The sequence below is a fragment of the Streptomyces sp. 8N616 genome, from assembly GCF_052246385.1.
Classification (GTDB): Bacteria; Actinomycetota; Actinomycetes; order Streptomycetales; family Streptomycetaceae; genus Streptomyces.
Genome location: NZ_JBQQBY010000006.1, coordinates 171810 through 268740, shown reverse-complemented (window position 1 = coordinate 268740; position 96931 = coordinate 171810). Strand labels below are relative to the sequence as shown.

Below are 96931 nucleotides of genomic sequence, written 5' to 3'. Positions count from 1 at the left end.
CTCGTACGCCATGGAGACGGTGACCGGGGAGTGCCATCCGGGCACGCGGTGCGACTGGGACAGGTCGATGCCCTCGCCGTTCTCGAGGCTGTCCCAGCAGTAGTCGCCGTAGACGTCGTCGCCGAAGGCGGCGGCGAGCGAGGTGCGCAGGCCGAGCCGGGCCAGGGCGGTGGCCATGTTGGCGACCCCGCCGGGGCTCGAGCCCATGCCCTGCGCCCAGGACTCGGTGCCGCGGACGGGGGCGCTGTCGAGTCCGGTGAAGATGATGTCCAGGAAGACGGTGCCGGTGAGATAGACGTCGACGGGCGGGTCGGCGGGCGTGCGGAGGGGGGCGAGCGGGTCCACGAGGTGGCTGCTCGCAGCGGGGACGCTCTCCGCTCCGGCCGCCGGGCGGGGCGGCCTGATTCTGTCGCTTCCCTTCACGCTCCGCTCCTCGGCTCGACGGTGATGGGTGGGGGTGGGGCTACGGCTGGACGACGGCTGGACGACGGCTGGGTGATGGCCGCGCGATCGCTGGGTCACGGCCGGGTGATGGCCGGCTGTTGGCCGAGCGATCGGTGCAGGTCGATCCCCTGTGACCCATCGTATGGACCGGGTCGGACATGGGCCGGGTCAGCGGATGCCGTGCTCGCGCCAGAAGGGGCCGAGGTCTTTGTGCGCGACGGCCTCGGCGGCGCGCTGGAAGGTGGCGGTGGTGGACACGCCGTACCAGCGGTCGCGGGCGTAGTCCCGCAGCAGCCGGGCCATCGCGGGGCCGCCGATCTCCCGCTCCAGGTCGTGCAGCGCGCATGAACCGCCCTCGTAGACGGCGGCCTTCCACGCACCGCCGCTCCGCGCCGCCCAGTGGCCCATGGAGCGGGCCGCGTCCGCGGCCGGCCGGCAGCCGGGGCGGTGGTCGCCGCGGAAGACGTCCTCGGCGTAGACGGCGAAGGCCTCGTCCAGCCAGGGCGAGCCGAACTGGTCGTTGCCGATGATGCCGTACCACCACTGGTGTGCCACCTCATGCACCGTCGCGCTGCGCACCGCGCCCGGGTTGAGCGAGCCCGCGTTGAGCGAACCCACGTTGAGCGAACCCACGTTGAGCGACCCCGCGTTGAGCAGGACGAGCCCGGGGTACTCCATGTCGCCCCCGGTGGCGTCGAATCCGTCGTGCAGCACGAGGTCCACCTCGCCGTACGGATAGCGGCCGAAGCGCGCACCGAAGTCGTCGACGGCCTCGGCGGCGACGCGCCGTGCCGCGTCGGCGGCGGGTGCCGGGGTGGCGGCGGTGCGGTAGGCGGTGATGCGGATTCCGGAGGGTGAGAGGGCGGTTGCCGTGCGGAAGGGGCCCGCGGCGAAGGCGAAGTCGCGGGCCTGGCGCGCGGTGGCGGTGGTGACGGTCCGGCCGCCGGGCTCTCCGCGGCGTGTGGTGGCGGTGCCGGTCGTGGGCACTTTCAGGGCCGAGGGGTGGTCGAGCCGTACCCGGAAGTCGGCGGCGAGGGTGTAGTAGCTCTCGCCGAAACCGACGTCGGGGTCGAGGTGCCAGCCGTGCGTGGCGTCCCGTACGGCCAGCACGGGCAGGGCGTTGCCGAGGAAGCGATACGGGCCGTGCCGGCCGAAGCGCTCGGCCCGGTCGGGCACGGTGACCGCCAGATCGAATCCGACGGTGCCACGGGCGCCGTGCGGGAGCGGCTCCGGCAGGTCGACGCGGAGGGCGGTGCAGCCGGCGGACAGCCCGCGGGCGGTGCCGCCCTCGACGCCCGTGACCTGCACGGGGGTTGTCCTGCCTGCCGGTCCGCAGCCGTCCCAGGCGTTGCCCCAGAGCCGCAGATACACCTCGCGCAGGGGAGTGCCGCCGGTGTTGGTGAACGACACGGTCTGCCGTCCGGTCCATCGGGTGGCTGTGGCGTCGGCGCGCAGGCGGATGTCGTACGCGAGGTGGGTGGGCCCGGCGTCGGTGCGGGCGGTGGCCGCGGCGGGCACCGGCCGGGCAGCCCGCTCGGCGAGCCCGGCACCGGGTACGGCCAGCAGCGCTGCGAGCGCCGCGGCCAGCATGCTGATGCGGACGGTCGGCTTCATGAGCCCCGCTCCCCCGGCTTGGAGCGCCCTCAGGGCGCGCCTTTTCAGGCTAAGGCGCGACGCCCTGCCTCGCCTCCTCGTCACCAGCTGTGGGCATTCGTTCCGCGGGGCGATGGGGGTACCCCCATGCCGTTCAGGCTATGGGGGAGGGTGGGCACAGCGACCCGCACCCGGCAACGGCGCGCACCCCCGCCGCGGGGTTGTCGTTTCGTACGCGGCCGCAGGCCGGTGGCCGGTTTGTGCCCACCCGTTCCGCCCCGCGGAACGAATGCCCACACCACGGCCCCTAGCGGCGCTTCGGCATCGGGATGCGGTCCAGGTCGCGGGCGATCGTCAGCTCGCCCTCGTAGCCCGCCGCGCGGGCCTGCCGTTCGAACTCGGCGGGCTCCGAGTAGCGCTGCGAGAAGTGCGTCAGCACCAGATGCCGTACGCCCGACTCCGCTGCGGCGCGGCCTGCCTGACCTGCCGTCAGGTGCCCGTATTCCTCCGCGAGTTCCACCGCGTCGTCGAGAAACGTCGACTCGATGACGAGCATGTCGCAGCCCTCGGCGAGCGCGTACACGCCGTCGCACATCCGGGTGTCCATGACGAACGCGAAGCGCTGCCCCCGCCGTACCTCGCTGACCTGCTCGACGGTGACCGTGCCGTGCTCGGCGGTGGCGAGCGCGCCGTCGTGCTGCAGGCGCCCGATGTCCGGCCCTGCGATCCCGTACGCCGCCAGCAGCTCCGGCAGCATGCGGCGGCCGTCCGGCTCGGTGAGGCGGTAGCCGAAGGCCTCCACGGGATGCGAGAGCTTGCGGGCCTCCAGCGTGAACCGGGGCTGGGACGCGAGCACTCCGCCGTCGCCCGAGACGGCGTGCTCGATCAGACGGACCTTCTCGCGGTACGCGGTGGCGTAGCGCAGCCGGCCGAAGAAGCGCTCGCCGCTCGCCGGGTAGTGCGCGGTGACCGGGTGCGGCACCCGGTCGAGGTTGATGCGCTGGATGACCCCGGCCAGGCCCAGCGAGTGGTCGCCGTGGAAGTGCGTGACGCAGATCCGGTTGAGGTCGTGGGCCGCCACGCCCGCGAGCAGCATCTGCCGCTGGGTGCCCTCGCCGGGGTCGAAGAGGATGCCCTCGCCGTCCCAGCGCAGCAGATAGCCGTTGTGGTTCCGGTGCCGGGTGGGCACCTGGCTGGCCGTGCCGAGGACGACGAGTTCGCGGGCGGACAACGGGAGCTCTTTTCCCGCCCTATCCCGGGGGCCAGTTGAAGCCGCGGCCGCCGAGGACGTGCGCATGGGCGTGCCAGACCGTCTGGCCCGCGCCGCTGCCGGTGTTGAACACGATGCGGTAGCCGGTCCCGTCGACCTTGTCCTCGGCCGCGACCTCGCCCGCCTCGCGCAGCACGTCCGCCGTGAGCTGCGGATCGGCGGCCGCGAGGGTGGCGGCGTCCCGGTAGTGGGCCTTGGGGACGACGAGGACGTGCGTGGGCGCCTGGGGGTTGATGTCGCGGAACGCGAGGGTGGTGTCGGTCTCGCGCACGACGTCAGCCGGGACCTCCCCCACGACGATCTTGCAGAACAGGCAGTCGTCCTGCCGCTCTCCGGCCATGCCCGGGCCTCCTTCGCGCGGATCATTCGCGCAGGCGATCAAATGCAGCCGATCATTACGGACCGCATGCTATCGGCCCGTACCTCCCGTACTTCAATCCTTGGGCCTGCGCCGCCGCAGCGCCGCCCGGCAGCCCCAGTACGCCAGGACCACCAGCCAGACGGACGGCGCGACGGTCGTGCCCAGGAAGCCCGGGTTCGTCCACGGCACGGCCACGACCAGCACCGAGATCGCCGCCACCACCCCGATCGCGCAGGCCAGCACGGCGATGTGCGCGCAGTGCCGGGCCAGCGAGAGCAGCGGGGCGCGCAGCCGCGCCGGGATCCTGGACCGTACGCGCCACGCCCAGGCCGCCCACAGCGCGGCGATCACGGCGAGCGCTCCGAGGCGGGGGCCGAGCTCTCCGGGCTGCGGCGGGGTGCCCTGGCCCGCGCCGGACGAGGCGGCGCCGATCATCCCGGCGAACAGGCCGAGCGCCGCGATCCAGCGGGCCTTGGCGACCGCACCGAAGACCATGACCTCCAGGTTGTGGCGGGCGGTGCGGTCCTCGAGGTCGACGGCTGCGACGTCGGCGAAGCCCTCGAGCGCCAGGCTCCAGCGGCTGCGGCGGCCCAGGCGCCGGTTCATATGCAGGACGGAGAGGTTGTTGCGGGCGTAGGTGTTCTCCGGGTCGAGCCGCAGCGCCTCGCGGTAGGCCTGCTCCGCGACCGGGTAGTTGCGCAGCGTCTGGGCGGTCATGCCGACCATGTAGTGCGCGCGGGACTCCTCGGGCTCGAGGTGGACGACGTGGCGGGCGACCTCGTACGCCTCGCCCGCGCGGCCCTGGCGCAGCAGCGTGCTGGCGAGGACGAGGTGGCCGCCCCAGTAGCCGGGCTCGGCGCGCACGGCCTCGTGCGCGGCGGCGGCCGCCTCCTCGTACCGGCCGAGGTCGCTCAGCGCGGCCGCCCGCGTCTGCCAGACCCTCGCCTGCGAGGGGTCGGCGGCCAGCGACTCGTCCGCGGCCCGCAGCGCGCCCTCGTTGTCGTCGAGGAGGGAGCGGCAGCGGGCCAGCTCGGCCCAGGCGGCGGCGCTGCCGGGGTCGTCGGCCAGGTACTGGACGAGCAGCGCGGCCGCCTGCTCGTACCGGCCCAGGTCGGCGAGGGCCTGGGCGCGGCGCAGGGTTTCGACGGCCACGGCGGTCACCGGCGCCCGCCGTGGTTTCGCACCGCTGCTGTCACAGAAGTCACAGCTTCCTCTTGCGCTTGAGATACGCGAGCAGGTCGTCGTACGTGCCGCCCTCGTTGCTGAACATCGCGACATTGCGGGCCGCGGCGAACCACGCGTCCGTGGACGGGCGCAGCTGCTTGGCCGCCTCCATCAGGTCCGGCATGCCGATCATCCGGGGCTCGCCGGTCCGGACGGAGTCGAGCAGCGCCTTCTCGGACGCGGTCTCGCAGAGGTGGGCCAGGTCCGCGCCCGAGAAGCCGTCGGTACGGCGCACCAGCTTGCCGAGCTCGATGCCCGCGACGGGGCGGTCGCGCAGGTGGTAGCGGAGGATCGCCTCGCGGGCGGGCTCGTCGGGGGGCAGGACGAGCAGCGTGCGGTCGAAGCGGCCGGGGCGGCGCAGGGCCGTGTCCACGTCCCAGGGGTGGTTGGTGGCGGCGAGCACGAACACGCCCTCGTTGTCGCCGTTCACCCCGTCCAGCTCGGTCAGGAGCTGGTTGACGGTGTTGCGCAGCCCGCTGTGGTGCATACGGCTGCGCTTGGCGCCGAGAGCGTCGATCTCGTCGAGGAAGAGGACGCAGGGGGCGGAGGTGCGGGCGGTCTCGAAGACGTCGTGGAGGTTGCGCTCGGAGGCGCCGATCCACATGTCGAGGACATCGCTGAGCGACACGGACAGGAACTGCGCGCCGAGTTCGCCCGCGACGGCGCGCGCGATGAACGTCTTGCCGCAGCCCGGCGGGCCGTAGAGGAGCAGGCCGCCGCGCAGGCTCTTGCCGTAGAGCCTGCGCAGCTCGGGGTTGCGCATGGGGGCGAGGAAGGCCGCCTCCAGGCGCTCCTTCACCTCGTGCATGCCGCCGACGTCGGCGAGGCGTACGGCGCCGGCTGCTTCGACGTCCCAGGTGGAGGCGCCGCCGGGGTCGGCGGGGCCGTCGGCGGCGAGGGGCGGTTGAAGGCGCTCTTCCTTACGGCCGCCCTCACCGCCGCCCTCACTGTCGTCCGACGACGGGACGAAGCGCGGCGGTACCACGTCCCCGACCTCGCGCTCGGCCGCCTGCCAGTCGAACCCGCCGTCTGGGGCAGGCGCTTGGGGCGCAGGCGCTTGCGGCGCGGGAGCCTGCGCCGCGCCGCCGTCCGGGGCGGGCGGCGGGCTGCCGCCCATGGCCCGTGCCATCAGGGCCCGCGCCTGCGCGTCGCCGGGCGAGCGCTGCAGCGCCGCCGCGATCTCGGCCACGGCCTCGTCACCGCGCCCGGCGTCGAGCAGCAGCCCGGCGAGGTGCAGGCGCAGCGGTACGTCTTCCGGCGCGGCCTCAACGGCGGCGCGCAGACTGCGGATGAGCGGTGTCTCCTCGGACATGCCCCCACCCTACGAACCGCCTGCGGCGCGCAGCACGGGAGGTACGCCTCCTCGTCCCAGCCCGTCGGCCCAGCCGGAGAGGCACCTTCTCAGCCGCCCTGCCGCACCCGAAGGCTCGCGGATGGTGAAGCGGCCCGGTCCATTCGGAGCATGGCGCGAGTGGCGCCTCAGGGAAGGACATCCGGCCTTTTACGTTGCGAGGATGACCCACGCTTCCACACCTTCCGGACACGACCTGACCAGGCGTGTTGCCCTCAGAGGACTCGTCGCTGGAGCAGGTGCGGCCACCGTCTCCGCGGCGGCAGGCGGCACGGCGTTCGCTGCCGCTCCCACCCCGAAGCCCACGTCTCCGGCCGAGCCCGCCGATACGCCGACCCCCGGGGCCATGCAGCTCTTCACCGACCCCGGGTTCAACTTCTCCGCACTCCTGGCGCTCGGCGCCGCGGGGTACGGCGCCTCGGAGGTCGGCGAGGTGCTCACCGCCGTCAACTCCATCAATGGGGCCCGGCTGAGCAACCAGTCCTACACCAAGACCTTCCTCGACTGGGGCGACCGGCTGTCCGCGAGCGCTGCCGCAGCCGGCAAGAAGGGCCGGACGCAGACCCAGCGGGCCGAGGCGCTCCGGGCGTCCCAGTATTACGCGCAGGCTCTGTTCTACGTCCTCGGCAGCGACGATCCGGGCGCCGAGGAGAACGTCTACTGGGCGGCCCGCGAACAGTGGGACCTCTTCGCCCGGCTCTGCGACCCGGCCGCCGAGCAGACCACCGTCAACGGGGGCAAGGTGAAGATGCCGGTCTGGTTCTTCCGCCCCGACGACTCCGGTGCCCGCCGCCCCACGGTCATCCTCACCAATGGCAGCGACGGCCAGAACGTCGACATGTGGACCTACGGCGTGTTCGCCGCCCTGGAGCGCGGCTGGAACGCTCTGGTCTACGACGGCCCGGGACAGGGCCAGATGATCTTCGTCAACCAGATCCCGTTCACCGGGCGCTGGGACCACGTGGTGACCCCGCTGGTCGACTGGCTCCACAAGCGCAGCGACGTCGACCACGACCGCATCGCGCTCACCGGGCTGAGCATGGGCGGGAATCTCGCTCCGCGGGCCGCCGCCTCCGAGCACCGCATCGCCGCGCTGGCCGCCATGCCCGGCTGCGTCTCACCGTGGCTGGGCTTCCCGCCCGAGATCCGGGACATCCTCCAGGACACCAAGGAGGAGACCAACCGGCTCTGGAACGAGGAGGTCGTGCCGACGCTCACCCCCGAGCTCCGCTTCCTCCTCGAGAAGCGCTTCGAGCCGTTCGACCCGGCCGTGATGCGCGCCGCCCGCGAGGGCCGCGTCTTCACCGACTTCTGGACGCCCGCCCAGGCCGTCATCGCGCTCGACATCGCCAAGGTCGTGCCGCAGATCACGTGCCCGACACTGGTCCTGGACTACGACGCCGAGCAGTTCTATCCGGGCCAGCCGAAGGCCCTCTACGACCTGCTCCGCTCGCCGAAGAAGTACATCAAGCTCACCGCCGCGCAAGGCGCTCAGCTCCACTGCTCGCCCATGGCGCCGCAGACGCACTGCGAGACCGTCTTCGACTGGCTCGACCGCACCCTGCGGGTCTGACAGCGCCTGACCGGGCGGGGCCGACAACCGGCCCCGTGCCCACCCCAACTGCACCCAGCCGTATGGCCGGTGGCCGTGCGTGCCGTGCGAGCGGTCAGGGCGAAGCCGGGAGGTCCGGGGGGGACTTCGCCGGGTTTTCCGAGAGGGCCGCCAGGGCGATGCGGATCGCCTCGTCGAGTTGGGGGTCGCGGCCCGCCGCCCAGTCCTGAGGCGCGTGGACGACCTCCACGTCCGGGTCGACCCCGTGGTTCTCCACGCCCCACCCGTAACCCTCCAGCCAGAACGCGTACTTCGGCTGGGTCACCACCGTGCCGTCGACCAGCCCGTACCGGTGGTCGATCCCGATCACCCCGCCCCACGTCCGCGTGCCGACCACCGGGCCGATCCCCAGTGCCTTGATCGCGGCGTTGACGATGTCCCCGTCCGACCCCGAGAACTCGTTCGCGACGGCGACGACCGGCCCGCGCGGCGCGTCCTGCGGGTAGCTCATCGGCTGCAGCCCGCGCGGCAGGTCCCAGCCGACGATCCGGCGTGCCAGCTTCTCGACGACCAGCTGGGAGGTATGCCCGCCGCGGTTCTCGCGGACGTCCACGACCAGGCCCTCGCGGGCGACTTCGACGCGCAGGTCGCGATGGATCTGAGCCCAGCCCGGCGCCTGCATGTCAGGGACGTGCAGATAGCCGAGCCGCCCGCCGGACCGTTCATGCACGTACGCGCGCCGGTCCGCGACCCACGCGTGGTAGCGCAGCGGCTCCTCGTCCGCGATCGGCACGACGACCGCGTGCCGCGGGTCGCCGCCCCCGGCCGGGGCGATCGTCAGCTCGACGGGCTTGCCGGCCGCGCCGACCAGCAGCGGGCCAGGACCGGTGACCGGGTCCACCCGGTGCCCGTCGACCGCGACGATCGCATCCCCGGCCCGTACGGCCACGCCGGGTGCGGCGAGCGGGGAGCGGGCGTGCGGGTCGGAGCTCTCCGACGGCAGGATCCGCTCGATGCGCCACACCCCGTCGTCGTCACGGGCGAGGTCCGCGCCGAGCAGCCCCTGCCGGTGGGCCGGGTCGCCGTACCCGCCGGGCGGGGTGACGTACGCGTGGGAGGTGCCGAGCTCGCCCTGGACCTCCCACAGCAGGTCCACCAGGTCGTCGTGGGTCGCGGCGCGGGCGAGCGCCGGCCGGTAGCGGTCGAGGACCGCGTCCCAGTCGACCCCTCCCAGGTCCGGCCGCCAGAAGTTGTCGCGCATGAGGCGCCCGGCCTCGTCGTACATCTGCCGCCACTCGGCGGCCGGTTCGACGGTCAGCCGGATCCGCGACAGGTCGACGGTGAGGCTGTCCCCGCCGTCCTCGTCGTCGCCCGCCGAGGACGGCTTGCCGTCGGCGGGTACGACCCGCAGCTTGTCGCCGGTGAGGAGCAGCAGCCGCCTGCCGTCGCCGCTGACGGCGAAGTCGTCGGCGTTCCCGGTGAGTTCCTCGACGCGCCGCTGGGCGAGGTCGTAGCGCAGGAGTGCGGTGGTGGGCCCGTCGTCGTCCGGGGTGGCCAGGGCGGACCCGAGGACGCCGCGCAGCGGGTGGCGCAGCCACAGCACGCCGTCCTCGGCGGCGCGCAGCGTCGAGTAGCGGGCGGCCTCGACCGGGAAGGGCACGATGCGGTCGGCGAGCCCGTCGAGGTCGATACGAGTGGCGGGCGGCGCCTGGTCCTGGTCCTCCCGGTGGTCGCCGCCACCGCCCTCGTCCGCCTTGTCGTCCCCGAAGGTGCGGCCGTGCCGCTGCGGGCCGAACGGCGAGGGCGTGGTGGCGGCGAGCGTGATGAGGTGCGGGCGGCAGGCGCCGACGAACGCCAGGTCGAAGACGTGCGCGTCGTAGACCGGGTCGAACGCCCGCTCGGAGAGGAAGGCGAGGTGCTTGCCGTCGGCGGTGAAGGCGGGCGAGAAGTCGTTGAAGCGCAGCGGCGTCGCGTCAGCGACGGACAGGTCGGCGGCGTTGGCGATCTTCAGCTGGCGCAAGGGTCCCGGGCCCGGGTGTGACCAGGCGAGCCATCCGGAGTCGGGCGAGAACACAAGGCCGTCGGCGTCGCCGTACGCGCTGCGCACGACCTCGCGGACCTCCCCGGACTCCCGCTCGACGATCAGCACGCGGCCGTCGTGGGAGGCGACGGCGGCGCGGCTGCCGTCGGGGGCCATGGCGAGGTCGAGGACCCGGCCGAGCTGCCCGGCGCCGAGGCGGCGCGGGGCCGCGCCGGGTGCCGCACCGCAGGCCGGGGCGAACTCGAGGGCGTCCTCGCCCTCCGCGTCCGTGACCCACACGACGTGCTCGTCGCCGCCCGGTCCGGCCCGGAAGACGCGCGGCAGCCGCCCGCGTACGCCCGGGGTCGCGGCGAGCGCCCGGGCCGGGCCCTCCCGGTGGGTGACCCAGTGGATGCTGCCGCGCACCTCGACCGCGCTGCCCCGGCCGGTCCGGTCCGGCCGGGCCTCGCCGAGATACGCGGAGGCCCGCACCGGGTGCGGCTGGAGGTCGCTGCGCTGGCCGCCGAGGCGGACGCCGAGGCGGCGCGGCTCCGCGCTCTCCAGGTCGTCCAGCAGCCACAGTTCGCCCGCCGAGGAGTACGTGACGCGGGTCCCGTCGGTGGCCGCGTGGCGGGCGTAAAAGCCGTCGAGTGCGGTGTGACGGCGCAGGTCGGAGCCGTCGGGGAGGGAGGAGTAGAGCGCGCCGGTGCTCTCGTGGTCGGAGAGGAACGCGATCCGGTCCCCCACCCACAGCGGGCACTCGATGTTCCCGTCGAGCTCTGCGTGCAGCCGCTCGAACTCCCCGCTCCCGTCGCGGTCGAGCCACAGCTTGCCCGCCGTGCCGCCGCGGTAGCGCTTCCAGGCCGCGGCCTCGCGGCCCATGGTCGCCGAGAGCAGCAGCACGCCCCCGCGGGCCCCGCCCGGGCCGTACGCCACGGCGCCGACCGGACCGTACGGGAGCGTGCGCGCCGGGCCGCCGTCCAGCGGGACGGCCCGCGCCCAGGTGCGGCGCACGGACGCCTGCTCGTACGTGCTGATCGCCAGCACCTCGCCGCCGGGCGTCCAGCCGCGGACCGCGGTCTTCCAGCTGCCCCAGTAGGTGAGCCGCGTGGAGCTGCCGCCGTCCACGGGCGCGATGTGCACCTCGGGCGCGCCGTCGCGGGTGGAGGTCCAGGCGATGTGCCCGCCGTCCGGGGAGATGCGCGGGTACGAGACGGGCATGTTGTCGGCGCTGACCCGCCAGGCGCGGCCCCCGCCGATGGGGGCGGCCCATACGTCGTCCTCGGCGGTGAAGGTGATCAACTCGCCGTGCAGATGCGGGTGGCGGAGATACGAGGGCTGCGGCGAAGAAGGCGTCGAAGGCTGGGTCACCCCGCCACACTAATCACGCGCTGCGGGCCCGACCAGCACTTTCCGTGACTTGCGATCAGTGGGCAGGGTACGGTCAGGACCAGCGGCCCGTACGGCCCAGCAGCAGGGCCGTCGCCGCCGTGCCCGCGGTGGAGGTGCGCAGCACGCTCGGGCCCAGCCGGTACGGCTTCGCTCCCGCTTCCCCGAACGCCGCAAGCTCCTCCGAGGAGACGCCTCCCTCGGGGCCGACGACCAGCACGATGTCCCCCTCGGCGGGGAGTTCCGCCGAGGCCAGCGGCTCGCTGCCCTCCTCGTGGAGCACGGCCGCGAACGCCGCCCCCGCCAGCATCCCGGCGACCTGACGCGTCGTCATCGGCTCGGTCACCTCGGGGAAGCGGAGGCGGCGGGACTGCTTGCCCGCCTCGCGGGCGGTGGCCCGCCACTTGCCCAGCGACTTCAGTCCGCGCTCGCCCTTCCACTGCGTGACGCAGCGCGCCGCCGCCCACGGGACGATCGCGTCGGCACCGGTCTCCGTCATGGTCTCGACGGCGAGTTCGCCCCTGTCCCCCTTGGGCAGTGCCTGGACGACGGTGATCCGGGGCCGCGGCTCGGCCTCCGTACGGAGCTCGCAGACCGCGACCTCCAGCCGGTCCTTGCCCTCGACGGCGGCCACCGTGCCGTACGCCCCGCTGCCCGCGCCGTCCGTCAGCACGATCTCCTCGCCGATGCGCAGCCGCCGTACGGACACCGCGTGGCGGCCCTCGGGCCCGTCGAGCGTGATGGCCCTCGCGCCGTTCCCGAGCCGGAGCCGGTCGCGGTCGACCAGGAAGACCGGAGCCGTCACGTGGCGGCCCCGAGCGTCAACGTCGCCCGCGCGGCCTCCAGTTCGGCGGTCAGCACCTCGACCAGCTGCCCGGCCGGCAGCTGGCGCGCCAGCTTGTGGCCCTGGCCCGCCCACAGCGCCATGCCCTGCGGGTCGCCCGCCGTGGCCGCGGCCTTGCGCAGCCCGGCGGTCAGGTAGTGGATCTGCGGGTAGGCGGCCGGCGCGTACGGGCCGTGCTCGCGGATGAAGCGGTTGACCAGGCCGCGCGCCGGGCGTCCCGAGAAGGCGCGGGTGAGCTGGGTGCCGGTGAACAGCGGCTCCGTCATCGCCCGCTTGTGCAGCGCGTTCGCGCCCGACTCGGTGGTGACGAGGAAGGCCGTGCCGAGCTGGACCGCGGCGGCTCCCGCGGCCAGGGCGCCCGCGATCTGTCCGCCGCGCATCAGCCCGCCCGCCGCCACGATCGGCAGCTGTACGGCCTCGCGGACCTGCGCGATGAGCGTCAGCAGGCCGACGCCGGAGGCGGTGCCGTCGGCCTGCGGGTCGTCGTGGTGGGTGCCCTGGTGGCCGCCCGCCTCGATGCCCTGGACGCAGACGGCGTCGGCGCCCGACCACTGGGCGGCCTGCGCCTCGGCGACGCTGGTGACGGTGACGACCGTGAGCGTGCCGGTCTTGCCGAAGGCGTCGAGGACGGCGCGCGAGGGGCAGCCGAAGGTGAAGGAGACGACCGGGACGGGGTCGTCGAGCAGGATCGCGAGCTTGGCCTCGTACGCGTCGTCCGTCGACCCGTCGGTGTCGCCGAGCGGCGTCTCGTACCAGGCGGCCTCGCCCGCGAGCTGCTCGCGGTAGACCTCGACGGCGGACGGGTCGGCGACGCAGGGCTGCGGCATGAAGAGGTTCACGCCGAAGGGGCGCTGGGTGAGCCCGCGGAGCCGCTTGATCTCCTGGTACATGGCCTCCGGCGTCTTGTACCCGGCAGCCAGGAAGCCGAGGCCGCCCGCGTCGCACACGGCGGCGGCGAGCTCGGGGCACGAGGCGCCGCCGGCCATGGGGGCCTGCACGATGGGGTGCGGCGACAGATCGGAGAACACGGAGGGCATGTCCACATGGTGTCACGCGGTGACGCCCTGCGGCTGAGCGGGCCCCGCCGCCGCGGTGCGGGCACGCGCCCCACGGCTGTGGGCAGTCGTTCCCCAGGGCGGAACGGGCCCCTCCGCCCCCCGGTGTGGGCATTCGTCCCGCGGGGCGGGACGGGTGGGCACACCGCGGCCACCGGCGTGCAGCCGCGTACGAGACGGCAACCCTCCGGCGGGGGTACGCCGCCGTTGCCGGGTGCGGGCCGTGGTGTGCCCACCCGTTCCGCCCCGCGGAACGAATGCCCACACCACGGCTAGCGGCCGTTGAAGGCGTCCTTCAGGCGGGAGAAGAGGCCCTGCTGGCCCGGCTGGAACTGGCCCAGCGGCCGTTCCTCGCCACGCAGCTTCGCCAGCTGCCGCAGCAGGTCCTCCTGCTGCGGATCGAGCTTCGACGGGGTCTGGACCTCGACGTGGACGACCAGGTCGCCGCGCCCGCCGCCTCGCAGGTGCGTGATCCCGCGCTGGTGCAGCGGGATCGACTGCCCGGACTGCGTCCCCGGCCGGATGTCGACCTCCTCGAGCCCGTCCAGCGTCTCCAGCGGCACCTTCGTGCCGAGCGCGGCCGCCGTCATCGGGATGGTGACCGTGCAGTGCAGGTCGTCGCCGCGGCGCTGGAACACCGCGTGCGGCAGCTCGTGGATCTCGACGTACAGGTCGCCCGCCGGGCCGCCCCCCGGGCCGACCTCACCCTCGCCCGCGAGCTGGATGCGGGTGCCGTTGTCGACACCGGCCGGGATCTTGACGGTGAGCGTGCGCCGCGACCGTACGCGCCCGTCGCCCGCGCACTCCGGGCACGGGTTCGGCACGACCGTGCCGAACCCCTGGCACTGCGGGCACGGCCGCGAGGTCATGACCTGCCCGAGGAAGGACCGCGTCACCTGCGAGACCTCGCCGCGGCCGCGGCACATGTCGCAGGTCTGCGCCGACGTCCCCGGCGCCGCGCCCTCGCCGCTGCACGTGGTGCAGACGATGGCCGTGTCGACCTGGATGTCCTTCGTCGTTCCGAAGGCCGCCTCGTCCAGCTCGATGTCGAGCCGGATCATCGCGTCCTGGCCGCGCCGCGTACGCGACCGCGGCCCGCGCTGCGACGCGGTGCCGAAGAAGGCGTCCATGATGTCGGAGAAGTTGCCGAAGCCCGCGCCGAAGCCGCCCGCGCCGCCACCGGCGGCGGCGCCGGAGAGCGGGTCGCCGCCGAGGTCGTAGACCTGCTTCTTCTGCGGGTCCGAGAGCACCTCGTAAGCGGCGTTGATCTCCTTGAACCGCTCCTGGGTCTTCGGATCCGGGTTGACGTCCGGGTGCAGCTCACGAGCGAGGCGCCGGAACGCCTTCTTGATCTCGTCCTGCCCTGCGTCGCGGCGCACGCCGAGGACGGCGTAGTAATCCGTGGCCACTTACGACTCCGCCAGGATCTGTCCGACGTAACGTGCCACTGCGCGTACCGCTCCCATCGTTCCGGGGTAGTCCATGCGGGTCGGTCCGACCACGCCGAGTTTGGCGACTGCCTCGTCGCCCGAACCGTAGCCGACCGCGACGACCGACGTGGAGTTCAGTCCTTCGTGAGCATTCTCATGCCCGATTCGTACGGTCATGCCCGGGTCCTTGGCCTCCCCGAGCAGTTTGAGGAGCACCACCTGCTCCTCGAGAGCTTCCAGCACCGGCCGGATGGTCAGCGGGAAGTCGTGCGCGAAGCGGGTGAGGTTGGCGGTACCGCCGATCACCAGACGCTCCTCAGTCTCCTCGACCAAGGTCTCGAGCAGGACGGCCAGGACCGTGGAGACGGTGGCCTGGTCCTCCGGGTCGAAGGAGTCGGGCAGGTCCTGCACGAGCTGGGGCACATCGGAGAACCGCCGGGCGACGATCCGGCTGTTGAGCCGCGCCCGCAGGTCGGCGAGCGAGGTCTCGCCGAAGGGCGCCGGGAGGTCCACCATGCGTTGCTCGACGCGGCCGGTGTCCGTGATCAGCACGAGCATGATCCGGGCCGGGGCCAGCGACAGCAGCTCCACGTGCCGGATGGTCGAGCGCGTCAGCGACGGGTACTGCACCACCGCGACCTGCCGGGTCAGCTGCGCGAGCAGCCTGACCGTACGGCCCACCACGTCGTCCAGGTCGACGGCGCCGTCCAGGAAGTTCTGGATGGCCCTGCGCTCGGCCTGGGAGAGCGGCTTGACACCCGCCAGCTTGTCGACGAAGAGCCGGTAGCCCTTGTCGGTCGGGATACGGCCCGCGCTCGTGTGCGGCTGGGCGATGTAACCCTCGTCCTCCAGCACCGCCATGTCGTTGCGGACGGTCGCCGGGGAGACGCCGAGGCCGTGCCGCTCCGTGAGCGCCTTGGAGCCGACCGGCTCCTCCGTGCCCACGTAGTCCTGGACGATGGCGCGCAGCACCTCGAGTCTGCGTTCGCTGAGCATGCGCACACCTCCAGCTGCGGTTCCTCGGCCCTCTGCTTGGCACTCACTGTGTCTGAGTGCCAGCTTCCCCCGAGCCAGTGTACGGCGCACTGGTATGACCAGGGCAAGGGCGGCCCACCTGCCGGGTTCCCGCCGGCCGGGGATGGCGGCCGGCGGGAACCCGGCAGCGGGCAACGCTACCCGGCTGCGACTAGCGTCGTCGTATGAACCGGACTTGGGAAGAGGCGGGCTGGGAGCAGCTTGCGCCGGGCGTCGCCCGGCGGAGGCTGCCCGGCTGGGACGCGACGGCGGGCCTCGTCCACGGCCCGTCCGCGGTGCTGATGGTGGACGCGGGAGCCACCCTGCGCGAGGGCGCGGAGCTGCGGCGGCAGGCGGAGGAGATGCTCGGCCGCCGGGTGACGCATCTCGCGCTCACCCACCCGCACTTCGATCACGTCCTGGGCGCCGCGGCCTTCGCGGGGACGCAGGTGTACGGCGCGATCCGGATGGACCTGATGATGGGCGGGCAGCGGGCGCGCGCGACGCTGCGCGAGGACGCGATCCGGCACGGGCTCGACCGGGAGGCCGCGGCGGAGGCGGCCGAGCTGCTCGTCCCGCCGCGCCACCTGATCAGCGGGGACATGACGGTGTCGCTCGGCGAAGGGCGCGAGGCGGTGCTGGTGAACGCCGGGCCCGGGCACAGCGGCCACGACCTGGCGGTGCTCGTGCCGGGCCGCGGGGGCGCGCCGAGCGTCGTCTTCTGCGGCGACCTGGTGGAGGAGTCGGGCGAGCCGCAGGCCGGGCCCGACGCCATTCCGTCGCAGTGGCCCGCGGCGCTGGACCGCCTCCTGGGCCTGGGCGGCGAGGACGCGCTGTACGTGCCCGGGCACGGAGCGGTGGTCGACGCCCGCTTCGTCCGGGCCCAGCGCGACGAGCTGGCGGCGCGCTTCGGCGTGTCGTAGCCGCACGGGGGCGACGGCTCCGTAGTGTCGGCCGGATGCGCAGCAGCAGACAGTACGGGCCGGATCTCACGCCGCCGTGGAAGAAGCAGAAGCCCGTGCCCGAGGTGCCGGCCGAGATCGACCTGGTGGTCGAGGAGGTCACCACCGGCTTCTGCGGTGCCGTCGTCCGCTGCGAGAAGACGGCCCAGGGCCCGACGGTCACCCTCGAGGACCGCTTCGGCAAGCATCGCGTCTTCCCCATGGAGCCCCGCGGCTTCCTGCTGGAGGGGCGCGTCGTCACGCTCGTACGCCCCTCGGTGGCGGCCCCGCGTACGCCGACCCGTACGGCGTCGGGCTCGGTCGCCGTCCCCGGCGCGCGGGCAAGAGTCGCGCGCGCCGGGCGGATCTACGTCGAGGGGCGGCACGACGCCGAGCTCGTCGAGCGGGTCTGGGGCGACGACCTGCGCATCGAAGGCGTGGTCGTCGAGTACCTGGAGGGCGTCGACGACCTTCCGGCGATCGTCCGCGACTTCGCGCCCGGCCCGGACGCCCGCCTCGGCGTGCTCGTCGACCATCTGATCCCGGGTTCGAAGGAGTCCCGGATCGCGGCGGAGGTGACGGGCCCCGACGTGCTGGTGGCCGGACACCCGTACATCGACGTCTGGGAGGCCGTGAAGCCGTCCTCGGTCGGCATCCCGGCCTGGCCCGCCGTGCCGCGCGGCCAGGACTGGAAGACGGGGGTTTGCCGGGCGCTCGGCTGGCCGGAGAACACGGGCGCCGCGTGGCAGCGCATCCTGCGTTCGGTCCGCAGCTACAAGGACCTGGAGCCGGCCCTGCTGGGCCGGGTCGAGGAGTTGATCGACTTCGTCACGGCTCCGGCCTGACCCGCACATCGTCCCCAGGCCCCGGGATGCGCGGTCAGGGGGAGCGCGCTAGTCGACCAGATCACGTACGACCGCGTCGGCCAGCAGCCGCCCGCGCAGGGTCAGCACCGCCCGGCCCGCCTCGTACGGTCCCCGCTCCAGCAGTCCGTCCGCCAGCGCCCGTGCCGCGGCCCGCGCGCCCGCCGGGGCGAGCAGGTCCAGCGGGCAACCCTCGCCGAGGCGCAGCTCGAGCAGGATCCGCTCGACCCGGCGGTCCTCGGCGCCGAGCACCTCGCGGCCCGCGCCCGGCGAGCGGCCCTCGCTCAGCGCCTGCGCGTACGCGCCCGGGTGCTTGGCGTTCCACCAGCGGACGCCGCCGACGTGGCTGTGCGCGCCCGGCCCCGCGCCCCACCAGTCGGCGCCGGTCCAGTACAGCTCGTTGTGACGGCAGCGCCCGGCTTCCGACGTGGCCCAGTTCGACACCTCGTACCACTGGAAACCTGCGGCCGACAGCGTCTCCTCGGCCATGAGGTAGCGGTCGGCGTGCACGTCGTCGTCCGTCATCGGCACCTCGCCGCGCCGGATGCGGCGGGCGAGCTGCGTGCCCTCCTCGACGATCAGCGCGTACGCGGAGACGTGGTCGGGGCCCGCTCCGATCGCCGCGTCCAGCGACGCGCGCCAGTCCTCGTCGCTCTCCCCCGGTGTTCCGTAGATCAGGTCCAGGTTCACATGCTCGAACCCGGCGGCGCGGGCCTCCGCGACGCAGGCCTCAGGGCGCCCGGGGGTGTGCGTACGGTCCAGTACCTGCAGGACGTGCCGGCGCGCGCTCTGCATCCCGAAGGAGACGCGGTTGAAGCCGGCGTCCCTGAGCTCTGCGAGATAGCGCGGATCCACGGACTCCGGGTTGGCCTCGGTCGTGATCTCGGCGCCGTCCGCGAGGCCGAACTCGTCCCGGATCGCGGCGAGCATCCGCCCCAGGTCGTCGGCGGCGAGCAGAGTCGGCGTCCCGCCCCCGACGAATACGGTCTCGGCCCGGCGGGGGTCGTCGCCGAGCACCTTCCGGGCGAGCCGGATCTCCTCGGTCAGGGTGTCGGCGTAGTTGTCGCGCGAGGCCAGGACGCCGCCGGAGCTGCGCAGCTCGCTCGCGGTGTAGGTGTTGAAGTCGCAGTAGCCGCAGCGGGTCGCGCAGTACGGCACGTGCAGGTAGAAGCCGAGGGGACGGGCGGCCGCGCCGGCGAGCGCGTGACGGGGCAGTGCGCCGTCGCTGGGCATGGGCTCGCCGTCGGGCAGTGCGGATGGCATGCCCCCATTGTCCCCCGCCCCGGGGAACCCCCGACCGGGGAGTCCCGGCCACGCGTCCCCCCGACCGGCGCTTCGCCCCGGAACCTTCCCGCCCACCTGCCTGTGAAAGGGCAGGTGGGCGGGAAACGGCGCGAGGCCGGGTGGGGGTGCCGGGGCCGCGCCGGAGGGGGTTACGCCTCGCGTGTGCCGTCGTACATCTCGTCGATCAGGTACCTGAACTCGCGCTCCACCACGGGCCTCTTCAGCTTGAGGCTCGGCGTCAGCTCACCGTGCTCGACGTCGAGATCGCGCGGCAGGATCCGGAACTTCTTGATCGTCTGCCACCGCTGCAGCCCCTCGTTCAACCGCTTGACGTAGCCGCCGACCAGCTCCTCGACCTCCTTGGACATGACCACGTCGGCGTACGGCTTGCCGCCGAGGCCGTGGTCGGCGGCCCAGGCCGTGATCGAGGGCTCGTCGAGCGCGATGAGCGCCGTGCAGAAGTTCCGGTCGGCCCCGTGGACCAGGATGTTGGAGACGAACGGGCAGACCCCCTTGAACTGCCCCTCGACCTCGGCCGGCGCGATGTACTTCCCGCCCGACGTCTTGATCAGGTCCTTCTTCCGGTCGGTGATCCGGAGGAAGCCGTCGGGGGACAGCTCGCCGATGTCGCCGGTGTGCAGCCAGCCGTCGGGCTCCAGCACCTCGTAGGTCTTCTCCGGCAGCCCGTGGTAGCCCTGCATGATGCCCGGGCCGCGCAGCAGGATCTCGCCGTCGTCGGCGATCCGCACCTCCGTGCCGGGCAGCGGCTTGCCGACCGTGCCCGTGAGGTAGTTCTCGCCCGGGTTGACGAAGCTGGCGGCGCTGGACTCGGTAAGGCCGTAGCCCTCCAGGATGTGGATGCCGGCGCCGGAGAAGAAGTAGCCGATGTCGGGCGCCAGCGCGGCGGACCCGGACACGGCGGCGCGCAGATTGCCGCCGAAGGCCTCGCGCAGCTTGGCGTAGACGAGCTTGTCGGCGATGGTGTGCTTGACCGTGAGGCCGAGGGGCACCGACCTGATGCCGGTGCGGCGCAGGCTGTCCTGCGAGATCTTCGCGTACTCGCGCGCGACGCCCGCCGCCCACTGGAAGATCTTGTACTTGGCAGCGCCGCCCGCACGGGCCTTGGCCGCGACGCCGTTGTAGACCTTCTCGAAGATCCGCGGCACGGCGGCCATGTAGGTCGGCTTGACCACCGGGAGATTCTCGATGATCTTGTCGATGCGGCCGTCCACGGCGGTGACGTGGCCGACGCCGATCTGGGCCGAGATCAGCACCTTGCCGAAGACGTGCGCCAGCGGCAGCCACAGGTACTGCACGTCCTCGCGGTTCACCATGCCGTTGGCCTCGATGGCCCGGGCCATGTACGACCAGTTGTCGTGCGGCAGCCGTACGCCCTTGGGGCGGCCGGTGGTGCCGGAGGTGTAGATGAGCGTGGCCAGCTGCTCGGGAGTGATCGCGCTGATCCGCTTGTGTACGACGTCCGGGTTCTGCTCCAGGTGGACCGTACCGCGCCACTCCAGGTCGGCGAGCGAGAGCACCCAGCCGTCCGGGTCGCCCGGAGCGGGCTGCGCGTCGGCCTGCTCGATCACCACGACGTGCGCCAGCGCGGGGAGCTCGGCCCGCCGCTCGCGGACCTTGGCCAGCTGCTCGCCGTCCTCGGCGATCAGGATCCGGCTGCCGGAGTCCGCGAGGATGTACGCCGTCTCCTCTGCGTTGGTGGACGGGTAGACCGTGGTCGTGGCCGCGCCCGCGCAGAGGATGCCGAGGTCGGCGAGGATCCAGTCGAGGCGGGTGGCGGAGGCGATGGCCACCCGCTCCTCGGGACGTACGCCGAGGTCGATGAGGCCGGCGGCGATGGCCAGAACCCGGTCTGAGGACTGCTTCCAGGTGAGCGAGCGCCAGTCGTCCGGGCCCTCGCCGGAGGCGGGCGGTACGGGGTACCGGAAGGCCTCCGCCTCCGGCGCGGCCTCGACCCTCTCCAGGAAGAGTGTCGCCACGGAGGGCGGCCGGCTTTCGATAAACATCTGTGTGTCGCTCACGACATCCTCCGAGCCCCGTGGCAGCGCTGTGTGGGAGCTGTTCATCTGCCAACTGTTTAACTGGCGAGTAACCTCGAGCAAGGCATCAGCGTAGGGCGCGTTCCGCCTTTGCGTAAGGGGTGAAAGCGCATTCGTTGAGGCGCTTCCCCGCTAGCGGAGGGAACGAATCCGTCATCTGCCGGTCATGGCGAACGAACACGGAGAAGCGGGCCCGGATCGACATGTCCGGACCCGCTCGCGCGCTGCGCACAGCGCAGGCGGCGGCCGGGCTCAGCCCGCCGCGGGCAGGCCGCCGAGCAGCCCGCCGTTCCCGCCGGGGCCGCCCCTCTTCCCGTCGACGTTCGCGCCGACGTTCCCGGAGGCACCGTTCCCGCTGCCGTTCCCGCCGACGTTCCCGGAGCCGCCGACGTTCCCGGAGCCGAGGCCGGTCACGCCGAGCAGCCCGGGGGCCCGCGTGGTGTTCCCCTGACCGCCCTGGCCCCCCTGACCGCCCTTGCCGGGCGCGCCCTGGTTCCCCTGGAGGGCGGCCTTGTGCTTGCCTGCGGCCTTGTGGGCGGCCTCGGTCGTCCTCGGGTCGAGCTTCTGACCGCTGCCCTGCAGCGCCCGGGCCACGGAGCCCAGCAGGCCGTTGACCGGATGGTCCGCCGGGTTCTTGACGTTCGCGAACGGCTGCTCCTCCAGCAGGTTGATCTTGCCCGCCGGCGTCCTCGCGTAGGCGGCGGGGGAGTCCTGGCCGCCGCCGTCGGCAAAGGCGGATGATCCGGTTCCGAGGGCCATGACGGAGCCGACGACGACGGCGGCAGCCTTCGTGTACTTCACTTCAGCATCCCTTCCCGGGCGGTGTCCGCGCGGCACGACCGTCGTACCGCCCGGGGGCCACGCGCCGCGGCCTGCCCGGAACACCGCTGCCGCCGTGCGTAACGGCACGTTTCTCCCGGGAGAAACCGGAACGCCCGGCATTCACCCGGATGCCACACGAAGACGCCCGCCCCCGGATGCCGGGAACGGGCGCCTTAGGTCCCGGCCCTACTTCTTCGCCTTCGCCTCGCCGCCGGACTCGTCGGAGGACAGCACCGCGATGAAGGCCTCCTGCGGGACCTCCACGCTGCCGACCATCTTCATCCGCTTCTTGCCTTCCTTCTGCTTCTCCAGCAGCTTCCGCTTACGGGAGATGTCACCGCCGTAGCACTTCGCGAGGACGTCCTTGCGGATCGCGCGGACCGTCTCGCGGGCGATGACGCGGCTGCCGATGGCGGCCTGGATCGGCACCTCGAAGTTCTGCCGCGGGATGAGCTCGCGAAGCTTGGCGACCAGCCGCACCCCGTACGCGTACGCCTTGTCCTTGTGCGTGATCGCGGAGAAGGCGTCGACCTTGTCGCCGTGCAGCAGGATGTCGACCTTGACCAGGTCGGCGGTCTGCTCGCCGGTGGGCTCGTAGTCGAGCGAGGCGTAGCCGCGGGTCTTGGACTTCAGCTGGTCGAAGAAGTCGAAGACGATCTCGGCGAGCGGCAGCGTGTAGCGCAGCTCGACGCGGTCCTCGGAGAGGTAGTCCATGCCGAGCAGCGAGCCGCGCCGGTTCTGGCAGAGCTCCATGATCGCGCCGATGAACTCGCTCGGGGCCAGGACGGTGGCCCGTACGACCGGCTCGTACACCTCGGCGATCTTGCCGGTGGGGAACTCGCTCGGGTTGGTGACCGTGTGCTCGGTGCCGTCCTCCATGAGCACGCGGTAGACCACGTTGGGCGCGGTGGCGATCAGGTCGAGGCCGAACTCGCGCTCCAGCCGCTCCCGGATGACGTCCAGGTGCAGCAGGCCGAGGAAGCCGACGCGGAAGCCGAAGCCGAGCGCGGCCGAGGTCTCCGGCTCGTAGACCAGCGCGGCATCGTTGAGCTGCAGCTTGTCCAGGGCCTCGCGGAGTTCCGGGTAGTCGGAGCCGTCGAGCGGATAGAGGCCCGAGAACACCATCGGCTTCGGGTCCTTGTAGCCGCCGAGCGGCTTCTCGGCGCCCTTGGTCAGCTGCGTGATGGTGTCGCCGACCTTGGACTGGCGGACGTCCTTCACGCCGGTGATCAGATAGCCCACCTCGCCGACGCCGAGGCCGTCCGCCGGGGTCATCTCGGGCGAGTTGGTGCCGATCTCCAGCAGCTCGTGCGAGGCGCCGGTCGACATCATCCTGATCCGCTCGCGCTTGCTGAGCTGCCCGTCGACGACGCGGACGTACGTGACGACGCCGCGGTACGAGTCGTAGACCGAGTCGAAGATCATCGCACGGGCCGGGGCGTCGGCGACGCCCACCGGGGCCGGGATCTCGGCGACGACCTTGTCCAGCAGCACGTCCACACCGATGCCGGTCTTGGCGGACACCTTCAGGACGTCGTCCGGCTCGCAGCCGATGAGGTGCGCCAGCTCCTCGGAGAACTTCTCCGGCTGGGCCGCCGGCAGATCGATCTTGTTGAGGACCGGGATGATCGTGAGGTCGTTCTCCATCGCCAGATAGAGGTTGGCGAGGGTCTGCGCCTCGATGCCCTGGGCCGCGTCCACCAGCAGGATCGTGCCCTCGCAGGCCGCGAGGGAGCGGGAGACCTCGTAGGTGAAGTCCACGTGGCCCGGGGTGTCGATCATGTTGAGGATGTGGGTGGTGCCCGCACCCTCCCCGGTGGTCGGCGCCCAGGGCAGCCGGACCGCCTGGGACTTGATCGTGATGCCGCGCTCGCGCTCGATGTCCATCCGGTCGAGATACTGGGCGCGCATCTGGCGCTGCTCGACGACGCCGGTGAGCTGCAGCATGCGGTCGGCGAGCGTCGACTTGCCGTGGTCGATGTGCGCGATGATGCAGAAGTTGCGGATCCGCGCCGGGTCGGTACGGCTCGGCTCCGGCACGTTGATAGGGGTCGCGGGCACGCAGGGTCCTGTTTCTTGAGGCGTCTGCCGCCTCTGGTCGGATCGATACGTAGCCTCCATAGTCCCACGGCCGCCGGGGGACGACCGGTTTGGGAGGCCATCACGGCTGCTGGTAGCCTGGGGCGCTGTGCCTCGTGCCCTCTCACACGCGGCGCACCTCGGGAATCCCTCAGGGATCCGGCCCGAGAACCAAGCGCAAGAATCCAGACGAACCTGCAAAGGCTCTTTACGTGGCGAACATCAAGTCCCAGATCAAGCGGAACAAGACGAACGAGAAGGCGCGCCTGCGCAACAAGGCCGTCAAGTCCTCGCTCAAGACCGCGATCCGCAAGACCCGTGAGGCCGTCGAGGCGGGCGACATCGAGAAGGCCACCGCGGCCGCTCGCGAGGCGACCCGCAAGCTCGACAAGGCCGTCAGCAAGGGCGTGATCCACAAGAACCAGGCCGCCAACAAGAAGTCGGCGCTGGCTGAGCGGGTCTCCACCCTCCAGGGCTGACACCCCGGGCTCCAGGGCTGCTGCCCCGGGGCCGACACCGAACGGCAGCCCTCGCGCCGCACGCGCCCTGGCTTTCGCAAGCCGGGCCGACTGTCGATGCGGCACCTTCGAGCCCTCTACCTCGAAGCGCGACAGGCCACGTAGTACGCCACGCTACGTCGATGCCCCCGGACCCACTCCGGGGGCATCGCTGTTTTCTCCACGCTCCTTTCTCTCGGGTTTCTCTGGGGTCTCTCTCGGGTCTCTCTCGGGCAACTCCCCAACCGGACCGGTGTTTCCGTCCGCACCATCCGCTCCTGGTCGGACGTCGGCGTGCCGCCGCCCGAGCGATGACCCGAAGGCGGCTACCGGCTATACGGAACCGAGGCCATCGCCCGCCTCGAACCCTCCTGGCGCAGGCACTGCGAGCCGGCCTGCGGCGTGCATCATGAGCGAAACCCCGGGTGGCAGTGCTGCCTTCGGCCTCACGGGCGGGGGTTACCAGGGGACGGGGCCGGCTGCGTCGAAGAAGCGGGCGGGGGGGCCATCGGCTTCGATCGTGGCCATGCGGCGCTCGACTCGATACGGCTGGGGTCGGCGGTCGCCGCCAGCGAGCCCGGACCGCTGCTGACGTTGACGACGACCGGGGCCACAAACTCTCGTGGCGACCCCGACCATGCTCATGGCCACCGTTCCCGGCAACGCATGGGAGAAGCTGGATCTGCTCCTTGTTCCACCTCGCAGACCGCAGACCGCAGACCGCAGACAGAATAACGGCCTCGCGCGGAGCGTCTGCGTGCGGTCGTCGGGCGGGCCGCGGCGCCTGCCTATGGGCTTCCGTGCACGTGCAGTTGGCGCAGTTCCGTACGCTCACACGTCCGGTATCTTCACGGCATGTCGACAACGGGGGATCAGCCGAATCCATACGCCGCCCAGCCGTACGGGGTTCAGCCGCAGCAGCCGCCTGGCCTGCCGGGCCCGCCCGGCCATGCCCAACCCGGGGGACCTGGTGGGCCTGGCGGGTCTGGCGGGCCTGGCGGGCCTGGCCCGCAGGGGCCGCAGGGGCCGTACGTGCCGCCGCAGCCGGTTGGATACGGCTTCGGCCCTCCCGTGCCTCCCGGGCCGCTCGCACCCGGCGGGCCGTCCGCCGTGGGGCGGGGCCGCAGCTGGCTGTGGGCGCTGGGCGGGGCGATCCTCGCCTCCGCCGTGTGGACCGCCGTCGTCTTCGCGCCCGGCGGGTTCGCGGGGCAGGAGCAGGAAGGGAGCGGCAGCCCCGATCTCGCGGGCTACGAGTTCCGCAAGAACATCTGCCCGGACACCGACCTCTCGGCCCTCAATGAGGAGTACCCGGAGGAGGAGTCGAAGCCGACGAGCGAGGCGACCACCCACAAGGCGCTGGACGCCATGTGGTGCACGACCACGCTGAAGCCCTCGGGCGCCGAGTACTCGAACGCGACCGTGAGCGTGGAGATGTGGCTCTACAAGAAGACGGATCCGGCCGCCAACTTCGCCGCCCAGTACGAGAGTTTCGCGCAGCGGGGCGACGACGAGAACGCGTACGGCGTGCGGAAGGTCGCGGGCATCGGCGACGTGGCGTACCTGGTGACACCTGAAGAGCCGCGGGAGACCGGCTCGTCGGCGTATCTCGCGGTGCGCGAGGGCTGGATGACGTACCAGATCAGCTGGAGCAACTACCTCTCGTCGAACGACACCGGAGTCACGGGGCCGGACCTCTCGGAGGTCGAGGAGATGCTGAAGCGGGACACGAAGGCGACCCTGGCGAATCTGAAGAGCTAGCGGGGCCTCTCGCGGGGGGGCGGGAAGGTCCGCGGGGCGAGAACCCCGGCGGGGCGAGAAGGCCGCGGGACGGGAAGGCGCGGATTCTGGCAGCGCGGACCGCGGCTTCGGCGCCGTCAGCGGCGGCGCGCAGGGCGGGCCGCGCGGGCCACCGCCACCACGGCCTTCTCCAGCGCGTACCCGGGGTCGTCCCCACCGCCCTTGACCGCCCCGTCCGCCTCGGCCACCGCCCGCAGCGCGGCCGATACGCCGTCGGCCGACCAGCCGCGCATCTGCTGCCGCACCCGGTCGATCTTCCACGGCGGCATACCCAGCTCGCGGGCCAGGTCGCCGGGGCGCATGCCGCGCGGTGCGGAGGCGAGCTTGCCTATGGCCCGTACGCCCTGGGACAGCGCGCTGGTGATCAGGACGGGAGCGACGCCGGTGGCCAGCGACCAGCGCAGCGCCTCGAGGGCCTCCGCGGTCCTCCCCTCCACCGCCCGGTCGGCGACCGTGAAGCTGGATGCCTCGGCGCGGCCCGTGTAGTAGCGGGCGACGACGGCGTCGTCGATCGTGCCCTCGACGTCCGCGGCGAGCTGCGAGCAGGCGCTCGCCAATTCGCGCAGGTCGCTGCCGATCGCGTCGACCAGCGCCTGGCACGCCTCGGGCGTCGCGGAGCGGCCCGCGCCGCGGAACTCGGACCGTACGAACGCCAGCCGGTCGGCGGGCTTGGTCATCTTCGGGCAGGCGACCTCGCGGGCCCCCGCTTTGCGCGCCGCGTCGAGCAACGCCTTGCCCTTGGGGCCGCCCGCGTGCAGCAGGACGAGCGTGATCTCCTCGGCGGGGGCGGAGAGATAGCCCTTGACGTCCTTGACCGTGTCGGCGGACAGGTCCTGGGAGTTGCGGACCACGACGACCTTGCGCTCGGCGAACAGCGACGGGCTGGTCAGCTCGGCGAGCGTGCCGGGCTGCAGCGCGTCGGGGGTGAGCTCGCGCACGTCGGTGTCCGCGTCGGCGGCCCGCGCCGCGGCGACCACCTGCTGCACGGCGCGGTCGAGGAGGAGGTCCTCCTGGCCCACGGCGAGCGTGACGGGGGCGAGCGCGTCGTCGGTCGTCGAAGTCGTCGCAGTAGTCGCGGTAGTCGCAGTCTTCCTGGCCATCGTGGTCCAGCATCCCACGTGCCACTGACAATCCGGCCCTGGCGCAGAATGACCTGGTGAGCGACGTTCGACATGTACTGGTCCTGCCCGACCGTGACGCCGCGGAGGAGGTGGCCGAGGCCCTCGCCCGCCGCTTCGGGAGCACCGAAGAGCCCCGCCTCGTACGGGACGCACTCGCCGGCGAGGACGACGCCGAGGACGCGCAGTGGCTCGTGGTGGTCGAGGACCCTGCCGGGCGGCTGGACGCGGCAGCGCTGGACGCGCTCGCGGAGGAGTACGAGGGCTGGCTGGAGTCGGAGTAGGACGCTACGGCTCCCGCGCGGTCGGGACGCGGTCCAGCTCGATGCCGAAGTTGGTGCGGTAGGCGGCCAGCACCTCGTCGTCCGTGGTCAGGGCCTCCTCCCGGCGCCCGCCCGCGATCGTGGTCACCAGTCTGCGGCCGCTGAGCGTGACCCGGCCGCCGCCCTCGGTGAGGCGGGAGCAGACGAGTGAGCGGGTGAACCTGGACTTCGGCGAGGTCCTGTGCCACCAGCAGGTCGCCTCGAAGTCGCCCAGCTCGCGCGGGCGCAGGTCGAGCCGAAACTGCGGCTTGCCGTCCTTGAGGACCTCCAGGTCGCCGTCCGGGACCTCGGCGATACGGAACGTACCCCCGGGGTCGGTCTGGTCCCCGCGGTCGGCGAGCCGGAGGGGGTGGTGGCAGTGGTCGCCGAACCCGACGTCGGCGAGCCAGGCGTCCCCACCGTCCGGGCTCTCGACGCGCAGCACCAGGTGGTCGTACGGCGGACCGAGGCGGCCGGGCTCGCTGATGACACGGGCGGCGAGCAGGGTCACGGACCAGCCGAGGGCGACGAGCAGGCTGCCGAACGCGCCGTTCAGTTCGTAACAGAAGCCGCCGCGCCGGGCCCGTAGGACCTTGTCGACGAGCGGCTTCTCCTCGAGGACGATCTCCTCGCCGAGATGGACGCTGAGGTTCTCGAAGGGCACGGCCATCAAGTGGTGCAGCTGCAACTCGCGGAGGGCTTCGGCGTCGGCGCGCGCCGGACGTGCGGCACCGATCCGCTGGAGGTAGGCGTCGGTCTGGGCGGAGTCCATGCTCCAGTTATCACCCAACGCGCGGGGCGTACGCCATCGGTCCGCCATCGGTCCATCGACCTACGCCGTGGGCCGAGCCGGACGCACGGGCTTCCGGAACGGCGAGGCGCCGGTGATCCGCGGCGGGGCGCGTGAGGGCGGGACGCGGAGGCGGCGGCGTGCGTGCCGGGTGCGCTCGGCCGCCCGGAGACGGTGGGGCACGCGGCCGCCCCTCACGGCAGCGGCGAGGCGGGACGCCGGACCGCCCGTCACGGCGATCGCGCCGTCGGTGTCGGTGCGGAGGACGGTGGCGCCGTGCTGACGGAGCGCGGCGACGGTGTGCGGGGAGGGGTGTCCGTACGGGTTGTCTTCTCCGGCTGAAATCAAGGCGAGGCGGGGGCGGGCTCGGCGCAGGAGCTGCGGATCCTGGTAGGCGGAACCATGGTGGGCGACCTTGAGGACGTCCACGGGCGGCAGCTCCGGCACGGCCGCCAACAGCCCCTGCTGGGCGGGTGGTTCAAGGTCACCGAGCAGGAGCAGGGTGAGTCCTGCCGTCCGAACCAGCAGCGTGATGCTGGCGTCGTTCGGACCTTCGAGCGGGGGTTCCGCGGACGGGGAGGGCGGGGAGGGCACGTAGGCCGGGGCTTGGGGCGGGGTCGGGGCCGAACCCAAGCGCGGGACCTGGGGCGGGGCGGAGCCCGAGCCCGGGGCCTGGATCGGGGCTGCGGCCAGGCCTTGGGCCGGGGTCGGGACCTGGGGCGGGGCCGACCCCAGGGCCTGGGGCGGAGCCGGGCCCAGAGCCTGGGGCGGAGCCGGGCTCGGTGGCCACAGGACGCGCCAGCGGAGCGGACCCAGCCGCCGCTCCCCCGCAGCCGTACGGACCACGGGAACGCCGGCGTCGCGCGCCACCCGACGTACGAACTCCGCCTGGTCCGCGGGCTCTCCGAGCGTCGTGGTCTCGATCGCGCCGACCGCGCGGCCGCGCAGCACCCCGGGCAAACCGGTTACATGGTCAGCGTGGAAGTGCGTGAGCACGACCAGCGGGACTCGGGTGACGCCGAGGGCGCGCAGGCAGCGGTCCACGAGCGCGGGGTCGGGTCCCGCGTCCACGACCACGGCGGTGCCACCGCCCGCCGCGAGCGCCAGCGCATCGCCCTGGCCCACGTCGCAGACCGCGAACCGCCAGCCGGGCGGTGGCCAACCGGTGAGCAGCCGCGGCAGCGGCACCGGGCGGGTGATCGCCATCAGCAGGAGCGCCGCGCAGGCCGCGGACAGCCACGGGCGGCGCAGCAGCCGGGGCGCGACCGGCACGGCGGCCGCGGTCACGGCCGCGAGCAGCAGGCCTCCGGCCCAGCCGCCCGGCCAGTCCAGTTCGGCGCCGGGCAGCGCGGCACCGGTGCGGGCCACGGCCGCGATCCACTCGGCAGGCCAGCCGCCCAGCCACGCAAGCCCGGTGGCCACCGGTATCGCAACGGGCGCGGCAGCCAGCGCGGCGAAGCCGAAGACGGTCGCGGGGGCGACGGCGAGTTCGGCGAGCAGATTGCATGGAACAGCGACCAGGCTGACCCGCGCGGCCAGTACGGCGACAACGGGCGCGCAGACGGCCTGCGCGGCCGCGGCTGCCGCAAGTACCTCGGCGAGCCTGGGCGGCACCCGGCGCCGCTGGAGCGCCGCGCTCCAGCGCGGCGCGATGGTCAGCAACGCGCCCGTGGCGAGGACGGAGAGCAGAAAGCCGTAGGAACGGGCGAGCCACGGGTCGTACAGGACGAGCACCAGCACTGCCGTGGACAGAGCCGGCAGCAGTGATCTGCGACGGCCGGTGGCGATCGCGAGCAGGGCGACCAGCCCGCAGGCTGCGGCCCGCAGCACGCTCGGCTCGGGTCTGCAGACGACCACGAACGCCAGCGTGAGCAGCCCGCCGAGGAGTGCGGTCGTGCGCAGGGGCATGCCGAGCAGCGGCGCAAGACCGCGGCGCTCGGCGCGCAGCGCGAGGTGCGGAGGGCCGATGAGAAGTGCGAGCATGATGGTGAAGTTGGCTCCGCTGACGGCCGTCAAGTGGACCAAGTCCGTTGCGTGGAAGGCCTCTTCGAGGTCCGGCGGCATCCGGGAGGTGTCCCCGACGACGAGCCCGGGCAGCAGGGCGCGGGCGTCGGACGAGAGTCCATCGGTGGCCTTCCGCAGCCCGCCGCGCAGCTCCCCTGCGACCCTCTGGAGCGCACTCGGCTCCTCGATCACCTCCGGCGGCCGCCCTTCACCGGCGACACGCAGCACCGCTGCGACGGGCTCCCCGCCCCCGCTCGACAGCGGCGGCGCGGGCCGAGCGCGCACCCGCAGCCGCGTGGACGGCAGCACCTCCAGCCAGGCCGCCTGCGGCGAGGCTTCCTGGAACCGGCTGCGGTCTGTGGCCGTACCGTCGCCGGAGCGCCGCCCATGCGGCGAGCCGTGCTGCTGGACGACGACGAGCACGGGCGTACGCGTCGCCGTGACCGTGCCGTCAGCGGTCGTCACCCGCTCCGCCTCCGCCTTCAGGACGACCGCGGAGGGGGCGCTCTGCGCACCGTGAACGCGAGGGCGGGTGAGGCGGGGATCGCCGGTCACGGTCAGCTCGACCGTGACGTCCGCGTACTGCCGGGCCGGCTCGGACAGTGGACCGCGCCGCAGATCCGCCGCGTGCAGCGCGCCCGAGACCGCCGCGGCAGCCGCACAGAGCAGCGCCGCCACCGCGACGAAGCGCACGCCGCCGCGCTCGCGGCGGGCTCTGGCTCCGCGGAGCAGGAGGAGCAACGCGACTGCCAGGCACACCGCGGCCGTTGCGGCTGCCCAGCTCGCGGGGGCGCCCACGGCGAGCGCCGCCGCGGCCCAGGCGGCGAGGGCTGGTGGGACGAGGCGGAGGTCCGCGGGGCTCTCCTGATGCGGGGCGGACGCGCCGAGGCGGTGGCCCGAGTCCGCGTGCGCTGCGGATCGCGTCATGGCTGCACGAGGGATCGGAGTTCGGCGAACCGGCGATCGCCGATGCCATTGACCTCGCGGAGTTGGTCCACGGAGGTGAAACCGCCGTTCTGCTCACGGTAGTCGAGGATGTGCTGGGCCAGGACCGGGCCGACGCCGGGCAGTGCGTCGAGCTGCTCGGCAGTGGCGGCGTTCAGGCTGACCGGGCCCGCCGCCGCGCCCGAAGAAGCACCTGCCGCACCCGGCGTGCCCGCCGCGCCCGCCGCACTGGCGGCGCCCGCCCCACCGCCACCCGCGCCGGCATCCGCGCCTGGTGCCGCCGCCGGTGGTGGTACGCCAACCACGATCTGCTCGCCGTCGTTGAGAATGCGGGCCCGGTTCAGCGCACGCGTGTCCGTGCCCGGCCGCACCCCGCCCGCTGCCTCGAGCGCGTCGGCGACCCGAGAACCGGCCGGCAGCTCGTGAATACCGGGCCTCCTGACCTTGCCCGCGACATCGACCACGATGCGGTGCGCCCCGCCGCCCGCGGCCGGCGCACCCGGCGCAGGGCCCGGCGACGGGCTCGGTGCCATGGCTCCGGAGGCGGGCGCATGGCCGCCGCTGTGGCCGGGCGGAGGCTCGGCCGCAGGGGCCCGTACGGTCTGGGGGCGGCCGGTCCAGAAGTGATACGCGGCCACGCCTCCGGCCAGCACGAGCACAACGGCCAGAGCGGCGAGCGTCCGCGGCTCGACGCCACACCTCAACTGCATCCACAACGGGAGACGTTCGCGGATCGCGAGGCGCCACCGGGTGCGCCGGGGCAGGGCGTCCTCGGGCGGCGAGCCGGACGCGTCGGGGCCCGAGCCGCCCGACGGCGCGTCGGGGCCCGAGCCGCCCGACGGCGCGTCCGGGCTGCCCCCTGGCGGCGCCGGCCGTTCGGGATCCGGCTCCGCCGAGCCCGGCGGACTGCCCCCGCCTCCGTACCCCGGAGCTCGCGGGCGAGGAGACGCAAGTAGCGGCGAGGGCGCGCGTACGGCTGCCGCTCCCTGCATGACCGCAGGCGACTCGTACGCCCCATATGCCTCATACGCCCTCCGAGCGTCGTACGCGTCAAACGCCTCGTCATCCGCCTCGCCCACGCCGGCTGCCGCATCCCGTCCGGGCCCGCCCGGCGGGGCGAACAGCGCCGCGGCGCGGGCGCGCAGCGCCACCGATCCGGGCGCCGTACCCGACCGCGCGACGGCGCGGTGGCGGGCGGCGCGCATGCCGGGACCGCCGACGCGTCGCACACCATGGCGGCGGCGAACTCGCTGATCGGAGCCAGGCGCACGGCCTGGCCCACTGGTTACACTCCGTGATCGCATCTCCATGCCGACGACGGTAGACGCGATCCGCGCGACCCACTGAGCAGCCCCAATTCCCGTGGATAACCCGCGAGTTGTGGAAAACCTCGCCACCCGCACGAGTGACCCGGCCCCACACGCCACGCACAAAAGCGTGGTGGCCGCCCCTCAGCCCCTCGGCGACAGCACCGCGCCGAGCAGGCCCGGCCCCGTGTGGGCACCGATCACCGCGCCCACCTCGCTGACGTGCAGCTCGCCCAGGCCCGGTACGCGGCCCCGCAGGTGCGAGGCGAGTTGGTCGGCGCGGTCGGCCGCGGCGAGGTGGTGGACCGCGATGTCCACCGGGGTGGCGCCCGCGCGTTCGACCACGAGCTCCTCGAGACGGGCGATGGCCTTGGAGGCCGTGCGTACCTTCTCCAGCAGTTCGATCCGGCCGCCGTCCAGCTGCAGCAGGGGTTTCACGGCGAGCGCCGAGCCGAGGAGCGCCTGCGCCGCGCCGATACGGCCGCCGCGGCGCAAGTAGTCGAGGGTGTCGACGTAGAAGTAGGCGGAGGTGCCCTCGGCGCGCTTCTCGGCCGCGGCCACCGCCTCGTCCAGCGTGCCGCCCGCCTCCGCGGTCTCCGCGGCCGCGAGCGCGCAGAAACCGAGGGCCATGGCAACCATTCCCGTGTCCACCACGCGAACCGGCACGGGTGCTTCGCGCGCGGCGAGGGCCGCCGCGTCGTACGTCCCGGACATCTCGGCCGACAGGTGCAGCGACACGATTCCGTCCGCGCCCGCCTCTGCTGCGGCCCGGTAGGCGGCTGCGAACATCGCCGGGCTCGGCCGGGACGTCGTCACCGGAGTACGGCGCTGCAGCGCCTGCGCCACGGAGCGGGCGGAAACCTCGGTGCCCTCTTCCAGCGCCTTGTTGCCGAGCACCACGGTCAGCGGAACCGTGGTGATGCCGTGCCGCTGCATGGCCGCCTGGGGCAGGTAGGCCGTGGAATCAGTGACGATAGCGACATGGCGGGACATGACTTGGAGGTTATCCGGGGACGCCGACGGCGGACAGTGCGGGCCCACGCAACACTCGGAACACCCTCTCAGGTCACCAACTCAGGTCCTGCACCCGGCCCCCACCCCGGCCCCTGTCAGGTCGTACCCTCCGGCCGGCGGGCGGCCTTCTCCCAGGGGTACGCGGTCTGCTGCCGGGGATCCCGCGCGGTGATGGCGGGCGGCGGCTCCTGTGACGCCGCGTCCGGCATGGAGACGTCCGGCCAGGTCGGAGTCGGTGTGGCGGCCGGCGGCGTGGCAGCCGACGGCGGGGCAGCGGGCTCCGCGGCAGGCGTCGGCGCAGCCGGACCGGGCGCCCGCCCGGCCTCCGTCGCCCCGGACACCCGCCCGGCCTCCGCCGACTTGGGCACCTCTTCCGACGACCCAGCCGCCGCCCCCGCGTTCGTCGCCGCGGCCGCCGGTCCCGCCTCCGCGTCCGCCTCCGTCGTCCAGTGCCGCAGTGCCCCCGCCTCGACCTCGATCTGGTTCCCCAGCGCCGAGAGGTCGTCGTCCGCGAACTGCTGAGCCCTGTCCTGCGCTGCCCACCGAAGGGAGTCCGCGTGGCCGACGAGCCGGCGGGTCCGCTCGCGCAACTCCGGCAGCCTGGCCACGCGCCTGCCCTTGTCCGGCTCCTGTTCCAGCCGCTTGAGCTCGCCGTCCAGCTCGCGCCCGTGCGCGCTCAGCCGCTCGAAGAGGCCGCGGGCCTCGGACAGGGACGCGTCCTCGGGCGGAGCCCCGTACAGCGCGTCCTGCGTGGCCCGCATGGACGTGCGCAGCGAGAGCCGCAGCTCGGCGAGCTGGCCGACGGGGCCCGGCTGCGTGAGCTGCCTCGCCCTGAGCGTGGTGTCCTCGACGGTGCGCCGCGCCTGCGCGACCGTGCGGTCCACGCCGCGCTTCGCGGCGCCCACCACCTTGACCGTCACGTACGCGCCGAGCACGACGAACGCGAGGAAGAGCAGCGCGAGGATGAGGATCGCGGCTTCCATGGGCGCTCGCTCCTTCGCGGTGACGGGGCCCGACCGGCTGTGCCGTGCCGGCATGGCCCAAGTGCACCGTGACGACATGGACCATGACGACGTGGACCGTGAGGACGTCGTATCTCCACCCTAAACGGCCGAGGCCGGTCGAGGGTTCCATCGGAACCCCCAACCGGCCCGTAGGGGAAACCCCCGGAGTCCGCCGGCTACCGCCGGCTACCGGCTCCAGCCTGCCGCCTACGCCGGCACGATGTTGACCAGCTTCGGTGCCCGCACGATGACCTTGCGGATGTCCGCTCCACCCAGCGCGGCCACCACGCCCGCGTCGCCCAGCGCCAGCTTCTCCAGCTCCTCGTCGGCGATCGACGGCGACACCTCCAGGCGCGCCCTGACCTTGCCCTTGATCTGCACGACGCAGGTCACGGTCTCGTCGACGACGTACGCCGGGTCGGCCACCGGGAAGGGCTGGTACACGACCGTCGAGTCGTGACCCAGCCGGTGCCACAGCTCCTCGGCGATGTGCGGTGCCAGCGGGGCGATCAGCAGCACCAGCTGCTCGGCGACCGTCCGCGGAACCGGGCCTCCCGCCTTGGTCAGGTGGTTGTTCAGCTCGGTCACCTTGGCGATGGCGGTGTTGAAGCGCAGGTTCTCCATGTCCTGCCTGACACCGTCGATCGCCTTGTGCAGCGCACGCAGCGTGTCCTCGTCCGGCTCCGCGTCGGCGACGGTCACCTCGCCCGTGTTCTCGTCCACGACGTTCCGCCACAGCCGCTGCAGCAGCCGGTACTGGCCGACCACCGCGCGCGTGTCCCAGGGCCGGGAGACGTCCAGCGGGCCCATCGCCATCTCGTACAGCCGCAGCGTGTCGGCCCCGTACTCGGCGCAGATCTCGTCCGGAGTGACCGCGTTCTTCAGGGACTTGCCCATCTTGCCCAGCAGCCGGCTGACCTTCTCGCCCTGGTAGTAGTACGCGCCGTCGCGCTCCTCCACCTCGGCTGCCGGGACCGCGATGCCGCGGCTGTCCCGGTAGACGTAGGCCTGGATCATGCCCTGGTTGAACAGCTTGTGGAACGGCTCGTACGAGGAGATGTGGCCCAGGTCGTACAGCACCTTGTGCCAGAAGCGGGCGTACAGCAGGTGCAGTACGGCGTGCTCCGCGCCGCCCACGTACAGGTCGACGCCGCCCGCGGGCTGCCCCTCGCGCGGCCCCATCCAGTACCGCTCGGCATCCGGGTCGACGACCTTCTCGCTGTTCCTGGGGTCCAGGTAGCGCAGCTCGTACCAGCACGAACCGGCCCAGTTCGGCATGGTGTTGGTCTCGCGGCGGTACGGCTTGACGCCGTCACCCAGGTCCAGCTCGACGTTGACCCAGTCCTGGTTCCGGGACAGCGGGGTCTCGGGAGAGGTGTCGGCGTCGTCCGGGTCGAAGGTGCGCGGCGAGTAGTCGTCGACCTCCGGCAGCTCGACCGGCAGCATCGAATCGGGCAGCGCGTGCGCGATGCCGTCCTCGTCGTAGACGATCGGGAAGGGCTCGCCCCAGTAGCGCTGCCGGCTGAACAGCCAGTCGCGCAGCCGGAAGTTGACCATGCCCTCGCCGATGCCCTGGGCGGTCAGCCACTCCGTCATCTTCGCCTTGGCGTCGACGACCCCCAGCCCGTCCAGCGAAACACCGGGACCGGTCGAGTTCACGATCCTGGCGTCGTACGAGACGAAGGCGTCGTCCCACGTCGAGGGGTCGGTCCCCCGGCCCGCTCCGGAGGAGCTATCGGATGCGGTGGAGGGATCCACGACGCAGCGCATGGGCAGCTCGAAGGAGCGCGCGAAGGCGAAGTCGCGGCTGTCGTGCGCCGGGACGGCCATGATGGCGCCGGTGCCGTAGCCCATCAGCACGTAGTCGGCGATGAACACCGGGACCCGCTCGCCGCTGACCGGGTTGGTCGCGTACGCGCCGGTGAAGACACCGGTCTTGTCCTTGACCTCGGCCTGCCGCTCGACGTCGGACTTGGCCGCGGCCTGCTTGCGGTACTCGGCCACGGCCTCGGCCGGGGTGGCGTGCCCGCCGGTCCACACCTCGCGCGTCCCTTCCGGCCAGGCCGCCGGGACGATCGCGTCCACCAGGTCGTGCTCGGGCGCCAGCACCATGTAGGTGGCGCCGAACAGGGTGTCCTGACGGGTCGTGAAGACGGTGATCGCGCCCTTCTCGCCCGCCGGGTTCTGCTTCTCGACGGAGAAGTCGATACGGGCGCCCTCGGAGCGGCCGATCCAGTTCCGCTGCTGCAGCTTGATGGCCTCGGGCCAGTCCAGCGCATCCAGGTCGTCCAGCAGCCGGTCCGCGTAAGCGGTGATCCGCATGTTCCACTGGCGCAGTTTGGCCTTGAAGACGGGGAAGTTGCCGCGCTCGGAGCGGCCCTCCGCGGTGACCTCCTCGTTGGCCAGCACGGTGCCCAGGCCTGGACACCAGTTGACCGGCGCGTCGGAGGCGTACGCCAGCCGGTACCCGCCCAGGACGTCGGCGCGCTCGGCGGCGCTCAGCTCACTCCAGGGGCGCCCTCCCCCAGAGCCTTCGGCCTGGGTGGGGGTCCCCCCGGCGAAGCCAGAGGGAGTACCCCCAGGAGTCGCGCGCTCCCCGCTCTCGAACTGCGCCACCAGATCGGCGATCGGCCGGGCCTTCTTCGCCTCCTCGTCGTACCAGGAGTTGAAGATCTGCAGGAAGATCCACTGGGTCCACTTGTAGTAGTCCGGGTCGATCGTGGCGAACGACCGGCGCTTGTCGTGGCCCAGGCCCAGCCGGCGCAGCTGGACCTTCATGTTCTCGATGTTGGCCTCGGTGGACACGCGCGGGTGGGTGCCGGTCTGCACCGCGTACTGCTCGGCGGGCAGGCCGAAGGCGTCGAAGCCCAGCGTGTGCAGGACGTTGTGGCCGGTCATGCGCTGGAAGCGGGCGTACACGTCGGTGGCGATGTAGCCCAGCGGGTGGCCGACGTGCAGTCCCGCGCCCGAGGGGTACGGGAACATGTCCATGACGTACTTCTTGGGCCTGGCCGCCCGCTCCGGGTCGCCCGCCAGGTCACCCGACGGGTTCGGCGCCTCGTACGTCCCCTCGGCATCCCAGATGTCCTGCCGGCGTGCCTCGATCTCGGCGGCCAGCGCGGCCGTGTAACGGTACGGCGCGGCCACCTCGGCAGCAGAATTCGTCTCGCTCATGATCCCTAAAGCTCCATCGATCGTCTCTGCCGGCGATTCCGGTTGCGACTTTTCAACCGAAACGAAAAATCCCCTCGCACAGGAGGGGACGCCGCGCCGATTCCGACCGGTATGTCCACCGGCCGGGATTGATCAGCGCGGCCCGCTAAGCAGAAGGCGTACGGCACGCATGCGCTCAGAGTACCGCAGCGCCCCTGTGGGCCGCACAGAGCCACCATCCACTTGCAGACAGCAACTTTTGCCGCCGTCTCCGCAATTGACATTGGAGCAAATAACGAAACAGCCACGATGATCTTCGCCGTGCGACCTAGCATGCGGAGCCGGGACCCCTCTCCCCGCACCACTGGAGTCGTCCGCATGAACCCTCACCGCAAGATCCGACCATCGTCCCCACCGCTCGATGTGCCGCGCCCGGTCATGATCGCCGGAGCGTTCGCCGTCATCGTCCTGATTCCGGCACTTGCACTTGCGACCGGCGGATGGCTTCGCGGCCTGCTCGAGTTCGGCGTCGGCGTGCTCGCCCTGGTGTCACTGACCTCCTCGGTCGTCTGGGGGCTGATAGCCACCGACCGCATTCTCCTCGTCCCGCGCCACCGGCTGCTCGCCCAGGGAATCCACCGCGCGCTGGCCGTCGCCTCCCTGGCCTTCCTCCTCATCCACATCACCCTCAAGATCGCCGCCGATCACGTCGGGTTCCTCGGTGCCCTGGTGCCGTTCGGGCTCGGGTTCACGGGCTCGGCAGGGCTGATCGGGCTCGGCTCCCTCGCCGCGTACTTCATGGTCATCGCGGGGGCGACCGGGGCGCTGCGCAGCTCCTTCGCCGCGCCCGAGCAGGCCGCGAGCCGCTGGCGCTCCCTGCACTCCCTGGCGTATCCGGCCTGGTTCGCGGGCCTGCTGCACGGGCTCTACGCCGGTCGCCCGGCCGCTGCCTGGGTGACCACGCTGTACGCGTTCAGCCTCGCCGCCGTGGCCGGCGCCCTGACCCTGAGGATCCTCCCGCAGCCGCAGCGGCGGCGCATCGCGCGGCTGCTGATGTCCTTCACCCGGCCGGAAACGCTGGCCGGCAGGGGAGGAGCCAGGGACGAGGCGCCGCCCGCGCGGGACCCGGCCGTCGCGCCGCTCCCCGGGACCCGGAGGGTTCCGGGCCAGCGGGCCGACACCACGGTGGGCCAGCCGCCCCTGCGGCTCGACACGACCCGTCCCGCGCCGATCTCCGCGAGCCGGGGGGCGGGCATCTCCGCCGCGTACCGGGCCGTCTCCGCGGCGCCGCAGCCCCAGCCGCAGGAACGCTACGGACCGCCCCCCACAGGGCCCGTCCCTCCCCTGCCGCTGTCCGATCCGACGGGCTTCTCCGAGGCGCCCACGACGATCTCCGGGCCTCTCCTGTCCGACCCGCCGCCTGCGGCGCCCCTCTATGACCCGGCGCTGTCCGACCCGCTGTCCGACCCGCTGTCCGACCCGCTGTCCAGCCCCACAGGGCTTTCGGACCCCCTGACCGAGCAGACCGCCCCGTACGAGCAGCCCGCCCCATACGAGCCGGCCGCGCGGTACGAGACGACCGCGCAGTACGAGGCCCTCTACGAGCCCGAGCCCACCGAGCCGATGCCCACCGTGTCCTCGTACGCGACCCCGGGACCGGCTCCGGCCGACCAGACCGTGGAGCGCTGGCCCGCGCCGTCCCCGCCGCCGCCCGCGGAGCACGTCAGGCCCCAGCAGGAGCCGTACCCCACATCCCCCCCGTCGCGGCGCCGGACGGGACCGCCGTACCCGCCCTCACCCGGTGAGCCGTGGCACGAGCCCGCAGGAGACCGGCCATGAACGCACCCCTGCCCGACGTCCCGGATGTCCGGGTCGTCGGTCTTCCGCAGCTGACCAGCGGGTTCGATCTGGTCCACCGGCTCGACCTCCCCATGCACCTGAAGGTGCACGGGGCCCTGGAGCCGATGGTCGGCGAACGGCTCGCCGACCTTGCCGAGGCCGTCTCGCTGAACGGCCGCGGCGGCGCGCACTTCCCCTTCGCGAAGAAGCTGCGGGCCGTCGCGAAGAGCGCGATCCGCCGCGGCGTACGCCCCGTGGTCGTCGTCAACGGCAGCGAGGGCGAGCCCGCCTGCCGCAAGGACACCGTGCTGCTCTGCCGCGCCCCGCATCTCATACTCGACGGCGCCCTGCTGGCCGCCGAGGCGCTGGGCGCCCGCCAGCTGGCCATCGCCGTGACCCGCGACTCGACCGAGGCGTCCATGCGCGAGGCGCTGGCCGAGCGGGGCCTGTCCGACCGGCGCGGCCGGGGGCTTCGCGCGCGTGTGGTCAGGACCCCCGAGCGGATGGTGTCGGGCGAGGCGTCCTCCGTGGTCCGGGCCGTGAACGGCGGCCCTTCGCTGCCGCCCGGCCGCAAAGTGCGGGCCTCCGACTCGGGTGTGGCGGGGGCGCCGACGCTGCTGTCCAACGCGGAGACGTTCGCCCAACTCGCCGTCGCCGCACGGCTCGGCCCGCACCGCTACTGCAACACGGGCCTGACCGACGAGCCGGGCACCACGATGCTCACGGTCTCGGGCTCCGTGGGCCGGCCGACCGTCCTCGAGGTGCCCATCGGCACACCGCTGCGCTACGTGATGGAGCTGTGCGGGGCGCCCCCGATGCCGCAGGCCGTCCTGTCCGGCGGCTACCACGGCAACTGGATCGACGGGCTGACCGCCCAGGGAGCGATCATCTCCCGCAAGGCGCTGGCCACGGCGGGTGGGGCGCTCGGTGCGGGCGCGCTGCTGCCCATCGGGCCCGACACCTGCCCGCTCGGCGAGTCGCTGCGGGTGGTGAACTGGCTGGCCGCCGAGACCGCGGGGCAGTGCGGGCCCTGCAAGCTGGGGCTCCCCGCGGCGGCCGCCGGTTTCTCCGAGGTACTGGGCGGCGGGGGCCCGACCTCCCTGGAGGCCGTACGTCAGGTGACCCAGGCCGTGCGCGGGCGCGGGGCGTGCAAACACCCGGACGGCTCCGTGCGCTTCATCCAGTCCGCGCTGCAGGTCTTCACCGACGACCTGGCCGCACACGTGCTGAGCGGCGGCTGCGGCCGGCCCACGCAGGGCGTACTGCCGCTGCCGGCGCCCGGCTACGAGGAGGAGGGCGTACCGAGCGGCGAGAAGGTGGCGGTGGACTGGACGCTGTGCGAAGGGCACGGCGTCTGCGCGGAGCTGATTCCGGAGCTCATACGGCTCGGGCCCGACGGCTACCCGGCGGTCGCGGACGCGACCGTCCCGATGCATCTGCGGGGGCGCGCGCAGCGCGCCGTACGCCGGTGCCCCGCGCTTGCGCTACGGCTCGAGGCGACGGCCACCGAGCAGCCTGCGCCCACCAGGAGGGTGCTCCCGCGCGGCGGCGGCTGACCTGCCGCCCCCTGGCCCTGGTCCCGGCCCCTATAGGGCCGGGACCTGCCCCATGAGGCCGGGACCGGACATACGAGAGCGGGCCGCCCATACAGGCGGCCCGCTCTCAATGCTGTGGAGCTAAGGAGAATTGAACTCCTGACCTCTTGCATGCCATGCAAGCGCTCTACCAACTGAGCTATAGCCCCAGGTCCTCGTCATCCGCCCCGGTTCCCCGCGGCGGCTTCGCCAACATTACACGGCCCCCCTGGCCTTCCGCCAAATCGATGACCAGCCACTCCCGGCCGTCAGGCCGTGACGAAGGAGTAGAACCGTTTGAGCGTGCAGTGCTCGTCGAGCAGCCGCCCGTAGATCGGCTCCCCCTCGAGCTCGCGGTACGTCTCGATGGGGTCGCCCTTTATGATCAGCGCCCGCGCGCACTCCTCGCACCAGTACTGGTAGTCGGGGTTGAGCGGCTCCATGTCGCGGACGATAGGAGTCCCGCTGCCGCACCAATCGCACTTCCGCCTGTGTGCCCCCATCACTCAGCTCCAGCTGTGGCCGCAGGCCGTGCAGACGTACGAAATCCCACCGTTGTCTCCCAGGACCTGGGCGACATGGGCCGAACCACAGGAAGGGCACTCGAGAAGAGCCGCCTCGGCAGTATCGAGCAGATCGTCGACCTCCTCGACCATGCTCGTCGGCATGCGCTCTCCTCCCCTTCCGGTCGTCCGATTCTGCCACGGGACGGCGCCCAGGTCAGCGGGGCAGCCCATCTCGGCCAGGCTAGTGGCGCGGCTGACCGCTGGGTCAGTGGCGCCGCCCGTGGCGTGCGGACCGGCCGGCACACCGGAAGCGGCGTGCGCAGCCGGCGCCGGAGCACTCACCACCAGCGCGTACGGCACGGATGCGCCACGCGTACGGCACCGATGCGCCCGGCACCGCGTACATAACGGGCCCGCAGTCGCCTCCGTTACGCATCGCCACGCCGAACGCCCGCGCGCCCTGAAGGTGCAGGGTCAGGACGAGCCGGAAGGCGATCAACTGGTCGGTGTCCGCGGCGAGTCCGCGGGCGTGCGACGCCGCGGTGAAGCCGGCACGCGTGTCGGTGCCACCACTGTTAAGGGGTACGGGACTTGCCGGTGGTGATCGCTTCCGGCGGGGCCGGAGAGGCAAAGAATCCCGCCCCCCTGACGGGAACGGGATCCTGGCGGCTGTGGAGCTGCTGTGGAGCTAAGGAGAATTGAACTCCTGACCTCTTGCATGCCATGCAAGCGCTCTACCAACTGAGCTATAGCCCCGCTCTTCTCGGCGCCGGAGCGCGTCGAACGAGAAGTAGCTTAACGGGTGACCGGCCGGAAACGGAAATCCGTTGGGCCCCGTCCCAGCCCTCGGCCCACCCGCGCCCCAGGCCTCCCCTCAGGCGTGGCCTCAGTCGTCGTCGCCGAGCACCGGCTCCGGCAGTGACCCGGCGTTGTGCTCCATCAGTCGCCAGCCGCGCACGCCCTCGCCCAGCACCGACCACGAGCAGTTGGCCAGGCCGCCCAGCGCCTCCCAGCTGCGCGGCTCGAGGCCGAGCAGCCGGCCGAGGGTGGTGCGGATGGTGCCGCCGTGGCTGACCACGACCAGCGTGCCACCGTCGGGCAGCTTGTTCACATGGCTCTGGACGACCGGAGCGGCCCGCTCGGCGACCTCGGTCTCCAGCTCGCCGCCGCCGCGCCGCACCGGCTCGCCGCGCTTCCACGCCGCGTACTCCTCGCCGTACTTCTCGACGATCTCCTCGTGCGTGAGGCCCTGCCAGACGCCCGCGTAGGTCTCCCGCAGGCCCTCGTGGTGCGTGACCTCGAGGCGCGTGATCGCGGCCAGCTCGGCGGCCGTGTGCGCCGCACGCTTCAGGTCGGAGGCGACGATCGCGTCCGGCTTCAGCGCCGCGAGCAGCCGGGCGGCCCGGCGCGCCTGGGCAATGCCGGTCTCGGTCAGTTCGATGTCGGTCGAGCCCTGGAACCTGCGCTCCAGATTCCAGGCGGTCTGGCCGTGCCGCCACAGGACCACGCGGCGGCCACGGGCGCTGTTCGTGCCGTTCAGAGCAGGTCTCCGTCCAGGTCGTCGGCGGCCTGCCGCTTCGCGTACTCCTCCGCCTTGCCGTGGGTGGCGAGGGCGTCCTCCGGAAGTCCGAGCTGGGGACAGTCCTTCCACAGCCGCTCCAGCGCGTAGAACACCCGCTCCTCGCTGTGCTGCACATGCACCACGATGTCCACGTAGTCCAGCAGGACCCAGCGGGCCTCGCGGTCGCCCTCGCGGCGCACGGGCTTGGCTCCCAGCTCCTTCTGCAGCCGCTCCTCGACCTCGTCGACGATCGACTTGACCTGGCGGTCGCTGGGCGCCGAGGCCAGCAGAAAGGCGTCGGTGATCGACAGAACGTCGCTGACGTCGTACGCGATGATGTCGTGCGCGAGCTTGTCGGCGGCCGCCTGGGCGGCGACGTTGATCAGCTCGATGGAGCGGTCAGTGGCGGTCACGAGCAAGCTTTCCTTCGGGATCAGGTTCCCCTCCAGGGTCTCACGGCCCGCCGACAGCACCCGACCGGTTTCCTACCCGGCCTCGTAGTCCTGACCGAGCACCACCGTCACATCCGCGTTGGCCGCGCCCTTGCCCTTCTTCACCGCGCTGTCCGGGAGGCCCAGGGTCCTGGCGACCTGCTTGGCCTTCTCCGCCTGCGCCGGGTCCGCGTAGGTCACCTGCGAGGCGGCCTGCACGGCGCCCGCGGCGCCGCCGTCCACGAAGGTGAAGCCCCCGTTGACCAGGGCGACCTGGGCGCTGCCCGCGGCCTTCCGGTCGCCGGTGGCGTTCCGGACGCTCACCCGCGGGGCCGCGTCGGGGTCGGCGTTCCTGACCTTCCCGCCCAGGACGTTCTTGACCACGCTCTCGGCGGTGCGCTCGCTGAGCGTCCCGTCCGGCTGCACCGGCAGCAGCGCCGTCTCGTACGCGCCGCCCTTGGCCTGCTCGGCCAGCTGGGCGAGGGAGGCGCCCAGCTGGTTCTCGGTCAGCGACGGGTCCGGGATCTGATTGAGCGATTGCACGGTCGTGGTCGCCGCGTCCGGGTCGCTCGAGATCTTCTTCAGGACGGCCTGCATGACCCGGCCGAAGCGCAGCAGCTGCTTGGTCTGCTCCTCGCCGCGCGCCCGGTGGGTGGCGTAGGCGACGGCGGCCTGACCGGACAGCGTCTGCGCCCTGCCCGGCTTGACCAGCGGGTCGTCGCCCTTCTTCACGCCCGGCACGGTCGTGTCGGTGTCGACATCGATCCCGCCGACCGACTCGACCAGGTTCTCCAGGTAGGGGGTGTCCAGGCGCCAGCTGCCCTGGATGTCCGAGCCGAGGAGGGTGCCGAGGGCGTCCCGGGTGGGCGTGGTGCCCTCGTCCTCGACGGACTTGCCGAGGGTGGTGCTGGCGCCGTCGTCGGTGCCGAGCGCCAGGGAGTTGGGCAGCAGGACGGTGGTGCCCTTCTTGGTGGTCTTGTTGTCGACCAGCAGCGCGGTCGAGCTGCCGCCGCCCTTGGTGTTCCGCAGGTGGACGACGATCACGTCCCGCTTCTGCGGGCCGCCCGCCGCCTGGGTGCCGGGATCGGATCCCGGAAGGGCCGGCAGCTTGCCCGCGTACCAGAGGTATCCGACGCCGCCCGCGAGGGCGAGGACGAGGAGCACGGCGAGCGCCACGACGCGGTTGCGTCCCTTGCGCTTGCGCTCATCCCGCCGCTCGGTGCGGGTCTCGGCGAATTTCAGCCAGTCGATGACGTCTTCGGAGTCCTCCTCCCCCTCCTCGATGAACGAGAACTGCTCGGTCTGGTAGTCCCGGGAGGACGGGTCCGGCCCGCGGCCCCGCGGCGGCGGCTGGGGCGGGACACGCGGCTGCTGCTGGGTCTGCTGCGGCGCGGGGGCCTGCCGGGGCGGGGCCTGCTGCGGCGGCCGCGGCGGCTGGGGCTGGGCATACGGGTCGTAGTACTGCTGTGGCTGCTGGGACTGCTGAGGCTGGCGGCCGTACGGGTCGTAGCCGTATCCCTGCTGCTGAGACTGCGGCTGCGGTGGCGGCGGCTGCTGTCGCGGTGGCGGTGGCGGCTGCTGTCGCGGTGGCGGCTGCTGAGGCTGCTGCGGGCGCTGCTGCGCGTACGGGTCGTAGTACTGCTGCGTGTACGGGTCGTAGGCGTACCCCGGCGGCGGTTCCTGCTGTTGTTGCGCGTAGGGGTCGTAGTACTGCTGTCCGTAGGGGTCCTGGCCACGCTCGGGCCCACCCTCCGCATGGTGCCGCCCGGAGTGTGCGTCGTTCACAGGTGCCCCTTTCAGTGCTCGGCTATCCGGCGTCCCGGTACAGCCCGCGCTTGTTGATGTAGCGCACCACCCCGTCCGGCACCAGATACCAGATGGGGTCCCCCGCCGCCACCCTCGCCCTGCAGTCCGTCGACGAAATGGCGAGCGCCGGAACCTCGACCAGCGAGACGCCGCCGTCCGGCAGCCCCGGGTCGTTGAGCGCGTGCCCCGGCCTGGTCACACCGATGAAGTGCGCCAGCGAGAACAGCTCCTCGGCGTCCCGCCAGGTCAGGATCTGGGCCAGCGCGTCGGCCCCGGTGATGAAGTAGAGATCGGTGTCGGGGTTCAGTTCACGCAGCTCGCGCAGGGTGTCGATGGTGTACGTCTTGCCGGCGCGGTCGATCTCGATGCGGCTGACCGAGAACTGCGGATTGGACGCGGTCGCGATCACCGTCATCAGATAGCGGTCCTCGGCAGGGGACACCTCCCGGTGGCTCTTCTGCCAGGGCTGGCCGGTCGGCACGAACACCACCTCGTCGAGGTGGAACTGCGCGGCCACCTCGCTCGCGGCGACCAGGTGACCGTGGTGGATCGGGTCGAACGTTCCGCCCATCACACCGAGTCGCCGCTTAACCGGACCGGTCACAGCCCCTCCCTGGTCTTCCATGCGTGCCGAGCCTACGGCTCAGCGGTCCCGATTGAAGCGGGTGGTGATCCACAGCAGGAGCAGCAGGGCGAACAGCGCGCCGCCGCCCGTGAGGTACGGGCTGAGGCTCTCGTGGTTCCCACTGTGCTCGCCGCCCTCGGAGGCGAGCGTGACCAGGGCGTGGGCGGTGCTGCTGGGAAGACTCATCGTCGGCAGGCCTATCCAGTTCGTGATCGGGCGTGGAACGCGCGGACGCGTACGTAGCGCCCTCATCGTAAGCGGGCGATCGCAACCTTTGGGCCTAGGGTGGGGTCTACCGGGGGGACGGGCCACAGCGAGGCCGACAAGGGGGCCAGGCAATGACCGAGCACAGCCAGGAGCGCGTACCGAGTCGCGACCGCAGGCGCTTCCCTGGGATCTCCTCCCGGGCGTACGAGCATCCCGCCGACCGATCGGCGCTGGTCGCGTTGCGCAAGCTGAGCGGCTTCGACACCGTCTTCAAGGCGCTGAGCGGGCTGCTGCCGGAGCGCAGCCTGCGGCTGCTGTACCTGTCCGACTCGGTGCGGGTCGGCGACCAGCAGTTCGCCCATCTCAACGACATGCTGCGGGACGCCTGCTACATCCTGGATCTAGAGAAGGTCCCGCCGATGTACGTGACGCAGGACCCGAAGCCGAACGCCATGTGCATCGGCCTGGACGAGCCGATCATCGTGGTCACCACGGGGCTCGTGGAGCTGCTGGACGAGGAGGAGATGCGGGCGGTCGTGGGCCACGAGGTCGGCCACGCGCTGTCCGGGCACTCCGTCTACCGCACGATCCTGCTGTTCCTGACGAACTTCGCGCTCAAGGTCGCCTGGATCCCGCTGGGCAACATCGCGGTGATGGCGATCGTGACCGCGCTGCGCGAGTGGTTCCGCAAGTCGGAACTGTCGGCGGACCGGGCCGGGCTCCTGGTCGGCCAGGACCTGCAGGCGTCGATGCGCGGCCTGATGAAGCTGGCGGGCGGCCACCATCTGCACCAGATGAACGTGGACGCGTTCCTGGCGCAGGCCGAGGAGTACGAGGCGGGCGGCGACCTGCGGGACTCCGTCCTCAAGATCATGAACGTGCTGCCGCGCAGCCACCCGTTCACGACCGTGCGCGCAGCCGAGCTGAAGAAGTGGGCGGCGGGCCGCGACTACCAGCGGATCATGGACGGCCACTACCTGCGGCGGGACGGGGACAAGGACGCGTCGGTCTCCGACTCCTTCAAGGACCACGCGAACCACTACGCCGATACCGTGCGGACCAGCAAGGACCCGCTGATGGCGCTGGTGCGGGACATCGCGGGCGGGGCCGGGGACCTGGGCGGGAAGCTGCGCGAGGCCTTCACCGGCCGCCCGGGCGGCGGCACCCCTCCCGGACCCGGGAACAAGCCGTCCGGGGGCAACCCGCCCGGGGATGACGCTACGGGCTCTGAGGGGCCGACGGAGCCTTAGGCGCCAGCACCCCGCACACCGCGGCGGTCGGCCGGCCCGGCGCGTACGGATCCGTGCCCGCCGGGCTGTCCGCCTTGGCGCTCTGCCCGGCCAGCAGCGGCCGCAGCTGCCCCGCGGGGTCGGCGGCGCAGGCCAGCGGGCCCGCCTGGAGGTAGCTCTGGACGATCTCGACGCGGTGGTCCCGCAGGTCGTCGCGGTCGAAGCGGAGCCGCACCTCGCGGCGCACGGTGAACAGCGAAGCCTCTTCGGACGCGTCCGAGCCGCTCGGCGCGGCCCGCACCGCGTAGACGATCGTGTGGTCGCCGGTGACCTCCAGCTGGTCCGGGCCGCTCTCCGAGACGTCCAGGCTGCCGTGGACCCGGATCTTCGGGTCGGCCAGGGCCACCTGGGCGGGGTCGAAGCGTATGAGCCAGCCGGTGGCCGCGTGCCGCCCGTCGTCGGACGGGCGCTCCAGGCTGCGGTCGAACTGGCCCAGCTGGCCCGGGTCGAGCAGCACGCGCACGGACCGCACGGCGCCGCCGGTCAGCACGTCCGGGTCGAGGGCGGACCGCACGACGTACTCCTTGGCGGACTCGAGCGCGGCCAGCACCTGGCTCTCGGAGAAGCTCCTGGTGGCGCGGGCAGCGGGCAGCGTGACCCCCTCGGCCCCCGACCTGTACGTCGCGGCCGGGCTGCGCTCGAAGAGGTCCGCGGGCGCCCCGCCGGGGACGCTGCCCTGCGGGGCCAGCGGTATCACGGTGGACCGCAGCGGCTCAGCGGCGCGCAGGGCCTGCTGCTGGTAGGGGTGGCGTACGCCCATGTAGATCGCCGTGGCGAAGGCCAGGGCTATGAGGATGACCAGGACCAGGGCCTGCCGGGATCCGCGCGCCCGCGACCAGGGGCGGCGGCTGCGCACGGCGGGCGCGTGGTCGTCCAGGCGCTCCTGGGCGGAGAATTCCTGGAGCCGGGCAGCGCGGACGAACGACTCGTCGAATACGACGGATCGGTACTCGTCCTCTCCACCTCCCGGAACGCCCTCGGGTGTCCCCTCAGGTGGCTCTCCAGGCCCGGCCATACCTTCAGAGTAGGTCGGAAGGCTTCCAGGTAAACGCCCTGCTGCGCGACAACTTCTGACGAATACTCAGCGGTCTGTCAGTGGGCACGCGGCACGGCTGAAGCGGTCGGTGCGGCGGAGTCCGCTTCGGTTCTCGGCACTCCTCCGGGCTGCCCGGTGAGCTGCCCCACCTGCGGTCCGTCCACCCCGCTTGTGGCGGGCGGCGGCGCCGGTTCCTGCCGGCTGCCCGCAGTTCCACGGTAGACCGCGGCAAAGGCCAGCGCGACCATGCCAATGCCCATCACGACGGCGAGCACCCAGGCCACGGGGCGGTGCCAGCGGGCGTGGCTGCGGTAGGGGCCGAGGGCGCCGCCGTAGCGGCCGTACGGGCCGTAGCCCTCGCCGTCGGGGTCCTGCTCGAAGGCGTCGCCGTCGTGCCGCGCGAAGTCCGCGTCCGGGTCGTCGGGGTCGAACCCGTCGTCGTAGAACTCCTCCTCGGCGGGGGCTGAGCCGGCGCGGGATCTTCTGGCCTCCGCCTCGGCGCGCGCCTGCGCCGCGGCCAGCATGCGCTCGACCGCGGTGGGTTCATGGATCCGCGCGGACCGTACGAAGTCCTCGTCGAACACCACGGACGCGAACTCTTCGTCCGCTGCCCCGTGGCTGTGACTGTCGGGCTCGTCGCCGTCCGGGAACGGCCTGCCCCCCACGTCGTCCGGCACCCGTCCAGAGTACGGCCGACGGGACGGTTTGGGCAGGCCGAGACCGAAATACGGACCCGCCCGATCAGGTCACCGGGTGTGACCGTCGCCGGTCACCAGGTACTTGGTCGACGTCAGCTCCGGCAGCCCCATCGGGCCCCTCGCGTGCAGCTTCTGCGTCGAAATGCCGATCTCGGCGCCGAAGCCGAACTGGCCACCGTCCGTGAACCGCGTCGAGGCGTTGACCGCGACCGTCGTGGAATCCACCAAACGGGTGAACCGGCGGGCCGCGGCCTGGGACGTCGTGACGATCGCCTCGGTGTGCCCCGAGCTCCACAGCCGGATGTGGTGGACGGCCGCGTCGAGCGAGTCGACGACGGCGGCGGCGATGTCGTACGAGAGGTACTCGGTCTCCCAGTCCTCCACGGTCGCCGGCACCACGGTGGCCTTCGTGCCGGCCTTCTCGGCGGCCTCCAGCACCCGCTCGTCGGCGTGCACGGTGACCCCGGCCTCGGCCAGCGCGTCCAGGGCCCGCGGCAGGAACTCCGCGGCGATGTCCTGGTGGACGAGGAGGGTCTCGGCGGCGTTGCAGACGCTGGGCCGCTGCGCCTTGGAGTTGATCAGGATGTCGACGGCCATGCCGAGGTCGGCCTGCGCGTCGACGTAGACGTGGCAGTTGCCGGTGCCGGTCTCGATGACCGGGACCGTCGACTCCGTGACGACGGTGCGGATCAGGGAGGCGCCGCCGCGCGGGATCAGCACGTCGACCATGCCGCGGGCGCGCATCAGCTCGCGTACGGACTCGCGGCTCTCACCGGGCACGAGCTGTACGGCGTCGGCGGGCAGCCCGGCCCCGCCGACGGCGTCGCGCAGGACGGTGACCAGGGCCTTGTTGGAGGCGTACGCGGAAGAGGAGCCGCGCAGCAGCACCGCGTTGCCCGACTTCAGGCACAGCGCGGCGGCGTCGACGGTGACGTTGGGCCGGGCCTCGTAGATGATCCCGACGACGCCCAGCGGCACGCGGACCTGGCGCAGGTCGATGCCGTTGGGGAGCGTGGAGCCGCGCACGACCTCGCCGACGGGGTCGGGCAGCGCCACCACGTCCCGTACGTCCGAGGCGATGGCCCGGACGCGCTCGGGGGTCAGGGTCAGCCGGTCGACGATCGCCTCGCTGGTCCCGGCGGCGCGGGCGCGCTCGACGTCCTCGGCGTTGGCCTCCACGATCTCCTTCGTCCGCACCTCGAGGGCGTCGGCCATCGCCAGCAGCGCGTCGTCCTTGACCGCCCGTGGCAGGGTCGCCAGGGTCTGCGCCGCGTCGCGGGCCTTGTAGGCGGCGTGGATGACCGGGGACTTCGGCGTGGGGTCCGCCAGAGGGGAGGGGAAGTCGCTGCTCATGCCTAGCAGCGTACTGAGCCGCGGGGCACACCCGCCCTATGTCCCGCTCTGCGAGACGGTCCGCTGCCCGCTGCGGGAGGGGAAACGGCCCCCGGGACGGGTCGTCGGTACGGGCCGTCGGTACGGGCCGTCAGTACGGGTGGACGCCCACGCGGGCGGCCGGGGGCGGGCCGTAGCCCTCCGCGATGCGCTGGTGGTACGTCTCGCGGTCGATGACCTCGAGGCCGACGATCTTCCAGGGCGGCAGCTTGGCCGTGGCGCGGTGCTCGCCCCAGAGGCGGAGGGCGACGGCGGCCGCGTCGTGCAGGTCGCGCGCCTCCTCCCAGTAGCGGATCTCGGCGTGGTCGTTGGCGTAGCGGCTGGTCAGCAGGAAGGGATGGTCGTGGGCGAGCTGCTCGAGGGAGCGCCTGACCTCCTTCAGCGGGGCCTCCTCGCCCGAGACGCTGAGCGTGATGTGCCACAGCTTGGACACCCCGCGCTCGCGGGTCTCCCGCTCCCGATCCTGCCCGGCACCGACGGCCGGCCCGGCCCGCCGCTCGGCGCCTTCCTCCGCGCCCACGCTGGCCAGTGCCCGCTCCTCCCCCGCAGCCCTTCTGGGGTGGGTGGTGCCACCTCGGGGCAACGCCCCTGGGCGCCCTCGTCTCACCGGCGGCCTCCTGCTGTGCTCGGCGCTCCGCTCGTGCGCAGGCGGAGCCGTGTCGTGCTGTCGTCCGCGGGACACCGCAGCGCGATGCGATGTCCGTGCATCAAAGTTGACCAGCCTGGCGCCTGGCTTCGGGCGGTTTTCCGGAAGGTCACCGTGGAATGGCGGGACTTTTCACCGAACCTCCGCCGATGACGTCCGTCAGTGGCCCAGCACAACCAGGTCGTCCCGGTGCACGACCTCCCGCTCGTACGCCGGGCCGAGCTCGCGCGCGAGATCCCGGGTCGAGCGGCCCAGGAGCAGGGGGATCTCCTTGGCGTCGAAGTTGACGAGACCGCGGGCGACCGCCCGCCCCTCGGCATCGCGCAGCTCGACCGGGTCGCCCGCGCTGAAGTCCCCCTCGACGGCGGCGATTCCGGCGGGCAGCAGCGACGTACGGCGCTGGACCACGGCCCGTACGGCGCCGTCGTCCAGGGTGAGCGCGCCGCGCGGGGTGGAGGCGTGGGCGAGCCACAGCAGCCGGTTGGCGGAGCGGCGGCCCGTGGGGTGGAAGTACGTGCCGGTGGCGCGGCCCGCGAAGGCGTCGGCCGCGTGCGTGGCGGAGGTGAGGACGACCGGGATGCCCGCGGCCGCGGCGATCCGGGCCGCCTCGACCTTGGTGACCATGCCGCCGGTGCCCACCCCGGCCTTGCCCGCGCTGCCGATCGCGATGCCCTCCGTGTCCTGGGGTCCGGTGACCTCGGGGATACGGGAGGCGCCCGGGCTGGTGGGGTCGCCGTCGTAGAGACCGTCCACGTCCGAGAGGAGAACGAGCAGGTCGGCCCGTACGAGGTGGGCGACGAGCGCGGCGAGCCGGTCGTTGTCGCCGAACCGGATCTCGTCGGTGGCGACCGTGTCGTTCTCGTTGACGACCGGCACCGCACCCATGGCGAGGAGCTTGTCCAGGGTCCGGTAGGCGTTGCGGTAGTGGGCGCGGCGGCTGGTGTCGTCGGTGGTCAGCAGCACCTGGCCGACGCGGACGCCGTAGCGCGCGAAGGAGGCGGTGTAGCGGGCCACGAGCAGGCCCTGGCCGACACTGGCGGCGGCCTGCTGCCTGGCCAGGTCGCGGGGACGGCGGCGCAGGCCCAGCGGCGCGAGCCCGGCGGCGATGGCGCCAGAGGAGACGAGCACGATCTCCTTCTCTCCGCCGCTGCGGGCCTTGGACAGGACGTCCACGAGAGCGTCCACGCGGTCGGCGTCCAGCCCTCCGGCCGCGGTGGTCAGGGACGAGGAGCCGACCTTGACCACGACTCTGCGGGCGGCCGCGACCCCGTCCCGTACCGCTGCTGACCCTGCTGCCCCTGACACCTGCGTCCCCACTGTTTCCACTGATCCGCCCGAGCTCTCCGCCTCGCAATCTACGTCAGCGGGGCCGGGCCGCGGCGAGCGGTCCGATCGGCGGACGGCACGGCGTACGAGGCGGCGTACGACGCGGGCTGCGGCACGGCGGAGAACGGGCGCGCCGGGGTGGCGGATGACACAGTCAGCCATTTGGTTCAGTGGCTATGGCCCGATTCGTGGTGATAGGGGTCACGGCAGATTGTCATGCGGGCGGCGCACGCAATACGGTCAGGGGTCGTCCTCCCGTCACCACCGCTTCATGTGGTGTTGGTGCGAGGCCGGCCGCCCCTGACGGCCCTCCCCCATCCGATCGCCTCCAGCCCAGGAGCCCAGCCCGTGCCCTCTGCCGGACTCGCCCCCCGCCGCATCGTGCAGCTCTCCGCGCTGCTCGCGATGTTCGCGGCCTTCACGGCCCAACTCGCGGGCGCACTGCTGCCCAACGTGCCGACCTTCGTCGCCGCCTCCGCTGCGGGCCTCGCCCTCGATCTCTATCTGCAGCACAAGCAGCCGGGGCTGCTCTCGCTGCTGGGCAGAATCCGGTTCGACGTCACGGTGCGTCAACTGCTGCGCGACATGCTGATTCTCGTCGGACTGCTGCGCATCGACGGCATCAACCCGCTGAGCGAGCAGTCCCCGCTCACCATCGCGCTGCTCGGCTTCTACCTGCTGCACTTCGCCTGCCAGGCGGTCGCGGTGCTCGTGCGGCGCAGCCGGGCGCTGCCGATCGTCACCCGGAACATCAACACCTCCGCGCTCGGTCTCGTGGCCGCCCCGCCGCGCATCCTGGCGCGCCGTCCCGGCCACCGGCTGCTGACCTTCTCCGTGCCGGCCACGGCGGGCCTGCTGGCGACGGCGGCCACCGCGGACGCGTACTGGGGCGGCATCGGGCTCGGTCTCGCGCTCTGCCTCGCCGGCGCCGGAACGATCCACCTGGGCACCTGGCTGCTGCCGGGGAAGCGGCCCGCGAGCGAGCAGAAGGTCCTGGAGTGGCTGGACGGGTGGCTGGCCGAGTACCGGCCGACCGTCGGCATGTACTTCTCCGGCGGCACCACGTCCGCGTACCAGGCCAACATGTGGCTCTCGACGCTCGCCGCGCTCGACGGCAAGCCGCTCATCGTGCTGCGCGAGCGCTTCATGGTGCAGAAGATCGACGCGACGGACGTGCCGATCATCTGCATCCCCAAGGTCGCGCACCTGATGCACCTGGAGCACTCGACGCTGAAGCTGCTGCTGCACCCGGCGAACTCGGGCAAGACCTCGCAGGTGCTGCGCATTCCGTCGATCAAGCACGCGTTCATCAACCACGGCGAGAGCGACAAGCTGTCCAGCTGCAACCCGTACGCGAAGGCGTACGACGAGGTGTGGGTGGCGGGTCCGGCGGCGCGCGAGCGCTACCAGCTCGCGGACATCGGCGTCGAGGACAAGGACGTCGTGGAGGTGGGCCGCCCGCAGCTGGCCCCGATCCGGCCGTACGCGGGCGCGTCGACCGGCCCGTACACGACCGTGCTGTACGCCCCCACCTGGGAGGGCTGGACCAACGACCCCGGCAACACCTCGGTGATCCTGGCGGGCGAGAACATCGTCCGCGAGCTGCTCGCCGACCCGAAGGTGCGGCTGCTCTACAAGCCGCACCCGATGACCGGCTCCGTAGACCCGCGCGCGGGGCTGGCCAACGAGCGCATCAAGGCGATGATCGCCGAGGCGAACGCGGCGCGCGGCGGTGAGCGGCCGGGACCCGAGGCCGCGGCCGAACTGGCCCTCCGTACCGCCGAGTTGGACCGGCTCACCAGCACCGCTTTCCGGGCTGGCGCGGACGAGATGGAGCGGATGCTGCTCCAGGGCGCCCCGGACACCGGCCGGGCGGCGGCCGTCGCCGAGGCGACGGCGGCGTGGGAGGTCGCGTACTGGGCGTCCTTCCCGGACTGGGAGCACCAGATCATCACCACCCCCCGGCCGGCGATCTACACCTGCTTCAACCAGGCCGACCTGCTGATCAGCGATGTGTCGAGCGTCGTCTCCGACTACCTGACCAGCGAGAAGCCGTACGCGGTGGCGAACACCACCGGGCTGTCGGAGGAGGACTTCAGGACCGGGTTCCCGACGGTGCGGGCCGCCGCGATCCTGGAGCCGAAGGCGAAGGGCGTCCCGGCGCTGCTGGAGTCCGTACGCCACCCCGAGAAGGACACGCTCGTCGCTGCTCGCGCGGAGCTGAAGGAGCACCTGCTCGGGCCCTCCGAGCCGCCGTCCCTCGTACGCTTCGACCGGGCGGCGCAGGCGCTGGCCACGAAGGCGGACGAGCGCCGCGCCCGGATGGAGGCGCGCCTGGCGAGCGAGATCCCGGGTCAGCGGGAGGCCGACGGCGCGGAGGAGGAAGCGGAGCTGGACGCGAGCGCCGAGGACTCCGTCAACGCGTAGCCCTCGCCGGGCGGGCAGCACCCTCTTCCCGAGGCCCGGGAACGACGCGCAGTCGTTCCCGGGCCTCGGGGGTTCGTGGGCAGGCGGGCGCACGCGGCGCACGCGAAACCGCCCGGGAGGCTATGCTCCCGGGCGGTTTTCGCAGCGGATTCGCGCGTGGCGGGGCGCATGCGCCGGGCAGGTCTGCGCAGCTGCGGGTGGCTGAACATCGTCGCCGCCTCCGGCCCGCCCGGCGAGGGCACGGCTACGCGAAGGGGTCGAAGTCCTCGTATTCGTCCTGGACCTCGTCGCGCGCCGCCTGGCGGTCGCGGCGGCGCTGCGCGGCCGGCCGCGGCGCCTCGAAGCGGTGATCCTCGCCGCGCCGCCCGAGCATCTCCGCCCCCGTCGCCATCGTCGGCTCCCAGTCGAAGACGACCGCGTCGTCCCCGCCCCCGATGACGACCTCGTCGCCCGCCCGGGCCCCGGCCTTCATCAACTCCTCCTCGACGCCGAGGCGGTTCAGCCGGTCCGCGAGGTAGCCGACGGCCTCGTCGTTGGCGAAGTCGGTCTGCCGGACCCAGCGTTCGGGCTTCTCGCCGAGCACCCGGTAGAAGCCGCTCTCCCCGGTGACCGTGAAGCCCGCGTCGTCCACGGCCTTCGGCCGGATGACGATCCGGGTCGCCTCCTCCTTCGGCTTCGCCGCCCGCGCGTCCGCGACGATCTTCGCGAGGGCGAAGGACAGCTCCTTCAGACCGGCGTGGGAGACCGCGGACACCTCGAAGACCTGGAAGCCGCGGGCCTCGAGGTCGGGCCGGATGATGTCGGCGAGGTCCTTGCCGTCGGGGATGTCGGTCTTGTTGAGGGCCACGATCCGCGGCCGTCCGTCGAGACCGCCGTACTCCGCCAGCTCGGCCTCGATCACATCGAGGTCGGTGACCGGGTCGCGCTCGGACTCCAGCGCCGCGCAGTCCAGAACGTGTACGAGCACGGAGCAGCGCTCGACGTGCCGCAGGAACTCCAGGCCCAGGCCCTTGCCCTGGCTGGCGCCCGGGATCAGCCCCGGCACGTCCGCGATCGTGTAGACGGTCGAACCGGCCGTCACCACACCGAGGTTGGGGACGAGGGTGGTGAAGGGGTAATCGGCGATCTTCGGCTTGGCGGCCGAGAGCACCGAGATCAGCGAGGACTTGCCGGCGCTCGGGTAGCCGACCAGCGCCACGTCGGCGACGGTCTTCAGCTCCAGCACAACGTCGCCCGCCTGGCCCGGCTCGCCCAGCAGCGCGAAGCCGGGCGCCTTGCGGCGGGCGGAGGCGAGCGCGGCGTTGCCGAGGCCGCCGCGGCCGCCCTGGGCGGCGATGAAGCGGGTGCCGTGCCCGACCAGATCGGCGAGGACGTTGCCCTGCCTGTCCTGGACGACGGTGCCGTCGGGGACGGGGAGTACGAGGTCCGTGCCGTCCTTGCCGGAGCGGTTGCCGCCCTCACCCGGCTTGCCGTTGGTGGCCTTGCGGTGCGGGCTGTGGTGGTAGTCGAGGAGCGTGGTGACCGACTGGTCGACGACCAGGATCACATCGCCGCCACGGCCGCCGTTGCCGCCGTCGGGGCCCCCGAGCGGCTTGAACTTCTCGCGGTGCACGGAGGCGCAGCCGTGGCCTCCGTTACCCGCGGCGACATGCAGCTCGACGCGGTCCACGAAGGTGGTCATGCGGATTGCCTCCCGTTACGTCCTACGGCGTACGCCCGATGCGTACGGAATGTCGTTCTACTAACGCGCCGAGGGCGGACCCGCTTCCCGTCGCCGGGAAGAGCGGTCCGCCCTCGGAAAAGGTGCTGTGTCGCGCCGGGCTGATTACTCAGCGACCGGGACGATGTTCACGACCTTGCGACCACGGCTGGTGCCGAACTCGACCGCGCCGGCGGCGAGGGCGAACAGCGTGTCGTCGCCGCCACGGCCCACGCCGGTGCCCGGGTGGAAGTGGGTGCCGCGCTGGCGGACCAGGATCTCACCGGCGCTGACGATCTGGCCGCCGAAGCGCTTCACGCCGAGCCGCTGAGCGTTGGAGTCGCGACCGTTCCGAGTGGACGATGCGCCCTTCTTGTGTGCCATCTCTCCTCAGTCCCTTACTTCGCAGCCGTGGGGATGCCGGTGATCTTCAGCGCCGTGTACTGCTGGCGGTGGCCCTGGCGACGCCGGTAACCGGTCTTGTTCTTGTAGCGCAGGATGTCGATCTTGGCACCCTTGTGGTGGTCCACGACCTCGGCCTGCACCTTGATCCCGGCCAGCACCCACGGGTCGCTGGTCACGGCCTCACCGTCGACAACGAGCAGGGTCGAGAGCTCGACCGTGTCGCCCACGTTGCTGGTGGGAATCTTGTCAACCTCAACGATGTCGCCGACAGCCACCTTGTGCTGGCGGCCACCGCTGCGCACGATCGCGTACACGCGGATCTCACTCTCTGCTCGTTCAACGGGAACCCATGACGCCAGCCGCTCACACGGACTCAGGAGCCCGCGATATCCGGAAGGACGAGCGGCCTCTCCCGGCGGAGCCGAGAGGGAGTTGCTCAGGGGTTGGCGTACAGACGCCGACGGTCAAGGTTACGGGGCCCCGACCGGCCGGTCAAACCGATCCCCTCACCGGGGTGGCCGACTCGGGGCGGGGTTCGCGGCACCGGGCGTGTGCCGCCCGCCTGGCCCTGGAAGGGGCGCAGGCGGGCGGCGTCGCGATGCTACGACTCGTCGGCCGGGGAGGAGACGGTCGGGGCGGACTGGTCCGCCGCCACCGTCTTCTTCGCGGCCTTCTTGGCCGTCGTCTTCTTCGCGGCCGCCTTCTTGGCCGTGGTCTTCTTCACCGCAGCCTTCTTGGCGGTGGCCTTCTTCGCCGCCGCCTTCTTGGCAGCAGACTTGCGGGCCGTCTTCTTCGCCGGAGCCGCGGCCTCCTCGGCCCCGGCCTCCGGGCGCTCCTCGCCCTCGCCCTCGCCGGACGGTACGACCGTCACCGCGGCCTCGTCCGCACCCTTCGGCGAGCCCGCCGGTGCCGTCGCCTTGCGCGTCACCCGGCGACGGGCCCGCGCGGGCTTCGGCTCCGCGGCCTCCTCCGGGGCCTCCTCCGCGGCCACCGGCTTCGGCCGCGGCTCCTCGGCCGCTGCCGCCTCGGGCTCGGTCTCACGGGCCGGGGTGACGACGACCGCCGCCTCCTCGGCCGCCTCCGCTGCCTTCGGCGGCCCGGCAGGCGCGGACACCTTGCGGGTCGCCCGGCGGCGCGTACGGCCTCGGGTCGCGGCTGCCTCCGCTTCGGCGGCGCTGCTGAACAGCTCCTCGTCCGGCGCGAACGCCGGCTCCGGCAGCGGCCCCGGCTCGGGAACCTCCGGCCGCGCCTCCGCCACCACCGGCGGCGCCGTCTCGACCTCCGCCTCGATGACCTCCGGCTCGTGCTCGTGCGCGTGCGCGGGCGTCGGCTCGGGCTGGGCCGGGCCCTTGCCCTTCCGCTTGCGCTTGCCGCCGCCCCCGCCGCCGGCCACCGTCGGCTGGTCCATGTGGACGATGACGCCGCGCCCGTTGCAGTGCACGCAGGTCTCGGAGAAGGACTCCAGCAGCCCCTGGCCGACCCGCTTGCGGGTCATCTGGACCAGGCCGAGCGAGGTGACCTCGGCGACCTGGTGCTTCGTACGGTCCCGGCCCAGGCACTCCAGCAGCCGCCGCAGCACCAGGTCCCGGTTGGACTCGAGCACCATGTCGATGAAGTCGATCACGATGATGCCGCCGAGGTCACGCAGCCGGAGCTGACGCACGATCTCCTCGGCCGCCTCCAGGTTGTTCCTGGTGACCGTCTCCTCGAGGTTGCCGCCCTGACCGGTGAACTTGCCGGTGTTGACGTCGATGACGACCATCGCCTCGGTCCGGTCGATCACCAGCGAACCGCCGCTCGGCAGCCAGACCTTACGGTCCAGGGCCTTCATCAGCTGTTCGTCGATCCGGTACGTGGCGAAGACGTCGACGTCGGACGACCACTTCTGCAGCCGCTCCGTGAGGTCGGGCGCGACGTGCGAGACGTAGCCGTGGATCGTCTCCCAGGCCTCCTCGCCGCTGATGATGACCTTGGTGAAGTCCTCGTTGAAGATGTCGCGGACGACGCGGACGGTCATGTCCGGCTCGCCGTAGAGGAGGGTCGGCGCGTTGCCGTTCTTCGACTTCTTCTGGATCTCCTCCCACTGCGCCTGCAGCCGCTCGACGTCCCGCCGCAGCTCCTCCTCGCTCGCGCCCTCCGCGGCCGTACGGACGATGACGCCCGCGTCCTCGGGGACGATCTTCTTGAGGATCTGCTTCAGGCGGGAGCGCTCGGTGTCGGGGAGCTTGCGGCTGATGCCGGTCATCGAGCCCTCGGGCACGTAGACCAGGTAGCGGCCGGGGAGGGAGACCTGGCTGGTCAGCCGGGCGCCCTTGTGGCCGATCGGGTCCTTCGTGACCTGGACGAGGACCGACTGGCCGGACTTCAGCGCGGTCTCGATGCGGCGCGGGCCATTGGCCATGCCCAGCGCCTCGAAGTTGACCTCACCGGCGTAGAGGACGGCGTTCCGCCCCTTGCCGATGTCGACGAACGCGGCCTCCATGGACGGCAGAACGTTCTGGACCTTGCCCAGGTAGACGTTGCCGACGTACGAGGTGGCCTGTTCCTTGTTGACGAAGTGCTCGACGAGGACGTTGTCCTCGAGCACGCCGATCTGGGTGCGGTCGCCGTTCTGGCGCACGACCATCACGCGCTCGACGGCCTCGCGGCGGGCCAGGAACTCAGCCTCGGTGATGATCGGCACGCGGCGGCGGCCCTGCTCGCGCCCCTCGCGGCGGCGCTGCTTCTTGGCCTCCAGCCGGGTGGAGCCCTTGATGGACTGCACCTCGTCGGCCGGTTCCGCCTTGGGGCGCGGTTCGCGGATCTTGACGACCGTACGCTCCGGCTCGTCGGCAGTCGGCTCGGCATCGGCGGCATCGCCACTGCGGCGGCGGCGACGGCGACGACGGCGGCTGGTGCTCGTACCGGCGCCGGCGGCGGCCTCCTCCTCGGCCTCCCGCTCCTCCGCGGCCTCTTCCGCTTCCGCTCCGGCCTCGGGCCGCTCCTCGGCCTCGCCTTCGGCGGTCTCCGCGGCATCGGCGGGCTCGCCACGACGACGGCGGCGCCCGCCGCGGCGGCGACGGCGGGCCGGGCGCTCGCCCGACTCCTCCGTGGCCTCCTCGGTCTCCTCCTCGGCCTCGGTCTGCTCCTCCGCGGCCTCGGCGGGCTCCGGGGCGGCCTCCTCCGCCGCGGCACCACGGCGGCGGCGACGGCGGCCGGTGGCGGCGGGCCGCGGCTCCTCCTGCTCGGGCTCCTCGTCCCGCTCCTCGCCGGACTCGGCCGCCTCGGCGGCGGCAGCGGCGGCACGCTCGGGCGTCTGGAACATCGGCTCGGTGAACACCGGCGGCTGGAAGACGGCCGTCGGCGGGCGCCTCCGCCGCGACTTCGCCTCCGGCGCGGACTCGGGCTCCCGGGCCTCGCCGGGCTCCTCGGCCTGCGCTGCCGCCTGCGGCTCGGCTTCGGCGGTCGCCTTACGGGCGGCGCGGCGGCGCGTACGTCCGCGGGGCGCGGCGGCCTCCTCGGCCGGGGCAGGTGCGGCCTCGCCGCTCTCCGGCGCGACCTCCTGCGCGGCGGCCTCAGCGGCAGGCGCGGCGGCCTTACGGGTCGCGCGCCGACGCGAACGGGCGGGCTTCGTGTCCTCGGCGGCGTCACCGGACGCGGCAGCAGCGGCATCGGCGGGCTCGCCGACCACGGCGGCAGCGGCCACCGCGGGCTCCTCGGCGGCCTCACCCGACCCGGCGCCTCCGGCATCGGCCGCGGCGGCCGTCAGGTCCTCCGCGGCCTCAGCCGCTCCGGCCTCCTCGACCAGGGGCGGCCCCGCCGGAGCGGTCGCCTTGCGGGTCGCGCGGCGGCGCGTACGAGCGGGCTTCGCCTCGTCCGCGGCCTCACCGGATGCGACGGCCTCGGCGGCAGGCACGACGCCGGATGCCCCGGACTCCGTGTCCTGCGCGCCGGCGGCCTCGGGCTCTGCGGCTGCGGACTCCTCCGCATCAGCGGCCTCGCCCGAGACGTCACCGGCAGCAACGCTGCTCGCGGTCACCGTCACAGCCTCCGCGGCCTCGGCCGCTTCGGTCTCCTCGGCCTTCGGGGGGCCCGCCGGAGCCGACGCCTTACGGGTCGCGCGGCGGCGCGTACGAGCGGGCTTCGCCTCCTCGGCGGCCTCACCGGACGCAGTGGCCTCGGCGCCGGTCGGCACCGCCCCGGACACGGCACCGGCCTCGCCGGCCGTATCCGTCGCGACATCGCCGGCGGCCGCTACGACAGGCACGCCGCCGGGTTCCCCGGACTCCGTGTCCTGCGCGCCGGCGGCCTCGGGCTCTGCAGCTGCGGACTCCTCCGCATCAGCGGCCTCGCCCGGGACGTCACCGATCGCGGACGCGGCGACAGCGTCGCCGACGCCGGTTGCACCGGGCTCGGTCGTCGCAGCAGCAGCGACCGCCTCCGATACGTCAGCGGTCTCCTCGGCAGCGGACCCCGTGGCCGGTATGGCCGACGCCGGGTCCGTGGACCCCATCGATCCCACCGGTCCGGCCGGGTCCGGTGTCGCGCCGCCGGGCGGCGGGCCCGCCGGGCGGGACGCCGCGCGGCGGCGCCGCGGCGGCAGGTGGTCGCTGGGGCTGTTGTTCTCTGAGCTGTCCCCGGCGGCGCTGCCCAGCGCCGCCTCCTTGGGCTCGATCGGCTCAAGCATGCGGGCGGTTCTCCCGTCACGCTCCCGGGCGCCGCGCCGGATTCCGGCCGCGGCCCGCGTGATGTGCGCGGTGCCGCTGTCCGGGGCGCGGGCGCCACACGGGAGCTATGTGTCACTCGCCGGGGCCATGTGGCCGGCACCGGCGAAAGTCTTCTGTGTCAGTGCGCCTGCCGGACCCGGGTGGCTCCCTGGTGCATCGACGGCACATCGACGAGTCCTACGCGGAACCTTCCGGCGCTCCCCCGCGAGCGGGCGGTGCTCCTGTCGCGGCGGTCAGCCCGGCGGCCGTGGGTGGGGCGGCCATGACTGCCTCGCGGTCGGGCGCGAGCGGGTCGGTCACCGTGCCGGACTCCTCATCGAGCGGCCCCTGCGCCAGCCTGGTCACCGCAGCGGGGACCGGCGGCGCCAGGTCGGCCGTAGCTCGGAGACCGGACAGGACGTCGTCGGGTCGTACGGCAGGTGTCGAATGCCGGACAACCAGCCGCAGTATCGCACAGGCCCCCTCCCCGGGCCTATCAGCCGCCCCTTCGACCGCCTCGAGGCACGCGACCGCACCACGCGCGTCGAAGGTGCGCAATCCATTTTTCGTACGCCGCTCGACCTCGACGGACTCCGCCGCGAGGAAGCTCGCGACGGCCCCCTGGGCCTCCGGCAGCCCGACCCCGTCGAGGCGCAGCTCCCAGACCGACGCGCCGAGACGGTCGGCGAGACCGGACGTCCGCGCCTCGACGGCGTCGGTGACGTCGAGCCCGGCCGGCAGCGACTCGTCGAGCAGCTCGCGCAGCTTGTCGGGGTCGCGCGGCTCGGTGAGGGCGATCTCCAGATACTCGGCCTCGCTGCCCGTGCCGGTGGGTGCGGCATTGGCGTACGACACCTTCGGGTGCGGCGTGAAACCGGCCGAGTAGGCCATGGGCACCTCGGCGCGGCGCAGCGCCCGCTCGAAGGCGCGCTGGAAGTCGCGGTGGCTGGTGAACCGGAGGCGGCCGCGCTTGGTGTAGCGCAGTCGGATGCGCTGCACCGCGGGCGCGGGCGGAGGGCCTTCGGGCTGTCGCTTGCCCAGAGTCGTTCAGTCCTTCGTCAGAGCGGTCGTACTGCTACCTAGAGTACGTGTCTCCGGCGCGGTGGGTTCCCGGCGGGGCGCCCCGAAGAGCAGACGGCGGACTTCGGCCCGTGTCTGCCGTGCGGACGCGCGCGCGGACGCCAGGGCCTGCCGCGCGCCGCTGCCCGCGTCCCGTACGGCACGGGCCGCCGGGCGCCAGAAGTGGTCGCGTACGACATGTCCGACGGGCGTGAGGAGTGTGCGGTACGCCCAGCGGACCGGCTCGACGAAGGTCCACCGGAGGATCGTTGCGAAGAAGCGCCCGACGGCACGGGAGACGTACCCCGCGACCCGCCACGCGTGGCCGAGCGCATCGCCGATCTCACGGCAGACCACGGCCGCGGCATGCCCGACGGGCCCCCGGACCCACCGCCAGACGGCGACGAGCGGGGCGACGACGAGGACCCGGCCGAGCCACAGCAGGCCGTGCCCGGCGGGGGTGAGGACGTAGCGGTAGAGGGCGACGGCGGGGATCACGATCAGGGTGCGGCCCAGCCAGGTGAGGGCGGTGCCGATGCCGCGCAAGGTTGCGGCCGCGCCCGCCCCGAGGGTGCGGCCGAGCCGGACGAGGGCGCGGCCGGCGGGCCTGAGCACATGGGCGTACAGCGCGATGGCGGGAATCGCCACGAGGTGCCGGGCCAGCCATGCGGCGGCCGTGGCAAGGGCCCGGCCGGCGGGCGCGAGGACGTACCGGTAGAGGGCGGCCCACGGCCAGACGAAGAGCGCCTTGGCCAGCCAGACCAGGGCGATGCCCAGGCCGCGGGCCGCCGGGGCGACCACCCTCCGCCAGAGCCAGGAGAGCGGCGTGACGATCAAGGTCCGGCCGAGCCACGCCAGGGCCCGCCCCACGGCGGCGCACGGGACGACGACCACGGTGTGCCACAGCCACTCCAGCGCCCGGCCCACCGCGGTCGCGGGGATGACCACCAGGGTGCGCCACAGCCATCCCAGCGCCCGGCCGAGCGGCCGCAGCACCGTACGCTCCAGCGCCTTGCCGCAGACGACGAGCGCGTCCCACACCATCCGTACGGGCACGACGACGAGCAGGACCACGATCCGTACGGGGATGCGGACGGCGACGGCCAGGCAGCCATCAGCGGGCGCCGGGTGGTCGGGCAGCCCACCGGGCAGCCCCACCGGCGCGTCGTGCCCGCCCTCCTTGACCAGTGAGACCTGCGGCACCTGTGGCACCTGCTCCATGCGGCCCTCCCCCGTTGGGTCCCACCTGGCAATACGTCACCGCGGCCCCGCGCGGTTGCGGGGCCGCGGTGACGAACTGATCTCGCGCTCGCCGCCTGCTAGTTGACGACCGTCAGGGGCAGCAGCTTCTTGCCCGTCGGGCCGATCTGGATCTGCGTGTCCATCTGCGGGCAGACGCCGCAGTCGAAGCACGGGGTCCAGCGGCAGTCCTCGACCTCGGTCTCGTCGAGCGAATCCTGCCAGTCCTCCCAGAGCCAGTCCTTGTCGAGACCGGAGTCCAGGTGGTCCCAGGGCAGGACCTCCTCGTAAGCCCGCTCACGGGTCGTGTACCAGTCGACGTCCACGCCGAACTCCGGCAGCGTCTTCCCGGCGCACGCCATCCACCGGTCGTACGAGAAGTGCTCGCGCCAGCCGTCGAAGCGTCCCCCGTCCTCGTACACGGCCCGGATGACCGCCCCGACCCGCCGGTCGCCGCGCGAGAGCAGGCCCTCGACGATGCCGGGCTTGCCGTCGTGGTAGCGGAAGCCGATCGAGCGGCCGTACTTCTTGTCGCCGCGGATCTTGTCGCGCAGCTTCTCCAGGCGCGCGTCGGTGTCCTCGGCGGACAGCTGCGGCGCCCACTGGAAGGGGGTGTGCGGCTTGGGCACGAACCCGCCGATCGACACCGTGCAGCGGATGTCGTTCTTCCCCGACACCTCACGGCCCTTGGCGATGACCTTCGTCGCCATGTCGGCGATCTGCAGCACGTCGTCGTCGGTCTCGGTGGGCAGGCCGCACATGAAGTAGAGCTTCACCTGCCGCCAGCCGTTGCCGTACGCCGTCGCGACGGTCCGGATCAGGTCCTCCTCCGAGACCATCTTGTTGATGACCTTGCGGATGCGCTCGGAGCCGCCCTCGGGGGCGAAAGTGAGGCCGGACCGGCGGCCGTTGCGGGTCAGCTCGTTGGCCAGGTCGATGTTGAAGGCGTCGACCCGGGTCGAGGGCAGCGAGAGGCCGATCTTGTCCTCCTCGTAGCGGTCGGCGAGGCCCTTGGCGATGTCGCCGATCTCGCTGTGGTCCGCGGAGGAGAGGGAGAGGAGGCCGACCTCCTCGAAGCCCGTGTTCTTCAGGCCCTTGTCGACCATGTCGCCGATGCCGGTGATCGACCGCTCGCGCACCGGGCGGGTGATCATGCCCGCCTGGCAGAAACGGCAGCCGCGGGTGCAGCCGCGGAAGATCTCCACGGACATCCGCTCATGGACGGTCTCGGCCAGCGGAACCAGCGGCTGCTTCGGGTACGGCCACTCGTCGAGGTCCATGACGGTGTGCTTGGACACGCGCCACGGGACGCCGGAGCGGTTCGGTACGACGCGGGAGATCCGGCCGTCGGACAGGTACTCCACGTCGTAGAACTTCGGCACGTACACGCTGCCGGTCTTCGCGAGGCGGAAGAGCAGCTCGTCACGGCCGCCCGGGCGGCCCTCGGCCTTCCACGCCCGGATGATCTCGGTGATCTCCAGGACCGCCTGCTCGCCGTCGCCGATGACCGCGCAGTCGATGAAGTCCGCGATCGGCTCGGGGTTGAAGGCCGCGTGTCCGCCCGCCATGACCAGCGGGTGGTCCTCGGTGCGGTCCCTGGCCTCCATGGGGATGCCGGAGAGGTCGAGGGCCGTGAGGAGGTTGGTGTAGCCCAGCTCGGTGGAGAAGGAGACGCCGAGCACGTCGAAGGCGCTGACCGGGCGGTGCGAGTCCACCGTGAACTGCGGGACTCGGTGCTCGCGCATCAGCTCCTCGAGGTCCGGCCAGACGCTGTACGTCCGCTCGGCGAGGACGCCCTCGCGCTCGTTGAGCACCTCGTAGAGGATCATGACGCCCTGGTTGGGCAGTCCGACCTCGTACGCGTCCGGGTACATGAGCGCCCAGTGCACATCGCAGGCGTCCCAGTCCTTGACGGTGGAGTTGAGCTCTCCGCCGACGTACTGGATCGGCTTCTGGACATGCGGGAGAAGCGCTTCCAGGCGTGGGAAGACCGACTCGACAGGCATCATTGTGTCTCTCGTGAGCGGGCAAGGGTGACCATCCAGCGTACCGTGCGCGCCGGGTGTGCCCGGGGCCGCCGGATCGGTCCGCATATCGGCGCACGCATCAGCCCCCGCAGCAGCCGCGCGATTCGCGGCCACGGTCAGCCCCGCGCCTCAGCGCCGCAGCGCTGCCCGCAGTTCCTTACGGGAGGCCTCCTGCCACGCCTGGGGCAGCTCGTCCTCGCGGGCGGCCGCGCAAGCCTCCTCGTGGCCGTACAGCAACCCGAAGGTGAAGGCGCTCTCCCCGGCCTCGTGCGCCTGGTCGGCGAGGTCGCGGAGGGCCTCGCGGGCGACCACGCTGTCCTGGTGGTCGCCGAGGGCGTCCTGGAGCGCCTTCATGTGCCGGACGAGTCGCATCGCCGTCTTGCCGATCGCGGGCTGCGCGGCCTCGGCGGCGTAGCGGGTGCGCTTGGCGGCCTTGCGTGCCTCGTGCATGGCGACGTCCCGGTCGTGGCCGCGCGGGGCCGCGAGCGCGGAGTCCACGCACTTCGCGAGGCGGTCGAAGTCGGCGAGGACGGAGCCGGGGATGACGTCGAGCGCGGGGCGTCCGGCGGCGGGACGCAGCGGCGGGTCGGCGAGCAGCGCGTCGAGGGTGTCGAGGAGGCCGGTGTAGCGCGTGCTGTCGAGAACGCCGATGACATGGCGGCGCGAACCGCGGCGCCTGGCGTTGGACCAGGTGCGGAGCCTGCTGCGCACGGGCCCTACGAGAAGGGGGCGCGGCAGCTCGTCCAGCCGCTCGTAGAGCCGGGCGGTCAGCACCTCGCGGTCGCGGTCCACGCCCAGCTCGGCCGCGAGCCACTTCAGCTCGTCGCCGATCGGGTCGGTCACGCTCCGGTCGAGGACCTCGCGGAAGGACTTGAAGGCGCTGCGCAGGCGGCGGGTGGCGACGCGCATGCGGTGTACGGAGTCGGGCTGGTCGCGGCGCACGGCGGGGTCGAGCTCGACGATGGCGGTGATCTGCGCGCGCAGGTACCGCAGGAGGTGGTCACCGGCGGTGGGCGTTGCCTTGCTGCGCTTGGCGGCCTTCCCCGGCTTCTCAGGCTTCGCGGCCTTCGCCGCCTTCCCGGGCTTGGCCCGCTTTCCGGCCTTCCCGGCTTTTCCGGCTTTTCCGGCCTTCCCGGCCTGCTCCGGCTGCGCGGGCTCGGCGCCGGGCCTCGTCTCATCGAGCGCCCGAGCGAGCTTCGAGGGCCCGGCCGCCCGCCGTATGCCGGCCTCCGTCAAAGTCCGTTCGACCGCGTCGAGGAGGTCCGGCTCCGCGCCCTCGCCGAGTTCGACCTCGATCTCGGTCCAGTGGGCGGTCCCGTCGCCGCCGGTCAGCCGTTCCGCGGCGACCTCGTCCACGCTGACCTGCGCGAGCACCTTCCTGTCGGAGTCGACGAGATGCCGCAGGTCACGCTCGGAGCGCAGCCGGACGATCGGTACGAGCGGGGCGGTCCTGACCCGGGACCGTACGAGCCCGGCCAGCTCCTGCGGCAGTTGCTCGGACAGCGGGACGCGGATCTCCTCGCGTACGTCCTCGTCGACGGGCAGTTTCAGATGCCAGCCCGCGTCGTCCCCGCCCGTCCGGCGGCGCAGCGTGATGCCGTCCGCGGCGAGCCGCTCGTCCTCGGTGTCGTAATAGGTGGCGTCAAGGCTGGTCACGCCCTTGTCGACCACGGCCGCCACCCCGGGAACGGCGGCAAGGTCGGGCAGCCCGTCCTGGGTGGCCTCGTACTTGCGCTCGATCTCGCGTACCTGGTCCGCCATAGAGTGAATCTACCGGGGCCGCCCGGTGAACGGCAGCACCGCGGAGGGTCACACCGGCGCCTGCGGCGGGCAGTCTCCCTGACCCGCCCTTCCCGGCTGCGGACGATATGCGGCTCCGCCGCGCGGGGGCTCCGCCCCAGACCCCGGGCTCCAGGGGCGAAAGCCCCTGGTTACGGGAGTGTTTGGGGTGAGGAATGGTCCGCCGGACACGGCTCTAGGCAGACACCGGCCGCTGCACCTTGATCGACTGAAGCAGTCCGATGGCGATCCAGCCCGCGAACATCGATGTGCCGCCGTACGACATAAAGGGCAGCGGGAGGCCCGCGACCGGCATGATGCCGAGCGTCATGCCGATGTTCTCGAACGACTGGAAGGCGAACCAGGCAATGATCCCGGCCGCCACCACCGTGCCGTACAGCTCGGTCGTGTCCCGGGCGATGCGGCAGGCGCGCCACAGCACGATGCCCAGCAGCAGGATGATCAGGCCCGCGCCGAGGAAGCCCAGCTCCTCGCCCGCGACCGTGAAGATGAAGTCGGTCTGCTGCTCGGGCACGAACTGCCCTGTGGTCTGGTGGCCGTTGAAGAGGCCCGTGCCGGTGAGGCCGCCGGAACCGATCGCGATCCGCGCCTGGTTGGTGTTGTAGCCGACGCCCGCCGGGTCGAGTTCGGGGTTGGCAAAGGCCGCGAAGCGGTTGAGCTGGTACTCGTCGAGGAGGCCGAGCTGCCAGACGGCGACGGCGCCTGCCGCGCCGGTGGCGACGAGCCCGATCACCCAGCGGTTGGACGCGCCCGAGGCGAGCAGGATGCCCAGCACCATCACGACGATCACCATCACCGAGCCGAGGTCCGGCATCAGCATGATGATCCCGATGGGCAGCGCGGCCAGGGCGAGCGCCTGGACGACCGTACGGTGGTCGGGGTACACCCGGTCGCCCGCGTCCACCTGGGCCGACAGCAGCATCGCCATCCCCAGGATGATCGTGATTTTGGCGAACTCCGAGGGCTGCAGGGAGAATCCGCCGCCGACCTGGATCCAGGCGTGCGAGCCGTTGATGGTCGAGCCGAGCGGGGTGAGGACGGCTGCGGTGAGCAGGATGGAGAAGCCGTACAGCACGGGCACGGCGCCGCGCAGCGTGCGGTGGCCGAGCCAGAGCGTGCCGACCATCAGCGCGAGCCCGATGCCGGTGTTCAGCACGTGCCGGAAGAGGAAGTAGTACGGGTCGCCCTGGTTGATCTCGGTGCGGTTGCGGGTCGCCGACCAGACGAGCAGCGTGCCGACCGCGTTCAGCAGCAGGGCGGAGCCGAGCATCATCCAGTCGAGGCGCCGGATCAGGGAGTCGCGCGCGGTGAGCTTGCCCCAGAGGCCGAGGTCGGGCCGGTAGCGGCTGATGGAGAAGCTGGTGTGGAATCCGGCCACTAGCCCCTCCGCCTCTGCAGGGCCGCCGCCAGCTCGACGGGGGACGCGGAGTCCGACGGCTTCGGGGGCTGGTACGGCTTGGCCGGCTTGGACTCGATCGTGCCGTCGCTCTCGATCTTCGGCAGGTCCTTCTGCGGCTCGGGGAGCAGGGCGCGCTTCTTGTCGATGCCGCCCTTCTCGTCGACTCCGTAGAGCGCGTTGTAGATGTTGCGCACCGCGGGACCGGAGGCGCCGGAGCCGGTGCCGCCCTGCGAGATCGTCATCACGATCGCGTAGTCCTTGGTGTAGGTGGCGAACCAGGAGGTGGTCTGCTTGCCGTAGACCTCGGCCGTACCGGTCTTGGCGTGCATCTTGATCTTGTCCTGGGGCCAGCCGCCGAACCGCCAGGCCGCGGTGCCGCGGGTGGCGACGCCCGCGAACGCGTTGTCCATCTTCTTCAGGTTCGTCTTCGTCACCGGCAGCTTGCCGTGGGACTTGGGCTCGATCTCCTGGACGTGCCTGCCGTCGGGGCTGACGATGGCCTTGCCGACGGTCGGGTCGTGGAGCGTGCCGCCGTTGCTGACCGCGGAGTAGATGGTCGCCATCTGGATCGGGGTGACGAGGGTGTCGCCCTGACCGATCGAGTAGTTGATCGCGTCGTAGGCGTGCAGCTTGAAGCCCTCGAGGCAGCTCTCACGCGCGAAGATGGTGTCGAAGTCCTTCTTGTCCTTGCCGCCCTTCTTGGCCTGCTTGCACCAGCCGTCCTTGTTGGCCTTCCAGAAGTCCTTCTTCCACTGGCGGTCGGGAACCCGGCCCTTGACCTCGTTGGGCAGGTCGATGCCGGTCTCGGCGCCGAGGCCGAACTGGTGGGCCGTCTTGTAGAACCAGTCCTTGGCATTCTTCTTCGGCTTGAGCCCGCCGTCCTTCTGCCACTGCTTGTGCGCCAGCGCGTAGAAGACGGTGTCGCAGGAGACCTCGAGCGCCCGGCCGAGGCTGATCGAGCCGTGGCTCTGCGACTCGAAGTTCTTGAAGGTCTGGCCGCCGATGCTGTACGAGCTGGTGCACGGGTAGCCGCCGTTGAAGTCGTAGCCCGCGTTGAGCGAGGCGGCGGTGGAGATGACCTTGAAGATCGAGCCGGGCGCGGCCTGGCCCTGGATGGCCCGGTTGAGCAGCGGGTAGTTGGACGCCTTGCTGGTCAGCCGCTTGTAGTCCTTGGCGTCGATGCCGCCGACCCAGGCGTTCGGGTCGTAGTCGGGATTGGAGGCCATCGCCACCACGCGCCCTGTCTTCGCCTCCATGACCACGACCGCGCCCGCGTCCGCCTCGTACGGGCGGCCGGTGTTGCGGTCCACCTGCTTGCGCGCCTCCTTCATCGCCTTGTCCAGCTCCTGCTCCGCCATGGCCTGCACGCGGGCGTCGATGCTGGTGACGACGCTGGAACCGGCCCTGCCCTTGTCGCTCTGGGTCTGGCCGATGACGCGTCCGAGGTTGTCCACTTCGTAGCGGGTGACGCCGGCCTTGCCGCGCAGGTACTTGTCGTAGGTCCGCTCCAGCCCCGAGCGGCCGATCTGGTCCGAGCGCAGGAACGGGGAGTCGGTGTCCTTGGCCTTCTGGATCTCCTCGTCGGTGACCGGCGAGAGATAGCCCAGGACCTGGGCGGTGTTGGCCTTCAGCGGCGAGGGGTAGCGGCGTACGGCGGTGGGCTCGGCGGTGATGCCGGGGAAGTCCTCCGCGCGCTCCCGGATTTGCAGCGCCTGCTGGGTGGTGGCCTCGTCGGTGATCGGGATGGGCTGGTAGGGCGAGCCGTTCCAGCAGGGCTGCGGGGTCTTGGAGTCGCAGAGCCTGACCTTCTGCTGGACCTCCTTGGGCGTCATGTCGAGGACGTCGGCGAGCTTGGTGAGCACGGCCTTGCCGTCGTCCTTCATCTTGAGGAGGTCGGTGCGGCTAGCGGAGACGACGAGGCGGGTCTCGTTGTCGGCGAGCGCCACGCCGCGGGCGTCGAGGATGGAGCCGCGGACGGCGGGCTGGACGACCTGCTGGACGTGGTTGGTCCGGGCCTCATGCGCGTATTCCTCGCCGTTGCGGACCTGGAGATACCAGAGGCGGCCGCCGAGCGTGAACAGCAGCGAGAACACCAGGATCTGGATGGCGATCAGCCGGATGGTGACCCGCGGGGTACGGCCTGTCGGCGGGATATTGCTCATAGGCGCTTGACCCCCTTGATGCGTCCCGCCTTGAGGCGCCCGGCCTTGAGGCGTCCGGCTCTTGACTTGGTCCGGTACGACCGGCCGAGCAGACCGGCGCGGCTCGTACGGGTGCCCAGCAGGCTGTCGGCCGTCGCGAAGCTCCGCAGCGCGTGGTCGGCTCCGGCGGTGCCGCCCGACGCCTCCGTCATCGGATCGTTCTCGGCTCTCCGGGCCAGCCACATGATCCCCGGCACCACGAAGGGCGCCAGCAGCAGGTCGTAGAGCGCGGCGGTGAGGATCAGGCTGGTGACGCCGACGTGGCGGGCGGCCGTGTCCCCGACGAGGGCGCCCACCACCGCATACAACAAGGTGGTGCCGATGGCGGCGCCGACGACGACCAGCAAGGGTCCGGTGGCCGAGCGGACCTGGCCGCTGTCGGGCTTGGCGAGACCCGCCAGATAGCCGATGACGCAGAGCACGAGCGCGTAGCGGCCCACCGCGTGGTCGGCGGGTGGCGCGAGGTCGGCGAGCAGTCCCGCGCCGAAGCCGACGAGGCAGCCGCCGGTGTGCCCGTACACGAGGGCGAGGGCGAGCACAACGAGGAGCATCAGGTCGGGCACCGCGCCCGGCAGCCGCAGCCGGGCGAGGATGGTCACCTGTACGACGAGCGCGACGACCACGAGCGTGGTGGCGAGCAGCATCCGGTTGAAGCGCATGGGTCAGCTCCTGGTCGGGCTCGGCGCGGGCGTTGCCCCGCCGCCGGCGGGGGTGGCGCCGGCCGCCGACGGGCTCGCCGAGCCCGAAGGGTCGGCCGATCCTCCGGCGGAGGGGGTGGCGGTGACGGTGACCGTGGGCGTCGGCTTGGGCTTGGCGGGCGGCGGCAGCACCGTGTCGCGCGGGTCCTTGCGCGGCGGCTGGACGACGATCCCGACGATGTCGAGCTTGGTGAAGCCGACGAACGGGCGGACCTGGAGGGTGCGGGTGAGGTCGTTGCCCAGGGGGTCGACGCGGATGACCTCGCCGACCGGTACGCCGGGTACGAACGGCCGGTCGGCGCGCGAGCCGAAGGTGATGAGCCGGTCGCCCTTCCGCACCTTGGCCTTGCTGTTGAGGAGCTGGAGGCGCAGCGGCCGGTCGCCCTGGCCGGTGGCGAAGCCCAGTTCCGCGGTCTTCTCCATGCGCGTGCCGACCGTGAAGTCCGGGTCGTTGGCGAGCAGGACGGTCGAGGTCGACGGGGAGACGGTGGTGACGCGGCCGACGAGGCCGTCGCCGTTGAGCACGGTCATGTCGCGGGCGATGCCGTCGTCGCTGCCCGCGTCGATGGTGACGGTCCAGGAGAAGCCCTGGGCGGCTCCTATGGCGATGACCTCGGCGCCCTTGATGCCGTACCGGCCCGCGCCCGCGGTCTTGAGCATCTTGTCGAGCTCGGCGGCCCTGCCCCGGGTACGGTCGTCGCTGCCGAGCCTGGCCTTGAGAGCGGCGTTCTCGCGCTCCAGGTCGGCGATCCGGTTGTGCCGCGCGTCGGAGTCGCGCACCGCCCCGATGGCGTTGCCGATGGGGTCCACGGCGGAGGCGACACCGTTCTCGACGGGACCGAAGGCCGACGCGGCTGCCCGCCGGGCGCTGTCGAGCGGGGAGTTCTCGCCACCGCGGATGTCCACCGTGATCAGGGCGAACGCGATGGCGATCAGCAGCACCAGGAGCAACCGGCTCTCTCGTGTGTCCCTCACGTGCGGCGGCCGTGCCTTCCTCGTCGGATGCGGGTGTCCTGCTCGGGAATTGTCCCGGAAAAGTCCGGGAATCGTCAGGCAGTTGTCGTGCCGGATGTTCCGATGTGCGAACGATCCGCTCCCTGACCTACGGTGGGGAGGCCCCACGCGCGACAGCTCTGCGCGTGGGGTTCACGTTCCGCTCCGTCATCTGCGGGGCTGAGCGTCCAGCACCTGCTGGAGCGCCTCGAACTCCTCGACACACTTGCCGGAACCGAGCGCGACGGAGTCCAGGGGGTCCTCGGCGATATGGATCGGCATGCCGGTCTCGCTGCGCAGCCGCTCGTCGAGGCCGCGCAGCAGCGCACCGCCGCCGGTGAGCACGATGCCGCGGTCCATCACGTCGCCGGAGAGCTCCGGCGGGCACTTGTCGAGGGTCGTCTTGACCGCGTCGACGATCGCGTTGAGCGGCTCCTCCATGGCCTTGCGGACCTCGCCGGTGGAGATGACGACGGTCTTCGGCAGGCCGCTGACGAGGTCGCGGCCGCGGATCTCGGTGTGCTCGTCGTCCTCGTTGTCGTAGGCCGAGCCAATGGTGATCTTGATGCTCTCGGCGGTCCGCTCACCAAGAAGGAGGCTGTACTCCTTCTTGATGTGCTGGATGATCGCGTTGTCCAGCTCGTCGCCGGCGACCCGGATCGACTGTGCCGTGACGATTCCTCCGAGCGAGATCACGGCGACCTCGGTGGTGCCGCCGCCGATGTCCACGACCATGTTGCCCGTGGCCTCGTGGACCGGGAGGCCGGAGCCGATCGCGGCCGCCATCGGTTCCTCGATGATGTGCACCTGGCGGGCGCCCGCCTGGGTGGACGCCTCGATGACAGCGCGGCGCTCGACGCCCGTGATACCGGAGGGGACGCACACGACGACCCGGGGGCGGGCGAGATAGCGGCGCTTATGGATCTTCAGGATGAAATAGCGGAGCATCCGCTCGGTGATCTCGAAGTCGGCGATGACGCCGTCCTTGAGAGGTCGGACCGCGACGATGTTGCCGGGGGTGCGGCCGATCATCTTCTTCGCTTCCGCGCCGACCGCCAGGATGCCGCCGGTGTTCGTATTGATGGCGACGACGGATGGCTCGTTGAGGACGATCCCACGACCCCTGACGTACACCAGCGTGTTGGCGGTGCCGAGGTCGACAGCCATGTCACGGCCGATGAACGACATATTGTTCCCCATGAGGATACGTCTGGCCTTCCCAGCTGGAGCGAGTGTGTGTAGGTCGGCGAGGTGAACGCTGTAAGGGCGTGGAGTCCATCGTAGTCACGCCGGATCGAACGCGCCGCGAGGGCTACTCCGCCATTGTCAGCAGAACACGCGCCTACCCCCGTATTGGTGACGTCGTGTCGGAGTGACAGGTTCCCCGTTTCGCCGAGCATATGCCAGGGTTCGAACGAATAATTGAGGTAGCCCCAGGTCACAAGGCGGAAACGACTGACGAGCCGTCAGGGGAAAAACGGGAAAATGCAGCCTTCAGCCAACCGTGGGAAAAAACAGCTTCAGCTCACGCTCGGCGGACTCCTCCGAGTCCGAGGCGTGGATCAGGTTCTCGCGAACGATCGTGCCGAAATCGCCGCGAATGCTGCCGGGCGCGGCCGCGATCGGGTCGGTCGGACCGGCCAGGGCCCGCAGGCCCTCGACGACCCGCTCACCCTCGACGACCAGGGCCACGACCGGGCCTGAGGACATGAACTCCACCAGCGGCTCGTAGAACGGCTTCCCGACGTGCTCTGCGTAGTGCTGCTCCAGCAGCGAGCGGTCCAGGTGGCGCATCTCCAGGGCACTGATCTTCCAGCCGGCCTTCTTCTCGATACGGCCGACGATCTCGCCGATCAGACCGCGTCGTACGGCGTCGGGCTTGAGCAGGACGAGCGTGCGCTGGCTCACGGTGCGGGCTCCTTTGGAGATACGCCGACGGTGGCGGCAATGTGCGGGTGCGAAGAGGCTACATGGGCGAATGGCGGCACCGTCACGCAGCGTCGGATCCTGGGGCCGCGGCCTGGGCCGCGAACCGGGCCTTCGCCTCGTCGACCTTCCGGCCGAAGTGGACCGAGGCCCACCACAGGGCCGCGAAGACCGCGCCGAGGAAGAACATCACCGGGACGACGAAACCGCTGGCGATCAGCCCGATCTGCAGCGCCCAGCCGGTCTGCACGGCCCCCGGCCGGGACAGCATGCCGCACAGCAGGACGCTCAGCACCATGGCGGTGCCGCTGACCGCCCAGACGGTGGTCGCGTGCAGGCCGGCCGTCTGCATGGCGACCAGACCCGCGAAGCCGATCACGAAGAACTCGCCGATCAGCGTGGAAGCGCACAGGGTTCGCATCTCAGGCCCTCCCGAGCAGCAGCCGGGCCTCGCCGACCGTGATCACGGAGCCGGTCACCAGCACGCCCCCGCCCGCGAACTCGCTCTCCTCCTCGGCGAGCGTGATCGCCGCCTCCAGGGCGTCGTCGAGCCGCGGCTCCACCTGCACCCGCTCCTCGCCGAACACCTCGACGGCGATCGCCGCGAGCTCGTCCACGTCCATCGCGCGGTGAGTGGAGTTCCGGGTCACCACGACCTCGGCGAAGATCGGCTCGAAGGCCTCCAGGAAGCCCTTCACATCCTTGTCGCCGCTCGTGCCGACCACCCCGACCAGCCGGCTGAAGCCGAACGCCTCGCCGACCGCCGCGGCCGCCGCCTGCGCCCCGCTCGGATTGTGCGCCGCGTCGAGGATCACCGTCGGGCTGCGCCGTACGACCTCCAGGCGGCCCGGCGAGAAGACCGACGCGAACGCCGCGCGTACGGTCTCGAGGTCGAGCGTGCGGGCGTGCTGCGAGCCGATGCCGAAGAAGGCCTCGACGGCGGCCAGCGCCACCACCGCGTTGTGCGCCATGTGCGCGCCGTGCAGCGGCAGGAAGACGTCCGGGTACTCGCCGCCCAGGCCGCGCAGCGTCAGCAGCTGCCCGCCGACCGCGACCTCCCGGCTCACCACCCCGAACTCCATGCCCTCGCGGGCCACGGTGGCGTCCATCTCGGCCGCCCGCTTGAGCATCACCTGCGCCGCGTCGACCGGCTGCTGGGCGAGGACGACGGTCGCGCCCTGCTTGACGATGCCCGCCTTCTCGCCGGCGATGGTCCCGGGCGTATCGCCGAGCCGGTCGGTGTGGTCCAGCGCGATCGGGGTGACCACGGCCACCTGGCCGTCGATCACGTTCGTCGCGTCCCAGGTGCCGCCCATGCCGACCTCGACGACCGCGACGTCGACCGGCGCATCGGCGAACGCCGCGTACGCCATGCCCGTCAGCACCTCGAAGAAGGACAGCCGGTGCTCCTGGGAGGCGTCGACCATCTCCAGGTACGGCTGGATGTCGCGGTACGTCTCGATGAACCGCTCGGCGGAGACCGGCCCGCCGTCGAGGCTGATCCGCTCGGTGACGGACTGGACGTGCGGGCTGGTGTAGCGGCCGGTGCGCAGCTCGAACGTGGCCAGCAGGGCCTCGATCATCCGGGCGGTGCTGGTCTTGCCGTTGGTGCCCGTGACATGGATGGCGGGATACGCGCGCTGCGGCTGGCCGAGGACGTCCATCAGGGCCTCGATCCGGACCGTGGACGGTTCGAGCCTGGTCTCGCCCCAGCGGCCCGCCAGCTCGGCCTCGACCTCGCGCAGCGCCTTGTCCACCTCGGGGTCGGCGGGCCTGGCCGGGATGACGTCGCCCTGCGGCGGCCCGGCCTGCGTACGCAGGGTCCTGCTGCCAGCCTCGATCACCGCGAGATCGGGGTCGCGGCTGGTCTCCTCCTCGACGATCTCGTCGAACTGGGCGAGGGGGTCGGGGCCGCGGTCGTTCCGGCCGTCAGGGCCTTCGGGGCCGTCGTTCTCGGGGCGCTCACTCACGCCCCCAGTCTACGGACGCGGTGGTGGCGTCCATGACGAAGGCCCCGCGCAGTGCGCGGGGCCTTCAGCGTGCTGCGGAACGCCGGTGACTCAGCCCTGGGGCAGGGCCGCCAGCTGGGCGGAGATGCGCTCGATGCCGGACTTCGCGGTCTCCTGGCGCTTGCGGATCTTGTCCACGACCTGGTCCGGGGCCTTCGCCAGGAACGCCTCGTTGCCCAGCTTCGCCGTCGTCTGCGACAGCTCCTTCTCGGCCGCCGCCAGGTCCTTCGCCAGCCGCTTCCGCTCGGCCTCCACGTCGATCGCGCCCGACAGGTCGAGGGCGACCGTCGCCCCGGCCACCGGCAGGGTGGCCGTCGCCGTGAAGCCCTCGCCCTCCGGCTGGAGGCGCAGCAGCTGCCGGATCGCGTCCTCGTGGTCCGCGAGCGCCGGGCTGCCGGCCAGATCCAGCCGGGCCGGGACCTTCTGGCCGGGCTGCAGGCCCTGGTCGGCCCGGAACCGGCGGACCTCCGTGACGACCTGCCGGACGGTCTCGATCTCCCGCTCGGCCTCCCGGTCGCGAAACCCGCTGTCGCGCGGCCAGTCGGCAACCACGACCGACTCCTGGCCGGTGAGCGTGGTCCACAGCGCCTCGGTGACGAACGGGACGACGGGGTGCAGCAGCCGCAGCGTCACGTCCAGGACCTCGCCCAGGACGCGCCGGGATGCGTCGGCGGCCGGGCCGCCCTTGGCGAAGGTGGTCTTGGACAGCTCGACGTACCAGTCGAAGACCTCGTCCCAGGCGAAGTGGAACAGGGCCTCGCTGAGCTTGGAGAACTGGTAGTCCTCGTAGTACGCGTCGACCTCGGCGATGACGCTGTTCAGCCGGGACAGGATCCAGCGGTCCTCGGCCCGCAGCTCCGCGGCGGCCGGGAGTTCGCCCTCGACCGTCGCGCCGTTCATCAGCGCGAAGCGCGTCGCGTTCCAGATCTTGTTGGCGAAGTTCCGGGACGCCTGGACCCAGTCCTCGCCGATCGGCACGTCGACACCCGGGTTGGCGCCGCGGGCCAGGGTGAAACGGACGGCGTCGGAGCCGTACTTGTCCATCCAGTCCAGCGGGTTGACCGCGTTGCCGAAGGACTTCGACATCTTCTTGCCGAACTGGTCGCGGACCATGCCGTGCAGGGCGATGGTGTGGAACGGCGGGGCGCCGTCCATCGCGTAGAGCCCGAACATCATCATCCGGGCGACCCAGAAGAAGAGGATGTCGTAGCCCGTGACCATGACCGAGTTCGGATAGAACTTCTCGAGGCTCTCGGTCCGCTGCGGCCAGCCGAGCGTGGAGAACGGCCACAGGCCGGACGAGAACCAGGTGTCCAGCACATCGCTGTCCTGGTGCCAGCCCTCCCCGCTCGGAGGCTCCTCGTCGGGACCGACGCAGACGACCTCGCCCTCCGGCCCGTACCAGACCGGGATGCGGTGGCCCCACCACAGCTGGCGCGAGATGCACCAGTCGTGGAGGTTGTCGACCCAGCCGAAGTAGCGGGACTCCATCTCCTTGGGGTGGATGGTGACCCGGCCGTCGCGGACCGCGTCGCCCGCGGCCTTCGCCAACGGGCCGACCCTGACCCACCACTGCATCGAAAGACGCGGCTCGATCGTGGTCTTGCAGCGCGAGCAGTGGCCGACGGAGTGGGTGTACGGGCGCTTCTCGGCGACGATACGGCCGTCGGCGCGGAGCGCGGCGACGATCGCCGACCGGGCCTCGAGCCGGTCCAGGCCCTGGAACGGGCCGTGCGCCGTGATGACCGCGTGCTCGTCCATCACGGTGAGCGAGGGCAGGTCGTGCCGCTGCCCGATCTCGAAGTCGTTCGGGTCGTGGGCGGGCGTGACCTTGACGGCGCCGGTGCCGAACTCCGGGTCGACGTGCTCGTCCGCGACCACCGGGATACGGCGGCCGGTCAGCGGCAGTTCGATCTCGGTGCCGACGAGGTGCCGGTAGCGCTCGTCGTCGGGGTGGACGGCGACGGCCGTGTCACCGAGCATCGTCTCGGCGCGCGTCGTCGCGACGACGATCGCCTCCGTTTTTGCATCAGACGCAGCGCCGGCGCCGTAGCGGATCGAGACCAGCTCGCCCTCGTCGTCCTGGTACTCCACCTCGATGTCGGAGATGGCGGTCAGGCAGCGCGGACACCAGTTGATGATGCGCTCGGCGCGGTAGATCAGCTCGTCGTCGTAGAGCCGCTTGAAGATGGTCTGGACGGCCTGGGACAGCCCCTCGTCCATGGTGAAGCGCTCGCGGGACCAGGCGACGCCGTCGCCGAGGCGCTTCATCTGGCCGGAGATTTGGCCGCCGGACTCGGCCTTCCACTTCCACACCCGCTCGACGAACGCCTCGCGGCCGAGGTCATGGCGCGACTTGCCCTCCTTGGCCAGCTCCCGCTCCACGACGTTCTGCGTCGCGATACCGGCGTGGTCCATGCCGGGCTGCCACAGCGTCTCGTAACCCTGCATCCGCTTGCGGCGGGTGAGGGCGTCGATCAGCGTGTGCTCGAAGGCGTGGCCGAGGTGGAGCGAGCCGGTGACGTTGGGCGGCGGGATGACGATCGTGTACGGCTCTTTGTCGCTCTTCGCGTCCGCCTCGAAGTAGCCGCGCTCTACCCAGCGCTCGTACAGCTGCCCCTCTACCTCGGCCGGTGCGTACTGGGTCGGCAGGTCTGCTGGGCGCGCGCTGTTGGCCCCGTCCTGGGGGCGCTGGGTGTTGTCGGTCACGACGGCCAGTGTAAGGGCCGCGCCGGGGCGCTTACGAACCGCTTCCCGAGCCGCTTCCCGGGCCGCTTCCCGGGCAGCCTGAGGGCGGTCGAACACCGTCGGTGCGCGACAGCGCGTCCCATTTGATCCGGTGGGCCCGCACCTGTCCGACAACAGTTTCCAACCTGTTGCTCCCCCGGGTTAAAGACCGCATAAGACGTCCGGAAGGATGTGCCCAACTGTCTTGTCAACGAGGGGATGCAATGAGTTACCACCAGCCGCCACCGCAGCCTGGTCCCTACGGGGGCGGTGCGCCCAACCCGTACGCCCAGGGCGGCGCGGCCGGTCAGCCCGGATACGGCTCCCCGCAGGCGGGCCCCGGCCAGGGGCCGCCGCAGCAGGGCTACGGCTATCCGGGCCAGGGTCAGGGACAGCAGGGCCCGTACGGCGGTCAGCCGCAGCAGCCGGGCCCTTACGGGCAGCAGCCCGGTCCTTACGGCCAGCCTGGTCAGCAGCTCCCGTACGGACAGATGCCGCCGATGCCTCCGCAGGGCGGCAGCAGCAGGAAGACCGGGATCATCGTCGGCGCGGCAGTCGCCGTCGTGGCGGTGGCCGCCGGTGCGTACTTCCTGCTGAGCGGCAAGGGCAGTGCGGCGGATGGCGGTCCGCACAAGCTGACGACGCCGGCCACCGTGGCGAAGGAGTACAAGCGCCAGGGCCCGGGCAAGGACGACTCCAGCATGAGCTCCAGCGACAAGGAGGAGCTCAAGCGGATGCCAGGGGTGTCCGACCCCCATCCGGTCCAGGCCGAATACGCGTCCGGCTCCAAGAAGTCGATGCTGTTCACCGGACTCTGGGGGAAGATCGAGAACCCTGAACAGGTCGTGGACGCCATGTTCGTCGTGCTGACGAAGTCCGCCGGCGACGAGGGCGACACCGAACCGGTCGGCAGCCCGGAGACGGTCGAGCGCGAAGACCTCGGCAGCGCCGTCATGAAGTGCCAGAAGTTCAAGGTCACGAACGATGACCCGAACGCGCCCGTCAAGACCGCCGAGATCCCCGTCTGCATCTGGGGCGACTCCAGCACGGTCGGCGGCGTCCTGATCGTGGACCCGGTCGCCGCCATCTCGGGCAAGGCCGACATCGGAGCCGCGGCGGAGACCACGGCCGAGGTACGCAACGACGCGCGCGTCGAAATCAAGCAGTAGTAACCGCGAGAGGAACCCCATGAGCTACAACCAGCCCGGTCCGTACGGCGGCCAGCCGCAGCAGCCGGGTCCCTACGGCCAGCCGCCCCAGCAGCCCCAGGGCCAGCCTCAGCCCGGCTACGGATACCCGCAGCAGGGCCCCGGCCAGGTGCCGCCGCAGCAGGGCTACGGCTACCCGCAGGGCCAGCCGCAGCAACAGCCCGGCCCGTACGGCCAGCAGCCGCAGGGCGGTTGGGGCGGCACTCCCCCGCCCCCGCCCCCGCAGGGCGGCGGCGGCAAGGGCAAGACGATCGGCATCATCGCCGGTGTGGTGGGGGTCGCGGTGATAGCGGCCGGCGCCTACTTCATCGTGGGCGGCGGTGGTGGCGGCGGCGACTACAAGCTGGCGACGCCGAAGACGGTCCTCGGCGGCAAGTACACCAAGGACGACAGCCAGAAGGCGCCGTCGGAGAGCGGCAGCGGCGACGGCATCGAGGACGGCCAGTCCACGGGCGCGTCGTACAAGAGCGACGACGCGAAGATCGGGTTCGGCGGAGCGTACGGCAACGTCACCGACCCCGAGCAGGCCGTGGACGCGATCATCTCGGAGGGCCTCACCAAGGGCACCAAGACCACCGAGCAGAAGCCTTCGGGCTTCGACGGCGACCTGATGAAGTGCGGCGAGTACGACCTTCAGGTCATCAAGACGCCGTTCTGCGTGTGGGGCGACGACAGCACGGCCGCCCTCGTCATGTGGGGTCCGTCGGACACGGCCACCGACCCGAGCGCCCTCAAGCCGCCGTCCATCGAGGAGTGGGCGGAGACCACCGCCAAGTTCCGCAACGAGGTCCGCGTCGAGAAGTAGGCAGCAGGAGCAACGCCGAAGGGGCGCCCGGCAGTTGATGCCGGGCGCCCCTTCGGCGCGTGTGAACGGGCCGCGCGCTACGCGCTCTTCTCGTGGCGTTCGCCCTTGCCGATCGCTCGGGGCTCCCGCGGGACGAGGGTGGGGTTGACGTTGGAGTGGACGACCTCTTCGGTGATGACGACCCGGGCCACGTCCTTGCGGGACGGGACCTCGTACATCACCGACATCAGGACCTCTTCCATGATGGCGCGCAGGCCGCGCGCGCCCGTGCCGCGCAGGATCGCCTGGTCGGCGATGGCCTCGAGGGCCGGGCGGTCGAAGTCCAGCTCCACGCCGTCGAGTTCGAAGAGCCGCTGGTACTGCTTGACGAGCGCGTTACGCGGCTCGACGAGGATCTGGAGCAGCGCCTCGCGGTCGAGGTTGTGGACCGAGGTGATGACCGGCAGGCGGCCGATGAACTCCGGGATCATCCCGAACTTCACCAGGTCCTCCGGCATGACCTCGCGGAAGTGGTCCGAGGAGTCGACCTCGCGCTTGGAGCGGATCGTGGCGCCGAAGCCGATGCCCTTCGCGCCCGCCCGCGCCTCGATGATCTTCTCCAGGCCCGCGAAGGCGCCGCCCACGATGAACAGCACGTTCGTCGTGTCGATCTGGATGAACTCCTGGTGCGGGTGCTTGCGGCCGCCCTGCGGGGGGACCGAGGCCGTCGTGCCCTCCAGGATCTTCAACAGCGCCTGCTGGACGCCCTCGCCGGAGACGTCGCGGGTGATCGACGGGTTCTCGCTCTTCCGAGCGACCTTGTCGATCTCGTCGATGTAGATGATGCCGGTCTCGGCCTTCTTGACGTCGTAGTCGGCGGCCTGGATCAGCTTCAGCAGGATGTTCTCGACGTCTTCGCCGACGTAACCCGCCTCGGTGAGCGCGGTGGCATCGGCAATGGCGAAGGGGACGTTGAGCATCCGGGCGAGGGTCTGGGCGAGGAGGGTCTTGCCGGAGCCTGTGGGGCCCAGCAGCAGGATGTTGGACTTCGCCAGCTCGATGCCGTCGTCACGCCCGCCCTGGCCGTTCTCGCCCGCCTGTACGCGCTTGTAGTGGTTGTAGACGGCCACCGACAGCGCCTTCTTGGCGGCCTCCTGGCCGACGACGTACCCCTCGAGGAACTCGTAGATCTCCCGGGGCTTGGGGAGTTCCTCCCACCGCACCTCGGAAGTCTCGGCGAGCTCTTCCTCGATGATCTCGTTGCAGAGATCGATGCACTCGTCGCAGATGTACACACCGGGACCTGCGATGAGCTTCTTCACCTGCTTCTGGCTCTTCCCGCAGAATGAGCACTTGAGCAGGTCGCCGCCGTCACCGATGCGTGCCACGAGGTGCTTCCCCTTCGCCTGGGATCTGCATCGCCTGCGCAGACCCGGGTGCTTGCCTATCGACGGTACCTTGCCGGGCCCCCCGTGCGGGCCCCCCTTGGCCCGGTTCACTTGACCGTGACCGGCCCAAGGGGTTGCCAACGGTACTGTCAGCCGCCCAGTCCCACGGAGCTCTTCCGGGTGGACACGATCTGGTCGACCAGACCGTACGCCAACGACTCCTCGGCGGTGAGGATCTTGTCGCGCTCGATGTCGTCGCGGATCTTCTCAATCGGCGTGGTGGAGTGCTTGGCCAGCATCTCCTCCAGCTGCGAACGCATCCGCAGAATCTCGTTGGCCGCGATCTCCAGGTCGGAGACCTGGCCGCGGCCGGTCTCGCTGTACGGCTGGTGGATCAGGATTCGCGCGTTGGGCAGCGCCATCCGCTTGCCGGGGGTGCCGGCGGCGAGCAGCACGGCCGCGGCGGACGCCGCCTGGCCCATGCAGACCGTCTGGATGTCGGGCTTCACGAACTGCATCGTGTCGTAGATCGCCGTGAGGGCCGTGAAGGAGCCGCCGGGCGAGTTGATGTAGATCGAGATGTCCCGGTCCGGGTCCATCGACTCCAGGCACAGCAGCTGCGCCATGACGTCGTTGGCCGAGGCGTCGTCGATCTGCACGCCCAGGAAGATCACGCGCTCCTCGAAGAGCTTCGCGTACGGGTCGTACTCACGGACGCCCTGGGAGGTGCGCTCGACGAAGCGCGGGACAACGTAACGGGACTCTGCGACCGGGCCCTGGTGCAGGCCGCTGCCGGGGAAGTTGTTCATCTGGTTCTTCACCATCCTGGTGGCGATCAGTGGGCTGGGGTCGGCTGCGGGGTGGCCTGCGGGGCTCAGGCCCCGGTGCCGCCACCGCCCGGAACGCCGGCCGCCGTGGCCATGACGTCGTCGACCAGGCCGTACGCCTTCGCCTCCTCGGCGGAGAACCAGCGGTCGCGGTCCGAGTCGTGGGTGATCTGCTCGACGGTCTGACCGGTGTGGAACGCGGTCAGCTCCGCCATCTTCTTCTTGGTGCGCAGCAGCTGCTCGGCGTGGATCTTGATGTCCGAGGCGGAGCCCGCCAGGCCCGCGGAGGGCTGGTGGATGAGGATCTCCGCGTTCGGCAGCGCGAAGCGCTTGCCCGGGGTGCCGGCGCTCAGCAGGAACTGGCCCATGGAGGCGGCCAGGCCCATGGCGATGGTGATCACGTCGTTCGGGATGTACTGCATGGTGTCGTAGATCGCCATGCCGGCCGTGATCGAGCCGCCCGGGGAGTTGATGTAGAGGTTGATGTCCTTGTCCGGGTCTGCGGCAAGGAGGAGCAGCTGCGCCGTGATCCTGTTGGCGATCTCGTCGTCGACAGGCTGGCCGAGGAAGATGATCCGCTCGTTGAGCAGCCGGTTGTAGACCTGGTCGCCGTGGGTACCGAAGGTCGGCTCGCCGCCGGCGGCCGAAGGCATCAGATTCGTCACGTATCCACCTGCTCGTTGTTTGACGGCCGCGCGCCGTCAGCGTCTTCTTGTGGGCGCGGGGACTCCCCCTGCCCTCATACCTACGGACCCTAACGCGCTGGTCGGCGGGCGCCATCCCGCACAGCGAACTGTTCGCTGTGAGCGCAGGGGGGGTACCCGGCGGCGCGGCGCGACCGGGTGGCGGAGCAGCGGGACCGGGCGGCGGAGCGGCGACGGGCCCGGGCGCGCCGTGCTGCGCGCCCGGGCCCGTCGCGGGGCTCAAGGGCCCCGGGGCCGGTGATCAGGCCTCGGGCTTCTCCTCGGCGGCCTCCGCCGTCTCCACCGTCTCCGCCTCGTCCGCGGCGGCGGCCGGCTCCTCGGCCGTCACCGTCTCGGCGGTCTCGTCCTCGTCGTCCAGGTCCACGGCCTCGCCGTTCGTGTCCTTGACCGTGGCGGCCTCGACGACCAGCGCGAGGGCCTTGCCGCGGGCGACCTCGCCGACGAGCATCGGCACCTGGCCGCCCTCGACGACGGCCTGGGCGAACTGGTCCGGGCTCATGCCGGAGGACTGCGCACGGCGCATGAGGTGCTCGGTGAGCTCCTCCTGGCCGACGGACAGCTGTTCCCGGGAGACCAGCTCGTCGAGGACGAACTGGGTCTTGATGCCCTTCTCGGCCTGCTCCTTCAGCTCGGCCTCGAACTCCTCTGCGGACTTCTCCTGGATCTTGAGGTACGCCTCGAGGTCCAGGCCCATCTGGCCGAGCTGGTGGTGCTCCAGGTTGTGCTTGCGGGTCCCGATCTCGTCCTCGAGGAGCTTCTCGGGGATCGGCACCTCGACCAGCCCGATGAGGGCGTCCAGGACCTTCTCCTGCGCCTGGGTGGCCTGCTCGTACTTCTTCGACTGCTCGAGACGCTTGCGGCTGTCCGCCTTGAGCTCCTCGAGGGTGTCGAACTCGCTGGCCAGCTGGGCGAAGTCGTCGTCGAGCTCGGGCAGCTCGCGGACGGCGACGGCGGTGACGTCGACCTTGACCTCGGCCTCCTTGCCCGCGGCGGAACCGCCCTTGAGCTCGGAGGTGAAGGTGGCGGAGCCGCCGGCCTCGAGGCCGGTCACGGCCTCGTCGATGCCGTCGAGGAGCTCGCCGGAGCCGATGGTGTAGCTGACGCCCTTGGCGACGCCGTCCTCCAGGACCTCGCCTTCGACGCTGGCCTCCAGGTCGAGCGTCACGACGTCGCCCTCGGCGGCAGCGCGCTCGACCGGGGAGGTGGCGGCGAAGCGCTCACGGAGCTGCTCGACGGACTTCTCGACCTCCTCGTCGGAGACCTCGATGGCGTCGACCTCGACCTCGATGCCGGAGAAGTCCGGGATCTCGATGGACGGGCGGACGTCGACCTCGGCGGTGAAGGCGAGGAGCTCGTTGTCCTTGAGCTCGGTGATGTCGACCTCGGGCTGGCCCAGCGGGTTCAGGTCACCCTCGTTGACGGCCTCGGTGTAGAACTTCGGCAGCGCGTCGTTCACGGCCTCCTCGAGGACCGCGCCGCGGCCGAACCGCTGGTCGATGACGCGCGCCGGTACCTTGCCCTTACGGAAGCCCGGCACCGTGACCTGCTGGTTGATCTTCTTGTACGCCGCGTCGAGGCTGGGCTTGAGCTCCTCGAAGGGCACCTCGACAGTGAGCCGAACCCGAGTCGGGTTCAGGGTCTCCACGGCGCTCTTCACGGTTCGGTCTCCTTGGGGGCTGATTTCTGGGGTCTGCCGGTCTCAGCTGTGCTGAGTTTCGGCGGATCGCGCCCGGTACAGAGACACACGGGCACGTAGCTTGCATAGTAACCGCAAGCAGGACGGGCCCCACAACGTGATCTTGATGGTCGGGGTGGCCGGATTCGAACCGACGACCTTCCGCTCCCAAAGCGGACGCGCTACCAAGCTGCGCCACACCCCGCTGGTGCGACACGTAGGGTACATGCCCAGCCGAGCTGCGGCTGCCGCATTACAGGGGGCGGAATGGAGTGTGCGCGGGGGCGCCCGGACCCGCTACGATGCAGTCCGTGCGCCGCGCTTCTCATGATCGTCGGCGCGTGCGGGCGTAGCTCAATGGTAGAGCCCCAGTCTTCCAAACTGGCTACGCGGGTTCGATTCCCGTCGCCCGCTCAGCGGCCTCCGGCCCGGTTCTGCGAGTGCTCTCGAAGGCTCGCAGAACCGGGCCGGAGGCGTTTCCGCGACCCACGACGCTCAGAGGTTGATCTGGCTGATCGTCTCGGATATCGAGTTGAGGAAGCGGTTTATCGACGGGGCCATGTCGGTCGACGCCAGGAAGAAGCCGAACAGCGCCGCCACGATGGCGGGCCCAGCTTTGATCGAACCTGAGCGGATCATGACCACCAGGACGATCGCCAACAGCACCACCACGGACAGCGAAATGGCCACAACGGATCACACCCTCGGTCGGAAAAGCCTCACCGGCCCGGGGATGATGCCCCGCACACCCCCGCTTCGACCATCGTGCCACCAACGTGGCCGGTGATGCCCCCCGGTGACACACCGTCGGCCACGTGTTCACTGCCACATGAGGGCGGCCATCCCGGGGTGATTTGACCGATTTAAGTGGGACTAGCCGTGATAGAACGGGCACTTGACGGCATAGCGAGGGAGGTTTTACGGATTCCGCACCCGGCGCTATCGTGCCTCAGATGTTCCACGCTGCCCTGACCCCCGCATGCGCAGTGAGGTCGCGAATCGTCTCCCCCAGTTCCTGGTGGGAGGGCCTGTGACGAACTCACTGAGCCCGCACGACTATCAGCGGGCACCACTCCCCCCGGCCCGGGAATCGGCGGACATCCCGCAACGACCCGACATAAGAGCGGCCGGACGCGACAAGCCGGACACACCGCCCAAGCGCGGCGAGCCGAAGCAGCGCGACGCGTTCTTCGACAACGCGAAGTACCTGGCCATCGTGATGGTGGCCTGCGGACACGCCTGGGAGCCGCTCACCGACGGCAGCCGTGCCGCAGAAGCGCTCTACATGGTCATCTACACCGTCCATATGCCGGCGTTCATCCTCATCTCCGGCTATTTCTCCCGTAGTTTCGACATGCGGCCGGACCGGCTCAAGCGGCTGGTGACCGGGATCGCGGTGCCGTACGTCCTCTTCGAGGTCGCGTACAGCTTCTTCAAGCAGTGGGCGGACGACGACCCCGGGTACCCCATCAGTCTGCTCGACCCCTGGTACCTGACGTGGTTCCTGGCCGCGCTCTTCGTCTGGCGGCTGTCCACCCCGCTGTGGAAGCTGGTCCGCTGGCCCGTGGCGCTCGCGCTGGCCATCGCCGCGCTCGCCTCGATCTCTCCGGACATCGGCGACGACCTCGACCTCCAGCGCGTCCTGCAGTTCCTGCCGTTCTTCGTGGTCGGCCTCTTCATGAAGCCGGAGCACTTCCAGCTGATGCGCCGCCGCGAAGTGCGGATCCTCTCCGTTCCGGCCTTCGCCGTGGCGACCGTCGTCGCGTACTGGGCGGGCCCCCGGATGTCCTCGGCGTGGTTCTACCACCGGGACAGCGCCCAGGAGCTCGGCGGCCCCTGGTGGAGCGGCCTGGTGATGACGCTCGCGCTGTTCGGCTGCTCGATGGTGCTCGTCTCCTGCTTCTTCGCCTGGGTGCCGCGGCGGCACATGTGGTTCACGGCGCTGGGCGCCGGGACGCTGTACGGCTACTTGCTGCACGGCTTCCTCGCCAAGGGTTCCCGCTTCTGGCACTGGTACGACGACTACGCGTGGCTGCACACGCCGCTGGGGGCCGTCGCCGTCACCTTCATCGCCGCGGCCTTCATCACAGTGCTGTGCACCAGGCCCGTACAGCGGATGTTCCGCTTCGCGATGGAGCCCAGGATGGAGTGGGCCTTCAAGAAGGACGCGGCGGAGCTGGCGCGCGACCGCTCGAAGCCGGTCAAGGCTGCCTGAGGGCGCACCGCCTGCGCATGCGTGAACGGCCCCGGAGCCCCCGCTCCGGGGCCGTTCGGCCGTTCAGGCGCCCTTCAGGTGTGCCATCGGCGCAACAAGCTCGACCGTCCCTTCGGGCGCGCGGCGATCGAGACCCGCCAAGCGGCCCGGGGGCCGCTCAGTCCCGGCAGATCAGCAGCAGCGCCCGGTCGTCGTTGACATCCCTGGCCACCGCCTCGATCAGGTGCCACGCCGCACCCTGGAAGCCGGATGAGATATAGCGGTCCGCGGCGCCCGTCAGGCGGTCCATGCCCTCGGTCAGGTCGCGCTCGGAGGACTCGACCAGGCCGTCCGTGAAGAGCATCAGTACGTCGCCCTGGCGCAGCGTCCCCTTGATCGGGTCGAACTGCGCCCCGTCGTAGACCCCGAGCAGCGGCCCTTCCGCCGCCTTCTCCTCCCACGTGCCCGCGCCCGCGCTGCGCTGGAGCGCCGGCAGATGGCCTGCCGACAGCAGTTCGTAGTCGCCGGTGTCCAGGTCCAGGACCATATGGATGGAGGTCGCGAAGCCCTCGTCCCAGTCCTGGCGGAGGAGATAGCCGTTGGCCGCCCGCAGGAACTCGTGCGGCGGGAGCGAGCCGAGGAGGCCGCCGAAGGCGCCCGACAGCAGCAGGGCGCGCGAGGCCGCGTCCATGCCCTTGCCCGAGACGTCGGTGAGGACGACCTCGAGCGTCCGCCCGCCGTTCGTACGGGCCGCCACGACGAAGTCGCCCGAGAAGGACTGCCCGCCCGCCGGCCGCAGGGCCATCTCCCGGTGCCAGCCTCTCGGCAGCTTGGGCAGTTTGCTCTGCACCCGGATGCGCTCGCGCAGGTCGAAGAGCATGGTGCCGCCGCGCCGCCACGGCACCCCGACCCGGCTGCGGAACTGGGCGATGACGAGACCAACGAAGCCGATGGCTCCGACCAGCAGAATCGTGCCCGGGGTGACGCGGGAGGTGCCCTGGCTGTACGGGCCGAGGACCGCCGCCTCCACGATCAGCCCCACCGCGGACCCGCCATAGAGCAGCAGCAGGCTCGCGGGCCGCAGCAGCAGTCCACCGAGCACGATCGGGAGGACGAGCGCCGCGGGCGGGCACCAGTCGGGGACGGCGATCGTCCCGGCGGCGATGGCCGGGACGGTGAGCATCAGGGCGGCGAGGACGATCCAGTCGGAGCCGTCGCCGCGGAAGTAGTCGACCCCGGCCCGGCGCAGCCCGATGCGGACCCGGTGCGAACTCCTGCGCATCCGGGCCGTCAGGGTCTCTGCTCCCGCGACGCGTGCCATTGCTCCGGGACCCTATCCACCCGGGCCCGTGATGTGCACTGTCGGCCTGCCGGGTGACGCACATGCGTACGGGAAATGCGCTCGCACGTACAGGAATGCGCTGATAGGGATGGCGTATGACGACACGGGTGCCGGCTGAGCTGCGTGTGCTGCGGCCCGCGGAGTGGGACGAGTGGTTCGACACGCTGGTGCGCGCGTTCGGCGGGGTGGCCGTGCCCCCCGAGGAGCGGGAGCTGGACCACGACCTGACCGAGGTGGAGCGCTCCATCGGCGCCTGGGACGGCGACCGCCCAGTGGGCACGGCGGGTGCGTTCAGCTTCCGGCTGTCGGTGCCGGGCGGCGCGCTGGTCCCGGCGGCCGGCGTCACGATGGTCTCCGTGGCCGCGACGCACCGCCGCCGCGGCGTGCTGAGCGCGATGATGCGGCGCCAGCTGGACGACGTACGGGCGTGGGGCGAGCCGCTCGCCATCCTGACCGCCTCGGAGCCGGAGATCTACGGCCGGTTCGGCTACGGCATCGCGACCGGGCTGATGCACGCGGAGGTGGACACCAGCCGGGTCCGGCTGGCGGTCCCGCCCGGCACGGACGATGTACGGCTGAGGATGGCGGACCCGGCGGCCGTGCTCCACGCGTGCGAGGCGGTGTACGCGGCCTCGGTGGGGCTGCGCCCGGGCATGCTGGTCCGGATACCGGGCTGGGAGCGGCACGCTCTGCTCGACCCGCCGTCGGAGCGCGCAGGCGCGTCCCCGCTGCAGTGCGTGGTGGCGGAGGCCGGCGGCGAAGTGGCCGGCTACGCGCGCTACGCCGTCGAGCCGGAGTGGGACGCGGCCGGTCCGAAGGGTGCGGTCCTGCTGCGCGACATCTGCGCGCCGGACCCGGCCGCGTACGCCGCGCTCTGGAGGTTCCTCTTCGACCTCGATCTCACGTCGACGGTGAAGGTCAGGAACCGGCCGGTCGACGACCCGCTGCTGCACATGGTCTCCGACCCGCGCCGGTGCCGGATCGGGTTCCGCGACTCACTGCACGTACGTCTGGTGGACGTCGGCGCGGCGCTTCAGGCGCGGGCGTACGCGGCGCCGGTGGACGTCGTGTTCGAGGTGCAGGACTCCTTCTGTCCCTGGAACGAGGGACGCTGGCGGCTCACGGCCGACGCCAAGGGCGGCGCCGACTGCAGGCGTACGGACGACCCGGCCGATCTGGCGCTGTCCGTACGGGAGTTGGGGGCGGCCTATCTGGGCGGGACCACGCTCGCGGCGCTGGCGGGGGCGGGGCGCGTACGGGAGTTGCGCGGGGGCGCGTTGCGGGAGGCGTCGTTGGCGTTCGCCTCCGACGTGGCGCCGTGGCTGCCGCACGGGTTCTGAGCGGCCCGGCCCAGGGCCACTTGGGCCGTCAGGCCTGACAGGTCGGGCACCAGAAGAGATTGCGGGCGGCGAGGTCGGCGGTGCGGACCTCGCCGCCACAGATGTGGCACGGCAACTGCGCGCGGCGGTAGACGTACACCTCGCCGCCGTGGTCGTCGACGCGCGGCGGGCGGCCCATCGCCTCCGGCGTGTGCTCGGGGCGGACCGTGTCGATCCGGTTGTTCCGTACTCCTTCCCGCATCAGCGCCACCAGATCCGCCCAGATCGCGTCCCACTCCGCCCGCGACAGATCGCGGCCCGCCCGGTACGGGTCGATGCCGTGCCGGAAGAGGACCTCCGCGCGGTAGACGTTGCCGACGCCCGCGACGACCTTCTGGTCCATGAGCAGCGCCGCGATCGACGTACGGCTGCGGGCGATACGGGCCCAGGCGGGCTCGCCGCCCCTCTTCTCATCAGACGCGGTCGCGGAGCGCAGCGGATCGTCGCCGAGCCGGTCGTGGATCGCCTGCTTCTCGCCGTCCGTGATCAGCTCACAGGCGGTCGGGCCGCGCAGGTCCGCGTACGCCTCCGGGGTGGCGAGCCGCAGCCGTACGGCGCCGACGGGCGCGGGTGCCGGGCCGTCGCCGAAGCGGAAGGTGCCGTAGAGGCCGAGGTGGATGTGGACCCAGCCGACCGCCCCGAAGCCGAGGAAGAGGTGCTTGCCGTGAGCGTCGGTCTCCGCCAGCTCCGTGCCGTCGACGAGCGCGGCGCCGTCCGCGAACTTGCCCTGCGGGCTCGCGGCACGCACGGACCGGCCGCCGAACCTCGCGAAGTGGTCGGCGGCCAGCCGGTGGATGGTGTGCCCCTCGGGCATCCGGCGCTCAGCCCTCCTGCTGGGGCTGCTGGGGGTGGTGCGCGGGGATGGGGGGCAGCTCGCCCGTGGTCTCGTACGCGGTGAGCATGTCGATGCGGCGGGTGTGGCGCTCCTCGCCCGAGTACAGGGTGTTCAGGAAGATCTCGACGAACGTCGTCGCCTCGTCGCGGGTGTGCATCCGGCCGCCGATGCTGACCACGTTGGCGTCGTTGTGCTCGCGGCCGAGGGCCGCGGTCTGCTCGCTCCAGGCCAGCGCGGCCCGTACGCCCTTGACCTTGTTGGCGGCGATCTGCTCGCCGTTGCCCGAGCCGCCGATCACGATGCCGAGGCTCTCGGGGTCGGCCGCGGTCTTCTCGGCCGCGCGGAGGCAGAACGGCGGGTAGTCGTCCTGGGCGTCGTAGATGTGCGGGCCGCAGTCGACGGGCTCGTGGCCGTGGGCCCTGAGCCACTCGACGAGGTGGTTCTTGAGTTCGAAACCGGCGTGATCGGAGCCGAGGTAGACGCGCATGATCCGAGTGTGGCATGCCCACGGCCGGGCCGACGGCATCGGGTGGCGCGTGGGTGGTCTGTGCCGTATCTGAAGGGGAGCTCACCTATAACGATCCGGAATCAAAGGTTTTCCTCAAGCTTCTCCTGCGTTTCACTGGCCGGGCTCGTAACCCGAGAGCTAAGGATCGTGCACATGAGCGCGCAACCCACGGCCACGAAGACGGCGGCGGACCCGGGCACCCCGGGCCACGACTCCTCCCCCGACGGCCTCAAGGCGGGTCTCAAGAACCGCCACCTCTCCATGATCGCCATCGGCGGCGTCATCGGCGCCGGGCTGTTCGTGGGCTCCGCCTCCGGCATCGCCGCCGCGGGCCCCGGCATCCTGCTGTCCTACGCCCTCGTCGGCGCCATGGTCGTCTTCGTCATGCGGATGCTGGGCGAGATGGCCGCGGCCAACCCGACCTCCGGCTCCTTCTCCGCCTACGCGGACCGCGCCCTCGGGCGCTGGGCCGGCTTCTCGATCGGCTGGCTGTACTGGTTCTTCTGGGTCGTGGTGCTGGCGGTCGAGGCGACCGCCGGCGCCGTGATCCTGGAGGGCTGGGTCCCTGCCGTCCCGCAGTGGGCCTGGGCCCTGATCGTCATGGTGGTGCTCACCGCCACCAACCTCGCCTCCGTCAGCTCGTACGGCGAGTTCGAGTTCTGGTTCGCCGGGATCAAGGTCGTCGCAATCGCCGTGTTCATCCTCATCGGCGGGCTCGCGGTCTTCGGCCTGCTGCCCGGCTCGCAGAACGAGGCGGCGGGGCTCGCCAACCTCACCTCGCACGGCGGTTTCCTGCCGAACGGTGCGGGCGCCGTCCTCACCGGTGTACTGATGGTCGTCTTCTCCTTCATGGGCAGTGAGATCGTCACCCTCGCCGCCGGTGAGTCCGAGGACCCGCAGCGCGCGGTCACCAAGGCCACCAACAGCGTGATCTGGCGGATCGGCGTCTTCTACCTGGGCTCGATCTTCGTCGTGGTGACGCTGCTGCCGTGGGACGCCAAGGCGATCACCGAGCACGGCTCGTACGTCGCCGCGCTCGACTCCATCGGCATCCCGCACGCCGGGCAGGTCATGAACGTCATCGTGCTGACGGCCGTGCTGTCCTGTCTGAACTCCGGCCTCTACACCGCCTCCCGGATGGCCTTCTCGCTCGGGCAGCGCGGCGACGCGCCGAAGGCCTTCGCGCGGACGAACGCCAAGGGTGTGCCGCAGGCCGCGATCCTGGCGTCGGTCGTCTTCGGCTTCGTCGCGGTCTACTTCAACTACCAGTCGCCGGACACCGTGTTCAGCTTCCTGCTGAACTCCTCGGGCGCGGTCGCGCTCTTCGTCTGGCTGGTGATCTGCTTCACGCAGCTGAGGATGCGGGGGATCATCCTGCGCGAGGCGCCGGAGAAGCTGATCGTCCGGATGTGGCTGTTCCCCTACCTGACGTGGGCGACCATCGCGATGATCTCGTTCGTGCTGGTCTACATGCTCACCGACGACGCGGGGCGGGAGCAGGTCGTGCTGTCCGTGCTGGTCGCGGCGCTGGTGGTGGCGATCGCGCTGGTGCGCGACCGGCTGAACGCGCGCAAGCAGGACGCGGCGATCAAGCCGTAAGGCCACCGCGTACGGCGTCCCGTAAGGCCGCCGCGCCATACGGGTCGGGGCCCGCGACCAGTTACTGGATGCGGGCCCCGGCCCTTTGCTCGTACGGGCTTTGCTCGTACGGGCTGTCCGGCCATTCCCGCGAGGGCGTAGAAGGGCCGCATCGCGGAGGCGGGCGCGGGCGTCGGTGGTGGCCGGCAGCAGGTCGGCGCCTGCTCGCCTTCTACCTGCAGTACCGGAACCAGAAAGTGGACTTCATCGAGTCCATGTGGCAGGTCGTCAACTGGCAGGATGTGGCCCGCCGTTACAGCGCCGCCAAGGAGCGCGCCGCGAACCTCCTGCTTGCGTGATCGTCTTCTCAGCCTTCACCCAGCAGGCGGCGAAAGAAGGAAGGGCCCCCGCGCGGACGTAACGCGCGGGGGCCCTCGTGCACGTCGGCCCGCGGTGTGGCTCAGTCGAAGATCGGGCCGACCGTCCGCGTCCTCTTGATCTCGTAGAAGCCGGGGGTGGACGCCACCATCAGGGTGCCGTCCCAGAGCTTGGCCGCCGCCTCACCCTTGGGGGCCGGGGTCACGACCGGACCGAAGAAGGCGACCCGCCCGTCGTCGGCGCCGGGTACGGAAATGACCGGGGTGCCGACGTCCTGGCCGACCAGTTCGATGCCCTCGCGGTGGGAGTCGCGCAGCTCGGTGTCGTACTCGTCCGAGCCCGCGTAATCGGCCAGCTCCGCCGGTAGCCCGGCGTCCGCCAGAGCTCCGGCGATCGCCTCCGGCGTGGCGCCCTCGCCGCGGTTGTGGAAGCGGGTGCCGAGCGCCTCGTAGAGCGGGCCGAGCACCGCGTTGCCGAATTTCTGCTCGGCGGCGATGGCGACCCGGACCGGTCCCCAGGCCTTGGTGGCCAGCATCTCGCGGTACTCCTCGGGCAGCTCGTCGAGCTTGTTCTCGTTGAGCACCGCCAGGCTCATCACATGCCAGCGCACCTCCACCGGGCGCAGCTTCTCCACTTCGAGCATCCAGCGCGAGGTCATCCAGGCCCAGGGGCAGAGCGGATCGAACCAGAAGTCGACCGGGGTTTTCTCGGAGGCGGTCACGTAAAGCTCCTCAGGGGTCACTACCGCTTGGGGACTCCCGGAGAACACCGCGCGGTGCCGCCGCCATTCCCGCACATGTCGTGTGCTGGCTGTCAGCGCAGCGTGACACCATGGCGAACGTTCAGAGTGTGAGACGCAGACGACGATGACGAGGAGAGGAGCCGCCGTGCCCGGTGAGAACCTGACCCGTGACGAGGCCCGCGAGCGGGCCCGGCTGCTGTCCGTGGACGGGTACGAGGTGGCGCTGGACGTGCGCTCGGCCGTCGGGGCGGGCCCCGCCGCGGGCGCGGGGGACGGTGACGAGCCGCGCACCTTCCGGTCGGCCACGACGATCCGCTTCCGCTGCGCCGAGCCCGGCGCCGCCACCTTCGCCGACCTGATCGCGCCGTCCGTGACCTCGGTGGTCCTCAACGGGCGGGAGCTGGACCCGGCCGCGGTCTTCGACGGGGCGCGGATCGCGCTCGACGGCCTGCTGGCGGAGAACGTGCTGACGGTGGACGCCCAGTGCGCGTACAGCAGGACGGGCGAGGGGCTGCACCGGTTCGCCGACCCGGAGGACGGCGAGGTCTACCTCTACACGCAGTACGAACCGGCCGACGCCCGGCGCGTCTTCGCCAACTTCGAACAGCCGGACCTCAAGGCCCCCTTCACCTTCACCGTGACCGCCCCCGCCGACTGGACGGTGCTGAGCAACGGCGCGGCGGAAGGCAACCCGGAGCGGGCCGGTACCGGGGCCTCGACCTGGCGGTTCGTGACGACCCAGCCCATCGCGACGTACATCACGGCGGTCGTCGCGGGCCCGTATCACTTCGAGCGCGAGCACTACAGCCAGACGCTGCCCGACGGGAGGGTTCTCGAGATCCCGCTCGGTGCGCTCTGCCGCAGGTCACTCGCCAAGCACTTCGACGCGGACGACATCTTCACGGTCACCAAACAGGGCCTGGACTTCTTCCACGACCACTTCGACTACCCGTACCCGTTCGGGAAGTACGACCAGGCGTTCGTGCCGGAGTACAACATCGGGGCAATGGAGAACCCGGGCTGCGTGACCTTCCGGGAGGAGTTCGTCTTCCGGGGCAAGGTCACCCAGGCCTCGTACGAGCACCGGGCGAGCGTCATCCTGCACGAGATGGCGCACATGTGGTTCGGCGACCTGGTCACCATGGAGTGGTGGGACGACCTGTGGCTGAAGGAGTCCTTCGCCGACTTCATGGGCTCCTTCTCGCTGGTCGAGGCCACCCGCTTCACCGATGGCTGGATCACCTTCGCCAACCGCCGCAAGGCGTGGGCCTACCGCGCCGACCAACTGCCCTCCACCCACCCGGTCACGGCCGACATCGGGGACCTGGAGGACGCCAAGCTCAACTTCGACGGGATCACGTACGCCAAGGGCGCGTCCGTGCTCAAGCAGCTCGTCGCCTACGCCGGGCGGGAAGCCTTCCTCGAGGGCGCCCGGCGCTACTTCCGGCGGCACGCGTACGGGAACACCCGGCTCGAGCACCTGCTGGACGTGCTCGAGGAGACCTCGGGCCGCGACATGGCCGCGTGGTCGCGGGCCTGGCTGCAGACCGCGGGCGTCAACTCACTGACGCCGCATGCGACATACGACGCCCAGGGCCGCGTCACCGAGCTCGCCGTCCTCCAGGAGGCGTCCCC

76 protein-coding genes, 4 tRNA genes and 2 pseudogenes (1 of these 82 running past the window's edge) are annotated in these 96931 nt (G+C 71.7%); 20 read left to right on the top strand and 62 right to left on the bottom strand.

The genetic code is table 11. From position 1 onward, the window contains the following. The 6 genes from ACTWQC_RS08070 to ACTWQC_RS08045 form a co-directional block, all read right to left on the bottom strand. The coding region (locus ACTWQC_RS08070) for a PfkB family carbohydrate kinase (RefSeq protein ID WP_443314871.1) at positions 1-405 on the bottom strand (405 nt) is incomplete at its 3' end. Positions 406-612: 207 nt separating this feature from the next. Continuing rightward, the gene (locus ACTWQC_RS08065; protein WP_443314859.1) at positions 613-2058 is read right to left on the bottom strand and encodes a M1 family metallopeptidase; all 1446 of its coding nucleotides are present in this window, start codon (positions 2056-2058) and stop codon (positions 613-615) included. A 286-nt stretch (positions 2059-2344) separates the two neighbouring features. After that, the gene (locus ACTWQC_RS08060) at positions 2345-3268 is read right to left on the bottom strand and encodes a ribonuclease Z (RefSeq protein WP_443314858.1); all 924 of its coding nucleotides are present in this window, start codon (positions 3266-3268) and stop codon (positions 2345-2347) included. A gap of 19 nt (positions 3269-3287) precedes the next feature. Next, a complete protein-coding gene (locus ACTWQC_RS08055; protein WP_443314857.1) occupies positions 3288-3647 on the bottom strand; it encodes a histidine triad nucleotide-binding protein in 360 nt (119 codons plus the stop codon). 93 nt (positions 3648-3740) lie between these two features. Continuing rightward, positions 3741-4820: a tetratricopeptide repeat protein gene (locus ACTWQC_RS08050; RefSeq protein WP_443314856.1), complete on the bottom strand. Its 1080-nt coding sequence runs from the start codon at positions 4818-4820 to the stop codon at positions 3741-3743. 49 nt (positions 4821-4869) lie between these two features. Then, complete coding sequence (locus ACTWQC_RS08045) at positions 4870-6204, bottom strand: tetratricopeptide repeat protein (RefSeq protein WP_443314855.1); 1335 nt, start codon at positions 6202-6204, stop codon at positions 4870-4872. Positions 6205-6406: 202 nt separating this feature from the next. On the opposite strand from ACTWQC_RS08045, the gene ACTWQC_RS08040 reads away from it, so the two are divergent. Continuing rightward, positions 6407-7816 (top strand): alpha/beta hydrolase family protein, encoded by a 1410-nt coding sequence (locus tag ACTWQC_RS08040; RefSeq protein ID WP_443314854.1) that lies wholly within the window; start codon positions 6407-6409, stop codon positions 7814-7816. A 94-nt stretch (positions 7817-7910) separates the two neighbouring features. Here ACTWQC_RS08040 and ACTWQC_RS08035 read toward each other — a convergent pair whose 3' ends face one another. From ACTWQC_RS08035 to hrcA, 5 genes are all read right to left on the bottom strand, one after another. After that, positions 7911-11186, bottom strand: a complete 3276-nt coding sequence (locus ACTWQC_RS08035) for a S41 family peptidase (RefSeq protein ID WP_443314853.1) — start codon at positions 11184-11186, stop codon at positions 7911-7913. Between the two features lie 73 nt (positions 11187-11259). Further along, on the bottom strand, positions 11260-12009 hold the full coding sequence (locus ACTWQC_RS08030) for a 16S rRNA (uracil(1498)-N(3))-methyltransferase (protein ID WP_443314852.1): 750 nt from the start codon (positions 12007-12009) through the stop codon (positions 11260-11262). After that, on the bottom strand, positions 12006-13085 hold the full coding sequence (locus ACTWQC_RS08025; RefSeq protein ID WP_443314851.1) for a nitronate monooxygenase: 1080 nt from the start codon (positions 13083-13085) through the stop codon (positions 12006-12008). The genes ACTWQC_RS08030 and ACTWQC_RS08025 overlap by 4 nt, the downstream gene beginning before the upstream one ends. A gap of 290 nt (positions 13086-13375) precedes the next feature. Beyond that, positions 13376-14512 carry a molecular chaperone DnaJ gene (gene dnaJ / locus ACTWQC_RS08020; RefSeq protein ID WP_443314850.1) on the bottom strand — a complete coding sequence of 379 codons (1137 nt, stop codon included), beginning with the start codon at positions 14510-14512 and terminating at the stop codon, positions 13376-13378. After that, positions 14513-15529: a heat-inducible transcriptional repressor HrcA gene (gene hrcA, locus ACTWQC_RS08015; protein WP_443314849.1), complete on the bottom strand. Its 1017-nt coding sequence runs from the start codon at positions 15527-15529 to the stop codon at positions 14513-14515. A 203-nt stretch (positions 15530-15732) separates the two neighbouring features. Here hrcA and ACTWQC_RS08010 point away from each other — a divergent pair, with 203 nt between their 5' ends. Together ACTWQC_RS08010 and ACTWQC_RS08005 are read left to right on the top strand one after the other, a co-directional pair. Next, positions 15733-16470 (top strand): MBL fold metallo-hydrolase, encoded by a 738-nt coding sequence (locus ACTWQC_RS08010; protein ID WP_443314848.1) that lies wholly within the window; start codon positions 15733-15735, stop codon positions 16468-16470. A gap of 35 nt (positions 16471-16505) precedes the next feature. Then, positions 16506-17333, top strand: coding sequence for a DUF3097 domain-containing protein (locus tag ACTWQC_RS08005; protein WP_443314847.1), 828 nt, complete (start codon positions 16506-16508; stop codon positions 17331-17333). Between the two features lie 48 nt (positions 17334-17381). Here ACTWQC_RS08005 and hemW read toward each other — a convergent pair whose 3' ends face one another. From hemW to lepA, 4 genes are all read right to left on the bottom strand, one after another. After that, positions 17382-18614: a radical SAM family heme chaperone HemW gene (gene hemW / locus ACTWQC_RS08000; RefSeq protein ID WP_443314846.1), complete on the bottom strand. Its 1233-nt coding sequence runs from the start codon at positions 18612-18614 to the stop codon at positions 17382-17384. Positions 18615-18784: 170 nt separating this feature from the next. After that, entirely contained in the window at positions 18785-20674 is a 1890-nt protein-coding gene (locus ACTWQC_RS07995; protein WP_443314845.1) for an AMP-dependent synthetase/ligase, read from the bottom strand. 270 nt (positions 20675-20944) lie between these two features. After that, positions 20945-21493, bottom strand: coding sequence for a hypothetical protein (locus tag ACTWQC_RS07990; RefSeq protein ID WP_443314844.1), 549 nt, complete (start codon positions 21491-21493; stop codon positions 20945-20947). A gap of 207 nt (positions 21494-21700) precedes the next feature. After that, complete coding sequence (gene lepA / locus ACTWQC_RS07985) at positions 21701-23575, bottom strand: translation elongation factor 4 (RefSeq protein ID WP_443314843.1); 1875 nt, start codon at positions 23573-23575, stop codon at positions 21701-21703. Positions 23576-23805: 230 nt separating this feature from the next. On the opposite strand from lepA, the gene rpsT reads away from it, so the two are divergent. Next, on the top strand, positions 23806-24072 hold the full coding sequence (gene rpsT, locus ACTWQC_RS07980; RefSeq protein ID WP_443314842.1) for a 30S ribosomal protein S20: 267 nt from the start codon (positions 23806-23808) through the stop codon (positions 24070-24072). A gap of 1089 nt (positions 24073-25161) precedes the next feature. Further along, positions 25162-25848 (top strand): hypothetical protein, encoded by a 687-nt coding sequence (locus ACTWQC_RS07975; RefSeq protein ID WP_443314841.1) that lies wholly within the window; start codon positions 25162-25164, stop codon positions 25846-25848. A gap of 116 nt (positions 25849-25964) precedes the next feature. Here the strand turns inward: ACTWQC_RS07975 and holA are convergent, their stop codons facing one another. Then, on the bottom strand, positions 25965-26987 hold the full coding sequence (holA, locus tag ACTWQC_RS07970; protein ID WP_443314840.1) for a DNA polymerase III subunit delta: 1023 nt from the start codon (positions 26985-26987) through the stop codon (positions 25965-25967). A 56-nt stretch (positions 26988-27043) separates the two neighbouring features. On the opposite strand from holA, the gene ACTWQC_RS07965 reads away from it, so the two are divergent. Then, entirely contained in the window at positions 27044-27289 is a 246-nt protein-coding gene (locus ACTWQC_RS07965) for a hypothetical protein (protein ID WP_443314839.1), read from the top strand. A 4-nt stretch (positions 27290-27293) separates the two neighbouring features. Here ACTWQC_RS07965 and ACTWQC_RS07960 read toward each other — a convergent pair whose 3' ends face one another. From ACTWQC_RS07960 to ACTWQC_RS07940, 5 genes are all read right to left on the bottom strand, one after another. Then, entirely contained in the window at positions 27294-28079 is a 786-nt protein-coding gene (locus tag ACTWQC_RS07960; protein WP_443314838.1) for an arylamine N-acetyltransferase family protein, read from the bottom strand. 60 nt (positions 28080-28139) lie between these two features. Beyond that, entirely contained in the window at positions 28140-31028 is a 2889-nt protein-coding gene (locus tag ACTWQC_RS07955) for a ComEC/Rec2 family competence protein (protein ID WP_443314837.1), read from the bottom strand. Further along, on the bottom strand, positions 31025-32251 hold the full coding sequence (locus ACTWQC_RS07950) for a helix-hairpin-helix domain-containing protein (protein ID WP_443314836.1): 1227 nt from the start codon (positions 32249-32251) through the stop codon (positions 31025-31027). The genes ACTWQC_RS07955 and ACTWQC_RS07950 overlap by 4 nt, the downstream gene beginning before the upstream one ends. Positions 32252-32497: 246 nt before the next feature. After that, positions 32498-33346, bottom strand: a complete 849-nt coding sequence (locus tag ACTWQC_RS07945; RefSeq protein ID WP_443314835.1) for a DegV family protein — start codon at positions 33344-33346, stop codon at positions 32498-32500. Between the two features lie 116 nt (positions 33347-33462). Then, entirely contained in the window at positions 33463-34350 is an 888-nt protein-coding gene (locus ACTWQC_RS07940; RefSeq protein ID WP_443314834.1) for a hypothetical protein, read from the bottom strand. Between ACTWQC_RS07940 and ACTWQC_RS07935 the strand changes: the two genes are divergently transcribed. After that, the gene (locus tag ACTWQC_RS07935; RefSeq protein WP_443314833.1) at positions 34349-34474 is read left to right on the top strand and encodes a hypothetical protein; all 126 of its coding nucleotides are present in this window, start codon (positions 34349-34351) and stop codon (positions 34472-34474) included. The genes ACTWQC_RS07940 and ACTWQC_RS07935 overlap by 2 nt on opposite strands. 104 nt (positions 34475-34578) lie before the next feature. Here ACTWQC_RS07935 and leuS read toward each other — a convergent pair whose 3' ends face one another. Further along, the gene (gene leuS / locus ACTWQC_RS07930; protein ID WP_443314832.1) at positions 34579-37545 is read right to left on the bottom strand and encodes a leucine--tRNA ligase; all 2967 of its coding nucleotides are present in this window, start codon (positions 37543-37545) and stop codon (positions 34579-34581) included. Between the two features lie 357 nt (positions 37546-37902). Between leuS and ACTWQC_RS07925 the strand changes: the two genes are divergently transcribed. Next, positions 37903-39363, top strand: coding sequence for a hypothetical protein (locus ACTWQC_RS07925; RefSeq protein WP_443314831.1), 1461 nt, complete (start codon positions 37903-37905; stop codon positions 39361-39363). Continuing rightward, positions 39360-40919, top strand: a complete 1560-nt coding sequence (locus ACTWQC_RS07920; protein ID WP_443314830.1) for a ferredoxin — start codon at positions 39360-39362, stop codon at positions 40917-40919. The genes ACTWQC_RS07925 and ACTWQC_RS07920 overlap by 4 nt, the downstream gene beginning before the upstream one ends. A gap of 115 nt (positions 40920-41034) precedes the next feature. Here the strand turns inward: ACTWQC_RS07920 and ACTWQC_RS07915 are convergent. The 9 genes from ACTWQC_RS07915 to ACTWQC_RS07875 all read right to left on the bottom strand — a co-directional run bounded on the left by ACTWQC_RS07915 (position 41035) and on the right by ACTWQC_RS07875 (position 46052). Next, a tRNA-Ala gene (locus ACTWQC_RS07915) sits at positions 41035-41107 on the bottom strand. A 99-nt stretch (positions 41108-41206) separates the two neighbouring features. Next, positions 41207-41440: a hypothetical protein gene (locus ACTWQC_RS07910; RefSeq protein WP_443314829.1), complete on the bottom strand. Its 234-nt coding sequence runs from the start codon at positions 41438-41440 to the stop codon at positions 41207-41209. A gap of 3 nt (positions 41441-41443) precedes the next feature. Then, complete coding sequence (locus ACTWQC_RS07905) at positions 41444-41605, bottom strand: hypothetical protein (protein WP_443314828.1); 162 nt, start codon at positions 41603-41605, stop codon at positions 41444-41446. 521 nt (positions 41606-42126) lie between these two features. Then, positions 42127-42199, bottom strand: a tRNA-Ala gene (locus tag ACTWQC_RS07900). 130 nt (positions 42200-42329) lie between these two features. Beyond that, positions 42330-42983 (bottom strand): histidine phosphatase family protein, encoded by a 654-nt coding sequence (locus ACTWQC_RS07895; RefSeq protein ID WP_443314870.1) that lies wholly within the window; start codon positions 42981-42983, stop codon positions 42330-42332. Continuing rightward, positions 42980-43417: a ribosome silencing factor gene (rsfS, locus tag ACTWQC_RS07890; RefSeq protein WP_443314827.1), complete on the bottom strand. Its 438-nt coding sequence runs from the start codon at positions 43415-43417 to the stop codon at positions 42980-42982. Before rsfS ends, ACTWQC_RS07895 begins: the two co-directional genes overlap by 4 nt. Positions 43418-43489: 72 nt before the next feature. Further along, a complete protein-coding gene (locus ACTWQC_RS07885; RefSeq protein ID WP_443314826.1) occupies positions 43490-45220 on the bottom strand; it encodes an LCP family protein in 1731 nt (576 codons plus the stop codon). A 22-nt stretch (positions 45221-45242) separates the two neighbouring features. Next, positions 45243-45866, bottom strand: coding sequence for a nicotinate-nucleotide adenylyltransferase (nadD, locus tag ACTWQC_RS07880; RefSeq protein WP_443314825.1), 624 nt, complete (start codon positions 45864-45866; stop codon positions 45243-45245). Positions 45867-45884: 18 nt separating this feature from the next. Continuing rightward, entirely contained in the window at positions 45885-46052 is a 168-nt protein-coding gene (locus tag ACTWQC_RS07875; protein ID WP_443314824.1) for a hypothetical protein, read from the bottom strand. 152 nt (positions 46053-46204) lie between these two features. On the opposite strand from ACTWQC_RS07875, the gene ACTWQC_RS07870 reads away from it, so the two are divergent. Beyond that, positions 46205-47323 (top strand): M48 family metallopeptidase, encoded by a 1119-nt coding sequence (locus ACTWQC_RS07870; protein ID WP_443314823.1) that lies wholly within the window; start codon positions 46205-46207, stop codon positions 47321-47323. Here ACTWQC_RS07870 and ACTWQC_RS07865 read toward each other — a convergent pair. From ACTWQC_RS07865 to proB, 5 genes are all read right to left on the bottom strand, one after another. After that, on the bottom strand, positions 47292-48377 hold the full coding sequence (locus tag ACTWQC_RS07865) for an SCO2583 family membrane protein (protein WP_443314822.1): 1086 nt from the start codon (positions 48375-48377) through the stop codon (positions 47292-47294). The genes ACTWQC_RS07870 and ACTWQC_RS07865 overlap by 32 nt on opposite strands. A 77-nt stretch (positions 48378-48454) precedes the next feature. Beyond that, positions 48455-49075 (bottom strand): SCO2584 family spore wall biosynthesis protein, encoded by a 621-nt coding sequence (locus tag ACTWQC_RS07860; RefSeq protein ID WP_443314821.1) that lies wholly within the window; start codon positions 49073-49075, stop codon positions 48455-48457. 69 nt (positions 49076-49144) lie between these two features. Then, complete coding sequence (locus ACTWQC_RS07855; RefSeq protein WP_443314820.1) at positions 49145-50449, bottom strand: glutamate-5-semialdehyde dehydrogenase; 1305 nt, start codon at positions 50447-50449, stop codon at positions 49145-49147. A 130-nt stretch (positions 50450-50579) separates the two neighbouring features. Continuing rightward, positions 50580-51095 carry a hypothetical protein gene (locus ACTWQC_RS07850; RefSeq protein ID WP_443314819.1) on the bottom strand — a complete coding sequence of 172 codons (516 nt, stop codon included), beginning with the start codon at positions 51093-51095 and terminating at the stop codon, positions 50580-50582. 198 nt (positions 51096-51293) lie between these two features. Beyond that, on the bottom strand, positions 51294-52439 hold the full coding sequence (gene proB / locus ACTWQC_RS07845; protein WP_443314818.1) for a glutamate 5-kinase: 1146 nt from the start codon (positions 52437-52439) through the stop codon (positions 51294-51296). A 369-nt stretch (positions 52440-52808) separates the two neighbouring features. On the opposite strand from proB, the gene ACTWQC_RS07840 reads away from it, so the two are divergent. Beyond that, complete coding sequence (locus ACTWQC_RS07840) at positions 52809-54887, top strand: hypothetical protein (protein ID WP_443314817.1); 2079 nt, start codon at positions 52809-52811, stop codon at positions 54885-54887. A gap of 244 nt (positions 54888-55131) precedes the next feature. Here the strand turns inward: ACTWQC_RS07840 and obgE are convergent, their stop codons facing one another. The 5 genes from obgE to ACTWQC_RS07815 form a co-directional block, all read right to left on the bottom strand. Next, the gene (gene obgE, locus ACTWQC_RS07835) at positions 55132-56568 is read right to left on the bottom strand and encodes a GTPase ObgE (RefSeq protein WP_443314816.1); all 1437 of its coding nucleotides are present in this window, start codon (positions 56566-56568) and stop codon (positions 55132-55134) included. A 144-nt stretch (positions 56569-56712) separates the two neighbouring features. Next, entirely contained in the window at positions 56713-56970 is a 258-nt protein-coding gene (rpmA, locus tag ACTWQC_RS07830) for a 50S ribosomal protein L27 (protein ID WP_443314815.1), read from the bottom strand. Between the two features lie 14 nt (positions 56971-56984). Then, the gene (gene rplU / locus ACTWQC_RS07825) at positions 56985-57305 is read right to left on the bottom strand and encodes a 50S ribosomal protein L21 (RefSeq protein ID WP_443314814.1); all 321 of its coding nucleotides are present in this window, start codon (positions 57303-57305) and stop codon (positions 56985-56987) included. 287 nt (positions 57306-57592) lie between these two features. Beyond that, positions 57593-61657, bottom strand: coding sequence for an Rne/Rng family ribonuclease (locus ACTWQC_RS07820; protein WP_443314813.1), 4065 nt, complete (start codon positions 61655-61657; stop codon positions 57593-57595). A 217-nt stretch (positions 61658-61874) separates the two neighbouring features. Beyond that, positions 61875-62675, bottom strand: coding sequence for a TIGR03936 family radical SAM-associated protein (locus ACTWQC_RS07815; protein WP_443314812.1), 801 nt, complete (start codon positions 62673-62675; stop codon positions 61875-61877). Between the two features lie 231 nt (positions 62676-62906). On the opposite strand from ACTWQC_RS07815, the pseudogene ACTWQC_RS07810 reads away from it, so the two are divergent. Further along, a pseudogene (locus ACTWQC_RS07810) lies at positions 62907-63086 on the top strand (hypothetical protein); the annotation flags it as partial. 968 nt (positions 63087-64054) lie between these two features. On the opposite strand, the gene ACTWQC_RS07805 reads toward ACTWQC_RS07810, so the two are convergent. The 11 genes from ACTWQC_RS07805 to ACTWQC_RS07755 form a co-directional block, all read right to left on the bottom strand. Beyond that, positions 64055-65980, bottom strand: coding sequence for a TIGR03960 family B12-binding radical SAM protein (locus ACTWQC_RS07805; RefSeq protein WP_443314869.1), 1926 nt, complete (start codon positions 65978-65980; stop codon positions 64055-64057). A gap of 150 nt (positions 65981-66130) precedes the next feature. Beyond that, positions 66131-67762 carry a CYTH and CHAD domain-containing protein gene (locus tag ACTWQC_RS07800; RefSeq protein WP_443314811.1) on the bottom strand — a complete coding sequence of 544 codons (1632 nt, stop codon included), beginning with the start codon at positions 67760-67762 and terminating at the stop codon, positions 66131-66133. A gap of 214 nt (positions 67763-67976) precedes the next feature. Further along, positions 67977-69179: a rod shape-determining protein RodA gene (gene rodA, locus ACTWQC_RS07795; protein WP_443314810.1), complete on the bottom strand. Its 1203-nt coding sequence runs from the start codon at positions 69177-69179 to the stop codon at positions 67977-67979. Further along, a complete protein-coding gene (mrdA, locus tag ACTWQC_RS07790; protein WP_443314809.1) occupies positions 69179-71362 on the bottom strand; it encodes a penicillin-binding protein 2 in 2184 nt (727 codons plus the stop codon). Before mrdA ends, rodA begins: the two co-directional genes overlap by 1 nt. Then, complete coding sequence (mreD, locus tag ACTWQC_RS07785; protein ID WP_443314808.1) at positions 71359-72060, bottom strand: rod shape-determining protein MreD; 702 nt, start codon at positions 72058-72060, stop codon at positions 71359-71361. The genes mrdA and mreD overlap by 4 nt, the downstream gene beginning before the upstream one ends. A 3-nt stretch (positions 72061-72063) precedes the next feature. After that, complete coding sequence (gene mreC, locus ACTWQC_RS07780; RefSeq protein WP_443314807.1) at positions 72064-73074, bottom strand: rod shape-determining protein MreC; 1011 nt, start codon at positions 73072-73074, stop codon at positions 72064-72066. A gap of 186 nt (positions 73075-73260) precedes the next feature. After that, positions 73261-74280: a rod shape-determining protein gene (locus ACTWQC_RS07775; protein ID WP_443314868.1), complete on the bottom strand. Its 1020-nt coding sequence runs from the start codon at positions 74278-74280 to the stop codon at positions 73261-73263. A 306-nt stretch (positions 74281-74586) separates the two neighbouring features. Further along, complete coding sequence (ndk, locus tag ACTWQC_RS07770; protein WP_443314806.1) at positions 74587-75000, bottom strand: nucleoside-diphosphate kinase; 414 nt, start codon at positions 74998-75000, stop codon at positions 74587-74589. Positions 75001-75082: 82 nt separating this feature from the next. Then, positions 75083-75439, bottom strand: a complete 357-nt coding sequence (locus tag ACTWQC_RS07765) for a DUF4233 domain-containing protein (protein ID WP_443314805.1) — start codon at positions 75437-75439, stop codon at positions 75083-75085. 1 nt (position 75440) lies between these two features. Further along, positions 75441-76988: a bifunctional tetrahydrofolate synthase/dihydrofolate synthase gene (gene folC / locus ACTWQC_RS07760; RefSeq protein WP_443314804.1), complete on the bottom strand. Its 1548-nt coding sequence runs from the start codon at positions 76986-76988 to the stop codon at positions 75441-75443. Positions 76989-77078: 90 nt separating this feature from the next. Further along, positions 77079-79736: a valine--tRNA ligase gene (locus ACTWQC_RS07755; protein WP_443314803.1), complete on the bottom strand. Its 2658-nt coding sequence runs from the start codon at positions 79734-79736 to the stop codon at positions 77079-77081. Between the two features lie 242 nt (positions 79737-79978). Between ACTWQC_RS07755 and ACTWQC_RS07750 the strand changes: the two genes are divergently transcribed. Further along, positions 79979-80923 (top strand): hypothetical protein, encoded by a 945-nt coding sequence (locus ACTWQC_RS07750; protein ID WP_443314802.1) that lies wholly within the window; start codon positions 79979-79981, stop codon positions 80921-80923. A gap of 19 nt (positions 80924-80942) precedes the next feature. Further along, positions 80943-81767, top strand: coding sequence for a hypothetical protein (locus ACTWQC_RS07745; RefSeq protein WP_443314801.1), 825 nt, complete (start codon positions 80943-80945; stop codon positions 81765-81767). A 77-nt stretch (positions 81768-81844) separates the two neighbouring features. Here ACTWQC_RS07745 and clpX read toward each other — a convergent pair whose 3' ends face one another. The 5 genes from clpX to ACTWQC_RS07720 form a co-directional block, all read right to left on the bottom strand. Further along, complete coding sequence (clpX, locus tag ACTWQC_RS07740; RefSeq protein ID WP_443314800.1) at positions 81845-83134, bottom strand: ATP-dependent Clp protease ATP-binding subunit ClpX; 1290 nt, start codon at positions 83132-83134, stop codon at positions 81845-81847. A 149-nt stretch (positions 83135-83283) separates the two neighbouring features. Then, a complete protein-coding gene (locus ACTWQC_RS07735) occupies positions 83284-83958 on the bottom strand; it encodes an ATP-dependent Clp protease proteolytic subunit (RefSeq protein ID WP_443314799.1) in 675 nt (224 codons plus the stop codon). A 50-nt stretch (positions 83959-84008) separates the two neighbouring features. Then, positions 84009-84614, bottom strand: coding sequence for an ATP-dependent Clp protease proteolytic subunit (locus ACTWQC_RS07730; RefSeq protein ID WP_443314867.1), 606 nt, complete (start codon positions 84612-84614; stop codon positions 84009-84011). Positions 84615-84906: 292 nt separating this feature from the next. Further along, positions 84907-86322 (bottom strand): trigger factor, encoded by a 1416-nt coding sequence (gene tig, locus ACTWQC_RS07725; protein ID WP_443314798.1) that lies wholly within the window; start codon positions 86320-86322, stop codon positions 84907-84909. Positions 86323-86468: 146 nt separating this feature from the next. Next, a tRNA-Pro gene (locus ACTWQC_RS07720) sits at positions 86469-86545 on the bottom strand. Between the two features lie 138 nt (positions 86546-86683). Between ACTWQC_RS07720 and ACTWQC_RS07715 the strand changes: the two genes are divergently transcribed. Next, a tRNA-Gly gene (locus ACTWQC_RS07715) sits at positions 86684-86754 on the top strand. A gap of 81 nt (positions 86755-86835) precedes the next feature. Here the strand turns inward: ACTWQC_RS07715 and ACTWQC_RS07710 are convergent. Further along, entirely contained in the window at positions 86836-87030 is a 195-nt protein-coding gene (locus tag ACTWQC_RS07710) for a hypothetical protein (protein ID WP_360849776.1), read from the bottom strand. Between the two features lie 427 nt (positions 87031-87457). Between ACTWQC_RS07710 and ACTWQC_RS07705 the strand changes: the two genes are divergently transcribed. Then, positions 87458-88555, top strand: coding sequence for an acyltransferase family protein (locus ACTWQC_RS07705; RefSeq protein ID WP_443314866.1), 1098 nt, complete (start codon positions 87458-87460; stop codon positions 88553-88555). Between the two features lie 157 nt (positions 88556-88712). Here the strand turns inward: ACTWQC_RS07705 and ACTWQC_RS07700 are convergent, their stop codons facing one another. Beyond that, positions 88713-89855, bottom strand: a complete 1143-nt coding sequence (locus tag ACTWQC_RS07700; protein WP_443314797.1) for a PP2C family protein-serine/threonine phosphatase — start codon at positions 89853-89855, stop codon at positions 88713-88715. Between the two features lie 116 nt (positions 89856-89971). Here ACTWQC_RS07700 and ACTWQC_RS07695 point away from each other — a divergent pair, with 116 nt between their 5' ends. Beyond that, positions 89972-91216: a GNAT family N-acetyltransferase gene (locus ACTWQC_RS07695; protein WP_443314796.1), complete on the top strand. Its 1245-nt coding sequence runs from the start codon at positions 89972-89974 to the stop codon at positions 91214-91216. A 28-nt stretch (positions 91217-91244) separates the two neighbouring features. Here the strand turns inward: ACTWQC_RS07695 and ACTWQC_RS07690 are convergent, their stop codons facing one another. Together ACTWQC_RS07690 and ACTWQC_RS07685 are read right to left on the bottom strand one after the other, a co-directional pair. Next, the gene (locus tag ACTWQC_RS07690; protein ID WP_443314795.1) at positions 91245-92069 is read right to left on the bottom strand and encodes an Fpg/Nei family DNA glycosylase; all 825 of its coding nucleotides are present in this window, start codon (positions 92067-92069) and stop codon (positions 91245-91247) included. Between the two features lie 7 nt (positions 92070-92076). Then, on the bottom strand, positions 92077-92577 hold the full coding sequence (locus tag ACTWQC_RS07685) for a ribose-5-phosphate isomerase (RefSeq protein ID WP_443314794.1): 501 nt from the start codon (positions 92575-92577) through the stop codon (positions 92077-92079). A gap of 174 nt (positions 92578-92751) precedes the next feature. Here ACTWQC_RS07685 and ACTWQC_RS07680 point away from each other — a divergent pair, with 174 nt between their 5' ends. Beyond that, on the top strand, positions 92752-94197 hold the full coding sequence (locus ACTWQC_RS07680; RefSeq protein WP_443314793.1) for an amino acid permease: 1446 nt from the start codon (positions 92752-92754) through the stop codon (positions 94195-94197). Between the two features lie 206 nt (positions 94198-94403). After that, positions 94404-94535: pseudogene (locus tag ACTWQC_RS07675) on the top strand (Fe-Mn family superoxide dismutase); the annotation flags it as partial. A 101-nt stretch (positions 94536-94636) separates the two neighbouring features. On the opposite strand, the gene ACTWQC_RS07670 reads toward ACTWQC_RS07675, so the two are convergent. Further along, positions 94637-95275 carry a mycothiol-dependent nitroreductase Rv2466c family protein gene (locus ACTWQC_RS07670; RefSeq protein WP_443314792.1) on the bottom strand — a complete coding sequence of 213 codons (639 nt, stop codon included), beginning with the start codon at positions 95273-95275 and terminating at the stop codon, positions 94637-94639. 166 nt (positions 95276-95441) lie between these two features. Between ACTWQC_RS07670 and pepN the strand changes: the two genes are divergently transcribed. After that, positions 95442-96931: the 5' portion of an aminopeptidase N gene (gene pepN / locus ACTWQC_RS07665; protein ID WP_443314791.1), read on the top strand. 1147 nt of this gene lie beyond the right edge of the window; 1490 of the gene's 2637 nt are visible here — the first part of the coding sequence; the start codon lies at positions 95442-95444; its stop codon lies off the right edge, out of view.

Excerpts from the sequence above, each read along its gene's own strand:
- ACTWQC_RS08065 (WP_443314859.1), bottom strand. The coding sequence starts at position 2,058 with ATGAAGCCGACCGTCCGCATCAGCATGCTGGCCGCGGCGCTCGCAGCG.
- ACTWQC_RS08055 (WP_443314857.1), bottom strand. The coding sequence starts at position 3,647 with ATGGCCGGAGAGCGGCAGGACGACTGCCTGTTCTGCAAGATCGTCGTG.
- ACTWQC_RS08045 (WP_443314855.1), bottom strand. The coding sequence starts at position 6,204 with ATGTCCGAGGAGACACCGCTCATCCGCAGTCTGCGCGCCGCCGTTGAG.
- ACTWQC_RS08040 (WP_443314854.1), top strand. The coding sequence starts at position 6,407 with ATGACCCACGCTTCCACACCTTCCGGACACGACCTGACCAGGCGTGTT.
- ACTWQC_RS08025 (WP_443314851.1), bottom strand. The coding sequence starts at position 13,085 with ATGCCCTCCGTGTTCTCCGATCTGTCGCCGCACCCCATCGTGCAGGCC.
- hrcA (WP_443314849.1), bottom strand. The coding sequence starts at position 15,529 with ATGCTCAGCGAACGCAGACTCGAGGTGCTGCGCGCCATCGTCCAGGAC.
- ACTWQC_RS08010 (WP_443314848.1), top strand. The coding sequence starts at position 15,733 with ATGAACCGGACTTGGGAAGAGGCGGGCTGGGAGCAGCTTGCGCCGGGC.
- ACTWQC_RS08005 (WP_443314847.1), top strand. The coding sequence starts at position 16,506 with ATGCGCAGCAGCAGACAGTACGGGCCGGATCTCACGCCGCCGTGGAAG.
- hemW (WP_443314846.1), bottom strand. The coding sequence starts at position 18,614 with ATGCCATCCGCACTGCCCGACGGCGAGCCCATGCCCAGCGACGGCGCA.
- holA (WP_443314840.1), bottom strand. The coding sequence starts at position 26,987 with ATGGCCAGGAAGACTGCGACTACCGCGACTACTGCGACGACTTCGACG.
- ACTWQC_RS07960 (WP_443314838.1), bottom strand. The coding sequence starts at position 28,079 with ATGGACTCCGCCCAGACCGACGCCTACCTCCAGCGGATCGGTGCCGCA.
- ACTWQC_RS07955 (WP_443314837.1), bottom strand. The coding sequence starts at position 31,028 with ATGACGCGATCCGCAGCGCACGCGGACTCGGGCCACCGCCTCGGCGCG.
- ACTWQC_RS07950 (WP_443314836.1), bottom strand. The coding sequence starts at position 32,251 with ATGCGCGCCGCCCGCCACCGCGCCGTCGCGCGGTCGGGTACGGCGCCC.
- ACTWQC_RS07945 (WP_443314835.1), bottom strand. The coding sequence starts at position 33,346 with ATGTCCCGCCATGTCGCTATCGTCACTGATTCCACGGCCTACCTGCCC.
- ACTWQC_RS07935 (WP_443314833.1), top strand. The coding sequence starts at position 34,349 with ATGGGCGCTCGCTCCTTCGCGGTGACGGGGCCCGACCGGCTGTGCCGT.
- ACTWQC_RS07940 (WP_443314834.1), bottom strand. The coding sequence starts at position 34,350 with ATGGAAGCCGCGATCCTCATCCTCGCGCTGCTCTTCCTCGCGTTCGTC.
- leuS (WP_443314832.1), bottom strand. The coding sequence starts at position 37,545 with ATGAGCGAGACGAATTCTGCTGCCGAGGTGGCCGCGCCGTACCGTTAC.
- ACTWQC_RS07925 (WP_443314831.1), top strand. The coding sequence starts at position 37,903 with ATGAACCCTCACCGCAAGATCCGACCATCGTCCCCACCGCTCGATGTG.
- ACTWQC_RS07920 (WP_443314830.1), top strand. The coding sequence starts at position 39,360 with ATGAACGCACCCCTGCCCGACGTCCCGGATGTCCGGGTCGTCGGTCTT.
- ACTWQC_RS07910 (WP_443314829.1), bottom strand. The coding sequence starts at position 41,440 with ATGGGGGCACACAGGCGGAAGTGCGATTGGTGCGGCAGCGGGACTCCT.
- ACTWQC_RS07905 (WP_443314828.1), bottom strand. The coding sequence starts at position 41,605 with ATGCCGACGAGCATGGTCGAGGAGGTCGACGATCTGCTCGATACTGCC.
- nadD (WP_443314825.1), bottom strand. The coding sequence starts at position 45,866 with ATGGAAGACCAGGGAGGGGCTGTGACCGGTCCGGTTAAGCGGCGACTC.
- ACTWQC_RS07875 (WP_443314824.1), bottom strand. The coding sequence starts at position 46,052 with ATGAGTCTTCCCAGCAGCACCGCCCACGCCCTGGTCACGCTCGCCTCC.
- ACTWQC_RS07870 (WP_443314823.1), top strand. The coding sequence starts at position 46,205 with ATGACCGAGCACAGCCAGGAGCGCGTACCGAGTCGCGACCGCAGGCGC.
- ACTWQC_RS07865 (WP_443314822.1), bottom strand. The coding sequence starts at position 48,377 with ATGGCCGGGCCTGGAGAGCCACCTGAGGGGACACCCGAGGGCGTTCCG.
- ACTWQC_RS07855 (WP_443314820.1), bottom strand. The coding sequence starts at position 50,449 with ATGAGCAGCGACTTCCCCTCCCCTCTGGCGGACCCCACGCCGAAGTCC.
- obgE (WP_443314816.1), bottom strand. The coding sequence starts at position 56,568 with ATGACCACCTTCGTGGACCGCGTCGAGCTGCATGTCGCCGCGGGTAAC.
- rpmA (WP_443314815.1), bottom strand. The coding sequence starts at position 56,970 with ATGGCACACAAGAAGGGCGCATCGTCCACTCGGAACGGTCGCGACTCC.
- ACTWQC_RS07820 (WP_443314813.1), bottom strand. The coding sequence starts at position 61,657 with ATGCTTGAGCCGATCGAGCCCAAGGAGGCGGCGCTGGGCAGCGCCGCC.
- ACTWQC_RS07805 (WP_443314869.1), bottom strand. The coding sequence starts at position 65,980 with ATGCCTGTCGAGTCGGTCTTCCCACGCCTGGAAGCGCTTCTCCCGCAT.
- ACTWQC_RS07800 (WP_443314811.1), bottom strand. The coding sequence starts at position 67,762 with ATGGCGGACCAGGTACGCGAGATCGAGCGCAAGTACGAGGCCACCCAG.
- mrdA (WP_443314809.1), bottom strand. The coding sequence starts at position 71,362 with ATGAGCAATATCCCGCCGACAGGCCGTACCCCGCGGGTCACCATCCGG.
- mreD (WP_443314808.1), bottom strand. The coding sequence starts at position 72,060 with ATGCGCTTCAACCGGATGCTGCTCGCCACCACGCTCGTGGTCGTCGCG.
- ACTWQC_RS07775 (WP_443314868.1), bottom strand. The coding sequence starts at position 74,280 with ATGTCGTTCATCGGCCGTGACATGGCTGTCGACCTCGGCACCGCCAAC.
- ACTWQC_RS07765 (WP_443314805.1), bottom strand. The coding sequence starts at position 75,439 with ATGCGAACCCTGTGCGCTTCCACGCTGATCGGCGAGTTCTTCGTGATC.
- ACTWQC_RS07750 (WP_443314802.1), top strand. The coding sequence starts at position 79,979 with ATGAGTTACCACCAGCCGCCACCGCAGCCTGGTCCCTACGGGGGCGGT.
- ACTWQC_RS07745 (WP_443314801.1), top strand. The coding sequence starts at position 80,943 with ATGAGCTACAACCAGCCCGGTCCGTACGGCGGCCAGCCGCAGCAGCCG.
- ACTWQC_RS07735 (WP_443314799.1), bottom strand. The coding sequence starts at position 83,958 with ATGGTGAAGAACCAGATGAACAACTTCCCCGGCAGCGGCCTGCACCAG.
- ACTWQC_RS07730 (WP_443314867.1), bottom strand. The coding sequence starts at position 84,614 with ATGCCTTCGGCCGCCGGCGGCGAGCCGACCTTCGGTACCCACGGCGAC.
- ACTWQC_RS07700 (WP_443314797.1), bottom strand. The coding sequence starts at position 89,855 with ATGGCACGCGTCGCGGGAGCAGAGACCCTGACGGCCCGGATGCGCAGG.
- ACTWQC_RS07695 (WP_443314796.1), top strand. The coding sequence starts at position 89,972 with ATGACGACACGGGTGCCGGCTGAGCTGCGTGTGCTGCGGCCCGCGGAG.
- ACTWQC_RS07690 (WP_443314795.1), bottom strand. The coding sequence starts at position 92,069 with ATGCCCGAGGGGCACACCATCCACCGGCTGGCCGCCGACCACTTCGCG.
- ACTWQC_RS07685 (WP_443314794.1), bottom strand. The coding sequence starts at position 92,577 with ATGCGCGTCTACCTCGGCTCCGATCACGCCGGTTTCGAACTCAAGAAC.
- ACTWQC_RS07680 (WP_443314793.1), top strand. The coding sequence starts at position 92,752 with ATGAGCGCGCAACCCACGGCCACGAAGACGGCGGCGGACCCGGGCACC.